The organism is Pseudomonas sp. efr-133-TYG-5 (assembly GCF_030209175.1).
GTDB lineage: Bacteria > Pseudomonadota > Gammaproteobacteria > Pseudomonadales > Pseudomonadaceae > Aquipseudomonas.
The window spans coordinates 285,300-400,642 of sequence record NZ_JARVSM010000006.1 but is presented as its reverse complement, the minus strand read 5'-3'; the positions used below and the strand labels follow the sequence as shown (position 1 = coordinate 400,642).

Here is a 115,343-nt window from a genome sequence, read left to right as displayed (position 1 = left end):
CTTCCCAGATCAGCGTGTAGACACGAATCTGGTGGCCGCGCTTCTGGCATTCGAGGGCGATGCGCATGAAGTCGCGCTGCAAGCCGCCGAAGGGGAAATATTTGTACAGGACAAAAGCCAATTGCATCAACGCAGCTCCTCAGCCATTAACAACGTGCTCAGTCGGCTGGCGACACGCTCGGGGTTCAGTCGCGTGAAGCACAGGGGCTGCTCGCGTTTCAGGTCAAACTGACGGGCATCCTGCGCGGTCGGTTGATAGGTGCATTTCTTTTGCAGGCACGGCGCGCACGGGAAGTCGCTGGCCAGGTGGATCTGCAGCTTGCCGTAGGCGCCGGTCAGGCCCGGGTTGGTCGGGCCGAACAGCGAAATGGTCGGCACATCCAGCGCCGCGGCCAGATGACCGAGGCCGGTGTCCACGGCAACGCAGGCCTGCGCTCCGGCCAACACCTTGCCGACGCCGGCGAGGTTCAGTTTCGGCAGCACTTCGGCGTGCTTGAAACCGGCGGCGATGCGCTCGGCGCGGGCCTTCTCCAGCGGGTTGCCCCACGGCAGCTTGACCGCGACGCCCAGGTAACCGACCCGTTCGGTCAGCTCGCGCCAGTAGGCCTCCGGCCAGTGCTTGGTGTCCCACGTGGTGCCGTGCAGGAACACCACATAGGCGTTCTTGCGCGGCAGTTCGACCAGCCGCTCGACGTTGAGACCGTAATCGCCCAGGCCTTTGGGCAGGTCATAACCGAGGGCGATGGCGAACAGCTGACGCACACGCTCGACCGCGTGCTGCCCACGGGCCACGGCCAGCCTGCGGTCGTAGAAACGTGCGGCGATCGGCTCGCGCGCCGAGCCTTTGTCGAGGCCGGCCACCGGTGCTTTCACGTAACGGGTCAGCCAGGCGCTTTTCAGCAGGCCCTGGGCGTCGATCACCAGGTCGTATTGGCTGGCGCGCACGCTTTGCTTGAAGCGCTTCCACTCGCCGCTCTTGAGGGTCTGCCAGAGGTTCTTGCGCCAGCGGCGGATCGCCACCGGAATCACCTGGCCCACGGCCGGGTGCCAGGTCGGGATTTCGGCGAAGCCTTCTTCCACCACCCAGTCGAACTTGATCCCGGGGATGGCCCGGGCCGCGTCGGTCAGCGCCGGCAACGCGTGAATCACGTCGCCCAGCGATGAAGTCTTGATCAGCAATACCCGCAACTTAATGAACCTCGACCACAGAGCCCTGCAGCTTCTGCAAGGCATCGTTGACCGCGTCCGGCATCAGCTGGCGCAGGCAGTTGTAATGGCCGAAACGGCAGGTGCGGTCGAAGCACGGGCTGCATTCGAGGCCCAGGCGGACGATTTCGACGTGCTCGGCCAACGGCGGGGTGAAGCCCGGCGACGTCGAGCCGTAGACCGCCACCAGCGGCCGGTTCAGCGCGGCGGCCACGTGCATCAGGCCGGAGTCGTTGGACACCACCGAATCGGCGCAGGACAGCAGGTCGATGGCCTCGGCCAGCGAGGTGCCGCCGCTGAGGTTGACCGACTCTTCGCGCAGGCCGGGAATCAGCCGTGCGCGGATGTCTTCACCCACCGCGTGGTCATTTTTCGAGCCGAACAGCCAGACTTGCCAGCCTTCGCGGATCCGCGCCTCGGCGACCTTGGCGTAGTGCTCGGACGGCCAGCGCTTGGATTCGCCGAACTCGGCGCCGGGGCACAGGGCCAACACCGGGCGGTCGAGGGTCAGGCCGAACTTGGCCAGTGCCGCTTCGCGGGTCACCGGATCGATCTGCAGGCTCGGGCGCGGATAGGGTTTGGGCAGCTCGGCGTTCGGCTCGTAGGCCAGGGCCATGAAACGCTCGATCATCAACGGATAACGTTCTTTATCCAGCGTGCGCACGTCATTGAGCAGGCCGTAGCGGAATTCGCCGCGCCAGCCGGTGCGTTTCGCGATGCCGGCGAAGAACGGCACCAGCGCCGACTTCAGCGAGTTGGGCAACAGGATCGCCTGGTCGTACTGGCCGGCCAGGGATTTGCCGATGCGCCGACGGGTCGCCAGCTCCAGCGCGCCGTGGCCGAGCGGGAAGCTCAAGGCCTGGCGCACTTCAGGCATGCGCTCAAGGATCGGCCGGCTCCACTCGGGGGCCAGCACGTCGATCTCGCACTGCGGGTGGCGTTGCTTGAGACACTGAAACAGTGTCTGCGCCATCACCATGTCACCGACCCAACTGGGCCCAACGATCAGAATATTCATGTGGTTTCCAAAAACGAACCGGGGAGGCCTTACGCCTCCCCGCCTCGAGAATCACTGAGGGAGCGGCGCTGCTTGCGATGGGTCATTACCTTCAACATGACTGTCGACTGTCACTCCGCTATCGCGAGCAGGCTCGCTCCCACATGGTTTTGTTCGCCTTACTTCAGATCTACAGACCCTGTAAATCCACTGTGGGAGCGAGCTTGCTCGCGAAGGGGGCCATCACATCCGACATCGGTGTCATCTGACACTCCGTCTTCGCGAGCAAGCTCGCTCCCACAGGGGTGCTGCATAAACCGGGTTCAGCTTAGCCCCAACTCTTTCCAGATCCGCAATACCTGTCGGCGCTCCTCGACAAACTGGTCGCCTGCAATTACCCCAGCGTCCTTCTGCAAGGCCTGCCGGTGGGCGGCGGAGCGGTAGGCTTTATAGGCCTCGCGCAGCAGGCTGGCATCTTCGGCAGGCATCAGCCCTTCGTGTTCCAGCTCTTCCAGAATGCGGATGTTATCGGTCCAGCGCAGCAATGGCGGGTGGCTTTGCGACCACGCCAGGGCCGCGTATTGCACCATAAATTCAATATCGACGATACCTCCGGCGTCCTGCTTGAGATCGAACGGCGCCGTGGCCTCGAAGGCATTCGCCGCCGTGCCGGCCGCGGTGCTCTTGCTGCCGAGGTTGTCGCGCATCTTCGCGCGCATCTCGCTGACTTCCTGGCGCAGCGTCGCCAGATCGCGGGCCTTGCCCAGCACTTGCGCACGCACGGTCTCGAACGCCTGGCCGACATCCTGGCTGCCCACCAGCACCCGCGCCCGCACCAGTGCCTGATGTTCCCACGTCCAGGCTTCGTTTTCCTGATAGCGGGCAAATGCACCGAGCGAACTCACCAGCAGCCCGGACGCACCGGACGGACGCAGGCGCATGTCCACTTCATACAGCTGCCCGGAGTTGGTCTGCGCCGTCAGCAAGTGGATGATGCGCTGGCCGAGACGGGTAAAGAACTGCGCCCCGTCGATGGGTTTCGGCCCGTCGGTTTCGGCCTGCGGATCGCCGTCATGGATGAACACCAGGTCCAGGTCCGAACCATGCCCCAGTTCCAGCCCGCCGACTTTCCCGTAACCGACAATGATGAAGCCGGGATCGCACAAGGTGCCGTCGGTGCGCAACGGCGTACCGTACTTGGCCACCGTCTGGCGCCAGGCCAGGGCCAGCACCTGCTCGAGAATCGCCTCGGCCAGCCAGGTCAGGTAGTCGCTGACTTTCATCAGCGGCAGGCTGCCGGCGATTTCCGAAGCGGCGACGCGCAAGCGGTGCGCCAGCTTGAAGTGACGCAAGGCTTCCATCTGCTGCTCGAGATCATCTTCGGGGATGCGGGTCAGGCGCTCGCGCAGTTCGGCGGCCAGTTCCGGCGCCAGCGGCGGCTTGAACAGACGCCCTTCGTTGAGCAGTTCGTCGAGCAGCAGCGGGAAACGGGTGATCTGTTCGGCGATCCACGGGCTGGCGGCGCACAGTGTCAGCAACCGGCGCAGCGCCCCCGGGTTTTCCGTCAGCAGCACCAGATAAGCCGAACGCCGGGCCACGGCTTCGACGAGCGGCAGCACGCGCTCCAGCACCAGATCCGGATTGTCGTGCTCCACCGCCTGGGCCAGCAGACGCGGAATAAAGGCATCGAGACGCTCGCGGCCGAGCCGCTGCATCGCACGCAATTGCGGGCTGCCACGCAAGCTCGCCAGGGCTTTCAGGGCCTTGGTGGCATCGGCGAAACCGCCTTCTTCGAGCTGGCGGCACGCCGCCTCTTCATCCTGCGCCTCTTCCCACAGCGGCAGCCATTCGCCGCCGACCACCACTTCGCTTTCCGCACCCTGCTCTTCGTCCGGGTCGGCGATCACCTGGGCGAAATGCCAGGCCACCCGGCCGCGCCAGAACATCAGTTTTTCATGGAACGCGGACCAGTCGGCGAAGCCGAGCATGAAAGCAATGCGCGCCTGATCCTGCGCACTGTCCGGGAGCATCTGCGTCTGCCGATCGGCAATCGCCTGGATCGCGTGCTCGGTATAACGGAGAAATTCGTAGCCTTCGCGCAGCTCACCGATGACGGCCGGTGGCAGATAGCCCTGCCCCTCCAGCGTGCTCAGCACCTTTAATAGAGGCCGCTGTTGCAGGCTGAGGTCGCGCCCGCCATGGATCAGCTGGAACGCCTGGGCGATGAATTCGACTTCGCGGATCCCGCCGGCGCCCAGCTTGATGTTGTCGGCCATGCCTTTGCGCCGCACCTCCTGCTGGATCAGCTGCTTCATGGTGCGCAGCGCTTCGATCGCCGAGAAGTCCAGGTAGCGCCGGTAGACGAACGGCCGCAGCATGTCGAGCAGTTGCGCGCCCGCCACCTGATCGCCGGCCACCACCCGCGCCTTGATCATCGCGTAGCGCTCCCAGTCGCGGCCCTGATCCTGGTAATACTGCTCCAGCGCATTGAAGCTCAGCACCAGGGCACCGGACGAACCGTACGGGCGCAGGCGCATGTCGACGCGGAACACGAAGCCGTCGACGGTCATCGGATCAAGCGCCTTGATCAGGCGCTGGCCGAGACGAATGAAGAATTCCTGGTTATCCAGCGCGCGTTTCACGCCGACGGTTTCGCCGCCCTCGGGGTAGGCGAAGATCAGGTCGATGTCCGAGGACAGGTTCAGTTCGACCGCACCGAGCTTGCCCATGCCGAGGATGACCATCTGCTGCGGCAGGCCGCTGCGCCGTCCGGTCGGGGTGCCGAACTGCTGGCAATGGCGGCTGTACAGCCATTGATAAGCCTGGTCGATACTGGCGTCGGCCATGTCCGAGAGATCGCGGCAGGTCTGCACCAGATCGGCCTGGCGAGTCAGGTCGCGCCAGATGATCCGCACTTGCTGCCGCGCTCGCTGGCGACGCAGGGCGCGGCCCAGCTCGTCCTCGGTCTGCGCCGCCTCGACCGCCGCCGCGATCTGCGCGCACAGCTCGCCGGGTGCGAACGGCCGGTCGAGCTCACCGGACTGCACCAGCGCCAGCAACATCAAAGGGTCACGAACGCTCTGTTCAATGACGAAATCGCTGGCGGCGCTGACGCGGGCAAATTGCGCCCAGCGTTCCGCCGTCCAGGATGCCAGGCCATGATCGTCTTCCAGCGCGGCGACCGCCGTACGGAACGACTGCTCGGATCGAGTGACCAACGGCAGGAGAATGGCGGGCAGTTCGGCAAGCACGGGCAGGGTCATGGTCTATCCTTGATCGGCGTGTAAATGGCCGCTTGTAGTGAATGGTGAAAACCCGCTACGCGAAGGACTGTCGAACAAAAGTTAGAAATAGCTGAAATTTCTTTTTCTTTGGCAGCCAGCATCAAACTTTCACCTTTTTCGGATGGCAAAAGACCAACCTTAACGATTATTCTCACAACGCAGTCGGAGGCCACAAGCCTTTCATCTGTAGTTTTACTACTCGTCTATACATTCGAAAGGCTGAAATGCCGGAAGATTTGTAGTAAAACTACACGCCGCCGGAACAACCTGTCGGCAATCCAAGAATTTTAAATCGTCTGCCCACAAGGCCAGTCGCAAACTCAGGCAACCGATTCTGGAAGCCTTTCCGCCCTGGAGCAAGCCATGCAAGACCTCGATCCCGTCGAAACCCAGGAATGGCTGGACGCCCTGGAATCGGTTCTCGACAAAGAAGGCGAAGACCGTGCTCACTATCTGATGACCCGTATGGGCGAACTCGCGACCCGCAGCGGCTCGCAGCTCCCTTACGCCATCACCACGCCTTACCGCAACACGATCCCCGTTACCCACGAAGCACGCATGCCTGGCGACCTGTTCATGGAACGCCGCATTCGCTCGCTGGTACGCTGGAACGCGATGGCCATGGTAATGCGTACGAACCTGAAAGATTCTGACCTGGGTGGTCACATCTCCAGCTTCGCTTCCAGTGCGACCCTGTATGACATCGGCTTCAACTACTTCTTCCAGGCCCCGACCGACGAACACGGCGGCGACCTGATCTACTTCCAGGGCCACACCTCGCCAGGCGTTTACGCCCGCGCATTCATGGAAGGCCGCATCACCGAAGACCAGATGAACAACTTCCGCCAGGAAGTCGACGGTCAGGGCCTGTCGTCCTACCCGCACCCTTGGCTGATGCCTGACTTCTGGCAGTTCCCGACCGTATCCATGGGTCTGGGTCCGATCCAGGCGATCTACCAGGCACGCTTCATGAAGTACCTGGAACACCGCGGCTTCATCCAGCCAGGCAAACAGAAAGTCTGGTGCTTCCTCGGCGACGGCGAGTGCGACGAGCCGGAATCCCTCGGCGCGATCTCCCTGGCCGGCCGCGAGAAGCTGGACAACCTGATCTTCGTCATCAACTGCAACCTGCAGCGCCTCGACGGCCCGGTTCGCGGCAACGGCAAGATCATCCAGGAACTCGAAGGCGTGTTCCGCGGTGCTCAGTGGAACGTCACCAAAGTCATCTGGGGCCGTTTCTGGGACCCACTGCTGGCCAAGGACGTCGACGGCATCCTGCAACGTCGCATGGACGAAGTCATCGACGGCGAGTACCAGAACTACAAGGCCAAAGACGGCGCGTTCGTGCGCGAGCACTTCTTCAACACGCCTGAACTGAAAGCGATGGTTGCCGATCTGTCCGACGACGAGATCTGGAAACTCAACCGTGGCGGCCACGACCCGTACAAGGTCTACGCGGCGTACCACGAAGCGGTCAACCACAAAGAACAACCGACCGTCATCCTCGCCAAGACCATCAAGGGTTATGGTACCGGTGCCGGCGAAGCGAAAAACACTGCGCACAACACCAAGAAAGTCGATGTCGACAGCCTGAAGTTGTTCCGCGATCGTTTCGACATCCCGGTCAAGGACGAAGAGCTGGAGAACCTGCCGTTCTTCAAGCCAGAGCCAAACAGCGCCGAAGCCCGTTACCTGAGCGAGCGTCGCGCCGCCCTGGGTGGTTTCGTGCCGCAGCGCCGCGCGCAGAGCTTCAGCGTGCCGACCCCGGACCTGGACACCCTCAAGGCGATCCTCGACGGTTCCGGCGACCGTGAAATTTCCACCACCATGGCCTTCGTGCGGATCCTCGCGCAACTGGTCAAGGACAAGGAAATCGGCCCGCGCATCGTCCCGATCATCCCGGACGAAGCCCGTACCTTCGGTATGGAAGGCATGTTCCGTCAGCTGGGCATTTACTCGTCCGTCGGCCAGCTCTACGAGCCAGTCGATAAAGACCAGGTGATGTTCTACAAGGAAGACCAGAAAGGTCAGATCCTTGAAGAAGGCATCAACGAAGCGGGCGCCATGAGTTCCTTCATCGCCGCCGGTACTTCGTACTCCAGCCACAACCAGCCGATGCTGCCGTTCTACATCTTCTACTCGATGTTCGGCTTCCAGCGTATCGGCGATCTGGCCTGGGCCGCTGGCGACAGCCGTACCCGTGGCTTCCTGATCGGCGGTACCGCCGGCCGGACCACCCTCAACGGTGAAGGCCTGCAGCACGAAGACGGTCACAGCCACCTGCTGGCCGCGACCATCCCGAACTGCCGCACCTACGATCCAACCTACGGCTACGAGCTGGCGGTGATCATTCAGGACGGCATGAAGAAGATGACCGAAGAGCAACAGGACATCTTCTACTACATCACCGTGATGAACGAGTCGTACCAGCAGCCAGCCATGCCGGCCGGTGCCGAAGAAGGCATCAAGAAAGGCATGTACCTGCTCGAAGAAGACACCCGCGATGCGGCGCATCACGTGCAGCTGATGGGCTCCGGCACCATCCTGCGCGAAGTGCGTGAAGCGGCGAAGATTCTGCGTGAAGAGTTCAACATCGGCGCTGACGTATGGAGCGTCACCAGCTTCAACGAACTGCGTCGCGACGGCCTGGCCGTAGAGCGCAGCAACCGTCTGAAGCCTGGCCAGAAGCCTAAGCAGAGCTACGTTGAAGAGTGCCTGAGCGGCCGTAAAGGTCCGGTCATCGCCTCTACCGACTACATGAAACTGTTCGCCGAGCAGATCCGTCAGTGGGTACCGTCCAAGGAATTCAAAGTCCTGGGCACCGACGGTTTCGGCCGCAGCGACAGCCGCAAGAAACTGCGTCATTTCTTCGAAGTCGACCGTCATTTCGTGGTGTTGGCAGCCCTGGAAGCACTGGCTGACCGTGGTGATATCGAACCTAAAGTCGTGGCCGAGGCCATCACCAAGTTCGGGATCGACCCGGAAAAACGCAACCCACTGGACTGCTGAGGAGAAACTCTGTGAGCGAACTCATTCGCGTACCTGACATCGGCAGCGGTGAAGGTGAAGTAATCGAACTGTTTGTGAAGGTCGGCGACCGTATCGAAGCCGACCAGAGCATCCTGACCCTGGAATCGGACAAGGCCAGCATGGAAGTGCCGGCCCCGAAGGCCGGCGTCATCAAGAGCCTGAAAGTCAAGCTGGGCGACCGTCTGAAAGAAGGCGACGAACTGCTTGAGCTGGAAGTCGAGGGCGCCGCGCAAGCGGCCCCTGCTCCGGCTGCTGCTCCTGCCGCCAAGGCTGAGGCTGCACCGGCCGCTGCACCTGCAGCAGCTGCGCCTGCCGCTGCGCCGGCTGCCGCTTCGGTACAGCAAGTGCACGTGCCGGACATCGGTTCGTCGGGCAAGGCCCAGATCATCGAGATCCAGGTCAAGGTCGGCGACAAGGTAGAGGCTGATCAATCGCTGATCACCCTGGAATCCGACAAGGCCAGCATGGAAATCCCGTCGCCTGCCGCAGGCGTGGTCAAGGCCATCAGCGTCAAGCTCAACGACGAAGTCGGCACGGGCGACCTGATTCTGGATCTGGAAGTGGCGGGTGCTGCGGCCCCTGCTGCGGCCGCTCCGGCTCAGGCTGCTGCACCAGCCGCTGCCGCCCCTGCTCCTGCTCCTGCAGCAGCTCCGGCTGCCCCAGTGGCCGACAGCGTCCAGGACATCCACGTTCCGGACATCGGTTCGGCCGGCAAGGCCAAGATCATCGAAGTGCTGGTCAAGGCTGGCGACAGCGTTGAAGCCGACCAATCCTTGATCACCCTGGAATCCGACAAGGCGAGCATGGAAATTCCATCGCCTGCCGCTGGCGTGGTGGAAAGCGTTTCGATCAAGCTGGACGACGAAGTCGGTACCGGCGACCTGATCCTCAAGCTGAAAGTCAAAGGCGCCGCTCCGGCTGCTGCCCCGGCTCCAGCTGCCGCTGCTGCTCCGAGCGCGCCGGCACCCGCCGCTGCTGCTCCGGCTGCCGCTGCACCTGCTGCCGCCCCGGCTGCTGCACCGGCCAAGCCTGGCGCTAAGGTTCATGCCGGCCCTGCCGTGCGTCAACTGGCCCGCGAGTTCGGCGTCGAGCTGAGCGCTGTCGGCGCCAGCGGTCCGCACGGTCGCATCCTGAAAGAAGACGTGCAGACCTACGTCAAAGCCATGATGCAGAAGGCCAAGGAAGCGCCAGCTGCTGGCGGCGCAACCGGTGGCGCGGGCATCCCGCCGATTCCGGCCGTGGACTTCAGCCGCTTCGGCGAAATCGAAGAAGTGCCGATGACCCGCCTGATGCAGGTCGGTGCTGCCAACCTGCACCGCAGCTGGCTGAACGTGCCGCACGTGACGCAATTCGACTCGGCGGATATCACCGAGCTGGAAGCGTTCCGCGTTGCGCAGAAAGCCGTCGCGGAGAAGGCCGGTGTCAAGCTGACCATCCTGCCGCTGCTGCTCAAGACCTGTGCGCACCTGCTCAAGGAGCTGCCGGACTTCAACAGTTCGCTGGCGCCAAGCGGCAAGGCGATCATCCGCAAGAAGTACGTCAACATCGGCTTCGCCGTGGACACCCCGGATGGCCTGCTGGTCCCGGTGATCAAGAACGTCGACCAGAAGAGCCTGCTGCAACTGGCTGCCGAGGCCGCTTCCCTGGCGGAAAAAGCCCGCACCAAGAAGCTGTCTTCGGACGAGATGCAGGGCGCCTGCTTCACCATTTCCAGCCTCGGCCACATTGGCGGCACCGGCTTCACGCCGATCGTCAACGCGCCGGAAGTGGCGATCCTCGGTGTTTCCAAGGCAACCATCCAGCCAGTCTGGGACGGTAAAGCGTTCCAGCCGAAACTGATGCTGCCACTGTCGCTGTCCTACGATCACCGTGTGATCAACGGCGCCGCTGCTGCACGCTTCACCCAGCGTCTGGGCAGCCTGCTGGGCGACATCCGTACCATTCTGCTGTAACCGAGCGGCCCTCCGGCGACGGAGGGCCCCTTGTGTGCCACGTTTTCGAGCGCCACACGCTCGTACCTCAACCCCGTCAGTTTGACGGGGCTTTTTTTTGCCTGAAATTCCGCTGGCTCGTACTTTTCCCACAAGTAGCGTCGATATCAGCCACAACTTGAGTCCACTTCGCGCCGATATTTTTTATCGGCCGACAACTAATCTTCCCAGCACAAAGTTCACCGTGAAACTTTGCCGAACTTAATATTTATTCATATACATGCGAATGGATTCGAACATGTTCAAGCCAACTGTCGGCCCGATCGTGGGCCATACGACAACTAACCAGACAAGAATATTCATGCGTGGCGAAGTGCAGGACAATGCACCGGTATTTGCTGCAATGCGTTATCGGCTGGCCGATACACAAACATGGTCAAAGGCCCTGTTTACCCGACTAAGTACGGCGCTGGATATGTCGCACGTATTTGTTCTCGAGCACTTGCAGGCAGACACCGAGTACGAATATCAGACCGGCTGGTTCAGTCCGATGAGCCCGGTGCACACCGTGGAAAGCATCGCCGAGCTGCCGCTGCAATGGCCCCGCGAGATTCAGCGGCTGCGCACCCGCGCCGCCACGACCCGGCAGCCGCGCGCCTACATCCTCGGCTCCTGCCGCTATCTGCGGATGACGGCGGGCGTGGCCGAGCTGCCACAACTGGGCGACCGCATCTTCGCCTCGATCAACCAATTGATCGAGGGTGCCGAGCCGCCGATCAGCGCCACACTGATGACGGGCGATCAAGTCTATGTGGATGATTTGAACCTGATCGCCCCGGACCGCGAATACCACGACATTCTGAAAAAGTACCGCGCGGCTTTTACCCAGCCGAATATACGCCGGCTGATGGCCGGCACTTCCACTTACATGATTCTCGACGATCATGAAATCGAAGATAACTGGCCGGCCCGGGCAATCCATGCCGACCAGGCGTTATTTCGCAACGCCATGGATGCTTATGCGTTATATCAAGCCAGTCACAGCCCGGCCTGCGCACTGACAACTAATGGCCAGGTTGATCGTTCTTCATTGAAGCACTACTGGTATCAATTCAGCGATGGCGATATCGAGTGGTTTGTCACCGACAGCCGTACCCGGCGCAACCTGGCGGCCAGCGACCGACGGATTCTCGATGATGCGCAGGAACACGCCCTGTGCCAGTGGCTGGTCAACAGTACGGCGCGGGTCAAGTTCGTGGTCACCAGCGTGATGTTCTACCCGGATCGCCGGACGAACGGCGAGGACGCCTGGCAAGGTTTCCCGCAACAGCGCCTGCGCCTGCTGGAGCTGATTCGCACACAGCGCATCAGCAATGTCGTGTTCATCAGTGGCGACGTCCACGGTTCGCTGACCTCGCGCCTGACGCACAGCGAAGACCCGGACTTCGAAGTCCACACCATCGTTTCCTCACCGTTTTACAACAGCGTGCTGCTGCCGTATGCCAAGGCGTCGACGTTCATCCTCGATCAGCCGCTGGTGCGCACGCCAGCGGGCGACTATCAACACGAGCTGAGCAGCACCGTGATCAGCCAGGACAACTTCGCCCATATGCGGGTCGAGGCTGATCAAATTCTGATCAATTACCATGATCGGGAGGGCAAACAGCTGCAATCGATCAGCCTGAAACTGCGCTGAATGCTGAAAAGATCGCGGCCTGCGGCAGCCTCTGCATGGGTGGGTGTCCCCTGCAGGCGCTGCCGCGAGCGGCGATCTTTTGCTCTTTTGCGCCAGGCACTGGAGAAATGCCCCACGCGGCCGACACATTCTTATAGCACTTGGCCTTCATGTCTCTTGTCAGTCAGTGCCGCAATGATGCAACCTTGCCGCAGGCAACAGTAAAGAGGGCGAGAGCCCGGCGCGTTCAGCATATTTCCAAGCGAGTTCCCTTCATGAAGAGCCAACCCGATGCCGCCAGCCGTATGGTGGCCGAGGTAGTGACGCAGTTGCCTGTGCCCTCGCGGCTCGGCATGCTGCGTTTCGAGCGCTTGAATGAAGCCAGTTGGGCGATGCTGTTTCTCGATCCCAACTGTGAACGCCAGTTCGGCCAACCGGCCGTCGAACTCTGCGCCCTGGTCGGCTCGCCCTACGCCAGCCTGATGGAGCCCGAAGCGCGCTATCAGCAGCACGACGCCATCCAGCAACAACTGCGCGACAGCCCGCACTATCTGGTGCGCTACACCCTGCACACCGCCGCCGGGCCGTTGAGCATCCTCGAACTCGGCGAAGCCTACAAACAGCACAATCGTCACCTGCTGCGCGGCTACCTGCTGGCGGTCGACGATGTCTTCGACCAGGCGCCGACGCTGCCGTCGGTCGACCTCGAAACCCAGAATTCACGCCTGCAGATCGCCCTTGAACTCAACCAGCGCGCCCAGCAGGAGCAGCTGCAGCATCTGGAGCGGGTGCGTGCGCAGCAGGACCTGATCCTGTTGCTCGCCCGCCAGCGCTACAGCAGCCACAACTCGCTGCGCGAAGCCGCCGAGCTGATCACGCGCTGCGCCTGCGACATCTACGAAATCGACTGCGCCAGCCTGTGGAACCTCGAAGGCCAGCACCTGGTACCGATTTCGGCCTACCACCGCGCGACCCAGGAATACATCCTGCCGGATGTGATCGACGTCAGCGGCTTCCCCGACTACATGGAAGCCCTGCACAGCAGCCGTGCCATCGACGCGCACAATGCAATGCGCGACCCGCGCACCCGCGAGATGGCCGAAGCCCTGCGCCCGCGCGACGTCAACGCCATGCTCGACGCCAGTATCCGCGTCGACGGCCAGGTGGTCGGCGTGCTGTGCCTGGAGCAGACCGGGGTCACCCGCGCCTGGCAGTCCGATGAAATCGCCTTTGCCGGTGAGCTGGCCGATCAGTTCGCCCAGGTCATCAACAACCATAACCGGCGCACCGCCACCAGCGCCCTGCACCTGTTCCAGCGGGCCGTGGAGCAAAGCGCCAACGCCTTTCTGCTGGTCAATTGCGATGGCGTGGTCGAGTACGTCAACCCGAGCTTCACCGCGATCACCCAGTACACCACCGAGGAAGTCCACGGCCAGCGCCTGTCGGAGCTGCCGGCGCTGGAAAACCTCAGCGAGCTGCTGTTCGACGCGCCCTCGGCGCTGGCCAAGAGCAACAGCTGGCAGGGCGAATTCAAGAGCCGGCGCAAAAACCTCGAGCCGTACTGGGGTCAGCTGTCGATTTCCAAGGTCTACGGCGACAACCGCGAACTGACGCACTACATCGGCATCTACGAAGACATCACCCAGACCAAACTGGCCCAGCAGCGCATCGAGCGCCTGGCCTACACCGACAACCTGACCAACCTCGGCAATCGACCTGCATTTATCCGCAATCTCGACGAACGGTTCGCCCGGGACAGCGATACCCCGATCAGCCTGTTGCTGGTCGACATCGACAACTTCAAGCGGATCAACGACAGCCTCGGCCACCAGACCGGCGACAAACTGCTGATCAGCCTGGCCCGGCGCCTGCGCAACAGCCTGAGCCCGAGCGGCAGCCTCGCGCGGTTCGCCAGTAACGAGTTTGCCGTGTTGCTCGACGACACCGACCTGGCCACCGGCCAGCAGATCGCCAACCAGTTGCTGGCGACCCTCGACAAGCCGATGTTCGTCGACAACCAGTTGATCAGCGTCACCGGCTCCGTGGGCCTGGCCTGCGCGCCGTTGCACGGCCGCGACCCGCAGACCCTGATGCGCAACGCCGGCCTCGCCCTGCACAAGGCCAAGGCCAACGGCAAACACCAGGTGCAGGTATTCACCGAGGCGTTGAATGCCGAGGCCAGCTACAAGCTGTTCGTCGAGAACAACCTGCGCCGCGCCCTGACCCAGAACGAACTGGACGTGTTCTACCAGCCCAAGCTGTGCCTGCGCAGCGGCCGCTTGCTGGGCATGGAAGCCCTGCTGCGCTGGAACCATCCGGAGCGCGGCATGATCCGCCCGGACCAGTTCATCAGCGTCGCCGAGGAAACCGGCCTGATCATCCCGATCGGCAAGTGGATCGCCCGTCAGGCCTGCCGCATGAGCAAGGCGCTGACGGCCGCCGGCATGGGCAACCTGCAAGTGGCGATCAACCTCTCGCCCAAGCAGTTCTCCGACCCGGATCTGGTCGCCTCCATCGCCAACATCCTCAAGGAGGAAGCGCTGCCAGCCAATCTGCTGGAGCTGGAGCTGACCGAAGGCCTGCTGCTCGAAGCCACCGAAGACACCCACCTGCAGCTCGACCAGCTCAAGCGCCTGGGCCTGACCCTGGCCATGGACGACTTCGGCACCGGCTACTCGTCGCTCAGCTACCTGAAGAAATTCCCCATCGACATCATCAAGATCGATCGCAGCTTCATCCACGAAATCCCGGACAACCAGGACGACATGGAAATCACCTCGGCGGTGATTGCCATGGCGCACAACCTGAAACTCAAAGTCGTGGCCGAAGGCATCGAGACCGCCGAACAACTGGCGTTTCTGCGCCGTCATCGTTGCGACGTCGGCCAGGGCTATTTGTTCGACCGGCCGATCCCCGGCGCCGAGCTGATCCAGGCGCTCAAGCGCTACCCGCGCGGCCCGCTCTGCCTCTAAATCCCATCTGTCGAGGCCCCCCTGCTCGCGAAGGCGTTATAGCCGTCGACAGCGTCGTCGCCTGACACAGCGCTTTCGCGAGCAGGCTCACTGCCACATTTGAAGGGTGCGAAATCGGGCATCATTGGGCACACTGACGGTCTGACTTTTTACATCCCATCCTGACTGAGAGGAACGATCATGGTTCTGCGCTCGGAAATTCTGGTGAACAAAAACGTGCTACCGACTAAAGACCAAGCTCTACCCGGCCGCGAAACTGCGATGACCCTGCCTGAAAAGCATTTCGTCTTCGAAGAAACCCCGCTGCTCGGCCCGTTTTTCCAGAACGTCGGCTTCGCGATTTTCGGCCTCGGTTGCTTCTGGGGTGCCGAGCGCCGTTTCTGGCAGCGTGAAGGCGTGGTCAGCACCGTGGTCGGCTACGCCGGCGGCTTCACCCCGAACCCGACCTACGAAGAAGTCTGCTCGGGCCTGACCGGCCACGCGGAAGTGGTGCTGGTGGTGTATGACCAGGACAAGGTCAGCTATGAAGAGCTGTTGGCGATGTTCTGGGAACTGCACAACCCGACCCAGGGCATGCGTCAGGGCAACGACATCGGCACTCAGTACCGCTCGGTGATCTACGCCACCACGCCGGAGCAACTGGACGCCGCGCTGAAGAGCAAAGCCGTGTATCAGGCCGAGCTGAGCAAGGCTGGCCTCGGGGAAATCAGCACCGAAATCGAACAGGCCCCGACCGTGTACTTCGCCGAGGCCTATCACCAGCAGTACCTGGCGAAAAACCCTGAAGGCTATTGCGGCATCGGCGGCACCGGCGTGTGTATGCCACCGAGCCTGGCGGGTAACTGAACCTGAAAGCTGCGCGAGCAAGCCGCTTCCACAAGTTCCATGAACGACTTAGTTCCCTGTGGGAGCGGGCCTGCCCGCGAAGGCGACCGATCAGACACCAGCAAACCAACTGATCAGCTCTCGGCGATCAACCAATCCATCTGCCAGCCACCCTGGGTCTGCCCAAGCTTCTTCGACAGCCACGGCAGCAGCTCACGCAATTCCTCTTCCAGCCCCCACGGCGGATTGGCAATCGCCAGGCCCGAACCGTTCAGGCTGTTCGGCGTATCCAGCGGATGCACCAGCAGCTCCACACGCAGCAACTTCGGCGCGCCGGTGCCGGCCAGGTCCTGATAGAAACGCCGCAGCGCACGCTGATCCTTCACCGGGTACCAAATGGCCGCTACGGTCTGACGCATCCGGCCAATCGCTTCTTTCAGCGACGCCGCACACTTTTGCATCTCATCAAGTTGCTCGAACGGCGGATCGATCAACATCACCGCACGCTTCTCCTGCACCGGCAACATCGCCCGCGCCACATGCCAGCCCTCGCCCAGATGCACCTTGACCCGACGGTCGCCGGCCATGTTCTCCTTGAGCTGCACGCCGTCTTGCGGGTGCTTTTCGTTGAGCATCACCCGGTCCTGCGGGCGGGTCAGGCGCCGCGCCAGCTCCGGCGAGCCCGGGTAGTAGCGCAACTGGCCATCGGGGTTCATCTCGTGCAGCACCTGCATGTAGTCAGCGGTCAGCGCTGGCAGATCCGGCTGATCCCACAAACGCGCGATGCCTTCCAGGTACTCGCCAGTGCGATTGGCCTGATCGCCCTGCAAGTCATACAGACCGATACCGGCATGCGTGTCGAGATAGGCAAACGGCTGCTCCTTGCGCGACATCAGGGCGATGAGGCGGGTCAAGGTCAGGTGTTTGAACACATCGGCGTGATTGCCGGCATGGAAGGCGTGACGATAATTCATGGCTGCTCCTGCGAAGGGCGCAAAGTTTACCTTTTACCGGGCGGCAAGTCAGGGGCTGGCGGCCGAGCGGGCCTCTCTCACGCCAAGTACCCACCCTCGCCAAAGGCCGGTTTTCTCGCTTAACTGGCAGGTCATAGCCGACAGGAAGTCAAACCCATGCGTCACCCACTCATTTTCTCTCTGTGCCTGATCTGCTCAATGCACGCCGTGGCGGGCGCAAATCACATTGCGCAGGCTCGCCAGATGCTCAAGAACTATGGCCTGAGCCAATGCATCCTGGAGCCATTCAACGAACGCTCCGCACTCGAAAAAGATATCGAGCTGTCCGCCGCTGCCTACTCGTTCATGGGCAACGGTATGCATGCCATCCGGCAAAATGAAGACACGCTGCAAGTACTCCACGACCCGTACAAAGCAACTCGAGACTATGTATTTGCAGCCTATGCAAAGACGCCTTCGAACAGCAAACACTCGAACAGAAAAGTCGTTTTTCATGGATGCCTGGCGGTCTACAACTCAGAGGCGTTCGCCAGTTTTATCAACACTCAGGATGCGTATATCGCTGAGTGAGTCTAAGCGCGGGGTAGGAGAACCGAGACCGGAGAACTCGGCCACGCCGAAGCGTGCCCGCGCATAACCGCCGCAAATGATCTTACGGACGGACGTAAACTGCCGCAAACCGGGCGGCGACGTTCGTGCGCTCTTCCAGTATCAGGGCGCCTACACCCTGTCGCCGCATCTGCGGTGACGATGCAAGACTATCCCTGCTACCCAACGCCCACCAGTTCATGAAAGCCGCCGCAACTCGAAGGAAACGTCCGAAACCTTCGCCCGGAAATGTCACTCCAGCTCTGCCAGCAAATACTCCAGCAATGCCGACTGCGACGATTCTGCCGACGTTGAAATCTGAAAAAACCGCCCGGCCTTGCAGCGCAGCACAGGTTCAGGAAACGCCTCGAACATTGCCGGATGCTCCTCGCTTAGCCATTGCACCGCGTTGCCGATACGGACTTCATCCCCCGCCGAAGCCAACACCGATTCAGGCACTTTCCACCAAGGGAACACACGCCCCGAAATCTGCGCCCGCCCCCCGATATCCAAGGCCTGGCCATTGATCAGTGCGCGTGAAATTACCGGCAACAGCTGCGCCGCATCCACGGCATCGGACTGCAAAATCGGCAACAGAAACCGCCCATCCCAAAACCGGAAAAACACCGTTTTCCCATCGGGCATCAACACCTGCGTCAGGCTGCGAAAGTGCTCGACCACCACCTCAAGACTTGCCGAAGACACCGCCAACCAGCCCCAGTCGCGAGACTCAGTCGTCACCACCCAATCCAGAAACTCACTGTCCGAGTCGACGATTCCCACATAAGGCATCACCGCGTCCCACTCGGAGTAAATTGTATCGGCCCAGATTGGACTCGGCGCTTGCACCTTATTCGATGCCTGCCAAGCCTTGAATGGCTCAGCCGTGCTGCCACAGCTAAAGATGGCGAAAACTTGTTCACCCGTTTTGAACGATGGGGTGTGTAACCAGTTTTTTATACATTCATCACTCATAAGATCTATTTCAACCAACCATGAACTTACCTACAACCACGCCGAATACCGGCGTTAGCTAACACCGATATCATCAGGCTCAAAAACTCGATCACCTACCATGAGCCAAGAGATCAACGATAAAAAATATACATAACCACCATCAGTGCGATCAGCAACCACATGAAATAGTTGCAGAATCTTATTAACTCCTTTAGATGACGTGGAAATCTTTCGTAATCTTGGGCGTTCAGCATCTCTTTTTTTATTGAGCGACGAGGAATAATCAGCATCATGCTGATATGCCCGAGCAGTACCAATCGCACAAGCGGTGCAAGGCTCAAATGCGCTAACCTACCGATTACAGCTGGAGAGTTATTTAAGCAACCCAAGACCTCTTTGATTCGAAAATAAGCAAGATAGAACATCAGCGCCAAACACAAGACAAACAGTGCTGCCAATGTCAAAACCACACATGCATAAACGTCATCCAACGAATCTTTCACAGTGCAACCTCATACAACAATTCACCCACCCCTTCCTGAAAAGCGCGTCTCCCTCTCCACCAGAGATATACCCCCAAGGTTTCCCGGCCTCAGTGAACTTAACCCTTCTGCATGCCTTTTCCGTTCCGGGACCTTCAGTCCAGCAGGTCCCGCCCCCTTTGAACGGCTGCGCGATGTCGGCATTACAGAAAATGACACAGAGTTTTAGATTGCTGCAAAGGGGATGGATTTTAAGCCATTTTCTTATGCAATCTTCGCTCATAAAAGTATGTACATACTGCGAGCAATCAATTCTATTCAATCCACCCCATAAAACTCGCGACCAGTAAGAAAATAATCATCGTGACGAAACTTCCAAATTCCGATAGATACACAAAGCGAATCAAACACAACAAAGTTGAAGGAAAATTCAGCAAATCTCCCGCATCCAAAGCCCCCCCTTTGATTGCCCTGGACGGCATGAGCAAGTACGAGCCTATGCACGCCAACATGAAATAAGCACCCAAAACCCCAGCACTTAAAGGCTTGCGCACTAACACACCTTGCGAGTTGCTGAGAAAACGAAAAATCGCCTCTTTTCTGAATAGAGCCAGATAGGCCTGACCGACAACAGATATGAAAGCAAGCCCAAAGAACATGCCGCCAAAAGTCAAAACGAACCAGGTCTCATCAGCCTTTGTCATTTGCCAACCCCCTCGTAAATGACCTCACCAACCTTTTCACCCAAGATCTCGCCACCCACTCCCCCTCCAAAAGTTCCAGCCCCGACCATTACCAATGAACAAAGCACCCCGCCTGTTCCCGCCGTACCCAGGCCAATGCCAACGCATACAAGAGTACCCGCGATCCCCCCGCCGAGACTTCCCCCGAATGCGCCGGCGAGTTTCGCCGTTTCGGTGAACTTCACTTTCCTGCAAGCTTCTTCAGTCCCTAGCCGGCAAGTTTCCCTTATCTTCAGTCCCGACGCCGCCGCGCCCAGACCAACCCCAACCCAACCACCTAACTTGATGATCTTGCTGGCCCTGCTAACGCCCTGAATATGCGTTGCGTATCCGGGAATCTCCCCCGCGACACCAGCCATGTTCCAATGGTGAACGAGACTGCGACTGGAAATTCCCAACGTTTTCTTCAGGTTTGGGTGATCGGGTAAACCAGCCGCTTTACGCACAAGCGGGCTAAGGCTGCTATCGAGTTGCGCCATCAGCTGTTTGCGTCTGGAGAAAAAATCAGCACCCTGAAGCTTGCCGTGTTTATCGAAGGTTTGCTTATGCAGAACCTCCAACTCTGTCAGCGTCTTGCCAAGATTGTCCAAATGATTGCTGAACATCGCCGAGCCGATTCCCACCGCCGTCGAACCCTGAGATAAGAATGACTGAATCTCTGCCTGATACCGCACCATGAACTCCGCCTCCGAATCACTCATCGGCGCCAGAGCCGCCTCAACCTTCTGCGCCGCCTCCATCAGCAATGCTTCTTCCCGCGTGCATTGCGTATTACGCGGGTCGCTCAGGACGATCAGTTGCCCAGGCTTGGCAAATTGAGTGAGTTGCGGATTCAGGCTACGAAATTTATCCAGCACGGCCGGATCTGGTTGCGGGAACAGTATCGATTCAAGCGCAGAGCGAGACATCCCCTGCTCAACAATATAAAAGCCCGGCTCAACGTTCGAAGTCGCTGGCCGAGCTGAAGGCTTTGGGTCGTTGATCAACGCGCTCGGGGCCAGGCAAATTCCGTCCTTGCAGCGCTCGCACTCTTCGCAGAATGGCGCATCACCTTTAAAGCTCATGATTTGTGCAGCCGTGAGCATGGCCGCCGGCGCTGCTGCGAGCTTTGTGGGCAATCCCGGCACACTCGGTGCCGCGCTCATCGCCGCCGTCGGCGCGCCACCGACCTGAATCGGTACGCTGCTGAAAATCCCGCCGGGGCCGATGTTGATCCACTGCCCGCCGGCCTGAATCGTCGCGCTCGCGCCGCCGTCGATCACCACTTGCTGGCCGGCGCTGAGGTGAATCTGCGCGCTGGCGCTGGTCGCCTGGTTGCTCACCCGAATATGTCGATCACCGACAACCGTCAGATGATCGTCCTGCTTCACTTCGGTCTGGCGCTGGCCGTGGGTGATGCGCTGCTCGTCAGCCTTCAACTCATGTTTCGCCAGGCCGGTGACGACAACGCTGCGCTGGTTACCCACCTGCACCTGCTGATCATTCAACACATGCTGGGTCCAGTTGCGCTGGGCGCGCAGGTAGATTTCCTCGGCGCCTTTGCGATCCTCGATGCGCAGTTCGTTGTAGCCGCCACCGCCCGGGCTGCTCTGGCTGCGGAAAATGCTGCGGGTCTTGTCCGCCGGCAGGTCCAGCGGCACCGGAGTCGCGGCGTTCGGCAGGCAGCCGACCACCAGCGGCTTGTCGGCATCGGCGTCGATGAAGCCAACCAGCACTTCCATACCCACGCGCGGAATCAACACGCTGCCGTAACGGTCATGCGCCCAGCCGGTAGCCACGCGCAGCCAGCAGCTGGAATGCTCATTGAGCTCGCCGTCGCGGTCCCAGGCCAGTTGCACCTTGACCCGACCGTACTCGTCGCAGTGGATTTCGCTGTCTTGCGGCCCGGTGACCACGGCGGGTTGATAACCGAGCATGCGCGGTTTTTCCGGCCCCAGCGCCGGGCGAAAGAATACGTCCCACGGCGTGGCAAGAAAGGTATTACGGTAGCCCTGGAAGGATTCCCCATCACTGGTGACCGTTTCCTCCAGCACTTGCGGTTGGCGGCCACGGTGCTCGATGGCGGTGAGCAGCCACAGGTCGTTCCAGTCCTGGCGCGGATGGCCATTGAGCTGCAGGAAATGTCCGCTGACCAGGGCGGATTCGTCGCTGCGACCTTCAGCCTGACGGTAGTCGGCGACATGCCGTTCCAGCGCGCGCTGGGCCAGTTGCCTGCCACTTTCCCGGTCGCTGAACTGGCCGGGGAAGTGATAGTCCTCAAGCACCGGGCGCTGCTCGCCATCGACCCGGGCGTCCAGTTGCAGGCGCGGCCGGGTGAAGTTGTAGTCGCGCCGGGTGACCACGCTGGTGCGGGTTTCCACACGCACATTGAAGCGCTTGATCGCCGGTGCGCCAGCCGCCATGCCGCTGCCCGGCAGGTACACCGTCGGCTCGGCCAGCCGCGGGAACACGGTCTGGTCATCGCCGAACACCAGCAGATGGCCCTCGGTGCCATGTTGAAAGTGGTAATGGATGCCGACTTCCGCACACAGGCGCTGGACAAAGGCCAGATCGCTCTCGGCGTACTGCACGCAGTATTCCCGTGGCGGGTACTCGCTGCCGAGGCGAAACTCGAAGGCGTCGCGCAGGATCGCGTGCTCCCTGAGGATCTGCGCAACGATCTGCGGCACGCTCTGTTGCTGGAAAATCCGCTGGTTATGGCGATGCGCGAGGTAGGCCAGACGCGGCACCAGGCTGACGTGGTAGCGGGTCAGACGTTTGCCGCAATCCCCTTGGCCGACCTGATAAATCTGACCATGAATGCCAGCCCCTTGCGCATCGAAACTCAGAAACGCCTGACAGTGCAGCAGGCTTTCCAGATCCAGATCCGGCCGCTCACTGACCAGTTCCAGCTCGAAACGAAAGGGTTGGCTAATGGCTTCCTTGCCCGTGAACTCAAGGACCTTGAGGTCAGGTTGGGCGCCTTCGAAGGTCAACGTGAAACGCGGTTGATTGGCAGGCGCGAACATCCGATGTCTCTCTGCAGAATGAGGGCGGGCGATTCTGCATGAGGCGCAAGGGCTGTTGGGTGGGCGACGGAAAAATCAGATTTGCCCTACTTTGCCTGCCGGAAAAGCCTTCGGATATCGGCGCATTCGACTACAGACATATCCCCCAAACCCACCACCGCTTCACTGTGGGAGCGAGCCTGCTCGCGAAAGCGGCATGTCAGTCGACACCTTCATTGAATGATCAATCGCATTCGCGAGCAGGCTCGCTCCCACGCTGGATCTCCACAGGATTCGAGAAAGAACAGGCACAAAAAAACGGCCCGCCTCGGGTAGGAGACGGGCCGTTTTCATGTCGGCAAAAGCGTTGAGCCTCAGCTCAGCGCCATCACTTGTTCAGGTGGAAATCCTTTTCCGCCGCTTCGAAGCGCTGGACCATGCCGGTGGTCGGCTGGCCCATCAGGCTGACGAAGTAGATCGCCAGGCTGGCGAAGATGAAGCCCGGGATGATTTCGTACAGACCCATCACTTCCCAATGCTTCCACGCCACCACCGTGATCGCGCCGACCAGGATGCCGGCCAGGGCGCCGTCGCGGGTCATCTTTTTCCACACCACCGAGATCAGCACCACCGGACCGAACGCCGCACCGAAGCCGGCCCAGGCGTAGCTGACCAGACCCAGTACCTGGTTTTTCGGGTTGGCGGCCAGGGCGATGGCGACCAGCGCAACGACCAGCACCATGGCCCGGCCGATCCACACCAGTTCCAGCTGGGTCGCGCTTTTGCGGATGAACGCTTTGTAGAAGTCTTCGGTCAGGGCGCTCGAGCACACCAGCAACTGGCAGCTCAGGGTGCTCATCACCGCCGCGAGGATCGCCGACAGCAGGACACCGGCAATCCATGGGTTGAACAGTAGTTTGGCCAGTTCGATGAACACACGCTCGTGGTTCTCGGTCACAGGACCGGCAACGTCAGGGTGCGCCGAGAAGTAAGCGATACCGAAGAAGCCAACGGCCACGGTGCCGCCGAGGCAGAGAATCATCCAGGTCATCGAGATGCGACGGGCGTTGGCAATCGATTTCACCGAATCAGCGGCCATGAAGCGCGCCAGAATGTGCGGTTGACCGAAGTAACCCAGGCCCCAACCCATCAGCGAGATCACGCCGATGAAAGTGGTGCCCTTGAGCATGTCGAAATTGCTCGGGTCCTGCGCTTCGATGGCCAGGAACGTGGTGTCGACGCCGCCGGTCGCCAGCAGCACGATGATCGGCGTGAGGATCAGGGCGAAGATCATCAGGGTGGCCTGAACGGTGTCGGTCCAGCTAACCGCGAGGAAACCGCCGACGAAGGTGTAGGCAATCGTCGCCGCCGCACCGGCCCACAGCGCTGTCTCGTAGGACATGCCGAAGGTGCTTTCGAACAGGCGCGCGCCGGCAACGATGCCGGATGCGCAGTAGACGGTGAAGAACACCAGAATCACGATCGCCGAAATGATCCGCAGCAGCCCGCTTTTATCTTCGAAACGGCTGGAGAAGTAGTCGGGCAGGGTCAGCGCATCACCGTTGTGCTCGGTCTGCACCCGCAGGCGACCGGCGACGAACAGCCAGTTCAGGTAGGCCCCGACGATCAGGCCGATGGCGATCCAGCTTTCGGACAGGCCGGACATGTAGATGGCGCCCGGCAGGCCCATCAGCAACCAGCCGCTCATGTCGGAAGCACCGGCCGACAATGCGGTCACGACGCTGCCCAGACTGCGGCCGCCAAGAATATAGTCAGAGAGGTTGTTGGTGGAGCGATAGGCCATGAAGCCGATCAGCACCATTGCTGCGATATAGATCACGAACGTGATCAGGGTTGGATTGCTTGCGCTCATTACGTACGTGCCCTGGCTTTGTTTTTATGTAGCGGCGGCGGTTGCACCGTTTGCAGACTGACGTCTGACAGACGATTCGCACAGCCGCGCATTTATGACCAATGTTTCCCCAGGAAAGCCATTGGCCGGTACATCGGGTTTCCCCGGTTGCACCTTGGGCGCGAATCCTATTCAACAAAGCAAAACAGGTGCAACCAGTTTCTTGAGAATTAGTTGCACCTAATCGGAATTATCCCGAAAAGGCGGTTTTTTGCTCCCTTTTAGCGCAGTCACGAGCCTTTGCTAGAAGCAAAAGTACCAAGCAGGAGCAGCACTTTCGTACCAGAAATTATTTCCTGACGAGTTGCCGAATATTCCGACAAAAAAGGGTTGCACCCGGTTGCACCTCTTTCGGCGCGCAGCTAATCTTGCCGCCAGCTGTTGCCGCGCAACTGCGGCACCTATGAGGATAAAAATATGGCTACCACCACCCTTGGGGTCAAACTCGATGACCCGACCCGCGAGCGCCTTAAGGCTGCCGCGACCTCGATTGATCGCACGCCGCACTGGCTGATCAAGCAGGCAATTTTCAATTACCTGGAGAAACTCGAGGGTGGTGCAACCCTGACCGAGCTCAATGGCCTGAGCGCCAAGGACGCCGACGACGCCGGCGAAGTCCACACCGATCACGCCCACCAGTGCTTCCTTGAATTCGCCGAAAGCATCCTGCCGCAATCGGTCCTGCGCGCTTCGATCACCGCCGCTTACCGTCGCCCCGAGCCGGAAGTGGTGCCGATGCTGATCGAGCAGGCTCGCCTGCCGGCGCCGATGGCCGAAGCCACCAACAAACTCGCCGCGACCATCGCGGAAAAACTGCGTAACCAGAAAAGCGCTGGCGGTCGTGCCGGCATTGTTCAAGGCCTGCTGCAGGAATTTTCTCTGTCGTCCCAGGAAGGCGTGGCGCTGATGTGCCTGGCTGAAGCGCTGCTGCGTATCCCGGACAAAGGCACCCGCGATGCGCTGATCCGCGACAAGATCAGTACCGGCAACTGGCAGCCGCACCTCGGCAACAGCCCTTCGCTGTTCGTCAATGCCGCCACCTGGGGCCTGCTGCTGACCGGCAAACTGGTGTCCACGCACAACGAAGCCGGCCTGACTTCGTCGCTGAGCCGCATCATCGGCAAGAGCGGCGAGCCGATGATCCGCAAGGGCGTCGACATGGCCATGCGCCTGATGGGCGAGCAGTTCGTCACCGGCGAAACCATCGCCGAAGCCCTGGCCAACGCGAGCAAGTTCGAAGCCAAGGGCTTCCGCTACTCCTACGACATGCTCGGTGAAGCGGCGCTGACCGAACACGATGCGCAGAAGTACCTGGCGTCGTACGAACAAGCGATCCACTCGATCGGCAAAGCCTCCCACGGCCGTGGGATTTATGAAGGCCCGGGCATTTCGATCAAGCTGTCGGCGCTGCACCCGCGCTACAGCCGCGCGCAATACGAGCGCGTGATGGACGAGCTGTACCCGCGCCTGCTGTCGCTGACCCTGCTGGCCAAGCAATACGACATCGGCCTGAACATCGACGCCGAAGAAGCCGACCGCCTCGAGCTGTCGCTGGATCTGCTCGAGCGCCTGTGCTTCGAGCCGCAACTGACCGGCTGGAACGGCATCGGCTTCGTCATCCAGGCTTACCAGAAGCGTTGCCCGTACGTGATCGACTACGTGATCGATCTGGCCCGCCGCAGCCGTCATCGCCTGATGATCCGCCTGGTGAAAGGCGCGTACTGGGACAGCGAAATCAAGCGTGCCCAGGTCGAAGGCCTGGAAGGCTATCCGGTCTACACCCGCAAGGTGTACACCGACGTTTCCTACATCGCCTGCGCGCGCAAACTGCTGTCGGTGCCGGAAGTCATCTACCCGCAGTTCGCCACGCACAACGCCCACACCCTGTCGGCGATTTATCACATTGCCGGTCAGAACTATTACCCGGGCCAGTACGAATTCCAATGTCTGCACGGCATGGGCGAACCGCTGTACGAACAGGTTGTAGGCAAAGTTTCCGAAGGCAAGCTGAACCGTCCGTGCCGCGTCTACGCGCCGGTCGGTACTCACGAAACCCTGCTGGCCTACCTGGTGCGTCGTCTGCTGGAAAACGGCGCCAATACCTCGTTCGTCAACCGCATCGCCGACCAGTCGATTTCGATCCAGGAACTGGTGGCCGACCCTGTTGCGCAGATCGAGCAGATGGCAACCGTGGAAGGTGGTTTCGGCCTGCCGCACCCGCGCATTCCATTGCCGCGTGATCTGTACGGTGCCGAGCGCGCCAACTCCGCCGGCATCGACATGGCCAACGAACATCGCCTGGCCTCGCTGTCCTGCGCCCTGCTGGCCACCGCGCACAACAACTGGAAAGCCGCGCCGATGCTCGGCTGCGCCGCCAGCAACGAAGCGCCGGCGCCGGTCCTCAACCCGGCGGATCACCGCGACGTGGTCGGTCACGTGCAGGAAGCCACCGTCGAAGACGTCGACAACGCGATCCAGTGCGCCTTGAACGCCGCACCGATCTGGCAGGCCACCCCGCCCGCCGAGCGCGCGGCAATCCTGGAACGCGCCGCTGATTTGATGGAAGGCGAGATCCAGCCGTTGATGGGCCTGCTGGCCCGCGAAGCCGGCAAGACCTTCGCCAACGCCATCGCCGAAGTCCGCGAAGCCGTCGACTTCCTGCGTTACTACGCGGTGCAGGCACGCAACGATTTCAGCAACGACGCCCACCGTCCATTGGGCCCGGTGGTGTGCATCAGCCCGTGGAACTTCCCGCTGGCAATCTTCAGCGGCCAGGTCGCTGCCGCTCTGGCCGCCGGCAACCCGGTACTGGCCAAACCGGCCGAACAGACTCCGCTGGTCGCCGCGCAAGCCGTACGCCTGCTGCTCGAAGCCGGAATTCCGGAAGGCGTACTGCAACTGCTGCCGGGTCGCGGTGAAACCGTCGGTGCCGGGCTGGTCGGTGACGAGCGCGTCAAAGGCGTGATGTTCACCGGTTCCACCGAAGTCGCGCGCCTGCTGCAGCGCAACATCGCCGGTCGCCTCGACAACCAGGGCCGTCCGATTCCGCTGATCGCCGAAACCGGTGGGCAGAACGCGATGATCGTCGACTCGTCCGCGCTCACCGAACAAGTGGTGATCGACGTGGTGTCCTCGGCCTTCGACAGCGCCGGTCAGCGTTGCTCGGCCCTGCGTGTGCTGTGCCTGCAGGAAGATTCCGCCGATCGCGTCATCGAAATGCTCAAGGGCGCGATGGCCGAATCGCGCTTGGGTAACCCTGAGCGTTTGTCCGTGGACATTGGCCCGGTGATCGACGCCGAAGCCAAGGCCGGGATCGAGAAGCACATCCAGGCCATGCGCGACAAAGGTCGCAACGTCTACCAGGTGGCTATCGCCGACGCCGAGGAAGTCAAACGCGGCACCTTCGTCATGCCGACCCTGATCGAACTGGAAAGCTTCGACGAACTGCAGCGCGAGATCTTCGGCCCGGTGCTGCACGTGGTGCGCTACAAGCGCAAAGAGATCGACCAGTTGATCGGCCAGATCAATGCCTCCGGCTACGGCCTGACCCTCGGCGTGCACACCCGTATCGACGAGACCATCGCCAAGGTGATCGACAACGTCAACGCCGGTAACGTCTACGTCAACCGCAACATCGTCGGTGCCGTGGTCGGCGTGCAGCCGTTCGGCGGCGAGGGCCTGTCGGGGACCGGTCCGAAGGCCGGCGGCCCGCTGTACCTGTACCGCCTGCTGTCGACTCGTCCTACCGATGCCATCGAACAATCCTTCGCTCGCGCCGATGCTGCCGTGGCGCCGGATGTCCGTCTGCGCGACGCCATGAGCAAGCCGCTGACCGCCCTCAAAGCGTGGGCCGACAGCAACAAGTTCGCCGACCTGAGCACCCTGTGCGTGCAGTACGCGGCACAATCGCAAAGCGGTATCACCCGCGTGCTGGCCGGCCCGACCGGGGAGAAGAACAGCTACGCGATCCTGCCACGCGAGCACGTGCTGTGCCTGGCTGACGTCGAAGGCGATCTGCTCAGCCAACTGGCGGCCGTACTGGCTGTCGGTGGTTCGGCGGTATGGCCGGAATCCGACACCAGCAAGGCACTGTTCGCACGCCTGCCGAAGGAGATTCAGGCGCGGATCAAACTGGTTTCCGACTGGACCAAGGATGACGTGGTGTTCGATGCGGTTCTGCATCACGGCCATTCCGACCAGTTGCGCGCCGTCTGCCAGCAAGTGGCCAAGCGTGCCGGGGCCATCGTTGGCGTGCAGGGCCTGTCTCAGGGCGAGACCAACATTGCCCTGGAGCGCCTGGTGATCGAGCGCGCGCTGAGCGTCAACACTGCGGCAGCGGGCGGTAACGCCAGCCTGATGACCATCGGATAAAGGCAGCCGCAAGCTGCGAGCGACAAGCTGCAAGTAAAAGCAACGGCTCTTACTTGCAGCTTGAAGCTTGTGGCTTGTGCCGCCCCATCACCCTCATCTATCTTCCTTCCCCATTTTTATGGGCCTTCCTAGACTGCGGCATACTCTCTCAAAGGTAGGCCGCCATGTCCGAGACGCTGCTCAGTTCCCGCAATCTGGCTTTCGAGCTGTACGAAGTCCTCGATGCCGAGGGCCTGACCCGGCGCGAGCGCTTTGCCGAGCACAACCGCGAGACGTTCGATGCGGCCATCGGCACCGCACGCAGCATTGCCGAGAAATACTTCGCACCGCACAACCGCAAGGGCGACGAGAACGAGCCGCGCTACGAGAACGGTCAGGCGATTCTGATCCCCGAAGTGAAACCGGCGGTGGACGCTTTCCTCGAGGCCGGTTTCCTCAATGCCGCGCGCAGTTTCGACGCCGGCGGCATGCAGTTGCCTACCCTGCTCTCCCAGGCCTGTTTCGCCCATTTCCAGTCGGCCAACGCCGCCTCGACCTCATACCCGTTCCTGACCATGGGCGCCGCCAACCTGATCGAAAGTTTCGGCACCGACGAGCAGAAGCAACGCTTCCTGCAACCGATGATCGACGGCCGCTTCTTCGGCACCATGGCCCTTACCGAACCCCATGCCGGTTCGTCGCTGTCGGATATTCGTACCCGCGCCGAGCCGGCGTCTGACGGGACTTATCGACTCAAGGGCAACAAGATCTTCATTTCCGGCGGCGACCACCCGCTGTCGGAGAACATCGTGCACATGGTCCTGGCCAAACTGCCGGACGCGCCGGCAGGGGTGAAGGGCATTTCCCTGTTCATCGTGCCGAAATTCCTGGTCAACGACGACGGCAGCCTCGGCCAGCGCAACGATGTGCTGCTGGCAGGGCTGTTTCACAAGATGGGCTGGCGCGGCACCACCTCCACCGCGCTGAACTTCGGCGATAACGGCGAGTGCGTCGGTTATCTGGTGGGCAAGCCGCACCATGGCCTGAGCTACATGTTCCAGATGATGAACGAGGCACGGATCGGCGTCGGCATGGGCGCGGTGATGCTCGGTTATGCCGGCTATCTGTATTCCCTGGAATACGCCCGCGAACGCCCGCAGGGGCGGGTGCCGGACAGCAAGGACCCGACCACCGCGCCCGTAGCGATCATTCAGCATGCGGATGTCAGACGCATGCTGTTGACGCAGAAATCCTACGTCGAAGGGGCATTTGACCTCGGCCTGTACGCGGCACGGTTGTTCGATGACACCACCACGCTGGACAGCGCAGACGAGCGCAAACAGGCCCATGAACTGCTGGATCTGCTGACGCCGATCGTCAAATCCTGGCCCTCGGAGTTCTGCCTGAAAGCCAACGAACTGGCGATCCAGATCCTCGGCGGCCACGGCTACACCCGTGAATATCCGGTGGAGCAGTACTACCGCGACAACCGCCTGAACCCGATCCACGAAGGCACCCACGGCATTCAGTCACTGGATTTGCTCGGCCGCAAACTGGCGCAGAACGGCGGCGCGGGGCTCAAGCAATTGATCCGGCTGATCGCCGACACCGCCGAGCGGGCCACTGCGTATGCCTCGCTGACCGCACTGCGCGAGCCGCTGGAGAAACTGGTGGCGCGCCTGCAAGCCGTGACCATTGGCCTGCTGACCGATCTGGCGCAGGGCAAGGTCAACAGCAGCCTGGCTAATTCGGCGTTGTACCTGAAAGTGTTCGGCCACACGGTGATCGGCTGGCGCTGGCTGGAGCAGGCGATTCGCGCCGAGGAAGGCTTGGCCAACGGTCATGCGGCGGATGCCGACTTCTATAAGGGCAAGTTGCAGGCGGCGCGGTATTTCCTGACGTGGGAAGTGCCGGCTTGCCAGCATGAACTGGCGTTACTTGAAGCGCGGGATGATACGTGCCTGGCGATGCAGGATGCGTGGTTCTGATCCAGGCGCTTTTTAGCGGCTGAAACCACTCGCGAGCAGGCTCGCTCCCATAGGTATTGAGGTGATCACGGGTTTGTGAACGCACCGCAGCCCATGTAGGAGCGAGCCTGCTCGCGAAGGCGTCAGCCCAGGCTAGGCATCCATCAGGACAGCTTGAACCCGCCCATTTGCCGCGCCAGATCATCCGCCAGGCGCTGCAACGTCTGACAATCCTCGCGACAGGCGCGAACCTCGCCCGCCGTCGCCCGCGCCAGATCGGAAATCCCCTGCACGTTGCGATTGATCTCCTCGGTCACCGCCGACTGCTCTTCCGTCGCCGTCGCCACCTGGTGGTTCATGTCACTGATGCGCTCGACCTGTCCGGTGATCGCCGTCAGCGATGCACCGGTGCGCTGGCTCGACTCGACGCCGGTTCCGGTCGCCGCCTGGCCGGTACGCATCGACGCTACGGCGTTATCCGCGCCCTGCTTGAGGCTGCCGATCATCAGCTGAATCTCGTCGGTGGACGCCTGGGTGCGCCGCGCCAGAGTCCGCACCTCATCGGCCACCACGGCAAACCCACGACCCATGTCGCCGGCGCGGGCCGCTTCGATGGCGGCGTTGAGCGCCAGCAGGTTGGTCTGCTCGGACACACCGCGAATCACCGCCAGCACCTGATCGATCGACGCCACCTGCTGCGCCAGTTCACCGACAGCACCCGCCGCCACGCCGATTTCATCGGACATGCTTTCGATGTGCCGAATCGAACCACCCACCACCTCCCGTGCCTGCAACGCTTCGTCGCGCGCGGTTTGCGAGGCGAGCGCGGCGTTGCCGGCGTTCTGCGCGATTTCCTGCACGGTCAGGCCCATTTCGTGGACGGCGGTGGCGACCATGTCGGTCATTTCCTGCTGGCGTCCGGAACGCTCGGCGGTGTTATCGACAACTTTGGCCACCTGACCGACCGCGACCCGCAAGCGCTCGCTGGTAGTCAGCACTTCACCGATCATGCCGCGCTGGCTGTCGAGGAAACGGTTGAAGCCGCGGGCAAGGTCGCCGAGCTCGTCGGCGCGACTGGAATCTAACCGATGGGTCAAATCTCCACCGCCGCTACCGATTGCTACCAGCGCCGCTGTTACCTGACGAATCGGCCGCACCAGGCCCTGGGCCAACCAGATCACCAAGGCCAGGCACACCAGCGCCACGGCCAGGCCAATGCCACTGCTCATCCACATCGCCCGGCGGGCTTCGGCATAGATCTGCGCCTGTGGCACTTCGGCCACCAGGGTCCAGCCGAGATCGCGCAACGGCAGGCTGAAGGCGAGGAAGTCCTCGCCGTCACGCTGGAAAGTGCTGCTGGTGGCAACTTTTTGACCCATGAGCGCTTGCGCGGCGGGTGCACCGACCTGCTCGCTCAAGGTGCGCTTGCCGCTGAACTGCGCCTCGGGATGGACCTGGATCAGACCGTCGGAACGCACCAGATAGACCTTGCCGCGCTCGCCGAAGCTGAAGTTGTGAATCAGCTCCGACAGTTCTTTCATGCTCAGGCCCAGGCCGGCGACACCGACCACCTTGCCGGCCTGCTCGACCTTGAGATCGATGAACAGCGCCAATTCTCCGGTGGCGCCGTCGTTGTCGATGTTCAGGGTGCGCAGCTGGTTGCTGTCGAGGAAGGCATAGAACCAGGCATCCGCCGGATTTGCCCGGCTGAGGGTGCGATCCAGACCTTTTTCGGTGAAATAGTGATTGGACGCGGTACCCACGATCAGCGCAGTGAACGCTTTGTGTTCGGTACGTATAGCCTGCAGATACTGCACGAAGGCCGCCGTTTTGCTGCTGTCTTCACCGTTGGCCAGCCAGTCGCGGACCATGCTGTTGCTGGCGATGTCCTTGGCGGCGGTCAGCGGCTGGACGAGGATGCGTTCAATGTCGTTGCGCGTCGCTTCGATGCTCGACGGCAGGGCCTGCTCGACCAGATAGCTCTGGGCGAGGCGGTTGACCACCAGGGTATAAATGCCAACCACAATCAGAATGCTGAGCAGCAGGGCCGTGCCCATGCCGAGAATCAACTGCCACTGAATACTGCGACGCCAGAACTGCATGGAGCACCCCCCAGGAATAAGAGGCGGAAACACTGCAATAGGCGTGCCGATTGTATACATTCGAGCCAGCACATCGACGGTCGGATTGCACACAGAACCTCATGCGTATGAAGGCTGCCGTCCGCTCAATCGAAATGACTCACTGTATGAAAAGCCACCTGTCACTTATGACAGGTTACAAATAATCGGCGCACGCCCACGATGAACAAACCTGGAAATCCACCAGGTTTTCATTCAACGCCTTGAGTACCCGACTTATTCCGCCACCAGAGGGACATCATTATGAATACTGAATCAGTGATGAAAGATGGAACTGGCAAATCCGAGGATTACTTCGTGTTGTTCCAACAAATGGCGAGAAGTATTGCCGTAGGAAACTTTTTCGTAGAGGACGGAGGAACCTACGCTGTCGCGCAGAAAACCTACAAAATCATGGAGCGAATGGGAAAAGAGCAAGTCATTGTCGGACTGTGGACTACCCGCATCATCACTCCCTGAAACGGTACATCCACGGTTGAGTTCGGAGTTCCATGACGGAACTCCCGACTCAAATCCTTTGCACGTAAGCGAGTCCTTCAGGCACCCCGCGCGGGCAACGAACATCAATCCTTGCCGATGGTCCTGGCGATGGTCTCGACCGTGGCGCTGACTTGCTCTTGGTAACGGGCGAGTTCCTGCTGGTGCTGCTTCTTCATTTCGATCTGCTGCGAGCACAGATTCATCGCCGCCAGCACCAGCAGACGATCACCGATCAACGTCGGGTACTTGCGTTTGGTGTCGGCCAGGGCCGCCTTGAGCATCAATGCCGCATCCAGCAGGGTCTGTTCTTCCCCGGCCGGTGCCTTGATCGAATAGTCCTCCCCGAGAATGGAGATGACTTTTACCCCTGCTGTGCCGTGGTTCATGCGCTGACCGGACCTGCGTTGACGCGATCAACCAGGGCCTGGATGCGTGCGGCGGTGGCGCCGTGCTTTTCTTCCTGTTCCATCAGGCTCAGTTGCAGGCTTTCGTTTTCATCCTTGGCCTGGGCCAGTTCCGTGGACAGGGTCTGGTTGGTTTGCGTGAGGGCCTGGTTCTGTTGCACCAGGTCGCTGACGAGCTGTTCCAATTGGCTGAGGGATGCTTCCAACATTTTGATCTTCCAAGCGTTTTTCAAAGGGCGCGTACGATAAAGAAAAGTCACTGCCGATGCCAGGGTTAAACCGGCGCAAGGCCTTGATTTTCCTGGTGGCCGACCGTTCTCGCGAGTTTAAAAGACTGTGATCTGCCGATCTGGTTCCTGCACTTCGTCGCCCGACCCCGCGTGCGACAAATACGCACACCGGCTCAAGACTTTAGTCGTAGAACCGATAAGTCACTCAACAGCAGTCTCAGCCCGCACGGATGCGGCCCTTCCTGGTATCCGCCCCATGTCCCTTCGCAATATGAATATCGCCCCCCGGGCGTTCACCGGCTTCGCCCTGATTGGCGGCCTGATGCTGATTCTCGGCGTGTTCGCCCTCAATCAGATGAGCAAAATCCGCGCTGCCGGCGAGGACATCGCCACCGCCAGCGTACCGTCGATCAAGGCACTCGATGAGTTCACCCAACTGACGCTGCGCCTGCGCGTGCTGTCCTATCGCCTGCTGATCAACCGCGAGCCGGATGTGCAACAGAAAACCATCGAGCTGTTCGAACTGCGCAACAAGCAGATTGCCGATGCCCAGCGTGTCTACGAGCCGTTGATCGACGGCCCGCAGGAACGGGCAGCCTATGACCAGTATGTGCAGCTGTTGGGGCAGTACCGCCAGCTCGAAGAGCGGATGAAAACCCTGTCGCGCAACAACCAGGTCGACGACCTGCGCAAGATGCTCAACAGCGATCTGCTGGCCAACTCCGAGGCGGTGAACACCGCGCTGGCACGCTTGCTGGAGATCAATACCCAGCAGATCGCCGAGACCGATCAGGGCGCGACCGACCAGTATTCGCTGTCATTCAACCTGGTGGTGACCTTGCTGGTGATCGCCACCGGCCTGACGCTGCTGTTCGCCTGGCTGCTGACGGTCAGCATCACCAAGCCGATCTCGAAAGCCCTGGAAGCGGCGGAGACCATCGCCGAGGGCAATCTGACCCAGCCGATCCACGTCGACGGCAGCGACGAAGCCGGGCGCCTGCTGGCGGCCATGGCCAAAATGCAGACCAAGCTGCGCGACACCCTGCAACGGATCTCGGGCTCGGCCACGCAACTGGCTTCCGCCGCCGAAGAGCTGAACAGCGTCACCGACGAAAGTGCCCGTGGCCTGACCCAGCAGAACAACGAAATCGAACAGGCCGCCACCGCGGTCAACGAAATGACCAGCGCCGTCGAAGAAGTCGCGCGCAACGCGGTCAGCACCTCCGAAGCCTCGAAAAACGCCACCACTTCTGCCGGTGACGGCCGTGACCTGGTGCAGGAAACCGTCAGCGCCATCGAACGCATGAGCGCCGACGTGCAGAGCACCGCGACCCTGATCGGCGACCTGGCCAACGAGTCGCGCGACATCGGCAAGGTTCTCGACGTGATCCGCGGCCTGGCCGACCAGACCAACCTGCTGGCCCTCAACGCGGCCATCGAAGCAGCCCGTGCCGGTGAAGCCGGTCGGGGGTTTGCCGTGGTTGCCGACGAAGTGCGGGCCCTGGCGCATCGCACCCAGCAGTCGACCAGCGAAATCGAGCGGATGATCGGCAGTATCCAGAGCGGCACCGAACACGCCGTGGATTCGATGCGCAACAGCACCGAGCGCGCCGCGTCGACCCTGAACATCGCCCGTGGCGCCGGCCTGTCGCTGGACACCATCAACAGCGCCATCCTCGAAATCAACGAGCGCAACCTGGTGATCGCCAGTGCTGCCGAAGAACAGGCGCAAGTGGCCCGCGAAGTGGATCGCAATCTGGTCAACATCCGCGATCTGTCGGTGCAATCGGCGACCGGGGCGAATCAGACCAGTGCAGCGAGCAGCGAGCTGTCGCGCCTGGCGCTGGATCTGAACAATATGGTTGGGCGCTTCAGCCTCTGACCCTGCGCATTGATCGTTCCGCGTCGAGGCGTCGAACCGTCTGCGCGGTATGCAGCCGCTCTCTGCGTTGATCGTTCCCGCGCTATGCGGGGGAATGCAGCCGCCCTCTGCGTTGATCGTTCCCGCGACGAGGCGTCGAACCGTCTGCGTGGGAATGCAGCCGGGACGCGCCGCGTCGCAAAAGCGCACGCAGAGCGTCCACTGAGGCGTTCCCACGCGTAGCATGGCAACGATCGCCTCCGCTGGTACAAAAGCTTTTTGACAGCATCACATTTCAACAGGTTAGAATCGCTGGCACGCAGACTGCATGGTCAGTTTGTGCCCGTCTTTCCGCTTCTGGAGTACTGCCTTTGAATGCGACGACCATCAACAGCCTGTTCTTGATCGGCGCGTTGCTGGTAGGTGCAAGCATTCTCGTCAGCTCACTGTCTTCGCGGCTCGGCATCCCGATTCTGGTGATTATTCTGGCGGTCGGCATGACCGCCGGGGTCGATGGCGGCGGGATCATTTTCGATAACTACCCGACGGCCTATCTGGTCGGCAACCTCGCCCTGGCGGTGATCCTCCTCGACGGCGGCTTGCGCACTCGGGTCTCGAGCTTTCGCGTGGCCCTTTGGCCGGCGTTGTCGCTGGCGACCGTGGGCGTGCTGATTACCACGGGGCTGACCGGCATGGCCGCAGCCTGGCTGTTCGATCTCAATCTGATCCAGGGCCTGCTGATCGGCGCCATCGTCGGTTCCACCGACGCCGCGGCGGTGTTCTCGCTGCTTGGCGGCAAAGGCCTCAACGAACGGGTCACCGCCAGCCTGGAAATCGAATCCGGCAGCAACGACCCGATGGCGGTGTTCCTCACCGTGACCCTGATCGACATGCTCGCCAGCGGCCAGACCGGCCTGCACTGGAGCCTGCTGACGCACCTGATCCGCGAGTTCGGCATCGGCGGCGCGATCGGCCTCGGGGGTGGCTGGTTGATGCTGCAACTGGTCAACCGGATCAACCTCGCCACCGGCCTGTACCCGATCCTGGTGATCGCCGGTGGCCTGGTGGTGTTCGCCCTGACCAACGCCCTGCACGGCAGCGGCTTCCTCGCCGTGTACCTGTGTGGCCTGGTGATCGGCAACCGCCCGGTGCGCAGCCGTCACGGCATCCTGCACATGCTCGACGGCATGGCTTGGCTGGCGCAGATCGGCATGTTCCTGGTGTTGGGGCTGCTGGTCACCCCGCACGACCTGCTGCCGATCGCCCTGCCCGCCCTGGGTCTGGCGCTGTGGATGATTCTGTTCGCGCGGCCGCTGTCGGTGCTGGTCGGGCTGCTGCCGTTCAAGGCCTTCCACGGTCGCGAGAAGGCCTTCATTTCCTGGGTCGGCCTGCGCGGCGCGGTGCCGATCATCCTCGCGGTGTTCCCGCTGATGGCCGGGCTGCCGAATGCGCAGCTGTATTTCAACCTGGCGTTCTTTATCGTGCTGGTGTCGCTGCTGGTGCAAGGCACGAGCCTGCCGTGGGTGGCCAAGCTGCTCAAGGTGACGGTACCGCCGGAGCCCGCGCCGATCTCCCGCTCGGCGCTGGAAGTGCACATCACCAGCGAGTGGGAGCTGTTCGTGTACAAGCTCGGCGCGGAGAAATGGTGCATCGGTTCGCCCCTGCGCGAGCTGAAAATGCCTGAAGGCACGCGGATCGCTGCGCTGTTTCGCGGCCAGCAACTGCTCCATCCGTCGGGTAGTACGGTGCTCGAAGTCGATGATTTGCTGTGTGTTATCGGCCATGAACACAACTTGCCGGCGCTCGGCAAACTGTTCAGCCAGGCCCCGCAACGCGGCCTCGATCTGCGCTTCTTCGGCGACTTCGTTCTCGAAGGAGACGCCCAGCTCAAAGCGGTTGCGGCCCTGTACGGCCTGCCGGCCGAGGGCATCGATCCGGACATGACCCTGGGCGCCTTCATCGCCCACAAAGTCGGGGGTGCACCGATCGTTGGCGACCAGGTGGAGTGGAACAATACCCACTGGACGGTCGCGGCCATGGACGGGAACAAGATCGGCAAAGTGGGCGTCAGATTCCCCGAAGGAAGTCGCCCGGGTCCCGGCCTCTTCCTCTAAACTGCGTCCACTATCACTTGCTTGACCGGTCTCTATGCCTACCCTGCGCTCCTTTTTCGTCGCGGCCCTGCTGGGCCTGAGTCTTTCTGTCGGCCCGCTGCAAGCCGCCGAACCGCCGTCCAGCGAAGCCGTGCAGGCCAGCCTGGACAAGATCGCCGACCGCAAACTGCCGGAAGCCGATCAGAAGGCCCTGCAGAGCGTCCTGCAAAACACCCTGACCCAGCTCAACAACCGCCGCGACTACGAGCAGAAGCTCAGCGATCTCAAGCAGCAACTGGCCACGGCGCCGAAGCAGACGATCGAGAACGCCCGCGAGCTGACTCGTCTCAAGGCCAGCACCGTGGTGCCGGTGGCGCAGCGTTTTGCCAAGGAAACCATCCAGCAGCTGGAGCAGATGCTCACCGAGCGCTCGACCCAGCAAAGCGACCTGCAAAAAAGCCTGGCCGACGCCAACAGCCTGATCATCACCGCCCAGACCCGCCCCGAGCGGGCACAGGCGGAGATTTCCAGCAGCCAGACGCGCATCCAGCAGATCAACAACATCCTCAAGACCGGCAAGGACAGCGGCAAGACGATCAGCGCCGAGCAGCGCGACCTGCTCAACGCCGAACTGGCCGCGCTCAACGCCCTGATCCCGCTGCGCCGTCAGGAACTGGCCGGCAACAGTCAGTTGCAGGACCTGGGCAACAGCCAGCATGACCTGCTCTCGGAAAAATCCGACCGCCTCGACCGCGAGATCCAGGAACTGCAGACCCTGATCAACCAGAAACGCCTGGCGCAGTCGCAGGAAACCGTCACCCAGCAATCCATCGAAGCGCAGAAGGCCGGCGGCAGCAGCCTGCTGGCCACCGAAAGCGCAGCCAACCTCAAGCTTTCCGACTACCTGCTCAAGAGCACCGACCGCCTCAACGAAGTCACCCAGCAGAACCTGCAGACCAAGCAGCAACTGGACAGCGTGACCCAGAGCGATTCGGCCCTCGACGAACAGATCAACGTGCTCAAGGGCAGCCTGCTGCTGTCGAAGATTCTCTATAAGCAGAAGCAGGCCCTGCCGCGCCTCAAGGTCGACCGCGACCTGGCGGACCAGATCGCCGACATTCGCCTGTACCAGTTCGAGGTCAGCCAGCAGCGCGAGCTGCTGAGCAACCCGGCGACCTACGTCGACAACCTGCTGTCGACGCAACCGCCGGAGCAGGTCACGCCGCAACTGCGCAAAAGCCTGCTGGAACTGGCCAACACCCGCGCCGACCTGCTGGAACGCTTGAACCGCGAACTGAGCGCGGTGCTCAACGAATCGATCACCCTGCAACTGAACCAGAAGCAACTGCTGAGCACCGCGCAGAGCCTGCGTGCGACCCTCGACGAGCAGATGTTCTGGATTCCCAGCAACAAGCCGCTGGACATGGAGTGGATGCGCGGCGTACCGGAGCGCCTGAAACGGCAGATCGATACCCTGCCGCTGGCGTCCAGTTTCAGCGAGCTGAGCGACGGCCTGATCCAGCGCCCGCTGCTGTTCCTGCCGCTGGCTTTGCTGATCGGTGCCCTGCTGTGGCGACGCAAGCATCTGTATGCGCGACTGAACAAGGTTCACCAGGACATCGGCCACTTCAAGCGTGACAGCCAGTGGCACACCCCGCAGGCGATCCTGATCAATATCCTGCTGGCAATGCCGGTCGCGCTCGGCCTCGGCCTGTGCGGCCTGGCCTTGCAGATCGACGCCCGTGGGCAGAACGCCAACATGGGCGCGGCGCTGTTGCAGATGGGCCAGGCCTGGCTGGTGTTCTACACCGCTTACCGGATCCTCGCCCCGGGCGGTGTCGCCGAACTGCATTTCCGCTGGGAAAAACCTCAGGTCGAATTCCTTCAGGGCTGGGTGCGGCGCCTGGGGCTGGTGGTCATGGCGCTGGTGGCCGTGGTGGCGGTCGCCGAACTGCAACCGGCGGCGCTGGCCGACGATGTGCTGGGCATGCCGGTGGTCCTCACCTGCTACGCGCTGATGGCGTGGCTGCTCAGCCGCCTGCTGATCAGCAGCCCGGCCCACGAGAACGCCTCGCTGTTTCGCAAGGCCGTCGGCGTGATGTTCACCCTGCTGCCGATCGCCCTGTTTGTCGCGGTGTGCTTCGGCTATTACTACACCGCGCTGAAACTCAGCGACCGCCTGATCAACACCCTGTACCTGCTGATGTTCTGGCTGGTCATCGAAGCGACCTTCGTCCGCGGCCTCGCCGTGGCGGCGCGACGCCTGGCCTACCAGCGCGCCCTGGCCAAACGCCAGGCCGCCAAGGAGGCCGGCGACGGCGAAGCGGTGATCGAAGAGCCGACCCTGGACATCGAGAAGGTCAACGAACAGTCCCTGCGCCTGATCCGCCTGGCCCTGCTCGGCGGTTTCATCGCCGCGCTGTACTGGGTCTGGGCCGACCTGATCACGGTGTTCTCGTACCTCGACAACATCACCCTCTACGAATACACCAGCGGCACCGGCGCCAACATGAGCATGGTGCCGATCAGCATCGGCGACATGCTCGGTGCGCTGATCATTATCGGCATCACTTTCGCCCTGGCGCGCAACCTGCCCGGCCTGCTCGAAGTGTTCGTGCTGTCCAAGCTCAACCTCGCCCAGGGCAGCGCCTACGCCACCACCACGCTGCTCTCGTACGTGATTGCCGGGGTCGGTTTCGTTTCGACCCTGTCGACCCTCGGCGTCAGCTGGGACAAGTTGCAGTGGCTGGTGGCGGCGCTGTCGGTCGGCCTCGGTTTCGGCATGCAGGAGATCTTCGCCAACTTCATCTCCGGCATCATGATCCTGTTCGAACGCCCGGTGCGGATCGGCGACACCATCACCATCGGCAACCTGTCGGGCACGGTGAGCAAGATCCGCATCCGCGCCACGACCATCACCGACTTCGACCGCAAGGACATCATTGTCCCGAACAAGACGTTCATCACCGGGCAACTGATCAACTGGTCGCTGACCGACACCATCACCCGCGTCACTCTGAAACTCGGCGTGGATTACGGCTCCGACCTGGATCTGGTCAAGGAACTGCTGCTCAAGGCCGCCCGGGAAAACCCGCGCGTGCTCAAAGAACCCGAGCCGCACGTGTACTTCCTCAACTTCGGCGAAAGCACCCTCGACCACGAACTGCGCATGCACGTGCGCGATCTCGGTGACCGCAACCCGGTGCTCGACGAGGTCAACCGCTTCATCAACCGCGAGTTCAAGAAGCAGCACATCAACATCTCGTTTCGGCAGATGGAGGTTTACCTGAAGAACCTGCACGGCCAGGAATACAAGATGGTGCCGATCGAAGCGGAAACGAAAACCATCGTACCGGTCGTCGACGGCCAGAAGCCGCTGCAGGAGCCGCCGCCGGCCAAGCTCGACTAACCGCCCACGACCCAGCAGAATGCTCGGACATTCTGCTGGAGCCGGCCCTTGAAAGCCCTCGACGAACTGACCTTCGACAATCGCTTCGCCCGCCTCGGCGACGCGTTCTCCGCCCATGTGCTGCCCGAGCCCATCGACAACCCGCGCCTGGTGGTGGCCAGCCCCGCCGCCCTGGCATTGCTCGACCTCGATCCGGCAGTGGCCGAGACCCAGGAGTTCGCCGAGCTGTTCGGCGGCCACAAGCTGTGGGCCGATGCCGAACCACGGGCGATGGTCTATTCCGGGCATCAGTTCGGTGGCTATACACCGCAACTGGGCGATGGTCGCGGGCTGTTGCTGGGCGAGGTGTACAACGCTGCCGGCGAACACTGGGACCTGCACCTCAAGGGCGCCGGACAGACGCCGTTCTCGCGCATGGGTGATGGCCGCGCGGTGCTGCGTTCGTCGATCCGCGAATTTCTCGCCTCCGAAGCCCTGTATGCGCTGAACATTCCCTCTTCGCGCGCGGGCTGCGTGATCGGCTCCGATACCCCGGTGTGGCGGGAAAAACAGGAGCGCGCAGCGATGGTGCTACGCCTGGCACCGAGCCACATCCGCTTCGGCCATTTCGAATATTTCTACTACACCAAGCGTCCCGAGCAGCAGAAGTTGCTTGGCGAGCATGTGCTGGCCATGCACTTCCCCGAGTGTCTGGAGCAGCCGGAACCGTACCTGGCGATGTTCCGCGAAATCGTCGAACGCAATGCCGAACTGATCGCCAAGTGGCAGGCCTACGGGTTCTGTCACGGTGTGATGAACACCGATAACATGTCGATCCTCGGTATCACCTTCGACTTCGGCCCGTTCGCCTTTCTCGACGATTTCGACGCCAACTTCATCTGCAACCATTCCGACGACCAGGGCCGCTACTCGTTCAGCAACCAGGTACCGGTTGGTCAGTGGAACCTCAGCGCCCTGGCCCAGGCCCTGACGCCGTTCATCAGCGTCGAGGCCCTGCGCGAGACCCTCGGCCTGTATCTGCCGCTGTTCCAGGCCCACTACCTCGACCTGATGCGCCGCCGCCTCGGCTTCACCACGGCCGAGGACGACGATCAGCTGTTGCTGGAAAACCTGCTGCAACTGATGCAGAACAGCGGCGTCGACTACACGCTGTTCTTCCGCCGCTTGGGCGAAGAGGCGGCCGAACAGGCCGTGGCCCGGCTGCGCGATGACTTCGTCGACATCCAAGGCTTCGATGCCTGGGGCGAGCGTTATGTCGCCCGGGTAGCACGGGACGGCCATCCCGACCAGGAGCAGCGCCGCGCACGGATGCACGCGGTCAATCCGCTGTACATCCTGCGCAACTACCTGGCACAGAAGGCCATCGATGCCGCCGAGCAAGGCGATTACTCAGAAGTACGCCGGCTGCACGCGGTGCTGAGCAAGCCGTTCGAAGAACAACCGGGGATGGCCAGCTATGCCGAGCGGCCGCCGGAGTGGGGCAAGCATCTGGAGATCAGTTGCTCGTCCTGACGTGACTCAGTCCAATGGATCAATGGCGCTGATAACACGGGCAACAATGTCGGCCATCGTCACATCATCCAGTCGCTCGATGAAGCTGGCGCTTCCGTCCCGCACACGCTGTTCGATATCAAAACTTCGGATTTGATTACACACTGCGACACCATTAGTGTCGTGTCCGGCAATGGTTACGGCCAGACCAGAGCTCCTGCTGAAGTTGCCGCCACTGGTTATGGGAACCATCATGCTCACACCGAGCGCATTGATTTCGCGAGGTGTGATCACAACAAAGCGGTGCCGGTTCATCATTTCCCGTCCAGCGACAGGATTGGGATCGATCCAGTAGACATCTCCACGTTGCGGGGGCTGTCGTCGCACCATCAACCCAACTCCCGACCAACGGCCTCGCCTTCACGCGCCTCAGCCGTCTGGGCGTTCAGATACTGCAACTGATCAGCACCATCAAGCAGCTCAGCCAGGCTGTAACGCTTGCGAGCAAGCGGCGTTACCGGCCGTGCAATCAACTCGCCGTCGACCACATTCAGCTCGAGCTGCGCTCCTACTTCCAGGTGCAGCAGCTTCAAAAGTGTCGGTGGAATCGTAATGACGGCAGCACCGCCCTGACGGCGAATCCTGGAGGTTACGGACATGAAGTCACTCCTATCCAAAGCATCAAGACTGCCAATTTTTTGATTTGTGCAACAAAAGTAGCACGCAGATACAGACAAGGCGACCTCCTCACGACGAGCGTTGAAAACTCAGATTTGGTTTTCAGACTAGTCATCGTTTGGAGACTGATCGCGGAAGATGTGTGACCATTCAATACGTTGATCAATGCGGCGTTAGCCTCCAGATCACTCTCATTGACCTTCTCATTGAGTAACAATCGTGACCAGCCCACTCCTCATCCCCTGCCCCACCTGCAACGGCCTCAACCGCATCCCCGCGGAACGCCTAGGCGATCAGCCAAAGTGCGGGCGCTGCAAATCCGAAGTGCTGTTGAGCAAGCCGTTCGAACTCAAGCAAGGCGACTACACCAGCCAGATCAAGGGCGATCTGCCGCTGTTGGTCGACGTCTGGGCGGACTGGTGCGGGCCGTGCAAGTCATTCGCGCCGGTGTTCGAGCAGGCGGCGGCGCAACTGTCGGGCAAGTGTCGGTTGGCCAAACTCGACAGCGAGGCAAATCAGCAACTATCGGCGCAACTGGGGATTCGCTCGATTCCGAGCCTGATCCTGTCCAGGAACGGCCGCGAAGTCGCGCGCCAGAGCGGGGCGTTGCCCTTGCCGCAACTGCTGAGCTGGCTGCGCAGCCAAGGGATTTGACACCTCGCACATCCCCGCTGCGCGCGTCCGGTTTCAGGCGTCTTCGAGCAGATTGTGCAGCTCGACGAATTGCTGGGTCAGCTTGTGGCGTGGATCGAGGTGGATCAGCGGCATGCTGGCTTGGTGCGACTCACGCATGCGCACCGAGCTGGCCAGATACACCGGCAACACCGGTAGGCCTTCGGCGATCAGCTCGTCGAGGATCTGCTGCGGCAGGCTGGCGCGGGCCTGGAACTGGTTGACCACGATGCCTTCGACTTCCAGCCCCTCGTTGTGATCGTCCTTGAGCTCAGCGATTTCCGCCATCAGGCCGTACAGGGCCTGGCGTGAGAAGCTGTCGCAGTCGAAGGGAATCAGCACTCGATCAGCGGCAATCAGCGCCGATACCGCATAGAAATTCAGCGCTGGCGGCGTATCGAGGTAGATGCGGTCGTAATCTTCGCTCAGCTCATCGAGCAACTTCCGCAGCTTGTTGATCTTGTGCTTGGCCTCGAGTTTGGGTTGCAGGTCGGCCAGTTCCGCGGTGGCGGTGATGATGTGCAGGTTGTCGAACGGGGTTTCGTAGATATCGGCCTGGTTCTTCTTCGAAAACGGCCCCGATGACAGGGTCTGCTTGAAGAAGTCGGCGATGCCCATCGGTATGTCGTCACCGGTGAGCCCTGTCAGGTACTGAGTGGAGTTGGCCTGGGCATCGAGATCGACCAACAGCGTGCGATAGCCCTCACTGGCGCTGACCGCCGCCAGATTGCAGGCAATGCTGGATTTGCCCACGCCACCTTTCTGATTGAACACCACGCGCCGCATGACAAAACCTCCGTGTATCAAAGAATGACCGAGTGTAGTGGTGCGCAGCCCCGCTTCGCTACCTTCACGGACGCGGACTACACGGTCTGAGGTAAATATCGGCGGGCACTCCCGGTAAAGACTGCCGTTGATCGCCGATATGCCCGACAGACAGCCTGATCCAGACCTGCATAATGGCCAAGTGACAGTTTCTCGACGAACCACTCGGTACATTTCGTTGCGCAAAATGTAACCAGCATTTGCTACACACTCGTCGCACCGGGATAATGCGCGCCACCCGGCGCCACGCGCCACGCCACCTCCAGTACCGCTGGCGGTGCTCGGCGATGGCTTTGGCGGCCTACCGCGTCAATGATGCCCGCAGGGGCGGGATGAATGTCCGTGATCAACTTCAACATCGCCCAATGGCGCGCGTGGGCCCCCGGGCTCGACAGCGTGGACGCCTGGCAGGCCTGGAGCCGCGAACCGCAGGTGCTCCCGAGCAGCGACGCCGCGCCCGATGTGTCGTTCCTGCCGGCCATGCAGCGCCGTCGCCTCAGCCGCCTGGCGCGGATGGCATTCAGTGTCGGCTGGCCATTGGCCGAGGGTCGCGACAACCTGCCGCTGGTATTCGTCTCGCGGCACGGCGAAACCCCACGCACCTTCGACATTCTCAGTGACCTGGCCAACGAACAGCCGCTGTCGCCGACCCAGTTCAGCCTGTCGGTGCACAACGCGATCATCGGCCTGTGGTCGATCATGCGCGGCGAAACCAGCGAAATGACCGCCCTCGCCGCCGCCGGCGACGGTCTCGAACACGGCATGCTCGAAGCCGCCGCCCTGCTCGCCGAGGGCGCACCGGCGGTGTTGCTGGTGATCACCGAAGAACAACCGCCGCAGGCCTATTCGGCGTGGATCGACGACGTGCCGTTCCCCTACGCGGTCGGCCTGTTGCTGACCCCCGGTACCGACTGGCGGCTGACCCTGAACAGCACCCCCGAAGCACGGTCCAAGGCGCACTGGCCCCACGCGCTGAATCTGTTGCGCGCCCTGCTCGGCCAGCAAACCCATTGCCAACATGCCTGGAAAAATCGTGTATGGACCTGGCAACGCAACCCGTGAGCGGTAAACACCGCGACGCCTACTACTGGCGCCTGCTGGCCACCGCCGCCAGTTTCGCCCTGTTCGGGCTCGGCGGACTCTGCCTGCGGCTGCTGGTGTTTCCGCTGCTCGCCTGCCTGCCGGGCGATGCCCGCGCCCACCGGCAACGGGCGCGGCTGACCGTCAGTCGGCTGTTCTGGTTCTTCGTGCGGTTCATGGCCCGCACCGGCGTCCTGACCTATGACATCCAGGGCGCCGAACGCCTCGGCCGGCCCGGGCAGATGATCATCGCCAACCACCCGTCGCTGATCGACGTGGTGTTCCTGATCGGCCTGGTGCGCCACGCCAACTGCGTGGTGAAGAAAACCCTGTGGGAAAACCCCTTCACCCGTGGCCCGCTGCGCAGCACCGAATACATCAGCAACGACGGCAGCATGGACATGCTCGACACCGCCGCCGAAGCCTTGCAGAGCGGCCAGACGCTGATCATTTTCCCCGAAGGCACCCGCACTCAACCGGGCCAGGCGCCCGCCTTTCATCGGGGCGCCGCGGCCATTGCCCTGCGGGGTGCGAAAATCCTCACCCCGGTGATCATCAAGGTCAGCCCGACCACCCTGACCAAGGCCGAACCCTGGTATCGGATCCCGCACCGCCGCGTGCATTTCAGTTTTCGCGTCGGGGCCGATATAGACCCACAGGCGTTCGCCGCGCAAGGCCCGGCACCGCAGGCCTCGCGCAAGCTCAACGACTATTTGCACACCTACTTCATCAAGGAGCTCGCCGAAGATGAGCGATCTGCACCGTGAGATAAAACTGCTGATCATCGATGCCCTGGGCCTCGAAGATATCAGCGTCGACGACATTGGCGACCAGCAGACGCTGTTCGGCGAAGGCCTGGGCCTGGACTCCGTCGACGCCCTGGAACTGGGCCTGGCCATCCAGAAAAAGTACGGCATCAAGATCGACGCCGACGCCAAGGACACCCGCAACCATTTCACCAACGTGGCGAGCCTCGCGGCTTTCGTCACGGCCAGACAGGCAGCTTGAGACCGGACCATGCAAACTCGTGACGACATCTTCAACACCCTGCGCGATGCCTTGGTCGAGCTGTTCGAACTGGACCCGGCGCGTGTGAGCCTGGACTCCAACCTGTATCAGGACCTGGAAATCGACAGCATCGACGCCGTCGACCTGATCGATCACATCAAACGCCAGACCGGCAAGAAAATCGCCGCCGAAGAATTCAAGTCGGTGCGCACTGTCAGCGACGTGGTCGAGGCGGTCTACCGTCTGGTTCAACCGGCCGCATGAGCCGACTGATCGGCCTCGGCCTGCTGCTGGCCGGCCTGCTGTACCCCTTTGCGGTGTATTTCGGCATGGAGCACTTCGCGCCGTGGCAATTCGGCCTGCTGCTGGGCAGCCTGTGGCTGGCCCGCGCGCTGACCGGCGAGCGCAAGCCCGGCAGCCTGTGGATGGCTGGCGTGGCGATCGTGTTCTGCCTGCTGCTGGCGGCGTTCGACAGTCCGCTGTTGCTGCGCTGGTACCCGGTGCTGATCAGCGGCTTCATGCTGGCGCTGTTCGGTCTGAGCCTGCTTTACGGACCGCCGATGGTCGAGCGCCTGGCGCGCCTGCGCGAGCCGCAGCTGCCGCCCGCGGCGATCCGCTATACGCGCCAGGTCACGGTGGCCTGGAGCGTGTTTTTCTTCTGCAACGGTCTGTGCGCCGCGCTGCTGACCCTGTGGGCGCCGCTGCACTGGTGGATGTTGTACACCGGCCTGATCTCCTACGGATTGATCGGCCTGATGTTTGCCATTGAATGGCTGATACGACAACGGGTAAGAGGTCACCCATGAACTGGATAAGACTTGAGCAGCTGTTGCTCAAGGAACTGCCGGCCCGCGCGGTCACCTGCGCGCCGGCACTCGATCATGCCCGACTGCGTGAACAGGCCCTGGGCCTGGCGGCGGGCCTGCAGGCGCGTGGCGTGCAGCGCATGGCCGTGCACCTGGAAGACGCCGCCGAACTGGCGGTCGCCCTGCTCGGCGCCTGGCGTGCCGGGGTCAGCGTGCTGCTGCCGGCGGATCTGCAGCCGCAGACCCGCCAGCGCTGGGCGGCCGAGGTTGATCTGTGGCTGACCGATCACAGCGACGACGCGCAGCTGATCGATCTGCAGCAGGCGCCGCTGACCGCCGCCGAGCTGAACCTCGACCATTGCCACCTGAGCCTGTGCACCTCCGGTTCCAGCGGCGAACCCAAGCGCATCGACAAGACCCTGCGCCAACTGGCCAACGAAGTCGAAGCCCTCGAGCACCTGTGGGGCGCCGAGCTGGGTCAGGCGTGGATCATTGGCAGCGTCGCCACCCAGCACATCTACGGCTTGCTGTTTCGCGTGCTCTGGCCGCTGTGCGCCGGACGGCCGTTTCTGCGCCGCCAACTGGCGTTTCCCGAAGACCTGCAACGCGCCAGCCGCGAGCACCCGGCATTCGCCTGGGTGGCCAGCCCGGCGCTGCTCAAGCGCATGGGCGACAACCTCGATTGGCCGGCCCTGAGCGCCGTGCGCCGGGTGTTTTCCTCCGGCGGTGCGCTGCCGTTCGAGGCGGCGCAGAGCCTGCACCGACGTCTGCAGCAGTGGCCGACGGAAATCCTCGGCAGCTCGGAAACCGGCGGCATCGCCTGGCGTCAGGGCCAGGCGCTGTGGCAACCGTTCGCCGGCGTCGAGCTGAGCCAGGATGAGCACGGCGCCCTGTTGATCGCTTCGCCGTACCTGCCCGCCGGCCATGTCGAACACACCGCCGACGCCGCGCGCATCGCCGCCGATGGGCGCTTCGAACTGCTCGGGCGGCTGGACCGGATCGTCAAACTGGAAGAAAAACGCATCTCCCTGCCGATGCTCGAACAGGCGCTGGTTGCCCACGACTGGGTCGCCGAAGCGCGCCTGGGCGTGGTGCAGGAAAACCGCGCGTCCCTCGGCGCCTTGCTGGTGCTCAGCGACGCCGGGCTGTTTGCCTTGCGCGAACACGGCCGACGCCACCTCTGTGAAACCCTGCGCCGCCACCTCGCCCAGCATTGCGAGACCCTGGCCCTGCCACGGCGCTGGCGCCTGTTGCGGCAATTGCCGCTCAATGCCCAGGGCAAACTGCCCCAGGCCGACGTGGAAGCCCTGCTGCTGGCGCCTCGACCAAAGACGCCGCAGGTGCTCGAACAGACCGAGACCGATGGCGAATGGAGCCTGCAACTGAGCGTTCCGCCAGATCTGGCCTACTTCAGCGGGCATTTCCCCAAGGCCCCGGTGCTGCCTGGTGTGGTGCAGGTGGAGTGGGCGCTTGACCTGGCTCGGCAACTGCTGAACCTGACCGGCGCATTCGCCGGCATGGAAGTGCTGAAGTTCCAGCAACTGGTGCGTCCCGGCGATGAAGTCCAGTTGCACCTGCGCTTCGACGCCGAGCGCGGCAAGCTGTATTTCGCCTATCGCAATGCCACGGCCACCTGCTCCAGCGGGCGCATTCTGCTGGGGACGACCGATGCATAAGCCGTGCGCCGTGATCCCGGTCTACAACCATGAAACCGCGATCACCACCGTGGTCGACGCCCTGCTCGACCAGGGTCTGCCGTGCATTCTGGTCGACGACGCCAGCCGCCAGTCCTGCGCCCGGGTGCTGGACCTGCTCGCCGAACGCGACAACGTGCAGCTGGTACGGCTGACCGCCAACCAGGGCAAGGGCGGCGCGGTGATGACCGGCCTGCGCGAAGCCGCGCGGCTCGGCTTCAGCCATGCCCTGCAGGTCGATGCCGACGGCCAGCACGACTTGCAGGACGTGCGCCGTTTCCTCGACGAGTCCCGCGCGCATCCGCAGGCGTTGATTTGCGGCTACCCGCTGTACGACGCCAGCGTGCCCAAGGGGCGCCTGTACGCACGCTACCTGACCCACGTGATGGTGTGGATCAACAGCCTGTCGCTGCAGATTCGCGATTCGATGTGCGGCTTTCGCGTGTATCCACTGCGCCCGACGCTGGCCGTGATCGACACGGCGCGGGTCGGCAAGCGCATGGACTTCGACTCCGACATCCTCGTGCGCCTGGCCTGGCGCAACCAGCCGATGCGCTGGCTGCAGACCAGCGTGCACTACCCGCTGGACGGCGTGTCGCACTTTCGCCTGTTCCACGACAACGTGCTGATTTCGAGCATGCACACGCGGCTGTTCTTCGGCATGTTGCTGCGCTTGCCGGTGCTCCTATGGCGACGGTGGCGGGCATGAGCGTCGACACTGACCGCAAGCACTGGGCTGACCGCGAAGAGCGCGGCAGTTTCCTGCTGATGAAATTCACCGCGTTCGCCGCCAGAGTCCTCGGCCGCCGCCTGCTGAGCCCGCTGCTGTACGGCATCGTCCTGTACTTCTTCCTGTGCGGCCGCACCGCGCGGCGCAGTGCCTGGCAGTACCAGCAGCGGCTGGCCGCCTGGAGCGGCCGCGACGATTTGCGCCCGAGCCATGGGCGGGTGTTCGGCCAGTTCATGGCCTTCGCCGACTCGCTGCTGGACAAGCTCGACGTGTGGAACGGCAAGCTGCGCATCGAGCAGATCGAAATCATCGACCCGGCGCTGCTGCGCGATCAGTTGCGCGGCAGTCGCGGGCAACTGCTGGTCGGCGCGCACCTGGGCAATCTCGAGGTGTGCCGGGCGCTGGCGGAGATCGGCGAAAAGGTCACCATGAACGTGCTGGTGCACACCAAGCATGCCGAACAGTTCAACCGTCTGCTGGGCGAGGCCGGGGCGACCAATCTGCGCCTGATCCAGGTCAGCGAACTCGACCCGGTGATCATGCTGCAACTGCACGAACGCCTGGAGCGCGGCGAATGGCTGGCGATTGCCGGCGACCGCGTGCCGCTGCATGGCGGCCGCCGTGTCACCGTGGACTTCCTCGGCCACCCGGCTGCGTTCCCGCAAGGTCCGTGGCTGCTCGCCGGTCTGCTGAAATGCCCGGTCAATCTGCTGATGTGCCTGAAACAGCCGGACGGCCACTATCGCCTGACTCTCGAACCGTTTGCCGACAGCGTGGCGTGGAAGCGCAGCGAGCGCGAGCAGGTCATTCATCAGTGGGCCAGCCGTTATGCCCAGCGCCTGAGTCACTATTGCCTCGAAGCGCCACGCCAATGGTTCAACTTTTACCCTTTCTGGAAGACCGATGACGACGCCAATCCCTGAGCCGGTAACTTTCGGCGAACGCCCTTTGCGCATCGAAGACGTGCTGGCCCTGGCCAACCGTCAGGCGCCCGTGCAGCTGCAGAGCGACGCCGACTATCGCGAACGCATCGCCAAGGGCGCGCGGTTCCTCGATTCGCTGCTGGACAAGGAAGGCGTCATCTACGGCGTGACCACCGGTTACGGCGACTCCTGCGTGGTCGCGGTGCCGCTGCACCACGTCGAGGCCCTGCCCCGCCACCTGTACACGTTCCATGGCTGTGGCCTGGGCAAACTGCTCGACGCGCAGGCCACCCGCGCGGTGCTCGCCGCGCGTTTGCAGTCGCTGTGCCACGGCGTGTCCGGGGTGCGCATGGAACTGCTGGAACGCCTGCACGCCTTCCTCGAACACGACATCCTGCCGCTGATTCCGGAAGAAGGCTCGGTCGGCGCCAGCGGTGACCTGACGCCGCTGTCCTATGTCGCGGCCACCCTCTCCGGCGAGCGTGAAGTGCTGTTCCGTGGCGAGCGCCGCCAGGCTGCCGACGTGCACCGCGAACTGGGCTGGACACCGCTGGTGCTGCGCCCGAAAGAAGCGCTGGCGCTGATGAACGGCACCGCGGTGATGACTGGCCTCGCCTGCCTGGCCTACGCCCGCGCCGATTACCTGCTGCAACTGGCCACGCGCATCACCGCGTTGAACGTGGTGGCGTTGCAGGGCAATCCGGAGCACTTCGACGAACGCCTGTTCGCCGCCAAGCCACACCCGGGGCAATTGCAGGTTGCCGCATGGCTGCGCAAGGACCTGGCGATCGACGCCCCGACCGCGCCGTTGCATCGCTTGCAGGATCGCTACTCGCTGCGCTGCGCCCCGCATGTGCTCGGCGTACTCGCCGACAGCCTGAACTGGCTGCGTGCGTTCATCGAGACCGAACTCAACAGCGCCAACGACAACCCGATCATCGACGCCGAAGCCGAGCGCGTGCTGCACGGCGGGCATTTCTACGGCGGGCATATCGCGTTCGCCATGGACAGCCTGAAAAACCTCGTGGCCAACGTCGCCGACCTGCTCGACCGCCAGCTCGCGCTGCTGGTCGACGAACGCTACAACCATGGCCTGCCGAGCAACCTGTCCGGCGCCAGCGCCGAGCGGGCAATGCTCAACCACGGCTTCAAGGCGGTACAGATCGGTGCCAGCGCCTGGACCGCCGAGGCGCTGAAGAACACCATGCCGGCCAGCGTGTTCTCGCGCTCCACCGAGTGCCACAACCAGGACAAGGTCAGCATGGGCACCATCGCCGCCCGCGACGCGATCCGCGTGCTGGAGCTGACCGAACAGGTCGCCGCCGCCACGCTGCTCGCGGCCAATCAGGGCGTGTGGTTGCGGGGTCGCGATGAAAATGCGCGACCGCTGCCACCTTCGCTGGCGGCCATGCACGAAGAGCTGGCCAAGGACTTCCCGCCGGTCATCGAAGACCGCGCGCTGGAGGGCGAGCTGCGCCTGTGCCTGCAACGCATCGCCGAACAACACTGGAGGCTGCATGCGTAGCGCCGGAGTGCTGCACGCCGACACGGAAATCCTCGTGCCGTTCTTTGACGTCGACACCATGCACGTGGTCTGGCACGGGCATTACGTCAAATACCTGGAAGTGGCGCGTTGCGCGCTGCTCGACAAGATCGGCCACAACTACCAGCACATGGTCGATTCGGGCTACGCCTGGCCGGTGATCGACCTGCAACTGCGCTACGTGCGCGGCGCGGTGTTCGGGCAGCGGCTGAACGTGCGCGCCAGTCTGGTGGAATGGGAAAACCGCCTGAAGATTCACTACCTGATCACCGACGCCCAGACCGGTGAACGCCTGACCCGCGCCAGTTCGGTGCAGGTCGCTGTCGAAGTGAGCAACCGCGAGATGCAACTCGCTTCGCCGAAAGTCTTCACCGATGCTGTGGAAAGGATGCTGCGATGAATATATTTGTGAAATTCCTCGGGGCCTTGGCGTTGCTGGGGCTGTCGTCGCTGGCCAACGCCTTCGACCTGCAACAGCTGAGTGCTCAACTGGCGAAACCGGACGTGATCCACGGCCAGTTCATCCAGGAAAAGCACCTGCGCGCCCTGCCCCAGCCGCTGATCAGCAAGGGCAGTTTTGTCCTGGCGAAAAACCACGGCCTGCTGTGGCTGCTGAAAACCCCGCTGCAGCAGGACTACCGCATCAGCGCCAAGGGCATCGCCCGGCGTGACGCCAATGGCTGGCAACTGCTGCCGAACAAGAGCGCCGGGGCCGAGCAGAACCGACTGTTCCTCGCGGTGTTGCAAGGCGACAGCAGTGGCCTGCAACGGGATTTCGAACTGGCCCTGAGCGGCGATGCGCAGCAATGGCAACTGACCCTGACGCCGCGCTCGGTGCTGCTCAAGCAGGTCTTCAATCAGATCAATATCAGCGGCGGCACGTTAGTGAACACCATCGAGCTGCTGGAAACCCAGGGCGACAGCACCGTACTGCGCATGCAGGACAGCACCGCCGGGCAGCCATTGAGCGACGCGGAGCAACATGACTTTGCCGAGTGAACGCAGGCTGCCCTGGCTGTTTCTGATCCTGCTGCTGGCCGTTGCCGCACTGGGCGCCTGGCAGTGGCGCGACGGTGCACCGCTGTCGGCCAACCTCATGGAACTGGTGCCCGGCACCCACCCGGACGCCCTCGAACTGCGCGCCGAGCAGCGCATGCAGGAACCGCTGAACCGGGAAATGCTGGTGCTGGTCGGCCACAGCGATCGCCAGCAAGCCATCGCCATGGCCCAGACCCTCGGCGAGCAATGGCAGGCCAGCGGGCTGTTTGAAAAAGTGCAGTGGAACCTGCAGGCCGATCTGCCCGCCCTGCGCACGCAGTTGCTGCAAGGACGCCTGGCGATGCTCGGGGCGCAGGATCGTCAGCAATTGATCGATCACCCGGACGCCTTTATCCAGCAGCGGGTGCAAGCGTTGTTCGACCCGTTCAGCGGCTTCAGCCTGGTGCCGAGCGAGGACGATTGGCTGGGCCTGACCGGACGCATCCAGAACAGCCAGCCGCAGCACGGCTCGGTGCAACTGGACATCGGCAGCGGCGCACTGATCGCCGCGGCCGACGGCAAGCACTGGGTGCTGCTGCGCGCACGCACCACCGGCAATGCCTTCGACATGAACCTGCCGCTGCAGGTCGCCGCGCTGCTGCAACACAGCCGCGAGCAGGCGGCACGCGCCGAAGTGCAACTGCTCGCCGCCAGTGGCCTGCTGTACGCGGCCAACGGGCAGCAGCAGGCCACCCGCGAGATGACCTGGGTCGGTGGCGGCGCCACCCTCGGCATTCTCCTGCTGCTGTTGCTCGCTTTCCGCCGCTGGCGCGTGCTGCTGGCCTTCATCCCGGTGCTGGTCGGCATGCTGTTCGGCATGGTCGCCTGCGTGGCACTGTTCGGCCATATGCATGTGATGACCCTGGTGCTCGGCTCGAGCCTGATCGGCGTGGCGGTGGATTATCCGCTGCACTACCTGTCCAAGAGCTGGAGCCTAAAGCCCTGGCGCAGCTGGCCGGCCCTGCGCCTGACCGTGTCCGGGCTGACGCTGAGCCTGCTCACCAGTGCCATCGGCTACCTGGCGCTGGCCTGGACGCCGTTCCCGGCGCTGACGCAGATCGCCGTGTTCTCTGCCGCCGGTCTGCTCGGCGCCTACCTGGCGGCGGTGTGCCTGTTGCCGGCGCTGCTGGCCAACCTCCAATTGCGTCCGGCGCAATGGCCGCTGACCCTGGCCGAGCGTCTGCTGCGCTGGCGCGAACAACTGCTGCGCCATGTGCGCACGCCGGTGCTGCTGGCGCTGCTGATCGCGTTCTGCGTCGGCGGCCTGCTGCAACTCGACACCCGCAACGACATCCGCCAGTGGGTCGGTGCGCCGCAACGCCTGACCGACGAAGCACAGGCCATCGCACGCATCACCGGTTACCAGCCCACCAGCCAGTTCTTCCTGGTGCGCGCCGCCGACCAGCAGCAACTGCTCGAGCGTCAGGCGGCGCTGAGCGAACGCCTGGAGCAACTGGTCAACCTCGACAAATTGCAGGGTTATCTGGCGCTCAATCAACTGGTCAGCCCGCCCGCTCAGCAGACGCAGGTGCGTGAGGCGCTGCAAAGCCTGCCACGCTTCTGGCAGCCCTTGCTCGAACTCGGCGTGCCGCAAGCGGCCCTGCAAGCAGAGCTGACACGCTTGCAGGCGCTGCCGCTCGAAGACATCGACGCAGCACTGGCCGGGCCGCTGGGCGAGCCCTACCGCGCCCTGTGGCTCGGTCCGACCGGCGATGGCGTGGCAGCGATGGTCAGCCTGCAAGGCCTGAACAACCCGGCCCTGCTGCGGGTGCAGGCGCTGGATCTGCCCGGGGTGACGCTGGTCGATCGCCTCGGCGAATTGAACAAAGTCTTCGCCCAGACACAGATCAGCGCCGCCGAGCTGAAACTGGCCTCCTGCGTGCTGATCGTGCTGGTGCTGATCCTGCCGTTCGGCGTCGGTGGCGCGCTGCGCATCGTCGCCCTGCCGCTGCTCGCCGCGCTGTGCAGCCTGGCCAGTCTCGGCTGGCTCGGCCAGCCGCTGACCCTGTTCAGCCTGTTCGGTCTGCTGCTGGTGACGGCGATCAGCGTCGACTACGCCATCCTCATGCGCGAGCAGGTGGGCGGCGCGGCGGTCAGCCTGCTCGGGACCTTGCTCGCGGCCGTGACCACCTGGCTGTCGTTCGGCCTGCTGGCGGTGTCGAGCACCCCGGCGGTGAGCAACTTCGGCTTGGCGGTCAGCCTCGGCCTGGCGTTCAGCTTCATGCTGGCGCCGTGGGCGGGGCGTCATGTGCACGCCAGCGCCGTCGCGGAGCCGGCAGCATGATGGTCGGCGGATTCTGGCTGCTGGCCCTGGCGTTGTTCGCCGTGGCCACCCGCGTCGGTCGGCATTTCAGCCTGATCCCGATTGTCAGTCAGTTGCTGCTGGCCAGCTTCGGCCTGCCGCTGCTGATGTACTTCTGGATCGAACCGGGCTGGCAACTGAGCGGCGCGCAACTGATCGCACCGGCGTGGCTGAAGAACCTCTACAGCCTGAGTTTTGCCGTGCTGCTGGGGCACATCCTCAGCGACGTGATCGACCTGCGCCTGGATCGCCAGAGCGTGAAAATCGCCGTGCCGAGTTTCGCCGTGCCGTTCGTCTGCGGTCTTGCGGCGGCGTATTGGCTGTTGCCGGCGCAGCCGTGGCTCAATTCGCTGGCCATCGGCCTGGTGTTCGCCATCACCGCGATCCCGGTGCTGTACCTGTACCTGCGCCACATCGACTACCCGCCCGCCGCCACCCGGCGCCTGGTGCAGACCGCCATCCTCATCGACCTGACCTGCTGGACGCTGTTTGGCCTGGCCCAGGGCAGCCTGCACCTGAGCAGTCTGCTGCTGCCGCTGGGCCTGGCCTGCGTGCCGTTGCTGTTGCGCCTGTTCGGCATTCGCCGGCCACTGACCTACAGCCTGGGCTTCTTCGCGCTGCTGGTGCTGGCCGAACACTACAAGCTCAACGCGCTGATTTTCGGTATCGGTTATCTGCTGTGCATGGCCGCGCTCAAGGTGCCGCTGGTGCTGCCGTTGCCGGCACGCTGGATGAGCCGCTTGCAGACGTGGATTGCCATCCCGCTGATCCTCACTTTCGGCATCGTCCAGATCGACGTGCACAGCGCCCTCGGCAGCCTGAGCGTGGGCCAGTGGGCGGCATTGCTGCTGTTGCCGATCGCGAGCAAGCTGCTCGGCAACTGGCTCGGCCTCCGATGGGCCGGGGCGTCGTTCGCGGGCGCCAGCCGCTGGCGCGAAAGCGTGCTGCTGAACATTCGCGGCTTGAGCGAAATCGTCTTCCTCAACCTGTTGCTGCACCAACAGCTGATCAGTGCGCCGTTGTACTTCGCGCTGATGCTGATGGGCCTGATCGCGACGTTGCTGCCGGCCCTGACCGGCCTGCACCGCGCATCCGTGCAGACCATTGCCGTCCCGCCAAGGAGCTCGCGTGCCAATCGCTGAAATGCAATCCCGCCAGGTGGTGATCATCGGCGCCGGCCCGTCCGGGACCATTGCCGCGGCGCTGCTCAAGCGCAAGGGCCACGATGTGCTGGTGCTCGAACGCCAGCATTTCCCAAGGTTTTCCATCGGCGAAAGCCTGCTCAGCCATTGTCTGGATTTCGTCGAGGAAGCGGGCATGCTCGACGCGGTGAACGCCGCCGGATTCCAGCGCAAGACCGGCGCCGCATTCGCCTGGGGCGAGCGCTACAGCGCCTTCGATTTCAGCGACACCTTCAGCGCCGGCAAACCGACCACGTTCCAGGTGCAGCGCGCGGATTTCGACAAGCTGCTGGCCGATCAGGCCGCGTTGCAAGGCGCGGAAATCCGCTACGGCGACGCCATCGTCAGTGCTGATTTCGAACAGCCCAGACCGCAGCTGCACGTTCAGCGCGAAGATGGCAGCGCGTACTGCGTCGAAGCCGATTTCGTGCTGGATGCCAGTGGCTACGGCCGCGTGCTGTCACGCTTGCTCGATCTGGAAGCCCCATCGAATTTCCCACTGCGCCAGGCGGTGTTCACCCACGTCGAAGATCACATCGACCACCCGGCGTTCGACCGCGAGAAAATCCTCGTCACCACCCATCCCGAGGAGCGCGACATCTGGTTCTGGACGATCCCGTTCAGCAACGGCCGCTGCTCGGTCGGGGTGGTGGCGGCCGCGGAACATTTTTCCGGGCGCGACGCCGACCTCGATGCCTGCCTGCGCGGTTTCATCGCCGAAACCCCAAGCCTGGCCAAGGTGCTGAACAACGCCGTGTGGGACACCCCGGCGCGCACCCTCGGTGGCTACGCGGCCAACGTCAAGACCCTGCACGGCCCGGGGTTTGCCCTGCTGGGCAACGCGGCGGAATTTCTCGACCCGGTGTTCTCCTCCGGCGTGACCATCGCCATGCGCTCGGCGAGCATGGCTGCCAGCGTGCTGCATCGGCAGTTGCAGGGCGAGGCCGTCGACTGGCAGAGCGAGTTCGCCGAACCGCTGAAACGCGGCGTCGACACGTTCCGCTGCTACGTCGAAGGCTGGTACGCCGGCACGTTCCAGGACGTGATTTTCCATGAGCAGGGCTCCGCCGACATCCGCCGCATGATCTGCTCGATCCTTGCCGGTTACGCCTGGGACGAACGCAACCCGTTCGTCAGCGAAGCACGCCGCCGGTTGAAGATGATTTCCGCCCTCTGTGCCAAGGACGCCCCATGAATTACCTGAGCGACAGCTACGTCGCGGAAACCCGGTTCGGCTTCTGGTTCCTGCGCAGCCACACCTGGCAGCACCACGTGCTGCGCGTGGCAATCAACGATCTGCGTGGTTTGTTCAGCGCCGGGTTGCCGGCCAATCCGGTGCTGCTGGACGCCGGTTGCGGCCAGGGCAAGTCGTTCCGCCATCTGCAGCAGACCTTCGCCCCGCAGCGCCTGATCGGCGTCGATGCCGACCCGCACAGCCTGGAGCTGAGTGCCGCTGAAGCCGCGCGCCAGGGTTTCGCCGTCGAACTGATCGGCAGCGACTGCGCGAACCTCGACGTGGCGGACGCCAGCGTCGACCTGTTGTTCTGTCACCAGACCTTCCATCATCTGGTCGAGCAGGAAAAAGCCCTCGCCGAGTTCTACCGCGTGCTGAAACCGGGCGGTTATCTGCTGTTCGCGGAGTCGACCGAGGCCTACATTGATACCTGGGTGATCCGCTGGCTGTTCCGCCACCCGATGCACGTGCAAAAGAGTGCCGCGCAGTACCTGCAGATGATTCGCCAGCAAGGGTTTCAGTTCACTGAGCAGAACGTCTCCTACCCGTACCTGTGGTGGAGCCGGGCGAAGGATTTCGGCCTGCTGGAGCGATTCGGATTGCGCCGGCCGAAGCCGTTTGGCGAGCGTGAGGAGACGTTGGTGAATGTCGTGGCGCGCAAGCCTTTGGCTGAGGATTACTGATGTTGCACATAACCTGTGGGAGCGGGCCTGCTCGCGAAAGCGGTGGGTCAGTTGACATTGATGTCGGACGTGCCGACGCCTTCGCGAGCAAGCCCGCTCCCACAGGGTTTGTGGTGTGGCTGGCATTGTTGGTAACGGCCCTGCTCAGTGGTTGCGCCAGCCAGGCGCCGTTGCCTGTGGACAACCCGACGCTGCCCTTGCCGCTGCAACTGCACATCGAACGCCAACAGGCCGATCAACGTCAGGACTGGTTGCTGGTGATCCAGCGCGAGGGGCCGGGCATCCGCTGGTCGCTGATGGACCCGCTGGGAATTCCCCAGGCCCGGCAGATGCTGATCGACGGTCACTGGCAGGCGGACGGCCTGCTGCCGCCGAATCCAGAGGCCCGTGAGCTGTTTGCCGCGCTGCTGTTCGCCCTGACTCCGCCCGCCGAGCTGGCGCATAATTACCCCGCCGCGCAACAACAGGGCGAGCAACGTGCCCTGCCGGGGCGCTGGACCATCCGTTATGGCCAACCGTTGAGCTTTCAATTGAACCTGCCCCAAGGCCCGCACTATCGCGTCTCCCCGCTCGGAGCGTCGACGCCATGACCGCCTATCTGAATGCCCTCGGCGTGATCTGCGCCCTCGGCCGCGACAAACAGCAAGTGGCACGTAACCTGTTTGCCGGCGATTGCTCGGGCATGCGCCACGAGGCCGGCTGGGTCACGGACCGCGCCGTGCCGGTGGCCGCCGTGCACGACGCGCTGGCGCCGATCCCGCCGGCACTGGCGGAGCAGGCCAGCCGCAACAATCAGTTGCTGCTGGAAGCGGCGCTGCAGATTCGCGCCGACATCGACCAGGCGATCCACACCTACGGTCGCGCTCGCGTCGGCGTCGTGCTCGGCACCAGCACGTCGGGCATCGACGAAGCCAGCCGTGGCCTGGCGCATTACATCCGCGACCAGCAGTTCCCGGCCGACTACGATTACCGCCAGCAGGAACTCGGCGCGCCGGCGACGTTCCTCGCCGACTGGCTGCAACTGAGCGGCCCGGCCTACGTGATTTCCACGGCGTGTACCTCCAGCGCCCGGGCCCTGATGAGCGCCCGGCGCCTGCTTGACCTGGGGCTGTGCGACGCAGTGCTGTGCGGCGGCGTCGACAGCCTGTGCAAACTGACCCTCAACGGTTTCAGTGCACTGGAAGCGGTGTCCGCCGAGCGCTGCAATCCGTTTTCGCGCAACCGCAACGGCATCAACATCGGTGAAGCCGCGGTGCTGTTCGTCATGAGCAGACAGCGCGGCGCCGGCCCGGCCATCGCCCTGCTGGGGGCCGGTGCCAGCTCCGATGCGCATCACATTTCCGCCCCGGAGCCAAACGGCCGCGGCGCTTTACAAGCGATGCAGCAGGCGCTGGATCGCGCGCAGCTGCAAGCGCCGCAGATCAGCTACCTGAACCTGCACGGCACCGCCACCCAGCACAATGACGCCATGGAAAGCCTGGCGGTCGCCACGCTGTTCCCGCAGGGCGTGCCGTGTTCCTCGACCAAACCGCTGACCGGCCACACCCTCGGCGCCGCCGGTGCACTGGAGGCGGCGTTCTGCTGGCTGAGCCTGAGCGCCGACAACCGCGACCAGGCCTTGCCCCCGCATATCTGGGACGGCCAGGCCGATCCGGCCCTGCCGGCACTGCAATGGGTGACCGCGAGCGACCGCCTGGCGTCCATTGCACCGCGCTACCTGATGAGCAATTCGTTTGCCTTCGGCGGCAATAACGTCAGCCTGATTATCGGAGACGCCCCATGAACGACTGGCCGCTCGCCGAACTGCTGCCCCACGCTGGCGACATGATTCTGATCGACCGCATCCTCGCCTTCGACGACGAGCAGATCCGCACCTGCCTGACGGTCAGGCCCGACGGCCTGTTCAACCTGCCCGACGGCAGCCTGCCGGCGTGGGTCGGCGTCGAGCTGATGGCGCAGAGTGTCGCCGCGTTCGCCGGTTGCCATGCGCGGCACAAAGGCAATCCGGTGGAACTCGGCTTTCTGCTCGGCACGCGCAAGTTCACCTGCAACGTCGAGGCGTTCCCGGCCGGCAGCGAGCTGACCATCCATGGCCTCCGCTCGCTGGAAGACGACAACGGCATGGGGGTCTTCGAGTGCCACATCACGGCCCCCGGCATCGAGGCCAGTGCGCGGCTCAACGTGTTCCGTCCGCCGCAGGCCAGCCAATACCTTCAACAATCCAAGGAGTCGCACGATGACTGAATCGATCCTGGTCACCGGCTCCAGCCGTGGCATCGGCCGCGCCATCGCCCTGCGCCTGGCTGCGGCCGGGCATGACCTCGTCCTGCATTGCCGCCACGGCGTGGCCGAGGCGCAGGCAGTGCAAGGCGAAATCCAGGCGCTGGGGCGCCAGGCGCGAATCCTGCAATTCGACGTCGCCGACCGCGAAGCCTGCAGAACCGTCCTCGAAGCCGACGTCGAAACCCACGGCGCCTACTACGGCGTGGTGCTCAACGCCGGCCTGACCCGCGACGGCGCGTTCCCGGCGCTCAGCGATGACGACTGGGACGTGGTCCTGCGCACCAATCTCGACGGGTTCTACAACGTGCTGCACCCGGTGATGATGCCGATGATCCGCCGCCGCGCCGCCGGGCGTATCGTCTGCATCACCTCGGTGTCGGGGTTGATCGGCAATCGTGGCCAGGTCAACTACAGCGCCTCCAAGGCCGGGGTGATCGGCGCGGCGAAGGCCTTGGCGATCGAACTGGCCAAGCGCAGAATCACTGTCAACTGCGTCGCCCCGGGCCTGATCGACACGGCCATGCTCGACGACAACGTGCCGGTGGAAGAACTGCTGAAAATGATCCCCGCGCAACGTATGGGCAGCCCTGAAGAAGTGGCCGGCGCGGTGAATTTCCTGATGTCGGCGGAAGCGTCGTACATCACCCGCCAGGTGCTGGCGGTCAACGGAGGCTTGTGCTGATGAAGCGCGTCGTCGTCACCGGCATGGCCGGCATCACTTCGCTGGGCAGCGACTGGGACACCATCGCCGGCAACTTCGCGGCCAACCGCAGCGGCATCCGCCGGATGGACGAGTGGGACCGCTTCAGCGAACTCAACACGCGCCTGGCCGGGCCTATCGATGATTTCGTCGTGCCGGCCCACTGGACGCGCAAGCAATTGCGCAGCATGGGTCGCGTCTCGCGCCTGGCCGTCGGCGCCGCGGAACAGGCCCTGGCCGATGCCGGCCTGCTCGGCGACGCATCGATCAAGGACGGCCGCATGGGCGTGGCCTGCGGCTCCTCCACCGGCAGTACCGACGAAATCAAGGCGTTCGGCAACATGCTGCTCAACTCGGTGGCCGAAGGCCTCAACGCCAACTCCTACGTGCGGATGATGCCGCACACCACCGCGGCGAACATCAGCATCTTCTTCGGCCTCACCGGACGGCTGATCCCCACCTCCAGCGCCTGCACCAGCGGCAGCCAGGGCATCGGCTACGCCTATGAGGCGATCAAGTTCGGCCGCCTGCCGCTGATGCTCGCCGGCGGTGCCGAAGAACTCTGCCCGACCGAGGCCATGGTGTTCGACGCGCTGTACGCCACCAGCCTGAAAAACGATGCCCCGCACACCAGCCCGCGCCCGTACGACAAGGCTCGCGATGGCTTGGTGATCGGCGAAGGTGGCGGCATGCTGGTGCTCGAGGAACTGCAACACGCGCTGGCCCGGGGTGCGCGGATCCACGCGGAAATCGTCGGTTTCGGCAGCAACGCCGACGGCCAGCACACCACCCGCCCCGAGCAGGTCACCATGCGCCGCGCCATGGAACTGGCCCTGGAGGATGCCGGCCTGACGCCGGACGCCATCGGCTACGTGAACGGTCACGGCACCGCCACCGAACAGGGCGACATCGCCGAAACCCTGGCCACCAGCAGCCTGTTCGGCGAACACATGCCGATCAGCTCGCAGAAGAGTTTCCTCGGCCACACCCTCGGTGCCTGCGGTGCGCTGGAGTCGTGGTTCAGCATCGAAATGCTCAACCGCGACCTGTACGTGCACACGCTCAACCTCGACGAGGTCGACGCGCACTGCGGCAGGCTCGACTACCTGCGCGGCGAATTCCGCCAGATGCACCACGAGTACGTGATGAACAACAACTTCGCCTTCGGCGGGGTCAACACTTCGCTGATTTTCCGTCGCTGGGCCTAACCGCCCTCCATTCAGGTCAAGGAGACCTCCATGCGCTTCAACCCACTCGCCGTCGCCACCCTCCTGCTCTGCGCCGTGCCGGCCGTCAGCCAGGCCCGTGACACGCCGGTCTTCCTGCCGTTCGACAAAGCCGTCGCCGAGACCATCCGCAGCGGCAAGATCGATGGCAGCGTGAAGTTCTACCTGGCCGGCACCAACCCGGCCGGCAAAGTCAGCGTGCTCAGCCCGGGGGCGGTGACCAACAAAAAGACCAACGCCTTCAACAAATCCGACACCGAGGCCTGCGAGTGGGTCGTGCAATCGGCCATCATCAGCCTGCACCAGGCCGCGAAAAACGCCGGTGCCAATGCGGTGACCAACATCGTCAGCTTCTACAAGAGCAACGAACGCAAGGATCCGGCGAACTACGAATGCCACGCTGGCGCAATCATGGCCGGTGTGGCGTTGAAGGGCGATCTGGCGAAAGTGCAGTAACCCCTCGGAAACGACAAAGGGCGCCAATTGGCGCCCTTTCACAAACAGGTCGGCGTGTCATTGCCCTCACCTGTCTGGCTCTGCGATGGCTGGTTGCCCAGGATCCTCAGAGTCTCACAAGCCCCTTGCGGGAACGTCGGCAGTATTGCCCGAAACGGCTTGATGGGCAACGCATGGCAAATCGCTTCAACGCGCCATCTCTGCTGCCACTACAGGCCCAGAGCCTGTCTGACGGCGGCCTTGATCGCGCTGAACTCTTCTGTTGCAAGTTGAGAAATCCGGTACACCCGCCGGCCCTGACGGTCTTTGCTTTTGATTCGATCCAGCCGAGAGAGACTCACCGTAGCGATCATGTCGCACTTTGCCCAACACGTCGAACTTGCGCCCTGAAGATGGCTCGCAAGTTCACAATGGTGCGCGAGTAAACGATCCGGAGCCGTTGTGCTCAGTGGCACCACCGTCACCAAAAGGCTGTTGGTTCTGTGCCTGCGTATCACAACAACGGGCCTGATCTTGACCATTTCGGGGACTTCATAGCCCCTGAAATCGCAGATGAGAATGCTGCCCTCTCTGGGCTGATATCGAAGTGGCATCCGTGACTCGTTGGAGAAAAAGCCGATTTTGCGCAAGAACGAACGCATTCCCTACACCCGTTCCGTTACGCGAAATGTACCAGCGCCAAAAACCGCGGATAGAAGCACCTTTACGCACAGCATCTACACTCGCTCAAGCAGGCCCCGACACCCACTACGCCTGCCGGAACGGCGAGCCCGATCGGTCGAGCACTCGCGGTTCTCTTTCCCGTCAAGGAGATGACCATGCCAGTGCAAGCCCTGATCGTTGCCGTTTTCTTCACGCTTTTACCGGGCGTCAGCCACGCCACCAACCTGATGTACATGCCGTTCGAAACAGTGGTATCGGATGCGCTGCGTGCCGGACGGCTGGATGGCAGTGTGAAGTTTTACCTGGCCGGCAACGGGCCGCAGGGGATTCAGCGCCTGTTGCGCCCGGGGGTGGTCAGCGATCTGGGCACCAACGGTTTCAACAAGAGCGACCACGATTCCTGCGAGTGGGTGTTGCAGTCGAACCTGATCAAGTTGCAGGCCGAGGCCAAGCGGGTCGGGGCCAATGCGGTGACCAATATCGTCAGTTACTACGACCAGCATGTGCGCAAGGATCTGAACACCTACGAGTGCCGGGCCGGGGTTTTCGTGACGCGTGTGGCGTTGAAGGGGGATCTGGTGCGAGTACCCTGAACATTGTGTTGATCGAGCGGACGCTTTCGCGAGCAGGCTCGCTCCCACCTTGGAATGCGTTCCCCTGTGGGAGCGAGCCTGCTCGCGATTTGATTGCGCAGCGATCAAGCTTTTGAAGGTTCGACCTTGCGCGTCAGCAGTTCGACAAAGGCCCTGGCCATCGGCGACTTCTGATCCTTGCGCTGCACCAGCCACACCGCGGACACCGCCGCCGGGTCGAGCAGCGGTCGATAGACCACGCCGTCGATGCGCATCCGCTGGTACGACGCCGGCAATACGGAAACCCCCAGCCCCGCCGCCACCAGGCCGATGATGGTCATCGCCTCCCCGGCCTCCTGGGCAAAGTGCGGGCTGAACCCGGCATCACGGGCCAGGCTCAACAGCTGCGCGTACAGCCCGCTGCCATAGCTGCGCGGGAAGAACACAAACGGTTCCAGCGCCAGCGCCGAGAGAAAGATGCCTTCCTGGCTGCCCTGTGCCAGCGGGTGTTTGGAGCTGAGCACCGCCACCAAGGGTTCGCGCATCAATTCGACCACGCTCAACGAATCCGGCAGCCCCAGCGGTCGCATGATGCCGACTTCAATCGACTCGTCCACCAGCGCATCGGCCACCTGGGTGCTGCTCATTTCCCGAAGATTGAGGTGCACCGCCGGGAAGCGTTGACGGAACGAGAAGATCGCCTGGGGAATGGTCGAGTTGAACGGCGCCGATGAGGTGAAGCCGATCTTCAGCTCACCGAGTTCACCGAGTTGTGCACGACGAGCCACGTCCGCCGCCTTGTCGACCTGCGCCAGCACCAGCCGCGCCTCTTCGAGAAACAATCTGCCGGCCTCGCTCAGCTCGACCCGACGATTGGTGCGCTCGAACAGGCGCGCGCCGACTTCCTGCTCCAGCGCCTGGATCTGCTGGCTCAGCGGTGGCTGGGAGATGCCGAGGGCCTGTGCCGCGCGGCCGAAATGCAGTTCTTCGGCGACGGCGATGAAGTAGCGCAGGTGACGCAATTCCATGGAAACCCCATTAGGTCGTAAAAGCTATCAAACATGTCGAACAATATATTGGATAGAAACATTAGCCAGCTATATGATTTTTTCATTGCCTGCCTGACCGTACTTACCGAGGTCTGATGTGAAAACCGCCGTCGCCCCCCAAGCTCATGAAGTGCACCCCGCTGTTGCGGATGAGGTGCTGGCCGAACTGCAGGACATCTACATCGAAAAAGGCACGCCACTGTTCATGCGCACGGTGCTGGCACTGTTCAGCGGTGGCTTCGCGACGTTCGCGCTGCTGTATTGCGTGCAGCCGATGATGCCGCTGCTGTCTCACGAATATTCGATCAACGCGGCGCAGAGCAGCCTGATCCTGTCGGTGGCGACCGGCATGCTGGCCATCGGGCTGCTGATCACCGGGCCGATTTCCGATCGGGTCGGACGCAAACCGGTGATGGTCACGGCGCTGTTTGCCGCTGCACTGTGCACCATCGCGAGCTCGATGATGCCGAGCTGGCACGGTGTGCTGCTGATGCGCGCGCTGATCGGCCTGTCGCTGAGCGGCCTGGCGGCGGTGGCGATGACTTACCTGAGCGAAGAGATCCACCCGCAGCACATCGGCCTGGCAATGGGCCTGTACATCGGCGGCAACGCGATTGGCGGGATGAGCGGGCGCCTGATTACCGGGGTGCTGATCGACTTCGTCAGCTGGCATACGGCGATGCTGGTGATCGGTGGTCTGGCGTTGATCGCGGCCACGGTGTTCTGGAAAATCCTTCCCGAGTCGCGCAATTTCCGCTCACGCTCACTGCATCCACGCAGCCTGCTCGATGGCTTCACCATGCACTTTCGCGATGCCGGCCTGCCGCTGCTGTTTCTTGAAGCCTTCGTGCTGATGGGCGCGTTCGTCACCCTGTTCAACTACATCGGCTATCGCCTGCTGGCCGCGCCGTACCACCTCGATCAGGTGTTCGTCGGCCTGCTGTCGGTGGTGTATCTGTCGGGCATCTACAGTTCGGCGAAGATCGGCTCGCTGGCCGACCAACTCGGTCGCCGCAAAGTGCTCTGGGCGACCATCGCGCTGATGTTCGTCGGCCTCGCGCTGACGATGTTCACGCCGCTGCCCCTGGTGATTATCGGCATGCTGATCTTCACGTTCGGCTTCTTCGGCGCGCATTCGGTGGCCAGCAGCTGGATCGGCCGCCGCGCGCTCAAGGCCAAAGGTCAGGCATCGTCGTTATATCTGTTCAGCTATTACGCGGGATCGAGCATCGCCGGGACGGCGGGCGGGGTGTTCTGGCACCTGGGCGGCTGGAACGGCATCGGCCTGTTCATCGGCGCGTTGTTGCTGGTGGCGCTGCTGGTGGCGTTGAAGCTGGCGAAGTTGCCGCCGTTGCAGGGTGTCAAAGCCTGACACAGGCCCCATGTGGGAGCGAGCCTGCTCGCGAAGGCGTTTTGTCAGTTGATGCAAAGTTTGCTGATCCACCGTTTTCGCGAGCAGGCTCGCTCCCACAGTGGAATTTGTGTCCGACATTGAATCGTGCAAACAAAAACGCCCGGCATTGGCCGGGCGTTTTTTATTGTGTGGCGATCACTGGTGATACTGCGCCGACAACTCGTGCACCGCACGCAGGAAGGCGCCGGCGTGTTCCGGGTCGACCTCCGGGGTGATGCCATGGCCGAGGTTGAACACGTGGCCGCTGCCCTTGCCGTAGCTGGCGAGGATGCGCCCGACTTCGGTACGGATCGCTTCCGGCTTGGCGTAGAGCACGGTCGGGTCCATGTTGCCTTGCAGGGCGACTTTGTCGCCAACGCGGGCGCGGGCGTTGCCGATGTCGCAGGTCCAGTCCAGGCCCAGGGCGTCGGCGCCGGCCTCGGCGATGCTTTCCAGCCACAGGCCGCCGTTCTTGGTGAAGAGGATCACCGGCACCTTGCGCCCGTCGTGCTCGCGGATCAGGCCGCTGACGATTTTCTTCATGTAGGCCAGGGAGAACTCCTGGTACGCCGCCGCCGACAGGTTGCCGCCCCAGGTGTCGAAGATCTGCACGGCTTGCGCACCGGCCTGGATCTGGCCATTGAGGTAGGCGGTCACCGACTGCGCGAGTTTATCCAGCAGCAGGTGCATGGCTTGCGGATTGTCGTAGAGCATCGCCTTGGTCTTGCGGAAGTCTTTCGACGAGCCGCCTTCGACCATGTAGGTCGCCAACGTCCACGGGCTGCCGGAGAACCCGATCAGCGGTACGCGACCGTTGAGCTCGCGGCGGATGGTGCTGACCGCGTCCATGACGTAGCCGAGGTCCTTGTGCGGATCGGGGATCGGCAGGGCCTCGATATCGGCCAGGGTGCTGACCACTTTCTTGAAGCGCGGACCTTCACCGGTCTCGAAGTACAGGCCCTGGCCCATGGCATCGGGAATGGTCAGGATGTCGGAAAACAGGATCGCCGCGTCCAGTTGCGGATAGCGGTCGAGCGGTTGCAGGGTGACTTCGCAAGCGAACTCCGGATTCATGCACAGGCTCATGAAGTCACCGGCGTGGGCCCGACTGGCGCGGTATTCCGGCAGGTAGCGGCCGGCCTGGCGCATCATCCACACGGGGGTGACGTCTACGGGTTGCTTGAGCAGGGCGCGGAGGAAACGGTCGTTCTTCAGGGCAGTCATGTCGGCATCCGGAAAAAAAGTGCGGGCATTTTCTCAGAGCGCGAGGCAAAAGGCACGGATGCAGGTCAGCCTTTTGTCTATCGGGTCAATTTACTGCACCGGAAATGCGTTATCAGCAACACCGAGAAACAACTGTGGGAGCGAGCCTGCTCGCGAACAGGCCGGTACATCCAACAATGAAGTTGGCTGACAGACCGCTTTCGCGAGCAGGCTCGCTCCCACAGGGTTATTGCGTTTGATTCAGGATCCGAGGTTAGACGCCCAGGTAATCGAGGATCCCTTCGGCGGCGTTGCGCCCCTCGAAGATCGCCGTCACCACCAGGTCGGAACCGCGCACCATGTCGCCACCGGCGAAGATTTTCGGGTTGCTGGTCTGGTGCTTGTACTGGCCCTGCTCAGGCGCAACAACGCGGCCCTGGCTGTCGGTCTGGATCTGGAACTGCTCGAACCACGGCGCCGGGCTTGGGCGGAAACCGAACGCGATGACCACGGCGTCGGCCGGGATGATCTCTTCGGAGCCCGGGATCGGCTCGGGGCTGCGACGGCCACGGGCATCCGGTTCGCCGAGACGGGTCTCGACCACCTTCACGCCTTCGACCTTATCCTCGCCAACGATGGCGATCGGCTGACGGTTGTAGAGGAATTTCACGCCTTCTTCCTTGGCGTTCTTCACCTCTTTGCGCGAGCCGGGCATGTTCGCTTCGTCACGACGATAAGCACAGGTCACCGATTTGGCGCCCTGACGGATCGACGTGCGGTTGCAGTCCATCGCCGTGTCGCCACCGCCCAGTACCACGACCTTCTTGCCTTTCATGTCGACGAAATCTTCCGGCGACTTTTCAAAGCCGAGGTTGCGGTTGACGTTGGCGATGAGGAAGTCCAGCGCGTCGTAGACGCCTGGCAGGTCCTCACCGGCAAAACCGCCCTTCATGTAGGTGTAGGTGCCCATGCCCATGAACACCGCATCGTAGTCGGCGAGCAGTTGCTCCATGGTCACGTCCTTGCCGACCTCGGTGTTGAGGCGGAACTCGATGCCCATGCCGGTGAAGACTTCGCGACGATTGCTCAGCACGGTCTTCTCGAGCTTGAACTCGGGAATGCCGAAGGTCAGCAGACCGCCGATTTCCGGGTTCTTGTCGAACACCACCGGGGTCACGCCGCCACGTACCAGCACGTCGGCACAACCGAGGCCCGCCGGGCCGGCACCGATGATCGCGACACGCTTGCCGGTCGGCTTGACCTTGGACATGTCCGGGCGCCAGCCCATGGCGAACGCGGTGTCGGTGATGTACTTCTCGACCGAACCGATGGTCACCGCGCCAAAACCGTCGTTGAGGGTGCAGGCACCCTCGCACAGCCGATCCTGCGGGCACACGCGGCCGCAGACTTCCGGCAGGGTGTTGGTCTGGTGCGACAGCTCGGCAGCCTGGAGGATGTTGCCCTCGGCCACCAGTTTGAGCCAGTTGGGAATGAAGTTGTGCACCGGGCACTTCCATTCGCAATACGGGTTGCCGCAACCCAGGCAGCGGTGAGCCTGGTCGGCCGACTGCTGGGGTTTGAACGGTTCGTAGATCTCGACGAACTCTTTCTTGCGTTGACGCAACAGTTTCTTCTTCGGATCCTTGCGCCCGACATCAATGAATTGAAAGTCGTTACTGAGACGTTCGGCCATCTTCAAAACCTCTTACACGACAGCTTCAAGCTACGAGCTTCAAGCTGCAAGAAAATCACATTGGTCCGGTAGAGCGCGGACTGGCTTCAGCTTGTCGCTAGAAGCCAGTCGCTTGCAGCTGCGCCGTTATTGCGGACTTGCACGAGTACTGGAGAGCAGAGATTTCAGACTCGCCGCCTTCGGTTTGACCAGCCAGAAACGGCGCAGGTAGTCATCGAGGTTCTCGGCGAGTTCACGACCCCACTCGCTGTCGGTTTCCGCGACGTACTCGTTCAGCACGTTCTGCAGGTGGCTGCGATAGGCTTCCATCGCCTCGCCGCTGATCCGCTGGATTTCCACCAGTTCGTGGTTGACCCGGTCAACGAAGGTGTTGTCCTGGTCGAGCACGTAGGCGAAACCGCCGGTCATGCCAGAGCCGAAGTTGTAACCGGTCTTGCCCAGGACGCAGACGAAACCACCGGTCATGTACTCGCAGCAGTGATCGCCCGTGCCTTCCACGACGGTGTGGGCACCGGAGTTACGCACGGCGAAACGCTCGCCCGCGGTGCCGGCGGCGAACAGCTTGCCGCCGGTGGCGCCGTACAGGCAGGTGTTGCCGATGATGGCGCTGTTCTGGGTCTGATAGACGCTGCCCTTCGGCGGCACGATGACCAGTTTGCCGCCAGTCATGCCTTTGCCGACGTAGTCGTTGGCGTCGCCTTCCAGGTACATGTTCAGGCCGCCGGCGTTCCACACGCCGAAGCTCTGCCCGGCCGTGCCTTTGAAGCGGAAGGTGATCGGCGCGTTGGCCATGCCCTGGTTGCCGTGCTTGCGTGCGATTTCGCCGGAGATCCGCGCGCCGATGGAACGGTCGCAGTTGCAGATGTCCAGTTCGAACTCGGCGCCGCTGAGGTCGTTGATCGCCGACGTCGCCATCTCGACCATTTTCTCGGCCAGCAGGCCCTGGTCGAATGGCGGGTTGCGCTCGACGCCGCAGAACTGCGGTTTGTCCGCCGGGATGTGATCGCTGCCCAGCAGCGGGGTCAGGTCCAGGTGGTGTTGCTTGGCGGTCTGGCCTTCGAGGATTTCCAGCAGATCGGTGCGGCCGATCAGCTCTTCGAGGGAGCGCACGCCCAGCTTGGCCAGCCACTCACGGGTTTCCTCGGCGACGTAGGTGAAGAAATTCACCACCATGTCGACGGTACCGATGTAGTGATCCTTGCGCAGCTTCTCGTTCTGGGTCGCGACGCCGGTGGCGCAGTTGTTCAGGTGGCAGATCCGCAGGTATTTGCAGCCCAGGGCGATCATCGGCGCCGTACCGAAGCCAAAGCTTTCGGCGCCGAGGATGGCCGCCTTGATCACGTCGAGGCCGGTTTTCAGGCCACCGTCAGTCTGCACCCGGACTTTGCCGCGCAGGTCGTTGCCGCGCAGGGTCTGGTGGGTTTCGGCGAGGCCGAGTTCCCACGGCGCACCCGCGTATTTGATCGAGGTCAGCGGCGAGGCACCGGTGCCACCGTCGTAGCCGGAGATAGTGATCAAGTCCGCGTAGGCCTTGGCCACACCGGCGGCGATGGTGCCGACGCCCGCTTCAGCCACCAGCTTCACCGAAACCAGCGCCTTCGGGTTGACCTGTTTCAGGTCGAAGATCAGCTGCGACAAGTCTTCGATGGAATAGATGTCGTGGTGCGGCGGTGGCGAAATCAGGGTGACGCCCGGCACTGCATAACGCAGCTTGGCGATCAGCCCGTTCACTTTGCCGCCCGGCAGTTGCCCGCCCTCGCCCGGCTTGGCGCCCTGGGCAACCTTGATCTGCAGCACTTCGGCGTTGACAAGGTATTCCGGGGTGACACCGAAACGGCCGGTGGCGACTTGCTTGATTTTCGAGCTCTTGATGGTGCCGTAGCGTGCCGGGTCTTCGCCGCCTTCGCCGGAGTTGGAACGCGCACCGAGGCGGTTCATGGCTTCGGCCAGGGCTTCGTGCGCTTCCGGCGACAGGGCGCCCAGCGAGATACCGGCGGAGTCGAAGCGCTTGAGCACCGATTCCAGCGGCTCGACTTCGCTGATGTCCAGCGGCGTGTCGAGGGTCTTGACCTTGAACAGGTCGCGGATCATCGACACCGGACGGTTGTCGACCAGCGAGGTGTATTCCTTGAACTTGGCGTAGTCGCCCTGCTGCACGGCGGCTTGCAGGGTGTTGACCACATCCGGGTTGTAGGCGTGGTATTCGCCACCGTGGACGAACTTCAGCAGGCCGCCCTGCTGGATCGGCTTGCGCGGGCTCCAGGCTTCAACGGCAAGGGCCTTCTGCTCGGCTTCGATGTCGACGAAACGCGCACCCTTGATGCGGCTCGGTACACCGCGGAAGCTCAGCTCGCAGACTTCTTCGGACAGGCCGATGGCCTCGAACAGCTGCGCGCCACGGTATGAAGCGATGGTCGAGATGCCCATCTTCGACAGGATCTTCAGCAGGCCCTTGGTGATGCCTTTGCGGTAGTTCTTGAACACCTCGTAGAGGTCGCCCAGCACTTCACCGGTACGGATCAGGTCGCCCAGCACTTCGTAGGCCAGGAACGGATAGACCGCCGAGGCACCGAAACCGATCAGCACCGCAAAGTGGTGCGGATCGCGCGCGGTGGCGGTTTCCACGAGGATGTTGGAATCGCAGCGCAGGCCTTTTTCGGTCAGGCGGTGGTGCACCGCGCCGGTCGCCAGCGAGGCGTGGATCGGCAGCTTGCCCGGCGCGATATGGCGGTCGCTGAGGACGATCTGGGTCCGCCCGGCACGCACGGCCTCTTCAGCCTGATCGGCAACGTTGTGGATGGCCGCTTCGAGGCCGACGCTTTCCTCGTAATTGAGGTCGATGATCTGCCGCTCGAAACCCGGGCGGTCGAGGTTCATCAGCGAGCGCCACTTGGCCGGGGAAATGACCGGCGAGCTGAGGATCACGCGCGAGGCGTGCTCCGGCGACTCCTGGAAGATGTTGCGCTCGGCACCGAGGCAGATTTCCAGCGACATCACGATCGCTTCGCGCAGCGGGTCGATCGGCGGGTTGGTCACCTGGGCGAACTGCTGACGGAAATAGTCGTACGGCGTGCGCACGCGCTGCGACAGCACGGCCATCGGCGTGTCGTCGCCCATCGAGCCGACGGCTTCATAGCCTTGCTCGCCGAGCGGACGCAGGACCTGATCGCGCTCTTCGAACGTGACCTGGTACATCTTCATGTATTGCTTGAGCTGATCGACGTCGTAGAACGCCGAACCGTGGTCGTTGTCTTCCATGGTCGCCTGGATGCGCAGGGCATTCTTGCGCAGCCATTGCTTGTACGGATGACGGGATTTGAGCCGGTTGTCGATCGCATCGGTGTCGAGGATCTGCCCGGTTTCGGTGTCCACGGCGAAGATCTGGCCAGGACCGACCCGGCCCTTGGCGAGCACGTCCTGCGGCTGGTAGTTCCACACGCCGATTTCCGACGCCAGGGTGATGAAACCGTTCTTGGTGGTCACCCAGCGCGCCGGACGCAGACCGTTACGGTCGAGCAGGCACACCGCGTAGCGACCGTCGGTCATGACCACGCCGGCCGGGCCGTCCCACGGTTCCATGTGCATCGAGTTGTACTCGTAGAACGCACGCAGATCCGGGTCCATGGTTTCGACGTTCTGCCACGCCGGCGGAATGATCATCCGCACGCCACGGAACAGGTCGATGCCGCCGGTGACCATCAGTTCGAGCATGTTGTCCATGCTCGAGGAGTCGGAACCGACACGGTTGACCAGCGGGCCGAGTTCTTCCAGATCCATCAGATCGTTGGTGAACTTGGTGCGACGCGCCTGGGCCCAGTTGCGGTTACCGGTAATGGTGTTGATCTCGCCGTTGTGGGCGAGGAAGCGGAATGGCTGCGCCAGCGGCCATTTCGGCAGGGTGTTGGTGGAGAAGCGCTGGTGGAACACGCAGATCGCGGTCTGCAGGCGCTGGTCACCCAGGTCGGGATAGAACGCGGCCAGGTCGGCCGGCATCATCAGGCCTTTATAGATGATGGTCTTGTGCGAAAAGCTGCAGATGTAGTGGTCGGTGTCCGCGGCGTTGGCCACCGACGAACGACGACGGGCGCTGAACAGCTTGACCGCCATGTCCTGGTCGCTCAGGCCTTCGCCGCCGATGTACACCTGCTCGATCTGCGGCAGGCGCTCGAGGGCCAGGCGGCCGAGGACGCTGGTGTCGATCGGCACTTTGCGCCAGCCGATCAGTTGCAGGCCTTCGGCGAGGATCTCGCGGTTCATGTTCTCGCGAGCGGCTTCGGCCTTGGCCGGGTCCTGGTTGAAGAAGACCATGCCCACGGCATATTGCTTGGGCAGCTCGACGCTGAAGGTTTCCTGGGCAATGGCTCGCAGGAACGCATCGGGCTTTTGAATCAGCAGACCGCAACCGTCACCGGTCTTGCCGTCGGCATTAATCCCACCGCGGTGGGTCATGCAGGTCAGGGCCTCGATGGCCGTTTGCAAAAGGGTATGACTGGGTTCGCCCTGCATATGGGCTATCAGGCCGAAACCGCAGTTATCCTTGAATTCATCTGGTTGGTACAGACCTGCTTTCATAGACACTTTCTCACCAGGCTGCCTCTTTTCGAGGCAAATTTCTTTTCAATTCAACCACTTGCGATCCGCGCCGAACGTACGCCGGCTTAGCGGGGGCAAAAGGGTGGTCATTGTACACAGCGACACAGACGCTCACAAATTTGACGACGAAATGTCGCAAATCTATGTCGCATTTGTGAAAGGTTTAAAGCGATCTGCTGTGCTAGTCAAAACTTTTTTAATTCTGACCGCAACGACTCAAAGACTACTGTGACGCAGACACCACAAGGCACGCGGCCGCAGGGACGGTTGGCGCTTGCTGGCGAACCGCGTTGCGCGCCAACGTGCGCGAGGCAAGGCGCGGGATGCTGCCAATGGTTATTCCCTTGGCAAATCCCGCAACGCAGCCTCGCACACGTTGGCACGCAACCCGAAGGGACGCGCCCCATTTTTTGCTGGGCTGCGTTGCTCGGAACTTATTTGGAATAACCAAACTGCGTTCCTCGCGCCTTGCCCAGCAAAAAATGCGGCGGCGTCGCGGTCGTCAGCAAGCGCCAACCGTCCCTGAGGGCGGCGCGCACTTGTAGAAATTTTGAGGTGCTTGGAGAGGCGGCCTGGGTAAGGCCGCCGAATCTTCAGCGAGTTGTTGCCAGTTCCTGTTGGACGCTGGCGACAGTGCGAGGCCAAGGTTTACCAGCCTGAACCTTCGCTGGCAAGGCCTTGATGGCAGAAACGGCCGCATCACGACTGGCGAAGTTGCCATAGGTGATCACGTAGAGCGGCTTGCCGTTGAGGACTTTCTTGAAATAACGGTACTCGCCGCCCTGCTCCTTGACGAAGTTCTGCGCGGTCGCTTCGGAGCTGGTACCGAGAATCTGCACCACGTAGTTGCTGGTCGGTTGCCCGGCGTACCAGCTGCCACCGGCAGCCTTGGCGACGGTGACCGGCTTCTCGGCAGGCTTGGCCGCGGTCACCGGTTTGGCTGGCGCAGGTGCCGGTTTGGCGGCGGGTGCGGCCGGAGCGGGTGCAGGCTTGGCGGTTGCCACCTGGGTCGGAGCTGGCGTCGGCTTGGCCGCCGGCACCGGTACTGGGGTCGGCGCAGGGCCGGCTGGCACGCCCGCTGGCGGCGCCGTGGTGGTTACGGTCGGTGGGGTGTTGCTGGAGCCTTCCAGCGGCACGCCGTCATCGCCTTCGGTGATCCCGCCGGCCGCTTCAGCCAACGGCCCGCGCATCACCGGTTGCGAGTTGCCGACCAGCGGCAGCGGCATCGGCTGGGTATTGCCGTTGAATTCGACGGATGGATTGCCGCCCGCCTGAGGGGTGCCCTGGCCCAACGGCAATTGCGCCTGTTCGTTGGCCGGTGCACCGGTGGTCGGTGCCTTGTTGCGACCCGGCATCAGCCAGGCGGCAGCGACCGCGACCACAACGACGGCGGAAATCGCCAATACGTGTTTCTTCGGCATGTTGAACCCCATACTTGGACGCTTCACCGCAGAGCGGCTGGCAATCATGACTTCGATCAAGGCATCGCGGGCGACCTGGTTGATGTTGCCCGGCCAGCCCTCGGAGCTTTCGTGAATATCAGAGATCTGATCCGCGGTGAAAAGTTCGACACCGCGACCGGCGCCTTCGAGCCGCTGGTCGAGGTATTCGCGGGTTTCTTCTTCGGTATACGGCTGCAGCTCGATGACGTGAAAACGCTCTTCCTCGAGGTGCAAGGCTTCCAGTTGCGCGATCAGCGACGACTCGCCGAACAGGAATACATGCGGACGCCCTTCCGGTGCGCCGGCACCCAGCGCCATCAACGCTTCGAGGGCGGATTCGTCGAGCTGCTCGGCATCATCCACCAGCAGATAGACTTCCTGGCCGGTCAGCGCCAGTTGCACCACCTGATCGAGAATCGCGCCGACTTCGGCCTGGGCCACGTTCAGCGCCTGGGCCACCTGACGCAACACGCCCGCCGCGTCGCCCGCGCCACGCGCAGACACCACCACGCTCTGAACCGATTGTTTGTTGGTACTGGCCACCAGTGCCTGGCGCAGCAGGGTCTTGCCGCTGCCTTGCGGGCCGGTGACCACCAGCAGCAACTGGCTGTAGCGAGCCAGATGGTGCAATTGCCCCAGCACCGGTTTGCGCTGGGCCGGGAAGAACTTGAAGCCCGGGACCCGTGGTGCAAAAGGGTCGTGACTTAACTGGAAATGGCCGAGGAACGCCTCGTCGGCATGCAAACTAGTCATCGGAATCTTATTAACCTTTAAGCTGAGCCAGAGCGCGGTAATCCGCTCCCAGCGTGGCCTGTAGAACCTCTTTCGGATAATCGTCGGTCACTACCGCTTCGCCCATCCGGCGCAGCAGCACCAGGCGCAGACGACCGTCGATCACTTTTTTGTCAATTGCCATGTGTTCAAGAAAATCGGCGGCGGTCATCTCTTCCGGCGGAATCACCGGCAGACCGGCGCGCTGGAACAGACGGATGCCGCGATCACGCTCCTGCGCGGTGATCCAGCCCAGGCGTGCGGACATCTCCAAAGCCATTACCGTGCCAGCAGCGACGGCCTCGCCATGCAACCAGACACCATAGCCCATATGGGTTTCGATAGCGTGGCCGAAGGTGTGGCCGAGGTTGAGCGTGGCGCGTACGCCGGACTCCCGCTCGTCGGCGCCGACAACCGCAGCCTTGGCCGCGCAGGAACGCTCGATGGCGTAGGTCAGGGCCTGCTGGTCGAGATTGCGCAGGCGATCGACGTTGTCTTCAAGCCAGGTGAGGAACGGCTCGTCGCAGATCAGGCCGTATTTGATGACTTCTGCCAGACCGGCGGACAGCTCCCGCGCCGGCAGGGTCTTCAGCGAGGCGGTATCGATCAGCACCACGTTCGGCTGATAGAACGCGCCGACCATGTTCTTGCCCAGCGGATGGTTGATCCCGGTCTTGCCGCCCACCGACGAATCGACCTGGGACAACAGCGTGGTCGGGATCTGGATGAAATCGACGCCGCGCTGGTAGCAGGCGGCAGCGAAGCCGGCCATGTCGCCGATCACCCCGCCACCCAGGGCGATCACCGTGGTGCGGCGGTCGTGCCGGGCGGTCAGCAGGCCGTCGAAGATCTTTTGCAGGGTTTCCCAGTTCTTGAAGGCTTCGCCATCGGGCAACACCACGGAAATCACCGAGAACTGCGCCAGGCTGCGGGTCAGACGTTCAAGATAGAGCGGCGCGACGGTCTCGTTGGAGATGATTGCCACTTGCCGCCCGTGGATGTGCGGAACCAGCAGTTCGGGCTGATCCAACAGGCCTTCGCCAATGTGAATCGGGTAGCTGCGCTCGCCTAGATCGACCTTGAGTGTCTGCATGTGTCCCCACAGTGAAGATGGAAGCAGGCGTCCTGCCTTGAATTATCGGATGTCCACAGCCTTTGCAGGTGTGACGCCGCTCGTTCGCCATGCGCCACAACCTCGACAGGACGCCGAGGATAGCGCATTTCGGGCGGCGCTTTAACGGGGTGGCAGCTGCTGCAGGCGGTCGAGAATATCCAGCACCACCATGCGTGGCGGCCGCTCGTCGGTTTCCACCACCAGGTCGGCGATTTCCCGATAGAGCGGATCGCGGATCGCCAGCAGATCGCGCAGGGTTTTTGCCGGATCGGCGGTACGCAGCAACGGTCGGTTGCGATCACGCGAGGTGCGGCCGACCTGCTGCTCGACCGAGGCGTGCAGATACACCACCCGCCCACCCTCGTGCAGGGCCTTGCGGTTGGCATCGCGCATCACCGCGCCGCCGCCGGTGGCCAGCACCACGCCGTCGAACGCGCACAGCTCGGCGATCATCGCCTGCTCACGGTCGCGAAAGCCGGGCTCGCCTTCCTTGTCGAAGATCCACGGGATATTGGCGCCCGTGCGCAGTTCAATTTCCTTGTCGGAATCTTTGAACGGCAGGCGCAGCTCTTTGGCCAGCAACCGGCCGATGGTGCTTTTTCCAGCGCCCATCGGTCCTACAAGAATCAAATTTCGCACAGAATCAACGACTCACAGCAATCGCCTGGTTATTCATGATACGCGGAGTGAGGAAGACCAGCAGCTCGGATTTTTTCTCCGAAACCACATCACGCCGGAAAAGGCGGCCAAGATACGGCACATCGCCAAGAAATGGCACCTTATCTACGACCTTGCTCTGAGTATTTGAGAAAACGCCACCAATCACGATGGTTTCGCCGTCATTGACCAGCACCTTGGCGTTGACCTCGTTTTTCTTGATCGGCGGTACATCCTGCACTTTGTTCAGGTAGTCCGGTTCGTCCTTGGTGACCTTGACCTCCATGATGATGCGGTTGTCCGGGGTAATCTGCGGTGTCACTTCCAGCGACAGCGACGCCTCCTTGAACGACACCGATGTGGCCCCGCTGGAGCTGGCTTCCTGATACGGAATCTCGGTGCCCTTGAGGATCTTCGCGGTTTCCTTGTCGGAGGTGACCACCTTCGGCTGCGAGACGATTTCGCCGTTGCCGGTCTTCTCCATCGCGGTCAGCTCGAGGTCGAGCAGCACGTTGTCGGTGATAAAGGCGATGCCGATCCCGGAGGTATTGCCGACGGTGCCCATGTCGACGAACGGCGAGTTGGTGCTGGTGCTGCCCGGCGTGCCGATGGTGGTCGAGGAGCCGTTGCTGACGCCGGAGGTGTTCCAGTTGCCCTTGTTCTGGATCGAACCGCCCCAGCGCACGCCCAGGCTCTTGTCGTAGTCGACGTTGGCTTCGACGATCCGCGCCTCGATCATCACCTGGCGTACCGGAATATCCAGCTGCGCCACGATCCGCCGCAGCTCGTCGAGGCGATCCTGGGTCTGGTAGGCAATGATGTTGTTGGTCCGTTCATCGACGGTGATCGAACCGCGCTCATCGACCTTCGCCTCGGCACTGGTCACCGACTGGAACAGCTTGGCGATGTCCGCCGCTTTCGCGTAGTTGACCTGCAAGAGCTCGCGGCGCAACGGCGCCAGTTCGGCGATCTGCTTCTGCGATTCCAGCTCCTGGCGTTCGCGCGCGGCAATTTCATCGGCTGGCGCCACCAGCAGCACGTTGCCGATCTTGCGCTTGTCCAGGCCCTTGGTTTTCAGCACCAGGTCCAGCGCCTGGTCCCACGGCACGTTTTGCAGGCGCAGGGTGATGCCGCCCTGCACCGTGTCGCTGGCCACCAGATTGAGGTTGGTGAAATCGGCGATCAGTTGCAGCACCGAACGCACGTCGATGTCCTGGAAGTTCAACGACAGCTTCTCGCCGCTGTAGCTGTTGCGATCGACGTTGCGCTTGCGCAGGTCGTCGACAGTCATCGGGCGGATGCTGACGGTCAGTTTGTTGTCGGTCTGGAACGTCGAGTAGTCGAACGCCCCGCTGGGCTCGACGCTGACGGTCGCTCGATCCCCGCTGACGCTGGAGCTGACGAACTGCACCGGGGTGGCGAAGTCCTTGACGTCGAGCCGCACCCGCAGCGACTCGGGCAACTGCGTACGGGCGAAGTTGAGGATGATTTTGCCGTCGTGCTCCTGGATATCCGGGGCAATGGCCGGATCCGACAGGTCGATGACGACATTGCCCTCACCGTCGGTGCCGCGCTGGAAGTCCACGCCGCGAATCGCCCGGGCAGTGGGCGCGAAGGTTCTGGCCGGGGCTGGCGCGGGGGTGGCGCGCGGCGCACTGGTGACCCGACGCGGCACGGTGGCCTTGGTGCCTTGGCCAACCACGACGAACAGCGTGTTGCCCTCGACCCGGGCGTCATAGGGCGCCAGTTGCGTCAGGCTGACGATCAGCCGCGTGCGGTCCTTGGCCTCGACGACCGTGGCCGTGCGCGCATTGCCGCTGCCCAGGTCGCGGGTCTTGCTCGCCAACTGGCTGGCCACCCCCGGCAGGTCGAGAGCAATGCGCGCCGGCGACTCGGTGGTGTAGCCCTTGGGCTGGGGCGGCGGGCCGTCGAACGACAGCTTCAGTTCGATGCGATCGCCCGGCAGCGCCGCGACGTCCAGCGCCTTGAGGTTGGCCGCATGCACCATCGGCGAAAGCAGCGCTATCCATAGCGAAAAACCGAGGGTGGAGAAAATCCTGTTCATTGTTCGACTTCCACTATGAGTGCTCTTTCAAAGGAATGGTCCGCGGCCGCTCCAGCCAGGCGCCCTCGCCGTCGGGAACGATTTCGACCACATCGACCTGGGCGGCGCTGATGGCGACGATGCGGCCGTCATTGCGCCCCAGGTAGTCGCCGACTTTCAGCCGGTGCACGCCGCCGGCCCCGCGCAACAGCGCAAAGGAGCCGGAGGCATTGGAGATCGTGCCGACCATTTCGAATTGCTCGATGTTGAAGCCTTCGAGGTATTGCTTGACCCGGTTGTGGTCGGGCTTGACGTTGCGCGAGCCGCGTTGCTGCCCGGCGAGGTCGACCCGCACCTGGCGCGAGAACGGGCTGCGCAGGTTGGCGGCGCTGTAGGTAAACGTCGGATAGGAACGGAACGTCGGGGTCGGCTCGATCTTGCCCGGTGGGCGCAGACGTACCTCGTTCATGTAGGCGTCGAGGTCGCTGAAATCGTCGCCACCGCAGCCGCTCAAGGCCATCACCACCGCCAACAAGGGCAGATAACCAAGTCGGCTCATTTCTGCAGCCCCTTGTCGTTATAGCGGTAGGTCTTGGCGAGGATGCTCATGCGCAACTTCGTCCCACCCTCGGGATTGGCCGGCGCCAGTTCGAAATCGTGCAGGGTGACGATCCTCGGCAGGCCGGCCACGCCGCTGACGAACGTGGCGAGATCGTGATAGGCGCCAGTGACGGTGATCTGGATCGGCAGCTCGATGTAGAACTGCTGGGTCACTTCCGGCAACAGCTTGATCTCCTCGAACTCCAGGCCGCTGCCCAGGCCGGTGCGCGTGATGTCCTCGAGCAGGCCCGGTACCTCGGTGTCGCTGGGCAACTGCCGCAACAACACCCCGAATGAGTTCTCCATCTCTTTCATTTGCTGGGTATACAGCTCGAGGTTGGCCGCCAGGTGCGCCTTGCTGGCGAACTGTTCCTTGAGCGTGGCCTCGTCCGTGCGTTTGAGTTCGAGCTGGTTTTCCAGGTCGCTGATGAAAAAGTTATAGCCAAGCGCCAGGACCAGCACCATCAGCAGCAGCCCGGCCAGGCCCTTCACGGCCGGTGGCCAGGAGCCGATATTGCTGGTGTCGAGGTCGTTGAAGTCGATGCTGCGCAGGCTGGCGAACCATTCGGACGGTTTCATTGTTCGTCCTCCAGGTTTTTCGGCCGTGTCTGACGAACGGTCAACTGGAACACGTTGGCCTGGTCCAGTTGCCCGGCGGTGGTCGCCTTGACCTCATTGAGGCTCGGTGCGTCGAACCAGTCGGAGGCATCGAGGTTGCGCATCAGGTCGGACACGCGATTGTTGGATTCCGCCGCGCCGCTGATCGACAGGGTGTTGCCGACCATTTTCACGCTGGTGAAATACACCCCGTCCGGCAGGGTGCGCGCCAGTTGGTCGAAGATTCGCCCGCTGATCTGCCGGTTGCCCTGCAGATCCTGGATGATGCGCATGCGCTCCACCAGCTGCTGACGATGGGCCTTGAGCTCGCTGATCTGCTTGATCCGCTCGTCGACCACGGCGATCTGTTTGCCGATGTAGTCGTTGCGCGCCATTTGCCGCTCGATGGCGGTACTGAACACCTGGTCGGCGATGAACACCGCGCCGATCGAGCCGACCAGCACGCCGGTCAGGATCAGCAGGAAGCGTTTGCGCCGCTCTTCGCGACGCTCTTCGCGCCAGGGCAGAAGGTTGATCCGCGCCATCAGTCGAAACTCCTGAGCGCGAGCCCGCAGGCAATCATCAGGGCCGGCGCATCGCTGGCCAGTGCCCCGGCGTTGACCTTGCTGCTCAAGGCCATGTCGGCAAACGGGTTGGCCACCTGGGTCGGTGTGTTCAGGCGCTGTTCGATCAGCCGGTCGAGACCGGGTACCGACGCGGTACCCCCGGCCAGCAGGATGTGATCGACCGCGTTGTACTGGCCCGAGGCAAAGAAGAACTGCAGGGAGCGCGACACCTGCTGCACCAGCGCCTCACGAAACGGCTGCAGCACCTCGCTGACGTAGTCGTCGGGCAGGCCGCCTTGTTTTTTCGCCAGCCCGGCCTGTTCCAGGGTCAGGCCGTAGCGGCGCTGGATTTCCTCGGTCAACTGACGGCCGCCGAACAGTTGCTCGCGGGTGTAGATGATCCGCCCGTTGAGCAGGACGCTGAGGGTGGTCATGGTCGCACCGATGTCGACCACCGCGACCGTCAGGCGCTCCTGCGAAGCCGCCAGTTGCGAGGCCAGCAGGCCGAACGAGCGCTCCAGCGCGTAAGCCTCGACGTCGACCACCCGCGCCGTCAGACCGGCGAGGGCCAGTGCCGCTTCGCGCACTTCGACGTTTTCCTTGCGACAGGCGGCGAGCAGCACGTTGACCCGCTCGGGGTTGCGCGGCGATACGCCCTGGACTTCGAAATCGATGGCGACTTCATCCAGTGGATAGGGAATGTATTGGTCGGCTTCTATCTTGAGCTGGTTCTCCAGCTCGTCGTCGGACAGGCCGGCGTCCATCTCGATGACTTTCGTGATGACCGCCGAACCGGCCACCGCCACTGCCACGCTTTTCAGCCCGGTACGCGCCTTGAGCAGGACCCGGGACAACGCATGGCCGACGCCTTCGAGTTCGGCGATGTTTTTCTCGACCACGGCGTTCGCCGGCAACGGCTCCACCGCATACGCTTCGACCCGGTAGCGCTCGCCTTGCCGGCTCAGCTCCAGCAGCTTCACGGACGTGGAGCTGATGTCGATCCCCAGTAACGTATTGGCCTTTTTATTGAAGAGTCCTAGCACTACCAATTCCCTATGACTTTCCGTGAGTTACGGACTCTGTAATGCGCATTGCGTTCCCTCGCCCCGTCTTGACAGAAGCGCAAATGACGCCCCCAGCGGAAAAGTGCTTATAATGCCCAGCGTTTTTTTCCGCTTTTTACTGCCAGCGCGGGTCGTCCTGTGTGTTGCCGGGACCCTGGCGCCAAATTCATTCTTTGCCCTGGATGTCCAAAAGCCTTGATTCGTCTGCTGAAATTTTTCGGTTGGTCCATCGTCGCCGTTTTCTGCGGACTGCTTTTAGGTCTCAGCGGCGCGTTTCTTTACCTTAGTCCGGGTTTGCCGTCTGTGGAGGCGCTGAGAAGCATTCAGTTGCAGATTCCGCTGCGGGTCTACAGCAGCGACAACAAGTTGATCGCAGAATTTGGCGAAATGCGCCGTACTCCGATCCGTTTCGCCGACATTCCGCCCAATTTCATTAATGCGTTACTAAGTGCTGAAGACGACAACTTCGCCAACCACTATGGCGTCGATCCGAGCAGCCTGATGCGCGCCGCGACCCAACTGGTCAAGAGCGGGCACATCCAGTCCGGCGGCAGCACCATCACCATGCAGGTGGCGAAGAACTTCTTCCTCACCAGCGAACGCAGCTTCTCGCGTAAAACCACGGAAATCCTCCTCGCCCTGCAGATCGAGCGGCAGCTGACCAAGGACGAAATCCTCGAGCTGTACGTGAACAAGATCTACCTGGGCAACCGCGCCTACGGCATCGAGGCGGCCGCGCAGGTGTATTACGGCAAGTCGATCCGCGAGGTCAGCCTGGCGCAGATGGCGATGATCGCCGGCCTGCCGAAAGCCCCGTCGCGCTTCAACCCGCTGGCCAACCCGGCGCGCAGCAAGGAGCGCCGCGACTGGATCCTCGGGCGCATGTACAAGCTCGGCAAGATCAGCGAGGCGGACTACACCGCCGCCGTCAACGAACCGCTGAACGCCAGCTACCACGTACCGACTCCGGAAGTGAACGCACCGTACATCGCCGAAATGGCCCGTGCCGAAATGGTCGGGCGCTATGGCAGCGACGCCTATACCGAGGGTTTCCGCGTCACCACCACGGTGCCGAGCAACCTCCAGGAAATGGCCAACACCGCGCTGCATGAAGGCCTGATGACCTACGACCAGCGCCACGGCTACCGTGGCCCCGAGTCGCGCCTGCCGGGCAAGACCCATGAAGCCTGGGCCAGCGAACTGACCAAGCAGCGCACCATCAGCAGCCTTGAACCGGCCATCGTCACCCAGGTCGACAAGAACGGCCTGCAGGTGCTGACCCGCACCGGTGAGGAACATGTGGCGTGGGACACCATGAAGTGGGCGCGACCGTTCCTCAACACCAACAGCATGGGCGCCGCACCGCGCCAGCCGTCGGATGTGGCGCAGGTCGGCGACCTGATACGCGTGCAGCGCCAGGCCAACAACTCACTGAAGTTCAGCCAGATTCCGCAGGCGCAAGGCGCCCTGGTGTCGCTGGATCCGCAGAACGGCGCCATCCGTTCGCTGGTCGGTGGCTTCGCCTTCGAGCAGAGCAATTACAACCGCGCCATGCAGGCCAAGCGCCAGCCGGGCTCGAGCTTCAAGCCGTTCGTCTACAGCGCTGCGCTGGATAACGGCTACACCGCCGCCAGCCTGGTCAACGACGCCCCGATCGTGTTCGTCGACGAGTACCTGGACAAGGTCTGGCGGCCGAAGAACGACACCAACACCTTCCTCGGCCCGATCCGGCTGCGCGAGGCGCTGTACAAGTCGCGCAACCTGGTGTCGATCCGCCTGCTGCAGGCGATGGGCGTCGGCAAGACCATCGACTACATCACCCGTTTCGGCTTCAACAAGCAGGACCTGCCGCCGAACCTGTCGCTGGCCCTGGGCACCGCGACCCTGACGCCGATGGAGATCGCTACCGGCTGGAGTACGTTCGCCAACGGCGGCTACAAGATCACCCCGTACATCATCGACAAGATCGAAAGCCGCAACGGCGATACGCTGTTCGTCGCCAACCCGCCGAGCGTGCCTCAGGGCGGCGCCGCCACCGATGGCATCGCGGCACCGGCGCCGCAGGCCTTTACCGTCAACAACACGCCAGCAGCGGGCGAAGCCCGGGGCAGCGCAGCGGTGCCGCAGGCGCCTGCCGTGGCCGAGCGGATCGTCGATGGTCGTACCACCTACATCCTCAACAGCATGCTGCAGGACGTGATCAAGCTCGGCACCGGTCGACGCGCACTGGCCATGGGCCGCAGCGATATCGCCGGCAAGACCGGTACCACCAACGAATCCAAGGACGCCTGGTTCTCCGGCTACAACGCCGATTACGTGACCACGGTGTGGACCGGTTTCGACCAGCCGGAAAGTCTCGGTCGCCGCGAGTTCGGTGGCACCGTGGCGCTGCCGATCTGGATGAACTACATGTCGGCAGCCCTCAAGGACAAGCCGCCGCACGTTCAGCCCGAGCCGGAAGGCATCCTCAGCCTGCGGGTGGATCCGGTCAGCGGTCGTGCGGCAACGCCAAGCACGCCGGGCGCCTACTTCGAGCTGTTCAAGGCCGAAGACACGCCACCGTCAGTCAACGAGATCGGCAATGGCGCCGTACCGGGCAGCCCGCTGCCGGCGGATGAGCAGGCGCCGATCGATCTGTTCTGATCAAGCCCCAGCCAAAAGCCCCGACTTCACCTGAAGCTCGGGGCTTTTTTATGCCTGTTGATTTTGTGTTGTGTGGGCCGGCCTCTTCGCGGGCAAGCCCGCTCCCACAATCAACCCCCAAGACCTGTGGGAGCGGGCTTACCCGCGAAGAGGTACTGAAGAACACCCCACATCACACAGGCACAAAAAAGCCCCGACTCATGACGAGCCGGGGCTTCTGCTTGAAGCGCTACAACGGCTTAGCCGTTGAACACGTCATCCACGCTTTTCAGCGGGTAGTTCTTCGGATACGGCAGGGTCGCCACACCGGTCTCGATCGCAGCCTTGGCCACGGCGTCGGAGATCAGGGTGATCAGGCGCTTGTCCATTGGCTTCGGAATGATGTACTCACGGCCGAATTCCAGCTTGATGCCGCCGTAGGCGTCGCACACTTCCTGAGGGACCGGCAGTTTGGCCAGTTCACGCAGGGCGTTGGCCGCGGCCACTTTCATTTCTTCGTTGATGCGCTTGGCGCGAACGTCCAGGGCACCACGGAAGATGAACGGGAAGCCCAGTACGTTGTTGACCTGGTTCGGGTAGTCGGAACGACCGGTGGCCATGATCACGTCGCTACGGGTGGCGTGCGCCAGTTCCGGGGAGATTTCCGGGTCCGGGTTGGAGCAGGCGAAGACGATCGGGTTGGCCGCCATCGACAGCAGGCCTTCTGGGCTCAGCAGGTTCGGGCCGGACAGGCCGACGAATACGTCAGCGCCTTGCAGGGCGTCAGCCAGGGTGCGCTTGTCGGTAGCGTGGGCGAACACGGCTTTGTACTGGTTCAGGTCGTCACGACCGGAGTGGATCACGCCGGTACGGTCAACCATGAAGATGTTCTCGATCTTCGCGCCCATGCTCACCAGCAACTTCATGCAGGAGATGGCCGCAGCGCCGGCGCCGAGGCAGACGATCTTGGCTTCCGGCAGGGTCTTGCCGGCGATTTCCAGGGCATTGATCATGCCCGCAGCGGTCACGATCGCGGTGCCGTGCTGGTCATCGTGGAATACCGGAATGTCGCACTGCTCGATCAGAGCGCGTTCGATCTCAAAGCACTCTGGCGCCTTGATGTCTTCCAGGTTGATGCCACCGAAGGTGATGGAGATGCGCTTGACGGTGTCGATGAAGGCTTGCGGGCTTTCCGAATCGACTTCGATGTCGAACACGTCGATGCCGGCGAAGCGCTTGAACAGCACGCCTTTACCTTCCATTACAGGCTTGGAGGCCAGCGGGCCGAGGTTGCCCAGGCCGAGAATCGCGGTGCCATCGGAAATGACTGCAACCAGGTTGCCCTTGCCGGTGTACTTGTAGGCCAGTTCAGGATCGCGGGCGATCTCGCGTACTGGTTCGGCTACGCCGGGGCTGTAGGCCAGCGACAGGTCGCGGGCGGTAGCAGTGGCCTTGGTGAGCTCGACACTCAGCTTCCCTGGACGAGGATTGGCATGATATTCGAGAGCGGCAGTTTTCAGATCAGACATGTGGGCATTCCGCTTTTTACTGTTGGACAGACTGGTCAGCGAGGATACGCGCCTCGCAAAGTCCCCACAAGACTGCCCGGTCACCCCTGTCAAGCGCCCTGCCCTACGACTTTGGGCCAAGAGCCACGGCGCACAAGGGCTGGACTGTTCACAATCGACAGAAAAAATGTCTACAATTTTTATTCAGCGCGCGCGTTGCAGCATCGACGGATCGGTCAGTGGCAATAACCAGCGCGCCTGCGAAGCGTCCAGGCCGCCGCGTCGGGAACGATCGACGATCCAGCCCCGCGCCTCGATTTGCCGGCCTTTGAGCGCTTGCAGACGCTGGCTGTCGAACTGGCCGAGCAGATTGGGCGCAACCCGCAGTACAAGCGAGTCCTGCAATTCGATCCAGATTCCGCCGCGATTGCGTTGAACCTTGCTCACACGCCCACTGACCACAGCGAAACCGGAACGACGGATCTGCTCCGCTTTCAGTACAGGCGAATGCCGCCAGAGGCCTCGCCCGGCCTGCCGCGCACTGCGCTCGGCGGCTTGCTGACAAGCGACGAGATCGACATTCGGCGCCACCGCCACCTGAAAACCGAGGCCGTCGGCCAGCATTTGCGCTTCGAGATTGGCGCCGCCGCTGCTGTAGACATGCGCGAGGGTGCGGCCATAACGATCGCGGGCTTCTCTCCCGGGCACCAGCGCGACACGTCCGCCGCTGTCGGCGACCAGTGCCTCGAGGCGCTGGCGCGCCGCCACTGCGTACGGCTCGTCACTGCGGCCCTGCTTGCCCAGCTCAGGGGTGTTGAGACCGATCATGCGCACACTGCGCCCGTCGCTCAGGCGCAAGGTGTCGCCATCGACCACGCGCTGTACCGCGACGCTGGCGAGTCCGGCGGGCGCCGGACAGAAGGCCTGGGCGGCGGACAGCCAAATCGCGGACACAAAAAAGGCGCCCGCGAGGGACGCCTTTTTCATCAGACCGGAAAAGCCGCTGAGGTTTTCCAGAATGAAGGGCCTTAGGCCTTTTTCGCACCGAAAGCACCGAAACGGTCGGCGAAGCGCTGAACGCGGCCGCCGGTGTCCAGAGTCTTCTGCTTACCGGTGTAGAACGGGTGGCATTCGTTGCAAACGTCGATCGCCAGGGCTTTGCCGAAGGTCGAACGGGTTTCGAACTTGTTGCCGCAGCTGCAAGTTACGGCAACTTCTGGGTAATTCGGGTGGATATCAGCTTTCATGATGTCTTCCTCAGCTAGCGTGCCGCCACCCAACACGATTGTTGAATACCGCACGTAATTAGGCCGCGGATTCTACCAGACAATGTCAATCGCGCAAGCTGTCCCTTAGACCGACCGTCTGCTAGGCTCCCGGCCCATTGCGCTGTCCCTGTGGGAGCGAGCCTGCTCGCGAAGACGAATTATCAGCCGCCATATCAGCCGCCTGACACACCGCTTTCGCGAGCAGGCTCGCTCCCACAGGTTATGTACGCAGTCCTTTTAATCGCCTGCTGATCGAGATCCCCCCGCGTGCCCGACGCCATTCTGCGCCTCGCCCTGCCTTCGCCCCTGCGCCGCCTGTTCGACTACCGGGCCCCGGCCGGCGTGCTGCGCGCCCAGTTGCAGCCGGGCATGCGCCTGCGGGTGCCGTTCGGTCGACGCGAGATGATCGGGGTGCTGGTGGAAGTCAGCGACACCAGCGAAGTGCCGGTGGAAAAGCTCAAGCCCGCGCTGGCCCTGCTCGACGAGACCTCGCCGCTGCCGCCGGCGCTGTTCAAGCTGTGCCTGTGGACGTCGCAGTATTACCAGCACAGCCTCGGCGACACCCTGAGCTGGGCGCTGCCGGTGCTGTTGCGCCAGGGCGAACCGGCCGAGGCCCGCCAGGAACGCTTCTGGTCGGTGGCGCCCGGCGCCAGCCTCGAGGATCCGCGCATCGCCCGTGCCCCGCGCCAGCGCGAAGCCCTGGCGACGCTGGCCCAGCACCCCCACGGCGTGGCTCACCAGTTGCTGAGCAAACTGATGCTGAGCAAGGACAGTCTCGACCTGTTGCTGGCCAAGGCGCTGGTGCAGGTCGAAGTGCGCCGCCATGCCCCCGGCGCCCGCCACGAACACTGGCTGGCGCAGCCGGAGCTGCCGCTCAACAGCGAACAACGCGCGGCCTATGAAGCGATCCGCGCCGGGTTCGACAGCTATCACGCCTTCCTGCTGGCCGGTGTCACCGGCAGCGGCAAGACTGAAGTCTATCTGCAGCTGATCCGCGAAACCCTCGAGGCCGGCAAGCAGGCACTGGTGCTGATCCCGGAGATCAACCTCGGCCCGCAGACCCTGGCGCGCTTCGAGCAGCGTTTCAATGCGCGCATCGCCCTGCTGCACTCGGCGGTCAACGACCGCGAGCGCCTCGATGCCTGGCTCGCCGCCCGCGACGGCGAAGCCGACATTATTATCGGCACCCGTTCGGCGCTGTTCACGCCGATGAAAAATCCCGGGCTGATCATCATCGACGAAGAGCACGATGGCTCCTATAAACAGCAGGAAGGCCTGCGTTACCACGCCCGCGACCTGGCCCTGGTGCGGGCGCGGCAGGAAAACGTGCCGATCGTCCTCGGCTCCGCCACGCCGTCGCTGGAAAGCCTGCACAACGCCTACACCGGCCGCTATGGCCTGCTGCGCCTCAACGAACGGGCCGGCGGCGCCAAGCAGCCACGTTTCCTGCGCCTGGACGTGAAAAGCCGTCCACTGGACAGCGGCATTTCCGGGCCGATGCAACAAGCCATCGGCCAGACCCTCGCGGCCGGCCAGCAGGTGCTGGTCTTCCTCAACCGCCGGGGTTTCGCGCCGACTCTGTTGTGCCACGATTGCGGCTGGATGTCCGAGTGCCAGCGCTGCGACGCGCGGATGACCGTGCACCAGCGCTATGGCGAACTGCGCTGCCACCACTGTGGCTACGTCGAACGCACGCCGCGCCAGTGCCCCAAATGCAACAAGGTCGACCTGCGCCCGGTGGGTGCTGGCACCGAGCGCGCCGAGGAGCGCCTGGCGATCCTCTTCCCGGATTACCCGGTGCTGCGGGTCGACCGCGACAGCACGTCGCGCAAGGACGCGATGAACCAGCTGTTCGCCACGATCCAGAAGGGGCAACCGTGCATTCTGGTCGGTACGCAGATGCTGGCCAAGGGTCACCACTTCCCGCGGGTCACACTGGTGTCGATCCTCGATGCCGACGGCGGGCTGTTCTCCGGCGACTTCCGTGCCAGCGAACGCATGGCGCAACTGATCGTCCAGGTCGCCGGACGCGCCGGGCGGGCGGAGGAGCCGGGCAAAGTGATCATCCAGACCCACCTCGCCGATCATCCGTTACTGGTGCAATTGACCGAGCAGGGCTATTTCGCTTTCGCCGAACAGGCTCTGAGCGAGCGGCGTGCTGCCGGTTTGCCGCCGTTTGCCCATTTGGCGCTGCTGCGCGCGGAAGCGCACAAGCCGGGGCAGGCCGAAGGTTTCCTCGATGAGGCGTGCAGCGAGGCCGAGCGCCTGCTGGCCGAACAGAACCTCAGCGGTATCGAGTTGTTGGGCCCCGTGCCAGCGCCGATGGAGCGCCGCGCCGGGCGCTATCGCGCGCAGTTGTTGCTGCAGGCCACAGCACGGGCGCCGCTGCATCGATTGCTCGCCAGCTGGTTGCTGGTGCTGGAACAGATGCCGAGCGGGCGGGCGGTGCGCTGGTCGCTGGATGTCGACCCTGTGGATTTGTATTGATTGATCGATTGCTATCGCTGGCAAGCCAGCTCCCACAGGGAAATTGCGTCGCTCTTGTGGGAACTGGCTTGCCAGCGATGACTGAGGAATTGTCACCACACATCCACATCCTGTTTGCTAAGGTTGGCAAGCCCGTCTTCGCAACGGATAATGCCCAGTTTTTCCACCCGCGCACCGATGCGCCGCCGCGCTTGCGGTCGAAAGAGAAGACCATGAAAGACACCATTCGCCAGCTGATCCAACAAGCCCTCACCCAACTCGTCAACGAAGGTGTGTTGCCTGAAGGCCTGTCGCCGGCGATCCAGGTGGAAAACGCCCGTGACAAGACCCACGGCGACTTCGCCAGCAACATCGCGATGATGCTGGCCAAGCCTGCGGGCATGAAGCCGCGCGACCTGGCGGAAAAACTCATCGCCGCGCTGCCGGCCGACGAGAACGTCAGCAAGGCCGAAATCGCCGGCCCGGGCTTCATCAACTTCTTCCAGAACACCCAGGCCCTGGCCAACCGCCTCGACGCCGCGCTGGCCGACGCTCACGTCGGCGTGCGCAAGGCCGGCCCGGCGCAGCGCACCGTGGTTGACCTGTCGGCACCGAACCTGGCCAAAGAGATGCACGTCGGCCACCTGCGCTCGACCATCATCGGCGACGGCGTGGCCCGTGTTCTCGAGTTCCTTGGCGACGAAGTGATCCGCCAGAACCACGTGGGCGACTGGGGTACCCAGTTCGGCATGCTGATGGCCTACCTGCAGGAAAACCCGATCACCAGCGACGAGCTGTCGGACCTGGAAAACTTCTACCGTGCCGCCAAGCAGCGTTTCGACGAATCCCCGGAGTTCGCCGACCGCGCCCGTGGCCTGGTGGTCAAGCTGCAGGCCGGCGATGCCGAGTGCCTGGCGCTGTGGACGCGCTTCAAGGACATCTCGCTGTCGCACTGCCAGAAGATCTACGAACTGCTCAACGTCAAACTGACCATGGCCGACGTGATGGGCGAAAGCGCCTACAACGACGACCTGATCAACGTGGTCAACGACCTCAAGGCAGCGGGCCTGCTGGTCGAGAGCAACGGCGCCCAGTGCGTGTTCCTCGACGAGTTCAAGAACGCTGACGGCGAGCCGCTGCCGGTGATCATCGTCAAGGCCGACGGCGGCTATCTGTACGCCACTACCGACCTGGCGGCCGTGCGTTACCGCAGCGGCAAGCTCAAGGCTGACCGCGCGCTGTATTTCGTCGACCAGCGCCAGGCCCTGCACTTCCAGCAAGTGTTCGCGGTGGCACGCAAGGCCGGGTTCGTCACCCATCCGATGGAGATGGAGCACATGGGTTTCGGCACCATGAATGGCGCCGATGGCCGTCCGTTCAAGACCCGTGATGGCGGCACCGTCAAGCTGATCGACCTGCTGACCGAAGCGCAGGAACGCGCCTACGCATTGGTAAAAGAGAAAAACCCGACACTGGCCGAAGACGAACTGCGCAACATCGCCAGGGTCGTCGGCATCGGTGCGGTGAAATACGCCGACCTGTCCAAGCACCGCACCAGCGACTACAGCTTCAACTTCGACCTGATGCTGAACTTCGAAGGCAACACCGCGCCGTACCTGCTGTACGCCTATACCCGCGTGGCCGGCGTGTTTCGCAAGCTGGGCAAGGACTTCAGCGAAGTCGACGGCCAGATCGTGCTGGAAGCCGCCCATGAGCAAGAGCTGGCCGCCAAACTGGCGCAGTTCGGCGAAGTGCTGAACAGCGTCGCGGAAAAAGGCACGCCGCACATCCTCTGCACTTACCTGTACGACGTTGCCGGCCTGTTCTCCAGCTTCTACGAGAACTGCCCGATCCTCGCCGCCGACACCCCGGCGCAAATGCAGAGCCGCCTGCGCCTTGCCGCGCTGACCGGCCGTACCCTCAAGCAAGGCCTGGAGCTGTTGGGCCTGGAAACCCTGGAGCGCATGTAAGTTGGCTGCCAAGAAAAAACCTGCACCCAAGCGTGGCGCCAGCCGTTACCAAGCTCCTGCAAAGCAACCGATCCCGGGTTGGTTGTGGATGGCCATCGGCCTGACGGTCGGTGCATTCATCGTGTTCCTGATGAAACTGGAACCCGGCAAGGGCAGCGACACGGTCAAGCGCGAGAAGGTCGAGCAGGCGCAGCAGCAGAAAGCGTCGAAGATCGCCGAGGCCAACAAGACCCCGCCGAGCCCGACGCAACCGGTGAAGCCGAAGTACGACTTCTACACCCTGCTGCCGGAGTCGGAGGTGATCGTGCCGCCGGATGCCGTGCCGGAGAAGACCCTGCCGACGCCGCAGGTGCCGAACATCCCGACCACGCCAGTGACCCCGGCGGAAGCGGCGAAGATCGACACCGCGCGCGCCCAGGCGGCCCTGGCCGGGATCACCCCGCCGCCCGCGCCACCGGTGAGCAAGGCCGCGCCGGTGACCAAGTTCTTCCTGCAGGCCGGTTCGTTCCGCAAGGAGGCCGATGCCGACAAGGTTCGGGCGCAGATCATTCTGCTCGGCCAGGCCGTTTCGGTGGAGTCGGGTACGGTCAAGGATGAGACCTGGTACCGCGTGCTGGTCGGCCCGTTCAGCAACCGTGAACAGCTGACCACCGCCCAGAAACAACTGGCCGGCAGCGGTTTCAGCAATCTGCTGTTACAACAACGCCAGAGCCGCTGATTCCGTCAGTGGCATCCGCGTCATCGTTCATTCGCGAGCAGGCTCGCTCCCACAGGAATCACGCAGTCCCTGTGGGAGCGAGCCTGCTCGCGAAGGCGTCATGACCAGCCCAACATAATTCTGGTCTGCCCTCTGCCGTTCGTCCCCCTGCGCCCTCCCCGGTTGAAATCCTCTCCACCACCCCCATATGAATGGGCAGAAGGCATTTTCGCCCCGCAGCGTGGAGACTCTCCCCTTGACCACCATCGTTTCAGTCCGCCGCCACGGCAAAGTCGTCATGGGCGGCGACGGCCAGGTTTCCCTCGGCAACACCGTGATGAAAGGCAACGCGAAGAAAGTGCGTCGCCTGTACCACGGCCAGGTCATCGCCGGTTTTGCCGGTGCCACCGCTGATGCCTTTACCCTGTTCGAACGTTTCGAAGGCCAGCTGGAAAAACACCAGGGCCACTTGATCCGTGCCGCCGTCGAACTCGCCAAAGAGTGGCGCACCGACCGTTCCCTGAGCCGCCTCGAAGCCATGCTCGCGGTCGCCAACAAGGACGCCTCGCTGATCATCACCGGCAACGGTGACGTGGTCGAACCCGAAGACGGCCTGATCGCCATGGGTTCCGGCGGCGCCTACGCGCAGGCCGCTGCCAGCGCGCTGCTGAAAAAGACCGACCTGTCGGCCCGTGAAATCGTCGAGACCGCTCTCGGCATCGCCGGCGATATCTGTGTATTCACCAACCACACCCAGACCATTGAGGAGCAGGATCTCGCTGAATAAGCCTGACGCGGCCTAAGTGCCACGGCTTGTTTCTGCTTGAGGACCGTCAATTATTATGTCCATGACTCCCCGCGAAATCGTCCACGAACTCAACCGCCATATCATCGGCCAGGACGATGCCAAGCGCGCCGTCGCAATTGCCCTGCGCAACCGCTGGCGCCGCATGCAGCTGCCTGAAGAGCTGCGCGTTGAAGTGACCCCGAAGAACATCCTGATGATCGGTCCGACCGGCGTCGGCAAGACCGAGATCGCCCGTCGCCTGGCGAAACTGGCCAACGCCCCGTTCATCAAGGTCGAAGCGACCAAGTTCACCGAAGTCGGCTACGTCGGCCGTGACGTCGAGTCGATCATCCGTGACCTGGCCGACGCCGCGATCAAGATGCTCCGCGAGCAGGAAATGACCCGCGTGCGTCACCGCGCCGAAGACGCCGCCGAGGACCGTATCCTCGACGCCCTGCTGCCACCGGCGCGCATGGGCTTCAGCAATGAAGAGGCGCCGAGCCAGGATTCCAACACGCGCCAGCTGTTCCGCAAGCGCCTGCGCGAAGGCCAGCTGGACGACAAGGAAATCGAGATCGAAGTGGCCGAAATGGCCGGCATCGAGATTGCCACGCCGCCCGGCATGGAAGAGATGACCAACCAGCTGCAGAGCCTGTTCGCCAACATGGGCAAGGGCAAGAAGAAGGCGCGCAAGCTCAAGGTCAAGGAAGCGCTGAAACTGGTGCGCGATGAAGAAGCCGGGCGCCTGGTCAACGAAGAAGAATTGAAGGCCAAGGCCCTGGAAGCCGTCGAGCAGCATGGCATCGTGTTCATCGACGAAATCGACAAGGTCGCCAAGCGCGGCAATGTCGGCGGCGCCGATGTCTCCCGCGAGGGTGTGCAGCGCGACCTGTTGCCGCTGATCGAGGGCTGCACGGTCAACACCAAGCTGGGCATGGTCAAGACCGACCACATCCTGTTCATCGCCTCCGGTGCATTCCACCTGAGCAAGCCGAGCGATCTGGTCCCTGAGCTGCAGGGTCGTCTGCCGATCCGCGTCGAGCTCAAGGCGCTGAGCCCGGAAGACTTCGAGCGCATCCTCAGCGAGCCGCACGCCTCGCTGACCGAGCAATACTGCGCGCTGCTGAAAACCGAAGGCTTGAACATCCAGTTCCAGCCCGAAGGCATCAAGCGCCTGGCGGAGATCGCCTGGCAGGTCAACGAGAAAACCGAGAACATCGGTGCCCGTCGCCTGCACACGCTGCTCGAGCGCCTGCTGGAAGAGGTGTCATTCAGTGCCGGCGACCTCGCCAGCGCCCATGACGACAAGGCGATCCTGATCGACGCCGCCTACGTCAACAGCCACCTCGGCGAACTGGCGCAGAACGAAGACCTGTCCCGCTACATTCTGTAGTGCGGCAAGCTGCAAGCTGCGAGCGGCAAGCTGAGTTAAGCTTGCCGCTTGTAGCTCGCAGCTGAAGGCTTTTCCTATGATTCCCACCGACATCAAACTGCACAAAGCCTCGAAGACCCTGACACTCAAATACGCGTCCGGCGAGGAATACACCCTGCCTGCGGAATTCCTCCGCGTGCACTCCCCCTCCGCCGAGGTCCAGGGCCACGGCAAACCGATCCTGCAATTCGGCAAACTGAATGTCGGCCTGAGCAAGCTGGAACCGGCCGGTCAGTACGCACTGAAATTGACCTTCGACGACGGCCACGACAGCGGGCTGTTCACCTGGGAATATCTCTACGAGCTGGGGCGACGTCATGACGCACTCTGGGCCGATTATCTCGCCGAGCTCAAAGCCGCCGGCAAAACCCGCGATCCGGATCAGTCCATCGTCAAGCTGATGCTCTAGCCCGAGCCTCGCGCTCTTTAGAGGGCATTTTCTAAATTCATCTGTTTGAATGCTCCGCGGTGTGGCCGAGGATCGGCCTGCTTGCGAAAAAAATTAAACTCGGGTAACCAATGGAGCTGGCAAGTTCCCTGCAGTGCTCTACGACTGTAAAGCAGCTATGCAGAATCAACGGTCACCCGAGCAGTAGTACCTGGCATTGGCTGTGGAACTGCACAGCACCAAACCGGGTACTCGTCTCAGGACAATGGAGCGTCGTAGATGAGTAACAAGAATAACGATGACCTGAAGTACCAAGCCTCGGAAAACACCCTGGGGCTTAATCCCGTCGTTGGGCTACGCGGAAAGGATCTGCTGGCCTCTGCTCGTATGGTGCTGACCCAGGCCATCAAACAACCCATCCATAGCGTCAAGCACGTCACCCACTTCGGCCTCGAACTGAAGAACGTGCTGTTCGGCAAATCGCAGCTGCAACCGGCTGGCGATGACCGTCGTTTCGTTGATCCGGCGTGGAGCCAGAACCCGCTCTACAAACGTTACCTGCAAACCTATCTGGCCTGGCGCAAGGAACTGCATGCCTGGATCGACGACAGCAGCCTCTCGCCCAAGGACATCGCCCGCGGGCATTTCGTGATCAACCTGATGACCGAAGCCATGGCCCCGACCAACACGGCGGCCAACCCGGCGGCGGTCAAGCGTTTCTTCGAGACGGGCGGCAAGAGCCTGCTCGACGGCCTCTCGCACCTGGCCAAGGATCTGGTGCACAACGGCGGCATGCCGAGCCAGGTCAACATGGGCGCGTTCGAGGTCGGCAAGAGCCTCGGCGTGACCGAAGGCGCGGTGGTGTTTCGCAACGACGTGCTGGAGCTGATCCAGTACAAGCCGATCACCGAGCAAGTCCACGAGCGCCCGCTGCTGGTGGTGCCGCCGCAGATCAACAAGTTCTATGTATTCGACCTGAGCCCGGACAAGAGCCTGGCGCGCTTCTGCCTGCGCAACAACGTGCAGACCTTCATCGTCAGCTGGCGCAACCCGACCAAGGAGCAGCGCGAGTGGGGCCTGTCGACCTACATCGAGGCGCTGAAGGAAGCGGTCGACGTGGTCACCGCGATCACCGGCAGCAAGGACATCAACATGCTCGGCGCCTGCTCCGGCGGCATCACCTGCACCGCCCTGCTCGGCCATTACGCGGCGATCGGCGAGAACAAGGTGAATGCCCTGACCCTGCTGGTCAGCGTGCTCGATACCACTCTCGACAGCGATGTTGCCCTGTTCGTCGACGAACAGACCCTGGAGACCGCCAAGCGCCACTCGTACCAGGCCGGCGTGCTCGAAGGCAAGGACATGGCCAAGGTGTTCGCGTGGATGCGCCCGAACGACCTGATCTGGAACTACTGGGTCAACAACTACCTGCTCGGCAACGAGCCGCCGGTGTTCGACATCCTGTTCTGGAACAACGACACCACGCGCTTGCCGGCCGCATTCCACGGCGACCTGATCGAGATGTTCAAAAACAATCCGCTGATCCGCCCCAATGCACTGGAAGTGTGCGGCACGCCGATCGATCTCAAGCAGGTTCAGGCCGACATCTTCTCGCTGGCCGGGACCAACGACCACATCACACCGTGGAAGTCCTGCTACAAGTCGGCGCAGCTGTTCGGCGGCAACGTCGAATTCGTGCTGTCGAGCAGCGGCCATATCCAAAGCATCCTGAACCCGCCGGGCAATCCGAAATCGCGCTACATGACCAGCACCGAAATGACCGCCAACGCAGAGGACTGGCAGGAGAACTCGACCAAGCACGCCGACTCCTGGTGGCTGCACTGGCAGGCCTGGCAGGCGGCACGCTCCGGCGAACTGAAAAAGGCGCCGACGAAACTCGGCAACAAGGCGTATCCGGCGGGCGAGGCATCGCCGGGCACCTATGTACATGAAAGATAGCGGCAAGCCACGAGCGACAAACCGCAAGCACAGCAGTCTCTGCGCGCAGCTCGCGGCTTGTCGCTGCTCCACTACAACCCGAAGGGCCTGAAGCATGCCGCAACCGTTCATATTCCGTACCGTCGAGCTGGATGGGCAGACCCTCCGCACGGCGGTCCGCCCCGGCAAGCCTCATTTGACGCCCTTGCTGATCTTCAACGGCATCGGCGCCAACCTGGAGCTGGTGTTTCCGTTTGTCGCGGCGCTGGACCCGGATCTGGAAGTGATCGCCTTCGACGTGCCAGGTGTCGGCGGTTCCTCGACGCCGAGCCGGCCCTATCGCTTCCCCGGCCTGGCCAAGCTCACCGCGCGCATGCTCGATTACCTCGACTACGGTCAGGTCAACGTGATCGGTGTGTCCTGGGGCGGCGCACTGGCGCAGCAGTTCGCCTACGACTACCCCGAGCGCTGCAAGAAACTGGTGCTGGCCGCCACGGCGGCGGGCGCGGTGATGCTGCCGGGCAAGCCAAAGGTGCTGTGGATGATGGCCAGCCCGCGGCGCTACATCCAGCCGTCCCACGTCATTCGCATCGCCCCGATGATCTACGGCGGCTCGTTTCGCCGCGACCCGACCCTGGCCGCCAGCCATGCGGCCAAGGTGCGTTCGGCGGGCAAGCTGGGGTACTACTGGCAGCTGTTCGCCGGCCTGGGCTGGACCAGCATTCACTGGCTGCACAAGATCCACCAGCCGACCCTGGTACTGGCCGGCGACGACGATCCGCTGATCCCGCTGATCAACATGCGCATGCTCGCCTGGCGGATTCCCAACGCGCAGCTGCACATCATCGACGACGGGCACCTGTTCCTGATTACCCGGGCCGAGGCGGTCGCGCCGATCATCATGAAATTCCTCGAGGAGGAACGTCTGCGAGCGGTGATGCACCCGCATCCGACACCACTGGGCGGATAACCGGCCCAGTGTCGCGCAGCAGGACGCTGCGCCGCGCAACAACCGGCAACAGCGTCTATGGTGTTCTGGTTCGGTGTGTTTGTTTTTGGCCTGAAGACGAAGGAGTGTTGAGTCATGCGCGACAAACCTGCGACGGGCGTAGTGCCCAGTCCCGCCGTGTTCATCAATGCACAGAGTGCAATGACCGGCCTGCGTGGCCGTGACCTGATCTCGACCCTGCGCAGCGTGGCAGCCCATGGCCTGCGCAACCCGATCCACAGTGCCCGGCATGCCTTGAAGCTCGGTGGCCAGCTCGGGCGGGTGCTGCTCGGCGAAACCCTGCACCCGACCAATCCCCAGGACAGCCGCTTCGCCGACCCGGCCTGGAGCCTCAATCCGTTTTACCGGCGCAGCCTGCAGGCCTACCTGAGCTGGCAGAAACAGGTCAAAAGCTGGATCGACGACAGCAACATGAGCGAGGACGACCGCGCCCGCGCGCACTTCGCCTTCACCTTGCTCAACGACGCCGTGGCACCGTCCAACACCCTGCTCAACCCGCTGGCAGTCAAGGAGCTGTTCAACTCCGGCGGGCACAGCCTGGTCCGCGGGCTGAGTCATCTGGTCGATGATCTGCTGCACAACGATGGCCTGCCACGCCAGGTGACCAGGCAGGCGTTCGAAGTCGGCAAGACCGTCGCCACTACCAGCGGCTCGGTGGTGTTCCGCAACGACATGCTCGAACTGATCCAGTACAAGCCGATGAGCGAAAAGCAGTACGCCAAGCCGCTGCTGGTGGTGCCGCCGCAAATCAACAAGTACTACATTTTCGACCTCAGCCCGAGCAACAGCTTCGTCCAGTTCGCCCTCAAGAACGGCCTGCAGACGTTCATGATCAGCTGGCGCAACCCGGATGTGCGCCATCGCGAATGGGGCCTGTCGACCTACGTCGAAGCCGTGGAAGAGGCGCTGAACATCTGCCGGGCGATCACCGGCGCGCGCGAAGTGAACCTGATGGGCGCCTGCGCCGGCGGCCTGACCATCGCCGCGCTGCAGGGCCATTTGCAGGCCAAGCGGCAATTGCGCCGGGTCTCCAGCGCCACCTACCTGGTCAGCCTGCTCGACAGCCAGATGGATACCCCGGCCACGCTGTTCGCCGATGAGCAGACCATCGAGGCGGCCAAGCGCCGCTCCTACCAGAAGGGGGTGCTCGACGGGCGCGACATGGCCAAGGTCTTCGCCTGGATGCGGCCCAACGATCTGATCTGGAGCTATTTCGTCAACAATTACCTGCTGGGCAAGGAGCCGCCGGCGTTCGACATCCTCTACTGGAACAACGACAGCACGCGCCTGCCCGCCGCGCTGCACGGCGATCTGCTGGACTTCTTCAAGCACAACCCGCTGACCCACCCGGGCGGCCTGGAGGTCTGCGGTACGCCGATCGACCTGCAGAAGGTCACGGTCGACAGCTTCAGCGTGGCCGGCATGAACGACCACATCACGCCGTGGGATGCGGTGTACCGCTCGACCCTGCTGCTGGGTGGCGAGCGGCGTTTCGTGCTGTCCAACAGCGGCCACGTGCAAAGCATCCTCAACCCGCCGGGCAACCCGAAAGCCAACTTCGTCGAGAACGGCAAGCTGAGCAGCGACCCACGCGCCTGGTACTACGATGCCAAACGCGTCGACGGCAGCTGGTGGCCGCAATGGCTGGAGTGGATCCAGCAACGCTCCGGCGCCCTGCGCGAAACCCAGATGACCCTCGGCAACCCCAACTATCCACCGATGGAGGCGGCACCCGGCACCTACGTGCATGTGCGCTGACGTTGCACCTGACTCCAACCCTTTAAGAAGACTGGATGAAAACCCGCGACCGGATCCTCGAATGTGCCCTGCAACTGTTCAACGAAAAGGGCGAGCCGAACGTTTCAACCATGGAAGTTGCCAATGAAATGGGGATCAGCCCGGGCAACCTCTACTACCACTTTCACGGCAAGGAACCGCTGATCCTCGGCCTGTTCGAGCGCTTCCAGAATGAACTGGCACCGCTGCTCGACCCGCCCGCCGATGTCGAACTGGCACCGGAGGATTACTGGCTGTTCCTGCACCTGATCGTCGAGCGCCTGGCGCAGTATCGGTTTCTGTTCCAGGACCTGTCGAACCTCGCCGGACGCCTGCCGAAACTGGCCAAGGGCATCCGCCTGCTGCTCAACGCACTCAAGCGCACGCTGGCGTCATTGCTGGCGCGCCTGAAGGCGGCAGGGCAACTGGTCAGCGACACCCAGGCGCTGGGACAACTGGTCGAGCAGATCACCTTGACCCTGCTGTTCTCGCTGGACTATCAGCGGATTCTCGATCGCGAGGGCGAAGTGCGGCTGGTGGTGTACCAGATCATGATGCTGGTGGCGCCGCACCTGCTGCCGCCGGTGAAGGTGGCGACGGAGCGGATGGCCCTGCAATACCTTGAAGACCACGACTGAGCCACATCTTTCTGCCTGACCAACCCCAATGTGGGAGCGAGCCTGCTCGCGAATGCAACCTGTCAGTTGATGTCCATGTAGCTGATACAGCGCTTTCGCGAGCAGGCTCGCTCCCACAGGGATCTACAGTGGTTTGGGGAATGCGTGCACCCACAAAAACGCCCGACCTTCACAGGCCGGGCGTTTTGTTTTGCCCTGAGAAATCAGGACTGACTGGTTGGCGTCGACGGGGTCGATGCGGCAGTCGGGGTGGCTACCGGAGTCGGTGCAGCGGCGGAGTTCGACGCGCTGGCCGGGGTGGCCGGGGTAGCAGGCTTGGCCGCCGGAGCTGGCGTTTTCGCTGCAGCGGTTTTCGCCGCGGCCGGTTTTTTCACTGCCGGTTTTTTCGCCGCAGCCGGTTTGGCCGCTGGCTTGGCGGCCGGTTTTGCAGCGGCGGTTTTCGCCGCTGGCTTGGCGGCAGGTTTGGCCGCAGGTTTCGCAGCGGCTTTGGCAGCAACCGGTTTCGCAGCAGCCTTGGCGGCTGGCTTGGCGGCGGCCGTTTTAGCGGCAGGCTTGGCGGCAGCGGTTTTTGCCGCTGGCTTGGTGGCGGCTTTGGCGGCTGGTTTCGCAGCCGCTTTGGCCAACGGCTTGGCGGCCGTCTTGGCTGCCGGTTTGGCCGCTGCGGTTTTCGCCGCGACAGGCTGGGTTTTCAGACCGGTGAGTTTTTCGATCTGCTTGGTCAGCGTTTCGACCTTGCTGTGCAGCGCTTTGACTTCGTTGCGGCTAGGTACACCCAGACGCGAAATCGCGCTGTTCAGACGCTTGTCGAAAGCCCCTTCCAGCTCGTCCCACTTGCCCAGTGCGCGATCTTTCACGCCGCTGATGCGCGACTTGGCCGAAGAAGCGGAGTCCTTGGCGGCATCGACTTTCTTGCCGACGGCGTTCTTGGTGAGCTTCTCGGCTTTCTCGCCGTCTTTGACCAGTGACTCGAAGAGTTTGCTGCCGTCAGTGTCGATCTTCGAGTACACGCCTAAACCAGCCAGCCAGATTTTGCGGGAGTAGTCTTCGACTTTCCCAATCCACGAGCTGCCTTCTTTATCGGTGTTCTTTTTACCAGCCATCCCGTTCTCCTTAAGATTTACGCGCGACGCGTTCGAGCAATGCCGTCAGCTCATCGAGCTTAGCAGAGAGTGTCTCAACGTCATGTTTAGACGGAATGCCGATACGATTCAAGGCACTGGCAACACGGGAGTCGAACGCCTTCTCGACCTTGTCGAGCTGAACTTCGACCTTGCCTTTGAACGAGCTGACTTCGGTCCTGGCTTCATCGATCTCGGCGTTGGCCGCTTCGAGTTTTTCGGTGACGGCTTTTTTGCCTTTCTTTTCAACAGTTTGACCAGCCTTGATCAACTCCTGAAAGTAGTCGCTGCCCTCTTGGCCGACCTTGGCGTAGGCACCCAGGCCTGCCAGCCAGATCTTGCGGGCATAGGATTTGACGTCGCTCAGGGCAGAAGTCGAAGCGTCGATTTTTTTCTTCAGAATAACTTTGGCCATGGTGCACCTCACGCGCAGAAGGTTTGAGGAACTGCCCGCAACAGGGACGGGCTCAGGCACAAAGTAGGCAGAAAAATTAGAAACGGCACCCTAACAACTGACATAAACAGTCGGCAGGACAAACTCGAACCCTGTGGGAGCGGGCTTGCCCGCGATGAGGCCGGCACATCCAGAATTTTCGTAATCTGACCCACCGCCATCGCGGGCAAGCCCGCTCCCACAGGGATTCGGGATTCAGAAAAAAGGCGTCAGACCAGGGCTTTATCCAGTGCCTTCTCGATCTCGGCTTTGATCATGCCGCTCATGGCCGACATCATGATGCCCAGCTCGACGTCGACCTTGATCGAATCCTCGGCCACATGCACCGCGCCCTTCACACCCGAACGCTTGAGATTGAGGGTGTCGCCCGACCATTGCGGCTCCAGGCCATATTGCTCGGACAGTTTCTGCGCCAGCTTGTCGGCCTTCGCGCGGGCGGCTTCCTTGCCCAGGTTGTGGGCACGCTCAACACTGATTTTGGCCATTGCATGACTCCTGATTGATGAATATGTGTCGGTCAATCTTGACCGCATCTGCGGCAAATCGTCCCGAAGGTTGCCCATCTTACCTTTAGCCATTCCAAGACAAAGCATGGCTTGAGGATTAGAATGTCGCGCATTCTCTTTTGGTGACAGCGATATGACTGATCAGCGCAAAGGCAGCGATGCCGAACCCACCACTCACTTCGGCTTCAAAAATGTTCCGGAAAGCCAGAAAGCGGAAAAAGTCGCTGAGGTGTTCCACTCCGTAGCCGCCAAGTACGACCTGATGAACGACCTTTTGTCGGGCGGCATGCACCGCCTGTGGAAGCGCTTCGCGATCGAACTGTCGGGCGTGCGCGCGGGCAACCGGGTGCTGGACATCGCCGGCGGTACCGGCGACCTGACCAAGAAATTCTCGCACCTGGTCGGCCCGACCGGTCAGGTGGTATTGGCCGACATCAACGAATCCATGCTCAAGGTCGGCCGTGACCGCCTGCTGGATGTGGGTGTCTCGGGCAACGTCGAATTCGTCCAGGCCGACGCGGAAAAACTGCCGTTCCCGGACAACCATTTCGACTGCGTGACCATCGCCTTCGGCCTGCGCAACGTGACGCACAAGGAAGACGCCCTGCGCTCGATGCTGCGCGTACTCAAGCCCGGCGGGCGCCTGCTGGTGCTGGAGTTCTCCAAGCCGACCAACGCGCTGATGTCCAAGGCCTACGATGCCTACTCGTTCGCCTTCATGCCGCTGATGGGCAAGCTGATCACCAACGACTCGGAAAGCTATCGCTACCTGGCCGAATCGATCCGCATGCACCCGAACCAGGAAACCCTGAAGTCGATGATGGTCGACGCCGGTTTCGACCGCGTGACCTATCACAACATGACCGCAGGCATCGTCGCCCTGCACCGCGGCATCAAGCCCTGATGTTGCTCACCGGGCTGCTGGCCAGCGTCGAACTCGGTCTGAACCGGGTGCTGCGTCTCGACAGCACGGCGCTGCCGCGCCTGGCGCATCTGACTGGCAAAGTGATTGCCGTCGACTGCCGCAGTCCGGCGCTGCAACTGTTCATACTGCCCAGCGATGAAGGCCTGATGCTTGCCTCACACTGGGAAACCGGCGTCGACTGCACCCTGCGCGCACCCGCCTCCAGCCTGCTGAAGCTGGCCATGAGCAAGGACAAGACCGCCGTGCTGCACGGCCCGGAAGTCGAGCTCGACGGCGACAGCGGCGTGCTGCTGGAACTGGCGGGCATCCTCCAGGACCTCGAGCTGGACTGGGAGTACGAACTCTCACGCTGGCTCGGCCCGGTCGCCACGCAACTGATCGGCGGCCACCTGCGCAGTCGCGCACGCTGGTATCAACAAGGATTTGCCAGCCTCAACCAGAACCTCGCCGAATACCTCGCCGAAGAATCGCGCACCCTCGTCGGGCAGCGCGAGGCCGAAGCGCGATTCAGCGAACTGGACCGGATCAAACTTGATCTGGAACGTCTCGAGGCGCGTTTCGAGCGCCTTTCCCGATCCCTCGACCCAAGCGATAACGCATGAAGCTGCTTGCCGTCCGCCGTCTGTTGCGCATCCAGCGCGTCGTGATCCGCTACCGCCTCGATGACCTGCTGTTCGATCTGCCGCTGCCCTGGTTTCTCCTGGCGTTGCGCTACGCGCTGCCGTGGCGCTGGTTGCCGCGCAAGCCGCTGGAGCTGAGCCGCGGTGCGCGCCTGCGTCTGGCGCTGCAGGACCTGGGGCCGATCTTCATCAAGTTCGGGCAGATTCTCTCGACCCGCCGCGACCTGCTGCCGGAAGACATCGCCGATGAGCTGATGCTGCTGCAGGACCGCGTGCCGCCGTTCGATTCGCAGCTGTCGGTGAAACTCATCGAGGAACAGCTGGGCAAGAAGATCAGCGAAGTGTTCAGCCGTTTCGACGTCGAACCGCTGGCCTCGGCCTCGGTGGCGCAGGTGCATGCCGCGCAACTGAAGAGCGGCGAAGAAGTGGTGGTCAAGGTGATCCGCCCGGGCCTGAAACCCGTGATCGCCCAGGATCTGGCGTGGCTGTTCATCCTCGCCCGCGCCGCCGAGAAAGTCTCCGCCGACGCGCGTCTGCTGCACCCGGTGGACGTGGTCAGCGACTACGAAAAAACCATCTACGACGAACTCGACCTGTTGCGCGAGGCGGCCAACGCCAGCCAGTTGAAACGCAACTTCGAAGGCTCGCCGCTGCTCTACGTGCCGCAGGTCTACTGGGACTGGTGCCGGCCGAAAGTGCTGGTGATGGAGCGCATCTACGGGATTCAGGTCACTGACCTGGCGACCCTCGCCGACCAGCGTACCGACATGAAACTGCTCGCCGAACGCGGGGTGGAGATCTTCTTCACCCAGGTATTCCGCGACAGTTTCTTCCACGCCGACATGCACCCGGGCAACATCTTCGTCAGCACCGTCAATCCGTGGAGCCCGCAGTACATCGCGATCGACTGCGGCATCGTCGGCAGCCTGACCCCGGAAGACCAGGACTACCTGGCGCGCAACCTGTTCGCCTTCTTCAAACGCGACTACCGCCGCGTGGCACAGCTGCACATCGATTCGGGCTGGGTGCCGGCGGAAACCAAGCTCAACGAATTCGAAGCGGCAATCCGTACCGTGTGCGAACCGATCTTCGAAAAACCGTTAAAAGATATTTCATTTGGCCAGGTGCTGATGCGCCTGTTCCAGACGGCGCGGCGCTTCAACATGGAAGTGCAGCCACAGCTGGTGCTGCTGCAAAAGACCCTGCTGAACATCGAAGGCCTCGGCCGCCAGTTGTACCCGGACCTCGATCTGTGGAACACCGCGCAGCCGTTCCTCGAGCGCTGGATGCGCGAGCGCGTCAGCCCGAAAGCCTTGCTCGGCAACGTGCAGAGCCAGTTCGAACAGCTCCCGCACCTGGCCAACATGGCCCGCGACCTGCTCGAGCGCATGTCGCAACCGCACGCCAGCGACCCGCCGCCACCGTGGCACAAACGCAAGGACGACTGGTTCCTGCGCCTGCTCGGCAGCGCCCATCTCGCCGGCGGCACGATCCTCGCCGCCGGCGGCCCGATGCACGAACTGGGGCATTGGCCGGCGGGCATCATGGTTGCGGTCGGCCTGTATCTGGTCGTGCGCCGATAGCAGGAATCAGCTGCAGGTTATAAGCTGCGAGCTTCAGGCTTGACGCTACAGGCACAGCGCAACCTGCTTTTACTTGCAGCTTGAAGCGCGAAACTCGAAGCTGCTTTTGTCAGGAATTGAAGATGAAAAACTGGCTGGACGAGATCAAGTGGGACGCCGATGGCCTGGTGCCGGCGATTGCCCAGGATCACAAGACCGGACGCGTACTGATGATGGCCTGGATGAACCGCGAAGCCCTCGAGCTGACGGCGGCAGAAAACCGTGCCATCTACTGGTCACGTTCCCGTGGCAAGCTGTGGCGCAAGGGCGAAGAGTCCGGCCACGTGCAGACCCTGCATGAGATGCGCCTGGACTGCGATGCCGACGTGATCATCCTGATGGTCGAGCAGATCGGTGATATCGCCTGCCATACCGGCCGTCAGAGCTGCTTCTACCGCGTCTTCGAAAACGGCGACTGGAAAACGGTCGACCCGGTGCTCAAGGACCCGCACGCCATCTATAGCGCAGGACACAACCATGAGTGACACCCTGACTCGTCTGGCCCAGGTGCTCGAAGAGCGCAAAGGCGCGGCGGCCGACAGCTCATATGTAGCTAGTCTGTATCACAAGGGCCTGAACAAGATTCTGGAGAAAGTCGGTGAAGAGTCGGTCGAGACCATCATCGCCGCCAAGGACGCCGCCGTCAGTGGCGACTGCAGTGATGTGATCTACGAGACCGCCGACCTGTGGTTCCACAGCATGGTCATGCTGGCCCAATTGGGGCAGCATCCGCAGGCCGTGCTGGATGAACTGGATCGCCGCTTCGGCCTGTCCGGACACGTCGAGAAAGCCTCGCGTCCGTCCGCCTGAACAATTTTGAGAGAGGAACAGCAAGATGGGCATTTTTGACTGGAAACACTGGATCGTCATTCTGGTAGTCGTGGTCCTGGTGTTCGGCACCAAGAAACTGAAAAACCTCGGCACCGATGTCGGCGAGTCGATCAAGGGCTTTCGCAAAGCCATGAACGACGACGAAAAACCTGCTGCCGATCCAACCGTGACCCCGGCGCAACCGGTACCACCGGTGCAGCCGCAAGCCACTGCCCAGGCCAACCCGCCGCACACCATCGACGTGCAGGCGCAGAAAGTCGAAGAGCCGATCCGCAAAGACGTGTGAGTACTGACTAATGTTTGGTATCAGCTTCTCTGAACTGCTGCTCGTCGGCCTCGTCGCCCTGCTGGTGCTGGGTCCCGAGCGCCTGCCGGGCGCTGCGCGCACCGCCGGCCTGTGGGTCGGGCGGCTGAAGCGCAGCTTCAACGCGATCAAACAGGAAGTTGAACGGGAAATCGGTGCCGACGAGATCCGCCGGCAACTGCACAACGAGCACATTCTGTCGCTGGAGCAGGAGGCACGGAAGATTTTCACGCCGACCCAGCAAGAGCCGACACCCGTGCCGCCGGTTGCAGAGCAGACGCCAGCGGCCCCCGTTGCCGAGCAAACGATTCATGCGCCGACAGCGAGCGTCGAACACGTTGCTGCCACAGCCGCCGAGGCTGCACCGGTGCTGAAGCCGATTGAACTTGTTGCTCCAGCCGCTGCGCCAGCCACACCGGCGCCCCAAGACACCACTTTGCCGCCGCGAGCCCCATGAGCGATCTCCCCGAAAACGACCAGCACATGCCGCTGGTTTCGCACCTCACCGAATTGCGCACCCGCCTGCTGCGTTGCGTCGCGGCGATCTTCATCATCTTCGCCGGGCTGTTCGCCTTCACCCAGCAGATCTACACCTTCGTCTCGACGCCGCTGCGCCAGTACCTGCCGGCCGGCGCGACGATGATCGCCACGGATGTGTCGTCGCCGTTCCTCACGCCGCTGAAGCTGACGATGATGGTTTCGCTGTTCCTGGCGATCCCGGTGATCCTGCACCAGATCTGGGGCTTCATCGCGCCGGGCCTGTACAAGCATGAGAAGCGCGTCGCGGTGCCGCTGCTGGTCTCCAGCATCCTGCTGTTCTACACCGGCATGGCCTTCGCCTACTTCTTCGTGTTCCCGCTGATCTTCAAGTTCTTCGCCGCCGCCACCCCGGCCGGCGTGGAAATGATGACCGACATCACCAGCTACCTCGACTTCGTGATGACGCTGTTCTTCGCCTTCGGCGTGGCGTTCGAAATCCCGGTGGCCGTGGTGCTGCTGGTGTGGATCGGCGTGGTCGACGTCAAATACCTGAAGAAGATCCGTCCGTACGTGATCATCGGCTGCTTCGTGGTCGGCATGATCCTGACCCCGCCGGACATCTTCTCGCAGACCCTGCTGGCCGTACCGATGTGGATGCTGTTTGAAGTCGGCATCCTGTTCGGCAGCCTGGTCAGCAAACGCGAGCGCCCGGAAGAGGCGGCGGACGACCACAACGACCAGCCGCCAGCGACCCAGGCATGAACCTGCTGTTGCTCGAGGAGGCCGATTTCATTGCGGCCGACCGCGTGGTGCTGCGCGATCGCCGGCTGACCCACATGCAGGAAGTCCATCGTTCGCAGGTCGGTGACAGCCTGCGGGTCGGGCGCATCGGCGGCCTGATGGGCACGGCCGAGGTGCTGCGCCTGGACGCGGCGGAAGCGGAACTGAGCGTCACCCTGAATCAGCCGCCACCGGCCAAGCTGCCCCTGACCCTGGTGCTGGCCCTGCCGCGGCCGAAGATGCTGCGCCGGGTGTTCCAGACCGTGGCGACCATGGGCGTGCCGAACGTGGTGCTGGTCAACAGCTACCGGGTCGAGAAGAGCTTCTGGCAGACGCCCTTCCTCGAGCCCGAGGCGATTCGCGAGAATCTGATCCTCGGCCTCGAACAGGCCCGCGATACCGTACTGCCGCAGATCATCATCGAGAAGCGCTTCAAGCCGTTTGTCGAAGACCGCTTGCCGGCCATCACAGAGGGCACCCTCGGTCTGGTCGGCCATCCCGGCAACTACCCGCCCTGCCCCCGCGCGCTGAGCGAACCGGTGACCCTGGCCATCGGCCCCGAGGGCGGCTGGATTCCCTACGAGATCGACCTGCTGGGCAAGTCCGGCCTGCAACCGGTGCAACTGGGCGACCGCATCCTGCGCGTTGAAACCGCCGTCACCGCCCTGCTCGCCCGCCTGTTCTGACACCCCACCGTCCCTGCAGGCGCTGCCGCAGGCGGCGATCTCCAGATCTTGCATTACCAACAAAATCAGAAGATCGCAGCGTCGTTTCACTCGGCAGTTGCTCCAGGGCGCGAGGTTCGGCGGACAGAAGGTGTTACAGATTGCCATCATCCGGCCGATAACCTCCCCATAAGTCCAATTAGTGGTCCGAGGGGAGTGGTCGCATGTACCGTTGGTTAGCCGAGAATCTTGGGAACGTCAGCGTCAAACGCAAGCTGGGAATCGGTTTCGGCCTGGTTCTGTTACTGACGCTGTTGATTACCTTCACCGGCTGGACCGGCATGAGCGGCATCATCAGCCGTGGCGACAAGCTCGGCTTCATCTCCAGCCTCAACGAGCTGACCAAGGACCTGCGCCTGGCGCGCCTGGACTATGAAGCGCGCCGTGGCGAGCAAGGTCCGGGCGCGGTCAACGACCTGCTGGGCAAACTCGACAGCGGCCTGCAAAGCGCCCGTGGCATGATCGAGCAACCGTCCGACGTGGCCATGATCGATCAGCAACTGGCGGCGGTCGCCGAGTACAAACGCGCCTTTGGCGACATGACCCAGGCCACCGTGCAGCGTGAAGACGCCCGCAGCAAACTCGGCGCCAGCGCCGACAACGCCGTGGCCAAGGTCAGCGAAGTCGAAAAATCCCTGCTGCAAGGCGACAGCGTCGCGCAGTTCAACAGCGTGATCGAACTGAGCAAACTGCTGCAGCAGGCGCGCTATCAGGTGCGCGGTTACACCTACAGCGGCAAGGCCGAGGCCGAACAACCGGCGCTGGATGCCATCGCCGCCGCCCTGAACAATCTGGAAGGCCTGCCTAGCAAACTGCCCGAGCAACACATCGCCAACCTGCAACAGGCCACCGAATCGCTCAAGGCTTACCGCGCTGCTGTCAGCCAGTTCCGCGACTCCCAGGTGAACAACGCCAAGGCGCTGGCTCGCATGTCAGCTCAGGGCGACATCCTGCTCGACGTCAGCAAGAAACTCACCGTATCGCAGACCGTCGTGCGCGACACCGACGCCGCTCACGCCAAGAACATGCTGCTGATCGCCACCGCGCTGGCCCTGGCCTTCGGCCTGCTGGCAGCCTGGGCGATCACCCGGCAGATCATCATTCCGCTGAACCAGACCCTGAAAGTCGCCGAGCGCGTGGCGGCCGGCGACCTCACCCACAACCTGATCTCCCTACGCCGCGACGAACTCGGGCAATTGCAACGTTCGATGCAGAGCATGACCCAAGGCCTGCGCGAGCTGATCGGCGGCATCAGCGACGGTGTCACCCAGATTGCCAGCGCCGCCGAGGAGCTGTCGGCGGTGACCGAGCAGACCAGCGCCGGGGTCAACAATCAGAAAGTCGAGACCGATCAGGTCGCCACCGCCATGAACGAAATGGCCGCCACCGTGCAGGAAGTCGCGCGCAACGCCGAGGAAGCCTCGGAAGCGGCGGTCGCGGCCGACCAACAGGCCCGCGAAGGCGACAAAGTGGTCGGCGAAGCCATCGCCCAGATCGAGCGCCTGGCGGCCGAAGTCGGCCATTCCACCGAAGCCATGGGCGAATTGAAGCGTGAAAGCGACAAGATCGGCAGCGTCCTCGACGTGATCAAGTCGGTGGCCCAGCAGACCAACCTGCTGGCCCTCAACGCGGCCATCGAGGCGGCGCGCGCCGGTGAGGCCGGGCGAGGTTTCGCCGTCGTGGCCGATGAAGTGCGCAGCCTCGCCCAGCGCACGCAGAAGTCCACCGAAGAGATCGAAGAGCTGATCGTCGGCCTGCAGAACGGCACCCAGCAAGTGGCGACCATCATGGACAACAGCCGCAGCCTGACCGACAGCAGCGTCGAGCTGACCCGGCGTGCCGGCGGTTCGCTGGAGAGCATCACCCGCACCGTCTCGGCGATCCAGGCGATGAACCAGCAGATCGCCGCAGCGGCGGAACAGCAAAGCGCCGTGGCCGAAGAGATCAACCGCAGTGTGCTGAATGTACGCGACGTGTCGGATCAGACCTCGGCAGCGAGTGAAGAGACCGCGGCGTCCAGCGTTGAGCTGGCGCGGTTGGGCACGCATCTGCAGATGCTGGTGGGGCGGTTCAAGGTTTAAGTGGATTCCAGATCGTTCCCACGCTCCGCGTGGGAATGCATCCTGTGACGCTCCGCGTCGCGCTTGCGAAGGGACGCAGAGCGTCCCGGGCGGCATTCCCACGCAGAGCGTGGGAACGATCAGTGAAGCCAGCTCCCACAGGTTTTCAGTCGTTCACCAAGTTTGTGTTCAACCCATGACTGTGGGAGCTGGCTTGCCAGCGAAGGCATCCTGAGAGACGCTGAAATTACAGGACCTGCCGCAGGAAGGCCTGAGCGCGCGGGTCCTTCGGTGCATCGAAGAACTGCGCTGGCGATGCATCTTCCAGCAGTTTGCCGTGATCGAAGAACAACACCCGGTCCGCCACTTCCCGAGCGAAGCCCATTTCGTGGGTGACGCAGACCATGGTCATGCCCTCCACGGCCAGGTTCTTCATCACATCCAGCACTTCGCCGACCATTTCCGGGTCGAGAGCCGACGTCGGTTCATCGAACAGCATGACTTTTGGGTCCATCGCCAGCGCCCGGGCAATCGCCACGCGCTGCTGCTGCCCGCCAGACAGACGTGACGGGTATTCGCCGGCCTTCTGCGCGATGCCGACCTTTTCCAGCAACGCCAGGGCCTTGGTCTCGCTTTCCTTCTGGCCGCGCTTGCGCACGACTTTCTGCGCCAGGCAGAGGTTCTCCAGCACGGTCATGTGCGGGAACAGATTGAAATGCTGAAACACCATGCCGACTTCGCGGCGATAGGCATTGACGTCGGTTTTCGGATCGGCCAATTGCAGGCCGTCGATGCTCACCGAGCCCGAGTCGAACGCCTCCAGGCCATTGAGGCAGCGCAGGAAGGTCGATTTACCCGAGCCGGACGGACCGATCACCACCAGCACTTCGCCCTTGGCCACCGTGGTGGTGACGTTATCCACCGCCCGCACTATCTGGCCACGGGTGTCGAAGACTTTTACCAGATCGCGGACTTCAATCACTTTGCGCGAGCCTCCGCTCGAGCCGGCTGGCGATTTTCGACAGCGGCAGGTTGATCAACAGATACAGGCCGGCGACACAGAACAGGATCTCGAACGGCGAAAACGAGGTGGTGATCACTTCGCGTCCGCTTTTCAGCAGTTCGGTGATGGCGATCACCGACACCAGCGAAGTGTCCTTGACCAGACTGATGAACTGCCCGGCCAGCGGCGGCAGGACGCGCTTGAAGGCCTGCGGCAGCACCACGTGGCGCATCGACTGACCGGCACTGAGGCCCAGCGAACGCGCCGCTTCGTTCTGCCCGCGGGCAATCGACTGCACGCCGGAACGGATGATTTCCGCCACGTAGGCGCCGGTGAACAGCGACAGCGCGGCGATCCCGGCGAACTCGCGGGACAGATTCATCACCGTGCCGATAAAGAAGTAGAAAATGAAGATCTGCACCAGCAGCGGCGTACCGCGCACCAGTTCGACATAGATCGTCGACAGGTCGCGCAGGGTCGGGTTGCTCGACAGGCGGCACAGCCCGGTGACCAGTCCGATCAGCAGGCCGAGCACGCCAGACACCAGCGATAGCCAGAGCGTGGTCCACAGGCCCCACAGCAGCGGTCCTGCCGCCCAATGCCGAGTGACGCCCACCACGTCGCCTTCGGCGACATCGTCGCCCTGAGCGAACTGCAGGCTGTTCTCGTCGACGGTCAGATGCTGCTCGTCGCCGGCGTCGTTACGCAGGGTGACTTGCGCACTGCTGCCCTTGCGCACCAGTTCAGTGACGGTGGAGATATCGGCAGCGCGCTGGGTTTCCTCGGCCTGATAGGCGAAGTATTGCGGCACGCGATTCCAGCGCCACTCGTAGGACATCAGCGACGTGGCGTAATACAGCGCCCCCGCCAGGCCGACCAGCACCAGCACGGTCAGCACGTGCCAGGGCCATTGGGCTTTTTTCTGTTTCATTGCAGATTCCGGAATTTGTGTTGCCTGGGCGGCACTCTTCGCGAGCAAGCTCGCTCCCACACGTTCAGTGCCGGACACAAAATTTGTGTTCACCTAAAACACTGTGGGAGCGAGCTTGCTCGCGAATGGGGCGACTCGATCCCACTGATCAAGTGTTATTCCATGTCCTTGAGCCACTCGGTGCTCTTGAACCACTTGTCATGGATGCGATCGTAGGTGCCGTCTTCGTGAATCTGGTGAAGGAAGTTGTTGATGAAGTTGAGGCTGTCGTAGTCGCCCTTCTTCAGACCGAAGGCCAGCGGCTCGTAGGTGAACGGCTTGTCGAGGAACACCAGCTTGCCGGCACCGACCTTGTTCACCGCGACGACGTTGTACGGCGCGTCGTAGATGAAGGCGTCGGCCTTGCCGTTGAC

Annotated in this window: 95 protein-coding genes and 3 pseudogenes (2 of these 98 cut by a window edge); 59 read left to right on the top strand and 39 right to left on the bottom strand. The window is 62.7% G+C overall.

Annotation, left to right across the window (positions count from 1 at the left end; all coding sequences use genetic code 11):
- The 4 genes from QRN70_RS20785 to glnE form a co-directional block, all read right to left on the bottom strand.
- Positions 1–127, bottom strand: partial view of a glycosyltransferase family 4 protein gene (locus tag QRN70_RS20785; RefSeq protein WP_285419775.1) — the beginning only. 995 nt of this gene lie to the left of the window's left edge; the window shows 127 of its 1,122 coding nt (coding positions 1–127); it begins with the start codon at positions 125–127; its stop codon lies off the left edge, out of view.
- On the bottom strand, positions 127–1,188 hold the full coding sequence (waaC, locus tag QRN70_RS20780; protein WP_285419774.1) for a lipopolysaccharide heptosyltransferase I: 1,062 nt from the start codon (positions 1,186–1,188) through the stop codon (positions 127–129). The genes QRN70_RS20785 and waaC overlap by 1 nt, the downstream gene beginning before the upstream one ends.
- Position 1,189: 1 nt before the next feature.
- Positions 1,190–2,224 carry a lipopolysaccharide heptosyltransferase II gene (gene waaF, locus QRN70_RS20775; protein WP_285419773.1) on the bottom strand — a complete coding sequence of 345 codons (1,035 nt, stop codon included), beginning with the start codon at positions 2,222–2,224 and terminating at the stop codon, positions 1,190–1,192.
- A gap of 302 nt (positions 2,225–2,526) precedes the next feature.
- Positions 2,527–5,466 (bottom strand): bifunctional [glutamate--ammonia ligase]-adenylyl-L-tyrosine phosphorylase/[glutamate--ammonia-ligase] adenylyltransferase, encoded by a 2,940-nt coding sequence (gene glnE / locus QRN70_RS20770; RefSeq protein WP_285419772.1) that lies wholly within the window; start codon positions 5,464–5,466, stop codon positions 2,527–2,529.
- A gap of 384 nt (positions 5,467–5,850) precedes the next feature.
- Here glnE and aceE point away from each other — a divergent pair, with 384 nt between their 5' ends.
- From aceE to msrA, 5 genes are all read left to right on the top strand, one after another.
- Positions 5,851–8,496 carry a pyruvate dehydrogenase (acetyl-transferring), homodimeric type gene (aceE, locus tag QRN70_RS20765; RefSeq protein WP_285419771.1) on the top strand — a complete coding sequence of 882 codons (2,646 nt, stop codon included), beginning with the start codon at positions 5,851–5,853 and terminating at the stop codon, positions 8,494–8,496.
- Between the two features lie 11 nt (positions 8,497–8,507).
- On the top strand, positions 8,508–10,469 hold the full coding sequence (gene aceF, locus QRN70_RS20760) for a dihydrolipoyllysine-residue acetyltransferase (protein WP_285419770.1): 1,962 nt from the start codon (positions 8,508–8,510) through the stop codon (positions 10,467–10,469).
- Positions 10,470–10,746: 277 nt separating this feature from the next.
- Complete coding sequence (locus tag QRN70_RS20755; protein ID WP_285419769.1) at positions 10,747–12,144, top strand: alkaline phosphatase D family protein; 1,398 nt, start codon at positions 10,747–10,749, stop codon at positions 12,142–12,144.
- Between the two features lie 254 nt (positions 12,145–12,398).
- Positions 12,399–15,095, top strand: a complete 2,697-nt coding sequence (locus QRN70_RS20750) for a putative bifunctional diguanylate cyclase/phosphodiesterase (RefSeq protein ID WP_285419768.1) — start codon at positions 12,399–12,401, stop codon at positions 15,093–15,095.
- A 180-nt stretch (positions 15,096–15,275) separates the two neighbouring features.
- The gene (msrA, locus tag QRN70_RS20745) at positions 15,276–15,941 is read left to right on the top strand and encodes a peptide-methionine (S)-S-oxide reductase MsrA (RefSeq protein WP_285419767.1); all 666 of its coding nucleotides are present in this window, start codon (positions 15,276–15,278) and stop codon (positions 15,939–15,941) included.
- Positions 15,942–16,054: 113 nt separating this feature from the next.
- On the opposite strand, the gene QRN70_RS20740 is transcribed toward msrA, so the two are convergent.
- Complete coding sequence (locus QRN70_RS20740) at positions 16,055–16,894, bottom strand: 23S rRNA (adenine(2030)-N(6))-methyltransferase RlmJ (protein WP_285419766.1); 840 nt, start codon at positions 16,892–16,894, stop codon at positions 16,055–16,057.
- Between the two features lie 156 nt (positions 16,895–17,050).
- Here QRN70_RS20740 and QRN70_RS20735 point away from each other — a divergent pair, with 156 nt between their 5' ends.
- Positions 17,051–17,464 carry a T6SS amidase immunity protein Tai4 family protein gene (locus QRN70_RS20735; RefSeq protein ID WP_285419765.1) on the top strand — a complete coding sequence of 138 codons (414 nt, stop codon included), beginning with the start codon at positions 17,051–17,053 and terminating at the stop codon, positions 17,462–17,464.
- A gap of 270 nt (positions 17,465–17,734) precedes the next feature.
- On the opposite strand, the gene QRN70_RS20730 is transcribed toward QRN70_RS20735, so the two are convergent.
- The 5 genes and pseudogenes from QRN70_RS20730 to putP form a co-directional block, all read right to left on the bottom strand.
- A complete protein-coding gene (locus tag QRN70_RS20730; protein WP_285419764.1) occupies positions 17,735–18,457 on the bottom strand; it encodes a DUF4123 domain-containing protein in 723 nt (240 codons plus the stop codon).
- 113 nt (positions 18,458–18,570) lie between these two features.
- The gene (locus QRN70_RS20725; protein ID WP_285419763.1) at positions 18,571–18,942 is read right to left on the bottom strand and encodes a hypothetical protein; all 372 of its coding nucleotides are present in this window, start codon (positions 18,940–18,942) and stop codon (positions 18,571–18,573) included.
- 293 nt (positions 18,943–19,235) lie between these two features.
- Complete coding sequence (locus tag QRN70_RS20720; RefSeq protein ID WP_285419762.1) at positions 19,236–19,625, bottom strand: hypothetical protein; 390 nt, start codon at positions 19,623–19,625, stop codon at positions 19,236–19,238.
- Positions 19,626–20,659: 1,034 nt separating this feature from the next.
- Positions 20,660–22,672: pseudogene (locus tag QRN70_RS20715) on the bottom strand (type VI secretion system Vgr family protein); the annotation flags it as partial.
- Positions 22,673–23,039: 367 nt separating this feature from the next.
- Positions 23,040–24,524 (bottom strand): sodium/proline symporter PutP, encoded by a 1,485-nt coding sequence (gene putP, locus QRN70_RS20710; protein WP_285419761.1) that lies wholly within the window; start codon positions 24,522–24,524, stop codon positions 23,040–23,042.
- A 456-nt stretch (positions 24,525–24,980) separates the two neighbouring features.
- On the opposite strand from putP, the gene putA reads away from it, so the two are divergent.
- Entirely contained in the window at positions 24,981–28,934 is a 3,954-nt protein-coding gene (putA, locus tag QRN70_RS20705; RefSeq protein WP_285419760.1) for a trifunctional transcriptional regulator/proline dehydrogenase/L-glutamate gamma-semialdehyde dehydrogenase, read from the top strand.
- A gap of 164 nt (positions 28,935–29,098) precedes the next feature.
- Positions 29,099–30,901, top strand: a complete 1,803-nt coding sequence (locus QRN70_RS20700; RefSeq protein ID WP_285419759.1) for an acyl-CoA dehydrogenase — start codon at positions 29,099–29,101, stop codon at positions 30,899–30,901.
- A gap of 143 nt (positions 30,902–31,044) precedes the next feature.
- Here QRN70_RS20700 and QRN70_RS27860 read toward each other — a convergent pair whose 3' ends face one another.
- Positions 31,045–31,776, bottom strand: coding sequence for a methyl-accepting chemotaxis protein (locus QRN70_RS27860; protein ID WP_502941651.1), 732 nt, complete (start codon positions 31,774–31,776; stop codon positions 31,045–31,047).
- 135 nt (positions 31,777–31,911) lie between these two features.
- Positions 31,912–32,937 (bottom strand): annotated as a pseudogene (locus QRN70_RS27855) (cache domain-containing protein); the annotation flags it as partial.
- Between the two features lie 327 nt (positions 32,938–33,264).
- Between QRN70_RS27855 and QRN70_RS20690 the strand changes: the two are divergent.
- Positions 33,265–33,480 (top strand): hypothetical protein, encoded by a 216-nt coding sequence (locus tag QRN70_RS20690; protein ID WP_285419757.1) that lies wholly within the window; start codon positions 33,265–33,267, stop codon positions 33,478–33,480.
- A gap of 104 nt (positions 33,481–33,584) precedes the next feature.
- Here QRN70_RS20690 and QRN70_RS20685 read toward each other — a convergent pair whose 3' ends face one another.
- Together QRN70_RS20685 and QRN70_RS20680 are read right to left on the bottom strand one after the other, a co-directional pair.
- Complete coding sequence (locus tag QRN70_RS20685) at positions 33,585–33,887, bottom strand: cell division protein ZapA (protein ID WP_285419756.1); 303 nt, start codon at positions 33,885–33,887, stop codon at positions 33,585–33,587.
- Complete coding sequence (locus QRN70_RS20680; RefSeq protein WP_285419755.1) at positions 33,884–34,114, bottom strand: hypothetical protein; 231 nt, start codon at positions 34,112–34,114, stop codon at positions 33,884–33,886. The genes QRN70_RS20685 and QRN70_RS20680 overlap by 4 nt, the downstream gene beginning before the upstream one ends.
- Positions 34,115–34,391: 277 nt before the next feature.
- On the opposite strand from QRN70_RS20680, the gene QRN70_RS20675 reads away from it, so the two are divergent.
- The 4 genes from QRN70_RS20675 to selO all read left to right on the top strand — a co-directional run bounded on the left by QRN70_RS20675 (position 34,392) and on the right by selO (position 43,010).
- Complete coding sequence (locus QRN70_RS20675; RefSeq protein ID WP_285419754.1) at positions 34,392–36,017, top strand: methyl-accepting chemotaxis protein; 1,626 nt, start codon at positions 34,392–34,394, stop codon at positions 36,015–36,017.
- A 350-nt stretch (positions 36,018–36,367) separates the two neighbouring features.
- Positions 36,368–38,110, top strand: a complete 1,743-nt coding sequence (locus QRN70_RS20670) for a potassium/proton antiporter (RefSeq protein ID WP_285419753.1) — start codon at positions 36,368–36,370, stop codon at positions 38,108–38,110.
- 34 nt (positions 38,111–38,144) lie between these two features.
- Entirely contained in the window at positions 38,145–41,498 is a 3,354-nt protein-coding gene (mscK, locus tag QRN70_RS20665) for a mechanosensitive channel MscK (RefSeq protein ID WP_285419752.1), read from the top strand.
- Between the two features lie 48 nt (positions 41,499–41,546).
- On the top strand, positions 41,547–43,010 hold the full coding sequence (selO, locus tag QRN70_RS20660) for a protein adenylyltransferase SelO (RefSeq protein ID WP_285419751.1): 1,464 nt from the start codon (positions 41,547–41,549) through the stop codon (positions 43,008–43,010).
- A 6-nt stretch (positions 43,011–43,016) separates the two neighbouring features.
- Here selO and mazF read toward each other — a convergent pair whose 3' ends face one another.
- Positions 43,017–43,379 (bottom strand): type II toxin-antitoxin system toxin MazF, encoded by a 363-nt coding sequence (mazF, locus tag QRN70_RS20655; RefSeq protein WP_285419750.1) that lies wholly within the window; start codon positions 43,377–43,379, stop codon positions 43,017–43,019.
- Positions 43,379–43,648, bottom strand: a complete 270-nt coding sequence (gene mazE / locus QRN70_RS20650) for a type II toxin-antitoxin system antitoxin MazE (protein WP_285419749.1) — start codon at positions 43,646–43,648, stop codon at positions 43,379–43,381. Before mazE ends, mazF begins: the two co-directional genes overlap by 1 nt.
- 238 nt (positions 43,649–43,886) lie before the next feature.
- On the opposite strand from mazE, the gene trxC reads away from it, so the two are divergent.
- The gene (gene trxC / locus QRN70_RS20645) at positions 43,887–44,321 is read left to right on the top strand and encodes a thioredoxin TrxC (protein WP_285419748.1); all 435 of its coding nucleotides are present in this window, start codon (positions 43,887–43,889) and stop codon (positions 44,319–44,321) included.
- 33 nt (positions 44,322–44,354) lie between these two features.
- On the opposite strand, the gene QRN70_RS20640 is transcribed toward trxC, so the two are convergent.
- Entirely contained in the window at positions 44,355–45,125 is a 771-nt protein-coding gene (locus QRN70_RS20640; protein WP_285419747.1) for a ParA family protein, read from the bottom strand.
- Positions 45,126–45,500: 375 nt separating this feature from the next.
- Between QRN70_RS20640 and QRN70_RS20635 the strand changes: the two genes are divergently transcribed.
- Genes QRN70_RS20635 through QRN70_RS20535 form a run of 21 tightly spaced genes read left to right on the top strand, consistent with a single transcriptional unit; the run spans position 45,501 to position 64,051 of the window.
- Positions 45,501–46,226, top strand: a complete 726-nt coding sequence (locus tag QRN70_RS20635; protein ID WP_285419746.1) for a beta-ketoacyl synthase chain length factor — start codon at positions 45,501–45,503, stop codon at positions 46,224–46,226.
- On the top strand, positions 46,202–47,011 hold the full coding sequence (locus QRN70_RS20630) for a lysophospholipid acyltransferase family protein (RefSeq protein ID WP_285419745.1): 810 nt from the start codon (positions 46,202–46,204) through the stop codon (positions 47,009–47,011). Before QRN70_RS20635 ends, QRN70_RS20630 begins: the two co-directional genes overlap by 25 nt.
- On the top strand, positions 46,992–47,252 hold the full coding sequence (locus tag QRN70_RS20625) for a phosphopantetheine-binding protein (RefSeq protein WP_285419744.1): 261 nt from the start codon (positions 46,992–46,994) through the stop codon (positions 47,250–47,252). Before QRN70_RS20630 ends, QRN70_RS20625 begins: the two co-directional genes overlap by 20 nt.
- A gap of 9 nt (positions 47,253–47,261) precedes the next feature.
- The gene (locus tag QRN70_RS20620) at positions 47,262–47,516 is read left to right on the top strand and encodes an acyl carrier protein (RefSeq protein ID WP_085701088.1); all 255 of its coding nucleotides are present in this window, start codon (positions 47,262–47,264) and stop codon (positions 47,514–47,516) included.
- Entirely contained in the window at positions 47,513–48,058 is a 546-nt protein-coding gene (locus tag QRN70_RS20615; RefSeq protein WP_285419743.1) for a COG4648 family protein, read from the top strand. Before QRN70_RS20620 ends, QRN70_RS20615 begins: the two co-directional genes overlap by 4 nt.
- Positions 48,055–49,734: an acyl-CoA synthetase family protein gene (locus QRN70_RS20610; RefSeq protein WP_285419742.1), complete on the top strand. Its 1,680-nt coding sequence runs from the start codon at positions 48,055–48,057 to the stop codon at positions 49,732–49,734. The genes QRN70_RS20615 and QRN70_RS20610 overlap by 4 nt, the downstream gene beginning before the upstream one ends.
- Positions 49,727–50,461 (top strand): glycosyltransferase family 2 protein, encoded by a 735-nt coding sequence (locus tag QRN70_RS20605; protein ID WP_285419741.1) that lies wholly within the window; start codon positions 49,727–49,729, stop codon positions 50,459–50,461. The genes QRN70_RS20610 and QRN70_RS20605 overlap by 8 nt, the downstream gene beginning before the upstream one ends.
- Positions 50,458–51,405 carry a lysophospholipid acyltransferase family protein gene (locus QRN70_RS20600; protein ID WP_285419740.1) on the top strand — a complete coding sequence of 316 codons (948 nt, stop codon included), beginning with the start codon at positions 50,458–50,460 and terminating at the stop codon, positions 51,403–51,405. Before QRN70_RS20605 ends, QRN70_RS20600 begins: the two co-directional genes overlap by 4 nt.
- A complete protein-coding gene (locus QRN70_RS20595; protein WP_285419739.1) occupies positions 51,386–52,930 on the top strand; it encodes an HAL/PAL/TAL family ammonia-lyase in 1,545 nt (514 codons plus the stop codon). The genes QRN70_RS20600 and QRN70_RS20595 overlap by 20 nt, the downstream gene beginning before the upstream one ends.
- On the top strand, positions 52,923–53,348 hold the full coding sequence (locus tag QRN70_RS20590; protein WP_285419738.1) for an acyl-CoA thioesterase: 426 nt from the start codon (positions 52,923–52,925) through the stop codon (positions 53,346–53,348). Before QRN70_RS20595 ends, QRN70_RS20590 begins: the two co-directional genes overlap by 8 nt.
- On the top strand, positions 53,345–53,947 hold the full coding sequence (locus tag QRN70_RS20585) for an outer membrane lipoprotein carrier protein LolA (protein ID WP_285419737.1): 603 nt from the start codon (positions 53,345–53,347) through the stop codon (positions 53,945–53,947). The genes QRN70_RS20590 and QRN70_RS20585 overlap by 4 nt, the downstream gene beginning before the upstream one ends.
- Positions 53,931–56,270, top strand: coding sequence for an MMPL family transporter (locus QRN70_RS20580; RefSeq protein ID WP_285419736.1), 2,340 nt, complete (start codon positions 53,931–53,933; stop codon positions 56,268–56,270). The genes QRN70_RS20585 and QRN70_RS20580 overlap by 17 nt, the downstream gene beginning before the upstream one ends.
- Positions 56,267–57,430, top strand: a complete 1,164-nt coding sequence (locus QRN70_RS20575; RefSeq protein WP_285419735.1) for a cation:proton antiporter — start codon at positions 56,267–56,269, stop codon at positions 57,428–57,430. The genes QRN70_RS20580 and QRN70_RS20575 overlap by 4 nt, the downstream gene beginning before the upstream one ends.
- Positions 57,417–58,664, top strand: coding sequence for an NAD(P)/FAD-dependent oxidoreductase (locus QRN70_RS20570; protein ID WP_285419734.1), 1,248 nt, complete (start codon positions 57,417–57,419; stop codon positions 58,662–58,664). Before QRN70_RS20575 ends, QRN70_RS20570 begins: the two co-directional genes overlap by 14 nt.
- Entirely contained in the window at positions 58,661–59,386 is a 726-nt protein-coding gene (locus QRN70_RS20565) for a class I SAM-dependent methyltransferase (RefSeq protein WP_285419733.1), read from the top strand. The genes QRN70_RS20570 and QRN70_RS20565 overlap by 4 nt, the downstream gene beginning before the upstream one ends.
- Positions 59,386–59,976: a hypothetical protein gene (locus tag QRN70_RS20560; protein WP_285419732.1), complete on the top strand. Its 591-nt coding sequence runs from the start codon at positions 59,386–59,388 to the stop codon at positions 59,974–59,976. Before QRN70_RS20565 ends, QRN70_RS20560 begins: the two co-directional genes overlap by 1 nt.
- On the top strand, positions 59,973–61,169 hold the full coding sequence (locus tag QRN70_RS20555; protein WP_285419731.1) for a beta-ketoacyl-[acyl-carrier-protein] synthase family protein: 1,197 nt from the start codon (positions 59,973–59,975) through the stop codon (positions 61,167–61,169). The genes QRN70_RS20560 and QRN70_RS20555 overlap by 4 nt, the downstream gene beginning before the upstream one ends.
- Positions 61,166–61,630: a hotdog family protein gene (locus QRN70_RS20550; protein WP_285419730.1), complete on the top strand. Its 465-nt coding sequence runs from the start codon at positions 61,166–61,168 to the stop codon at positions 61,628–61,630. The genes QRN70_RS20555 and QRN70_RS20550 overlap by 4 nt, the downstream gene beginning before the upstream one ends.
- On the top strand, positions 61,623–62,351 hold the full coding sequence (locus QRN70_RS20545; RefSeq protein ID WP_285419729.1) for a 3-ketoacyl-ACP reductase FabG2: 729 nt from the start codon (positions 61,623–61,625) through the stop codon (positions 62,349–62,351). Before QRN70_RS20550 ends, QRN70_RS20545 begins: the two co-directional genes overlap by 8 nt.
- On the top strand, positions 62,351–63,577 hold the full coding sequence (locus QRN70_RS20540) for a beta-ketoacyl-ACP synthase (RefSeq protein WP_285419728.1): 1,227 nt from the start codon (positions 62,351–62,353) through the stop codon (positions 63,575–63,577). The genes QRN70_RS20545 and QRN70_RS20540 overlap by 1 nt, the downstream gene beginning before the upstream one ends.
- Positions 63,578–63,607: 30 nt before the next feature.
- A complete protein-coding gene (locus tag QRN70_RS20535; protein WP_285419727.1) occupies positions 63,608–64,051 on the top strand; it encodes an excinuclease in 444 nt (147 codons plus the stop codon).
- Positions 64,052–64,260: 209 nt separating this feature from the next.
- Here QRN70_RS20535 and QRN70_RS20530 read toward each other — a convergent pair whose 3' ends face one another.
- A complete protein-coding gene (locus tag QRN70_RS20530; protein ID WP_350224503.1) occupies positions 64,261–64,644 on the bottom strand; it encodes a type II toxin-antitoxin system PemK/MazF family toxin in 384 nt (127 codons plus the stop codon).
- A 225-nt stretch (positions 64,645–64,869) separates the two neighbouring features.
- On the opposite strand from QRN70_RS20530, the gene QRN70_RS20525 reads away from it, so the two are divergent.
- Positions 64,870–65,307, top strand: coding sequence for an excinuclease (locus QRN70_RS20525; protein ID WP_285419725.1), 438 nt, complete (start codon positions 64,870–64,872; stop codon positions 65,305–65,307).
- A 104-nt stretch (positions 65,308–65,411) separates the two neighbouring features.
- Here the strand turns inward: QRN70_RS20525 and QRN70_RS20520 are convergent, their stop codons facing one another.
- A complete protein-coding gene (locus QRN70_RS20520; RefSeq protein WP_285419724.1) occupies positions 65,412–66,314 on the bottom strand; it encodes a LysR family transcriptional regulator in 903 nt (300 codons plus the stop codon).
- Positions 66,315–66,432: 118 nt separating this feature from the next.
- Here QRN70_RS20520 and QRN70_RS20515 point away from each other — a divergent pair, with 118 nt between their 5' ends.
- Positions 66,433–67,707, top strand: coding sequence for an MFS transporter (locus tag QRN70_RS20515; RefSeq protein ID WP_285419723.1), 1,275 nt, complete (start codon positions 66,433–66,435; stop codon positions 67,705–67,707).
- A gap of 177 nt (positions 67,708–67,884) precedes the next feature.
- Here QRN70_RS20515 and hemE read toward each other — a convergent pair whose 3' ends face one another.
- From hemE to QRN70_RS20460, 11 genes are all read right to left on the bottom strand, one after another.
- Complete coding sequence (hemE, locus tag QRN70_RS20510; RefSeq protein WP_285419722.1) at positions 67,885–68,952, bottom strand: uroporphyrinogen decarboxylase; 1,068 nt, start codon at positions 68,950–68,952, stop codon at positions 67,885–67,887.
- A 253-nt stretch (positions 68,953–69,205) separates the two neighbouring features.
- A complete protein-coding gene (locus tag QRN70_RS20505) occupies positions 69,206–70,624 on the bottom strand; it encodes a glutamate synthase small subunit GltD family protein (protein ID WP_285419721.1) in 1,419 nt (472 codons plus the stop codon).
- Positions 70,625–70,750: 126 nt separating this feature from the next.
- Positions 70,751–75,196, bottom strand: a complete 4,446-nt coding sequence (gene gltB / locus QRN70_RS20500) for a glutamate synthase large subunit (protein ID WP_285419720.1) — start codon at positions 75,194–75,196, stop codon at positions 70,751–70,753.
- Between the two features lie 614 nt (positions 75,197–75,810).
- Complete coding sequence (locus tag QRN70_RS20495) at positions 75,811–77,412, bottom strand: AAA family ATPase (RefSeq protein ID WP_285419719.1); 1,602 nt, start codon at positions 77,410–77,412, stop codon at positions 75,811–75,813.
- Between the two features lie 10 nt (positions 77,413–77,422).
- The gene (gene aroB / locus QRN70_RS20490) at positions 77,423–78,523 is read right to left on the bottom strand and encodes a 3-dehydroquinate synthase (RefSeq protein WP_285419718.1); all 1,101 of its coding nucleotides are present in this window, start codon (positions 78,521–78,523) and stop codon (positions 77,423–77,425) included.
- A gap of 141 nt (positions 78,524–78,664) precedes the next feature.
- The gene (aroK, locus tag QRN70_RS20485; RefSeq protein ID WP_285419717.1) at positions 78,665–79,183 is read right to left on the bottom strand and encodes a shikimate kinase AroK; all 519 of its coding nucleotides are present in this window, start codon (positions 79,181–79,183) and stop codon (positions 78,665–78,667) included.
- A 4-nt stretch (positions 79,184–79,187) separates the two neighbouring features.
- The gene (locus QRN70_RS20480) at positions 79,188–81,266 is read right to left on the bottom strand and encodes a type IV pilus secretin PilQ (protein WP_285419716.1); all 2,079 of its coding nucleotides are present in this window, start codon (positions 81,264–81,266) and stop codon (positions 79,188–79,190) included.
- A 13-nt stretch (positions 81,267–81,279) separates the two neighbouring features.
- Complete coding sequence (locus QRN70_RS20475; RefSeq protein WP_285419715.1) at positions 81,280–81,804, bottom strand: pilus assembly protein PilP; 525 nt, start codon at positions 81,802–81,804, stop codon at positions 81,280–81,282.
- On the bottom strand, positions 81,801–82,424 hold the full coding sequence (pilO, locus tag QRN70_RS20470) for a type 4a pilus biogenesis protein PilO (protein ID WP_285419714.1): 624 nt from the start codon (positions 82,422–82,424) through the stop codon (positions 81,801–81,803). Before pilO ends, QRN70_RS20475 begins: the two co-directional genes overlap by 4 nt.
- Entirely contained in the window at positions 82,421–82,987 is a 567-nt protein-coding gene (locus QRN70_RS20465) for a PilN domain-containing protein (RefSeq protein ID WP_285419713.1), read from the bottom strand. Before QRN70_RS20465 ends, pilO begins: the two co-directional genes overlap by 4 nt.
- Positions 82,987–84,051, bottom strand: a complete 1,065-nt coding sequence (locus tag QRN70_RS20460) for a pilus assembly protein PilM (RefSeq protein ID WP_285419712.1) — start codon at positions 84,049–84,051, stop codon at positions 82,987–82,989. Before QRN70_RS20460 ends, QRN70_RS20465 begins: the two co-directional genes overlap by 1 nt.
- 216 nt (positions 84,052–84,267) lie before the next feature.
- Between QRN70_RS20460 and QRN70_RS20455 the strand changes: the two genes are divergently transcribed.
- Positions 84,268–86,715, top strand: coding sequence for a penicillin-binding protein 1A (locus QRN70_RS20455; protein ID WP_285419711.1), 2,448 nt, complete (start codon positions 84,268–84,270; stop codon positions 86,713–86,715).
- Between the two features lie 239 nt (positions 86,716–86,954).
- Here QRN70_RS20455 and QRN70_RS20450 read toward each other — a convergent pair whose 3' ends face one another.
- The 3 genes from QRN70_RS20450 to rpmE all read right to left on the bottom strand — a co-directional run bounded on the left by QRN70_RS20450 (position 86,955) and on the right by rpmE (position 89,449).
- Positions 86,955–88,223 (bottom strand): malic enzyme-like NAD(P)-binding protein, encoded by a 1,269-nt coding sequence (locus tag QRN70_RS20450; protein WP_285419710.1) that lies wholly within the window; start codon positions 88,221–88,223, stop codon positions 86,955–86,957.
- 183 nt (positions 88,224–88,406) lie between these two features.
- Complete coding sequence (locus tag QRN70_RS20445; RefSeq protein ID WP_285419709.1) at positions 88,407–89,189, bottom strand: thermonuclease family protein; 783 nt, start codon at positions 89,187–89,189, stop codon at positions 88,407–88,409.
- Positions 89,190–89,230: 41 nt separating this feature from the next.
- On the bottom strand, positions 89,231–89,449 hold the full coding sequence (gene rpmE, locus QRN70_RS20440) for a 50S ribosomal protein L31 (protein ID WP_115076259.1): 219 nt from the start codon (positions 89,447–89,449) through the stop codon (positions 89,231–89,233).
- A gap of 288 nt (positions 89,450–89,737) precedes the next feature.
- Here rpmE and QRN70_RS20435 point away from each other — a divergent pair, with 288 nt between their 5' ends.
- From QRN70_RS20435 to QRN70_RS20390, 10 genes are all read left to right on the top strand, one after another.
- A complete protein-coding gene (locus QRN70_RS20435) occupies positions 89,738–91,957 on the top strand; it encodes a primosomal protein N' (protein WP_285419708.1) in 2,220 nt (739 codons plus the stop codon).
- 212 nt (positions 91,958–92,169) lie between these two features.
- Positions 92,170–93,906: an arginine--tRNA ligase gene (gene argS, locus QRN70_RS20430; protein WP_285419707.1), complete on the top strand. Its 1,737-nt coding sequence runs from the start codon at positions 92,170–92,172 to the stop codon at positions 93,904–93,906.
- A gap of 1 nt (position 93,907) precedes the next feature.
- Entirely contained in the window at positions 93,908–94,624 is a 717-nt protein-coding gene (locus QRN70_RS20425; RefSeq protein WP_127648626.1) for an SPOR domain-containing protein, read from the top strand.
- Between the two features lie 235 nt (positions 94,625–94,859).
- On the top strand, positions 94,860–95,390 hold the full coding sequence (gene hslV, locus QRN70_RS20420) for an ATP-dependent protease subunit HslV (protein ID WP_007968352.1): 531 nt from the start codon (positions 94,860–94,862) through the stop codon (positions 95,388–95,390).
- Between the two features lie 55 nt (positions 95,391–95,445).
- On the top strand, positions 95,446–96,783 hold the full coding sequence (gene hslU, locus QRN70_RS20415) for an ATP-dependent protease ATPase subunit HslU (RefSeq protein WP_285419706.1): 1,338 nt from the start codon (positions 95,446–95,448) through the stop codon (positions 96,781–96,783).
- Positions 96,784–96,859: 76 nt separating this feature from the next.
- Positions 96,860–97,231, top strand: coding sequence for a gamma-butyrobetaine hydroxylase family protein (locus tag QRN70_RS20410; RefSeq protein WP_285419705.1), 372 nt, complete (start codon positions 96,860–96,862; stop codon positions 97,229–97,231).
- Between the two features lie 258 nt (positions 97,232–97,489).
- Positions 97,490–99,169, top strand: a complete 1,680-nt coding sequence (phaC, locus tag QRN70_RS20405) for a class II poly(R)-hydroxyalkanoic acid synthase (RefSeq protein ID WP_285419704.1) — start codon at positions 97,490–97,492, stop codon at positions 99,167–99,169.
- Between the two features lie 94 nt (positions 99,170–99,263).
- On the top strand, positions 99,264–100,118 hold the full coding sequence (phaZ, locus tag QRN70_RS20400) for a poly(3-hydroxyalkanoate) depolymerase (RefSeq protein ID WP_285419703.1): 855 nt from the start codon (positions 99,264–99,266) through the stop codon (positions 100,116–100,118).
- A gap of 114 nt (positions 100,119–100,232) precedes the next feature.
- The gene (gene phaC / locus QRN70_RS20395) at positions 100,233–101,915 is read left to right on the top strand and encodes a class II poly(R)-hydroxyalkanoic acid synthase (RefSeq protein WP_285419702.1); all 1,683 of its coding nucleotides are present in this window, start codon (positions 100,233–100,235) and stop codon (positions 101,913–101,915) included.
- Positions 101,916–101,950: 35 nt separating this feature from the next.
- Positions 101,951–102,571, top strand: a complete 621-nt coding sequence (locus QRN70_RS20390) for a TetR/AcrR family transcriptional regulator (protein ID WP_285419701.1) — start codon at positions 101,951–101,953, stop codon at positions 102,569–102,571.
- Positions 102,572–102,774: 203 nt separating this feature from the next.
- Here the strand turns inward: QRN70_RS20390 and QRN70_RS20385 are convergent, their stop codons facing one another.
- The 3 genes from QRN70_RS20385 to QRN70_RS20375 all read right to left on the bottom strand — a co-directional run bounded on the left by QRN70_RS20385 (position 102,775) and on the right by QRN70_RS20375 (position 104,628).
- Positions 102,775–103,671, bottom strand: a complete 897-nt coding sequence (locus tag QRN70_RS20385) for a phasin family protein (protein WP_285419700.1) — start codon at positions 103,669–103,671, stop codon at positions 102,775–102,777.
- A 10-nt stretch (positions 103,672–103,681) separates the two neighbouring features.
- The gene (locus tag QRN70_RS20380) at positions 103,682–104,104 is read right to left on the bottom strand and encodes a phasin family protein (RefSeq protein ID WP_285419699.1); all 423 of its coding nucleotides are present in this window, start codon (positions 104,102–104,104) and stop codon (positions 103,682–103,684) included.
- Positions 104,105–104,352: 248 nt separating this feature from the next.
- Complete coding sequence (locus tag QRN70_RS20375) at positions 104,353–104,628, bottom strand: polyhydroxyalkanoic acid system family protein (RefSeq protein ID WP_285419698.1); 276 nt, start codon at positions 104,626–104,628, stop codon at positions 104,353–104,355.
- Positions 104,629–104,782: 154 nt separating this feature from the next.
- Here QRN70_RS20375 and ubiE point away from each other — a divergent pair, with 154 nt between their 5' ends.
- The 11 genes and pseudogenes from ubiE to QRN70_RS27845 all read left to right on the top strand — a co-directional run bounded on the left by ubiE (position 104,783) and on the right by QRN70_RS27845 (position 113,017).
- Positions 104,783–105,553 (top strand): bifunctional demethylmenaquinone methyltransferase/2-methoxy-6-polyprenyl-1,4-benzoquinol methylase UbiE, encoded by a 771-nt coding sequence (gene ubiE / locus QRN70_RS20370; RefSeq protein ID WP_007952418.1) that lies wholly within the window; start codon positions 104,783–104,785, stop codon positions 105,551–105,553.
- Positions 105,553–106,176, top strand: coding sequence for a ubiquinone biosynthesis accessory factor UbiJ (locus QRN70_RS20365; protein WP_285419697.1), 624 nt, complete (start codon positions 105,553–105,555; stop codon positions 106,174–106,176). The genes ubiE and QRN70_RS20365 overlap by 1 nt, the downstream gene beginning before the upstream one ends.
- A complete protein-coding gene (gene ubiB, locus QRN70_RS20360; protein ID WP_285419696.1) occupies positions 106,173–107,777 on the top strand; it encodes a ubiquinone biosynthesis regulatory protein kinase UbiB in 1,605 nt (534 codons plus the stop codon). Before QRN70_RS20365 ends, ubiB begins: the two co-directional genes overlap by 4 nt.
- A gap of 122 nt (positions 107,778–107,899) precedes the next feature.
- Positions 107,900–108,301, top strand: coding sequence for a phosphoribosyl-AMP cyclohydrolase (hisI, locus tag QRN70_RS20355; protein WP_285419695.1), 402 nt, complete (start codon positions 107,900–107,902; stop codon positions 108,299–108,301).
- Positions 108,294–108,626: a phosphoribosyl-ATP diphosphatase gene (locus tag QRN70_RS20350; protein WP_007952422.1), complete on the top strand. Its 333-nt coding sequence runs from the start codon at positions 108,294–108,296 to the stop codon at positions 108,624–108,626. The genes hisI and QRN70_RS20350 overlap by 8 nt, the downstream gene beginning before the upstream one ends.
- Positions 108,627–108,651: 25 nt before the next feature.
- A complete protein-coding gene (locus tag QRN70_RS20345; RefSeq protein WP_003220847.1) occupies positions 108,652–108,933 on the top strand; it encodes a twin-arginine translocase TatA/TatE family subunit in 282 nt (93 codons plus the stop codon).
- A gap of 10 nt (positions 108,934–108,943) precedes the next feature.
- Positions 108,944–109,408, top strand: a complete 465-nt coding sequence (gene tatB / locus QRN70_RS20340) for a Sec-independent protein translocase protein TatB (protein ID WP_285419694.1) — start codon at positions 108,944–108,946, stop codon at positions 109,406–109,408.
- Positions 109,405–110,193 (top strand): twin-arginine translocase subunit TatC, encoded by a 789-nt coding sequence (gene tatC, locus QRN70_RS20335; protein WP_285419693.1) that lies wholly within the window; start codon positions 109,405–109,407, stop codon positions 110,191–110,193. Before tatB ends, tatC begins: the two co-directional genes overlap by 4 nt.
- Positions 110,190–110,897 (top strand): 16S rRNA (uracil(1498)-N(3))-methyltransferase, encoded by a 708-nt coding sequence (locus QRN70_RS20330; RefSeq protein ID WP_285419692.1) that lies wholly within the window; start codon positions 110,190–110,192, stop codon positions 110,895–110,897. The genes tatC and QRN70_RS20330 overlap by 4 nt, the downstream gene beginning before the upstream one ends.
- Before the next feature lie 203 nt (positions 110,898–111,100).
- A pseudogene (locus QRN70_RS27850) lies at positions 111,101–112,162 on the top strand (methyl-accepting chemotaxis protein); the annotation flags it as partial.
- A complete protein-coding gene (locus QRN70_RS27845) occupies positions 112,145–113,017 on the top strand; it encodes a methyl-accepting chemotaxis protein (RefSeq protein ID WP_438826482.1) in 873 nt (290 codons plus the stop codon). The pseudogene QRN70_RS27850 and the gene QRN70_RS27845, both read left to right, overlap by 18 nt.
- Positions 113,018–113,243: 226 nt before the next feature.
- Here QRN70_RS27845 and QRN70_RS20320 read toward each other — a convergent pair whose 3' ends face one another.
- The 3 genes from QRN70_RS20320 to QRN70_RS20310 form a co-directional block, all read right to left on the bottom strand.
- Entirely contained in the window at positions 113,244–113,978 is a 735-nt protein-coding gene (locus QRN70_RS20320; protein WP_285419690.1) for an amino acid ABC transporter ATP-binding protein, read from the bottom strand.
- Positions 113,971–114,930, bottom strand: coding sequence for an amino acid ABC transporter permease (locus QRN70_RS20315; RefSeq protein WP_285419689.1), 960 nt, complete (start codon positions 114,928–114,930; stop codon positions 113,971–113,973). Before QRN70_RS20315 ends, QRN70_RS20320 begins: the two co-directional genes overlap by 8 nt.
- 155 nt (positions 114,931–115,085) lie before the next feature.
- Positions 115,086–115,343, bottom strand: partial view of a transporter substrate-binding domain-containing protein gene (locus tag QRN70_RS20310; RefSeq protein WP_065260936.1) — the end only. It continues 540 nt past the right edge of the window; only the last 258 of its 798 coding nucleotides appear in the window; the start codon falls outside the window, past its right edge — the gene reads right to left on this strand; the stop codon is at positions 115,086–115,088.

What these genes read in the sequence shown, in the direction of transcription:
- QRN70_RS20475 (WP_285419715.1), bottom strand. Translation starts at nt 81,804, where the DNA reads ATGAGCCGACTTGGTTATCTGCCCTTGTTGGCGGTGGTGATGGCCTTG.
- QRN70_RS20365 (WP_285419697.1), top strand. Translation starts at nt 105,553, where the DNA reads ATGTTGCTCACCGGGCTGCTGGCCAGCGTCGAACTCGGTCTGAACCGG.
- ubiB (WP_285419696.1), top strand. Translation starts at nt 106,173, where the DNA reads ATGAAGCTGCTTGCCGTCCGCCGTCTGTTGCGCATCCAGCGCGTCGTG.
- QRN70_RS20560 (WP_285419732.1), top strand. Translation starts at nt 59,386, where the DNA reads ATGTTGCACATAACCTGTGGGAGCGGGCCTGCTCGCGAAAGCGGTGGG.
- QRN70_RS20595 (WP_285419739.1), top strand. Translation starts at nt 51,386, where the DNA reads ATGACGACGCCAATCCCTGAGCCGGTAACTTTCGGCGAACGCCCTTTG.
- gltB (WP_285419720.1), bottom strand. Translation starts at nt 75,196, where the DNA reads ATGAAAGCAGGTCTGTACCAACCAGATGAATTCAAGGATAACTGCGGT.
- QRN70_RS20385 (WP_285419700.1), bottom strand. Translation starts at nt 103,671, where the DNA reads ATGGCTGGTAAAAAGAACACCGATAAAGAAGGCAGCTCGTGGATTGGG.
- putA (WP_285419760.1), top strand. Translation starts at nt 24,981, where the DNA reads ATGGCTACCACCACCCTTGGGGTCAAACTCGATGACCCGACCCGCGAG.
- QRN70_RS20535 (WP_285419727.1), top strand. Translation starts at nt 63,608, where the DNA reads ATGCGCTTCAACCCACTCGCCGTCGCCACCCTCCTGCTCTGCGCCGTG.
- QRN70_RS20610 (WP_285419742.1), top strand. Translation starts at nt 48,055, where the DNA reads ATGAACTGGATAAGACTTGAGCAGCTGTTGCTCAAGGAACTGCCGGCC.
- QRN70_RS20640 (WP_285419747.1), bottom strand. Translation starts at nt 45,125, where the DNA reads ATGCGGCGCGTGGTGTTCAATCAGAAAGGTGGCGTGGGCAAATCCAGC.
- pilO (WP_285419714.1), bottom strand. Translation starts at nt 82,424, where the DNA reads ATGAAACCGTCCGAATGGTTCGCCAGCCTGCGCAGCATCGACTTCAAC.
- hemE (WP_285419722.1), bottom strand. Translation starts at nt 68,952, where the DNA reads ATGACTGCCCTGAAGAACGACCGTTTCCTCCGCGCCCTGCTCAAGCAA.
- QRN70_RS20575 (WP_285419735.1), top strand. Translation starts at nt 56,267, where the DNA reads ATGATGGTCGGCGGATTCTGGCTGCTGGCCCTGGCGTTGTTCGCCGTG.
- QRN70_RS20450 (WP_285419710.1), bottom strand. Translation starts at nt 88,223, where the DNA reads ATGTCTGATCTGAAAACTGCCGCTCTCGAATATCATGCCAATCCTCGT.
- QRN70_RS20720 (WP_285419762.1), bottom strand. Translation starts at nt 19,625, where the DNA reads ATGACAAAGGCTGATGAGACCTGGTTCGTTTTGACTTTTGGCGGCATG.
- QRN70_RS20615 (WP_285419743.1), top strand. Translation starts at nt 47,513, where the DNA reads ATGAGCCGACTGATCGGCCTCGGCCTGCTGCTGGCCGGCCTGCTGTAC.
- QRN70_RS20590 (WP_285419738.1), top strand. Translation starts at nt 52,923, where the DNA reads ATGCGTAGCGCCGGAGTGCTGCACGCCGACACGGAAATCCTCGTGCCG.
- QRN70_RS20555 (WP_285419731.1), top strand. Translation starts at nt 59,973, where the DNA reads ATGACCGCCTATCTGAATGCCCTCGGCGTGATCTGCGCCCTCGGCCGC.
- QRN70_RS20330 (WP_285419692.1), top strand. Translation starts at nt 110,190, where the DNA reads ATGAACCTGCTGTTGCTCGAGGAGGCCGATTTCATTGCGGCCGACCGC.
- QRN70_RS20755 (WP_285419769.1), top strand. Translation starts at nt 10,747, where the DNA reads ATGTTCAAGCCAACTGTCGGCCCGATCGTGGGCCATACGACAACTAAC.
- QRN70_RS20390 (WP_285419701.1), top strand. Translation starts at nt 101,951, where the DNA reads ATGAAAACCCGCGACCGGATCCTCGAATGTGCCCTGCAACTGTTCAAC.
- aroB (WP_285419718.1), bottom strand. Translation starts at nt 78,523, where the DNA reads ATGCAGACACTCAAGGTCGATCTAGGCGAGCGCAGCTACCCGATTCAC.
- QRN70_RS20685 (WP_285419756.1), bottom strand. Translation starts at nt 33,887, where the DNA reads ATGAACCACGGCACAGCAGGGGTAAAAGTCATCTCCATTCTCGGGGAG.
- QRN70_RS27845 (WP_438826482.1), top strand. Translation starts at nt 112,145, where the DNA reads ATGCAGAGCATGACCCAAGGCCTGCGCGAGCTGATCGGCGGCATCAGC.
- QRN70_RS20480 (WP_285419716.1), bottom strand. Translation starts at nt 81,266, where the DNA reads ATGAACAGGATTTTCTCCACCCTCGGTTTTTCGCTATGGATAGCGCTG.
- tatB (WP_285419694.1), top strand. Translation starts at nt 108,944, where the DNA reads ATGTTTGGTATCAGCTTCTCTGAACTGCTGCTCGTCGGCCTCGTCGCC.
- QRN70_RS20750 (WP_285419768.1), top strand. Translation starts at nt 12,399, where the DNA reads ATGAAGAGCCAACCCGATGCCGCCAGCCGTATGGTGGCCGAGGTAGTG.
- tatC (WP_285419693.1), top strand. Translation starts at nt 109,405, where the DNA reads ATGAGCGATCTCCCCGAAAACGACCAGCACATGCCGCTGGTTTCGCAC.
- waaF (WP_285419773.1), bottom strand. Translation starts at nt 2,224, where the DNA reads ATGAATATTCTGATCGTTGGGCCCAGTTGGGTCGGTGACATGGTGATG.
- QRN70_RS20410 (WP_285419705.1), top strand. Translation starts at nt 96,860, where the DNA reads ATGATTCCCACCGACATCAAACTGCACAAAGCCTCGAAGACCCTGACA.
- QRN70_RS20630 (WP_285419745.1), top strand. Translation starts at nt 46,202, where the DNA reads ATGGACCTGGCAACGCAACCCGTGAGCGGTAAACACCGCGACGCCTAC.
- QRN70_RS20680 (WP_285419755.1), bottom strand. Translation starts at nt 34,114, where the DNA reads ATGTTGGAAGCATCCCTCAGCCAATTGGAACAGCTCGTCAGCGACCTG.
- ubiE (WP_007952418.1), top strand. Translation starts at nt 104,783, where the DNA reads ATGACTGATCAGCGCAAAGGCAGCGATGCCGAACCCACCACTCACTTC.
- putP (WP_285419761.1), bottom strand. Translation starts at nt 24,524, where the DNA reads ATGAGCGCAAGCAATCCAACCCTGATCACGTTCGTGATCTATATCGCA.
- hslU (WP_285419706.1), top strand. Translation starts at nt 95,446, where the DNA reads ATGTCCATGACTCCCCGCGAAATCGTCCACGAACTCAACCGCCATATC.
- QRN70_RS20540 (WP_285419728.1), top strand. Translation starts at nt 62,351, where the DNA reads ATGAAGCGCGTCGTCGTCACCGGCATGGCCGGCATCACTTCGCTGGGC.
- rpmE (WP_115076259.1), bottom strand. Translation starts at nt 89,449, where the DNA reads ATGAAAGCTGATATCCACCCGAATTACCCAGAAGTTGCCGTAACTTGC.
- QRN70_RS20315 (WP_285419689.1), bottom strand. Translation starts at nt 114,930, where the DNA reads ATGAAACAGAAAAAAGCCCAATGGCCCTGGCACGTGCTGACCGTGCTG.
- phaZ (WP_285419703.1), top strand. Translation starts at nt 99,264, where the DNA reads ATGCCGCAACCGTTCATATTCCGTACCGTCGAGCTGGATGGGCAGACC.
- QRN70_RS20545 (WP_285419729.1), top strand. Translation starts at nt 61,623, where the DNA reads ATGACTGAATCGATCCTGGTCACCGGCTCCAGCCGTGGCATCGGCCGC.
- QRN70_RS27860 (WP_502941651.1), bottom strand. Translation starts at nt 31,776, where the DNA reads ATGGTCGCCACCGCCGTCCACGAAATGGGCCTGACCGTGCAGGAAATC.
- QRN70_RS20550 (WP_285419730.1), top strand. Translation starts at nt 61,166, where the DNA reads ATGAACGACTGGCCGCTCGCCGAACTGCTGCCCCACGCTGGCGACATG.
- QRN70_RS20520 (WP_285419724.1), bottom strand. Translation starts at nt 66,314, where the DNA reads ATGGAATTGCGTCACCTGCGCTACTTCATCGCCGTCGCCGAAGAACTG.
- QRN70_RS20530 (WP_350224503.1), bottom strand. Translation starts at nt 64,644, where the DNA reads ATGCCACTTCGATATCAGCCCAGAGAGGGCAGCATTCTCATCTGCGAT.
- argS (WP_285419707.1), top strand. Translation starts at nt 92,170, where the DNA reads ATGAAAGACACCATTCGCCAGCTGATCCAACAAGCCCTCACCCAACTC.
- QRN70_RS20620 (WP_085701088.1), top strand. Translation starts at nt 47,262, where the DNA reads ATGCAAACTCGTGACGACATCTTCAACACCCTGCGCGATGCCTTGGTC.
- QRN70_RS20675 (WP_285419754.1), top strand. Translation starts at nt 34,392, where the DNA reads ATGTCCCTTCGCAATATGAATATCGCCCCCCGGGCGTTCACCGGCTTC.
- QRN70_RS20445 (WP_285419709.1), bottom strand. Translation starts at nt 89,189, where the DNA reads ATGAAAAAGGCGTCCCTCGCGGGCGCCTTTTTTGTGTCCGCGATTTGG.
- QRN70_RS20625 (WP_285419744.1), top strand. Translation starts at nt 46,992, where the DNA reads ATGAGCGATCTGCACCGTGAGATAAAACTGCTGATCATCGATGCCCTG.
- QRN70_RS20505 (WP_285419721.1), bottom strand. Translation starts at nt 70,624, where the DNA reads ATGGCCGAACGTCTCAGTAACGACTTTCAATTCATTGATGTCGGGCGC.
- QRN70_RS20740 (WP_285419766.1), bottom strand. Translation starts at nt 16,894, where the DNA reads ATGAATTATCGTCACGCCTTCCATGCCGGCAATCACGCCGATGTGTTC.
- phaC (WP_285419704.1), top strand. Translation starts at nt 97,490, where the DNA reads ATGAGTAACAAGAATAACGATGACCTGAAGTACCAAGCCTCGGAAAAC.
- mazF (WP_285419750.1), bottom strand. Translation starts at nt 43,379, where the DNA reads ATGGTGCGACGACAGCCCCCGCAACGTGGAGATGTCTACTGGATCGAT.
- QRN70_RS20635 (WP_285419746.1), top strand. Translation starts at nt 45,501, where the DNA reads ATGTCCGTGATCAACTTCAACATCGCCCAATGGCGCGCGTGGGCCCCC.
- QRN70_RS20730 (WP_285419764.1), bottom strand. Translation starts at nt 18,457, where the DNA reads ATGAGTGATGAATGTATAAAAAACTGGTTACACACCCCATCGTTCAAA.
- msrA (WP_285419767.1), top strand. Translation starts at nt 15,276, where the DNA reads ATGGTTCTGCGCTCGGAAATTCTGGTGAACAAAAACGTGCTACCGACT.
- aceE (WP_285419771.1), top strand. Translation starts at nt 5,851, where the DNA reads ATGCAAGACCTCGATCCCGTCGAAACCCAGGAATGGCTGGACGCCCTG.
- QRN70_RS20690 (WP_285419757.1), top strand. Translation starts at nt 33,265, where the DNA reads ATGAATACTGAATCAGTGATGAAAGATGGAACTGGCAAATCCGAGGAT.
- mscK (WP_285419752.1), top strand. Translation starts at nt 38,145, where the DNA reads ATGCCTACCCTGCGCTCCTTTTTCGTCGCGGCCCTGCTGGGCCTGAGT.
- phaC (WP_285419702.1), top strand. Translation starts at nt 100,233, where the DNA reads ATGCGCGACAAACCTGCGACGGGCGTAGTGCCCAGTCCCGCCGTGTTC.
- QRN70_RS20380 (WP_285419699.1), bottom strand. Translation starts at nt 104,104, where the DNA reads ATGGCCAAAGTTATTCTGAAGAAAAAAATCGACGCTTCGACTTCTGCC.
- QRN70_RS20375 (WP_285419698.1), bottom strand. Translation starts at nt 104,628, where the DNA reads ATGGCCAAAATCAGTGTTGAGCGTGCCCACAACCTGGGCAAGGAAGCC.
- QRN70_RS20580 (WP_285419736.1), top strand. Translation starts at nt 53,931, where the DNA reads ATGACTTTGCCGAGTGAACGCAGGCTGCCCTGGCTGTTTCTGATCCTG.
- QRN70_RS20350 (WP_007952422.1), top strand. Translation starts at nt 108,294, where the DNA reads ATGAGTGACACCCTGACTCGTCTGGCCCAGGTGCTCGAAGAGCGCAAA.
- hisI (WP_285419695.1), top strand. Translation starts at nt 107,900, where the DNA reads ATGAAAAACTGGCTGGACGAGATCAAGTGGGACGCCGATGGCCTGGTG.
- QRN70_RS20585 (WP_285419737.1), top strand. Translation starts at nt 53,345, where the DNA reads ATGAATATATTTGTGAAATTCCTCGGGGCCTTGGCGTTGCTGGGGCTG.
- QRN70_RS20565 (WP_285419733.1), top strand. Translation starts at nt 58,661, where the DNA reads ATGAATTACCTGAGCGACAGCTACGTCGCGGAAACCCGGTTCGGCTTC.
- QRN70_RS20525 (WP_285419725.1), top strand. Translation starts at nt 64,870, where the DNA reads ATGCCAGTGCAAGCCCTGATCGTTGCCGTTTTCTTCACGCTTTTACCG.
- QRN70_RS20600 (WP_285419740.1), top strand. Translation starts at nt 50,458, where the DNA reads ATGAGCGTCGACACTGACCGCAAGCACTGGGCTGACCGCGAAGAGCGC.
- QRN70_RS20345 (WP_003220847.1), top strand. Translation starts at nt 108,652, where the DNA reads ATGGGCATTTTTGACTGGAAACACTGGATCGTCATTCTGGTAGTCGTG.
- QRN70_RS20465 (WP_285419713.1), bottom strand. Translation starts at nt 82,987, where the DNA reads ATGGCGCGGATCAACCTTCTGCCCTGGCGCGAAGAGCGTCGCGAAGAG.
- QRN70_RS20700 (WP_285419759.1), top strand. Translation starts at nt 29,099, where the DNA reads ATGTCCGAGACGCTGCTCAGTTCCCGCAATCTGGCTTTCGAGCTGTAC.
- mazE (WP_285419749.1), bottom strand. Translation starts at nt 43,648, where the DNA reads ATGTCCGTAACCTCCAGGATTCGCCGTCAGGGCGGTGCTGCCGTCATT.
- QRN70_RS20495 (WP_285419719.1), bottom strand. Translation starts at nt 77,412, where the DNA reads ATGACTAGTTTGCATGCCGACGAGGCGTTCCTCGGCCATTTCCAGTTA.
- glnE (WP_285419772.1), bottom strand. Translation starts at nt 5,466, where the DNA reads ATGACCCTGCCCGTGCTTGCCGAACTGCCCGCCATTCTCCTGCCGTTG.
- QRN70_RS20605 (WP_285419741.1), top strand. Translation starts at nt 49,727, where the DNA reads ATGCATAAGCCGTGCGCCGTGATCCCGGTCTACAACCATGAAACCGCG.
- QRN70_RS20735 (WP_285419765.1), top strand. Translation starts at nt 17,051, where the DNA reads ATGCGTCACCCACTCATTTTCTCTCTGTGCCTGATCTGCTCAATGCAC.